This window comes from Sporocytophaga myxococcoides DSM 11118 (assembly GCF_000426725.1).
Lineage (GTDB): Bacteria > Bacteroidota > Bacteroidia > Cytophagales > Cytophagaceae > Sporocytophaga > Sporocytophaga myxococcoides.
In genome coordinates this window covers 288,356-403,698 of sequence record NZ_AUFX01000005.1, presented here as the reverse complement: position 1 = coordinate 403,698, position 115,343 = coordinate 288,356, and the positions used below count along the sequence as shown (strand labels likewise).

Annotated in this window: 98 protein-coding genes, 1 tRNA gene and 1 other RNA gene (2 of these 100 running past the window's edge); 50 read left to right on the top strand and 50 right to left on the bottom strand. The window is 36.4% G+C overall.

The genetic code is table 11. From position 1 onward, the window contains the following. From K350_RS0107705 to K350_RS0107615, 19 genes are all read right to left on the bottom strand, one after another. Window positions 1-412, bottom strand: the 5' portion of a protein-coding gene (locus K350_RS0107705; RefSeq protein ID WP_156026965.1) for a formylglycine-generating enzyme family protein. The gene continues 626 nt to the left of window position 1, outside the view; only the first 412 of its 1,038 coding nucleotides appear in the window; the start codon lies at window positions 410-412; its stop codon lies off the left edge, out of view. Window positions 413-766: 354 nt separating this feature from the next. Then, complete coding sequence (locus tag K350_RS27885) at window positions 767-2,332, bottom strand: sulfatase family protein (protein ID WP_051312958.1); 1,566 nt, start codon at window positions 2,330-2,332, stop codon at window positions 767-769. 16 nt (window positions 2,333-2,348) lie between these two features. Continuing rightward, window positions 2,349-3,128, bottom strand: a complete 780-nt coding sequence (locus K350_RS27880; RefSeq protein WP_051312957.1) for a 3-keto-alpha-glucoside-1,2-lyase-like domain-containing protein — start codon at window positions 3,126-3,128, stop codon at window positions 2,349-2,351. A gap of 10 nt (window positions 3,129-3,138) precedes the next feature. Next, window positions 3,139-4,602 (bottom strand): sulfatase, encoded by a 1,464-nt coding sequence (locus K350_RS0107690; RefSeq protein WP_245598570.1) that lies wholly within the window; start codon window positions 4,600-4,602, stop codon window positions 3,139-3,141. A gap of 140 nt (window positions 4,603-4,742) precedes the next feature. Then, window positions 4,743-7,115, bottom strand: coding sequence for an arylsulfatase (locus K350_RS27875; protein ID WP_051312956.1), 2,373 nt, complete (start codon window positions 7,113-7,115; stop codon window positions 4,743-4,745). Window positions 7,116-7,158: 43 nt separating this feature from the next. Beyond that, window positions 7,159-7,902: a thioredoxin domain-containing protein gene (locus K350_RS0107680; protein WP_028979410.1), complete on the bottom strand. Its 744-nt coding sequence runs from the start codon at window positions 7,900-7,902 to the stop codon at window positions 7,159-7,161. Window positions 7,903-7,919: 17 nt separating this feature from the next. Next, window positions 7,920-10,367 (bottom strand): TonB-dependent receptor, encoded by a 2,448-nt coding sequence (locus K350_RS0107675; RefSeq protein WP_081670939.1) that lies wholly within the window; start codon window positions 10,365-10,367, stop codon window positions 7,920-7,922. A gap of 19 nt (window positions 10,368-10,386) precedes the next feature. Then, on the bottom strand, window positions 10,387-12,726 hold the full coding sequence (locus K350_RS27870; protein WP_037574519.1) for an arylsulfatase: 2,340 nt from the start codon (window positions 12,724-12,726) through the stop codon (window positions 10,387-10,389). Between the two features lie 40 nt (window positions 12,727-12,766). Further along, complete coding sequence (locus K350_RS0107665) at window positions 12,767-14,311, bottom strand: RagB/SusD family nutrient uptake outer membrane protein (RefSeq protein ID WP_028979408.1); 1,545 nt, start codon at window positions 14,309-14,311, stop codon at window positions 12,767-12,769. A gap of 32 nt (window positions 14,312-14,343) precedes the next feature. Further along, the gene (locus K350_RS0107660) at window positions 14,344-17,463 is read right to left on the bottom strand and encodes a SusC/RagA family TonB-linked outer membrane protein (RefSeq protein WP_028979407.1); all 3,120 of its coding nucleotides are present in this window, start codon (window positions 17,461-17,463) and stop codon (window positions 14,344-14,346) included. A gap of 214 nt (window positions 17,464-17,677) precedes the next feature. Further along, complete coding sequence (locus tag K350_RS27865) at window positions 17,678-19,054, bottom strand: sulfatase family protein (RefSeq protein WP_081670938.1); 1,377 nt, start codon at window positions 19,052-19,054, stop codon at window positions 17,678-17,680. 10 nt (window positions 19,055-19,064) lie between these two features. Beyond that, window positions 19,065-20,498: a sulfatase gene (locus K350_RS0107650; protein WP_028979406.1), complete on the bottom strand. Its 1,434-nt coding sequence runs from the start codon at window positions 20,496-20,498 to the stop codon at window positions 19,065-19,067. An 80-nt stretch (window positions 20,499-20,578) separates the two neighbouring features. Continuing rightward, window positions 20,579-22,012 carry a RagB/SusD family nutrient uptake outer membrane protein gene (locus K350_RS0107645; RefSeq protein WP_028979405.1) on the bottom strand — a complete coding sequence of 478 codons (1,434 nt, stop codon included), beginning with the start codon at window positions 22,010-22,012 and terminating at the stop codon, window positions 20,579-20,581. A 71-nt stretch (window positions 22,013-22,083) separates the two neighbouring features. Continuing rightward, window positions 22,084-25,110 (bottom strand): SusC/RagA family TonB-linked outer membrane protein, encoded by a 3,027-nt coding sequence (locus tag K350_RS0107640; RefSeq protein ID WP_028979404.1) that lies wholly within the window; start codon window positions 25,108-25,110, stop codon window positions 22,084-22,086. 358 nt (window positions 25,111-25,468) lie between these two features. Continuing rightward, complete coding sequence (locus K350_RS0107635) at window positions 25,469-26,011, bottom strand: SET domain-containing protein-lysine N-methyltransferase (protein ID WP_162144143.1); 543 nt, start codon at window positions 26,009-26,011, stop codon at window positions 25,469-25,471. A 161-nt stretch (window positions 26,012-26,172) separates the two neighbouring features. Further along, the gene (gene gluP, locus K350_RS27860; RefSeq protein WP_037574512.1) at window positions 26,173-27,447 is read right to left on the bottom strand and encodes a glucose/galactose MFS transporter; all 1,275 of its coding nucleotides are present in this window, start codon (window positions 27,445-27,447) and stop codon (window positions 26,173-26,175) included. Then, on the bottom strand, window positions 27,437-29,056 hold the full coding sequence (locus tag K350_RS27855) for an alpha-amylase family glycosyl hydrolase (RefSeq protein ID WP_051312955.1): 1,620 nt from the start codon (window positions 29,054-29,056) through the stop codon (window positions 27,437-27,439). Before K350_RS27855 ends, gluP begins: the two co-directional genes overlap by 11 nt. A gap of 200 nt (window positions 29,057-29,256) precedes the next feature. After that, entirely contained in the window at window positions 29,257-30,207 is a 951-nt protein-coding gene (locus K350_RS0107620) for an NAD-dependent epimerase/dehydratase family protein (RefSeq protein WP_028979402.1), read from the bottom strand. Continuing rightward, the gene (locus K350_RS0107615; RefSeq protein ID WP_028979401.1) at window positions 30,204-30,863 is read right to left on the bottom strand and encodes a phosphoadenylyl-sulfate reductase; all 660 of its coding nucleotides are present in this window, start codon (window positions 30,861-30,863) and stop codon (window positions 30,204-30,206) included. The genes K350_RS0107620 and K350_RS0107615 overlap by 4 nt, the downstream gene beginning before the upstream one ends. Before the next feature lie 269 nt (window positions 30,864-31,132). Between K350_RS0107615 and K350_RS0107610 the strand changes: the two genes are divergently transcribed. The 3 genes from K350_RS0107610 (at window position 31,133) to K350_RS27850 (ending at window position 32,733) form a co-directional block, all read left to right on the top strand. Beyond that, a complete protein-coding gene (locus K350_RS0107610; RefSeq protein ID WP_028979400.1) occupies window positions 31,133-31,543 on the top strand; it encodes a 6-pyruvoyl trahydropterin synthase family protein in 411 nt (136 codons plus the stop codon). Next, a complete protein-coding gene (gene folE / locus K350_RS0107605; protein ID WP_028979399.1) occupies window positions 31,503-32,195 on the top strand; it encodes a GTP cyclohydrolase I FolE in 693 nt (230 codons plus the stop codon). Before K350_RS0107610 ends, folE begins: the two co-directional genes overlap by 41 nt. 223 nt (window positions 32,196-32,418) lie before the next feature. Next, complete coding sequence (locus K350_RS27850) at window positions 32,419-32,733, top strand: MarR family transcriptional regulator (protein ID WP_245598568.1); 315 nt, start codon at window positions 32,419-32,421, stop codon at window positions 32,731-32,733. A gap of 200 nt (window positions 32,734-32,933) precedes the next feature. Here the strand turns inward: K350_RS27850 and K350_RS0107595 are convergent, their stop codons facing one another. After that, window positions 32,934-33,380 carry a DUF2188 domain-containing protein gene (locus K350_RS0107595; protein WP_028979398.1) on the bottom strand — a complete coding sequence of 149 codons (447 nt, stop codon included), beginning with the start codon at window positions 33,378-33,380 and terminating at the stop codon, window positions 32,934-32,936. 299 nt (window positions 33,381-33,679) lie between these two features. Here K350_RS0107595 and K350_RS0107590 point away from each other — a divergent pair, with 299 nt between their 5' ends. The 8 genes from K350_RS0107590 to K350_RS0107555 all read left to right on the top strand — a co-directional run bounded on the left by K350_RS0107590 (window position 33,680) and on the right by K350_RS0107555 (window position 39,658). Then, entirely contained in the window at window positions 33,680-34,222 is a 543-nt protein-coding gene (locus tag K350_RS0107590) for an RNA polymerase sigma factor (protein ID WP_028979397.1), read from the top strand. A gap of 1 nt (window position 34,223) precedes the next feature. After that, a complete protein-coding gene (locus tag K350_RS0107585) occupies window positions 34,224-35,129 on the top strand; it encodes a hypothetical protein (RefSeq protein WP_028979396.1) in 906 nt (301 codons plus the stop codon). 183 nt (window positions 35,130-35,312) lie between these two features. Then, window positions 35,313-36,212, top strand: coding sequence for a cell division protein FtsX (locus K350_RS0107580; protein WP_028979395.1), 900 nt, complete (start codon window positions 35,313-35,315; stop codon window positions 36,210-36,212). A gap of 5 nt (window positions 36,213-36,217) precedes the next feature. Next, complete coding sequence (locus K350_RS31940) at window positions 36,218-36,424, top strand: DUF3098 domain-containing protein (RefSeq protein ID WP_081670927.1); 207 nt, start codon at window positions 36,218-36,220, stop codon at window positions 36,422-36,424. Next, window positions 36,421-37,206 carry an undecaprenyl-diphosphate phosphatase gene (locus K350_RS0107570; protein ID WP_028979394.1) on the top strand — a complete coding sequence of 262 codons (786 nt, stop codon included), beginning with the start codon at window positions 36,421-36,423 and terminating at the stop codon, window positions 37,204-37,206. Before K350_RS31940 ends, K350_RS0107570 begins: the two co-directional genes overlap by 4 nt. Then, complete coding sequence (truB, locus tag K350_RS0107565) at window positions 37,207-37,896, top strand: tRNA pseudouridine(55) synthase TruB (RefSeq protein WP_028979393.1); 690 nt, start codon at window positions 37,207-37,209, stop codon at window positions 37,894-37,896. After that, complete coding sequence (locus tag K350_RS0107560) at window positions 37,883-38,833, top strand: bifunctional riboflavin kinase/FAD synthetase (RefSeq protein ID WP_028979392.1); 951 nt, start codon at window positions 37,883-37,885, stop codon at window positions 38,831-38,833. Before truB ends, K350_RS0107560 begins: the two co-directional genes overlap by 14 nt. Before the next feature lie 21 nt (window positions 38,834-38,854). Beyond that, window positions 38,855-39,658, top strand: coding sequence for a M48 family metalloprotease (locus K350_RS0107555; RefSeq protein WP_037574507.1), 804 nt, complete (start codon window positions 38,855-38,857; stop codon window positions 39,656-39,658). 1 nt (window position 39,659) lies between these two features. Here K350_RS0107555 and K350_RS0107550 read toward each other — a convergent pair whose 3' ends face one another. Beyond that, window positions 39,660-40,667 carry an endonuclease/exonuclease/phosphatase family protein gene (locus tag K350_RS0107550; protein ID WP_037574505.1) on the bottom strand — a complete coding sequence of 336 codons (1,008 nt, stop codon included), beginning with the start codon at window positions 40,665-40,667 and terminating at the stop codon, window positions 39,660-39,662. Between the two features lie 69 nt (window positions 40,668-40,736). Between K350_RS0107550 and gldC the strand changes: the two genes are divergently transcribed. Beyond that, the gene (gldC, locus tag K350_RS0107545) at window positions 40,737-41,072 is read left to right on the top strand and encodes a gliding motility protein GldC (protein WP_028979389.1); all 336 of its coding nucleotides are present in this window, start codon (window positions 40,737-40,739) and stop codon (window positions 41,070-41,072) included. A gap of 95 nt (window positions 41,073-41,167) precedes the next feature. Here gldC and K350_RS0107540 read toward each other — a convergent pair whose 3' ends face one another. From K350_RS0107540 to K350_RS0107505, 7 genes are all read right to left on the bottom strand, one after another. Next, window positions 41,168-41,929 (bottom strand): hypothetical protein, encoded by a 762-nt coding sequence (locus K350_RS0107540; protein ID WP_156026964.1) that lies wholly within the window; start codon window positions 41,927-41,929, stop codon window positions 41,168-41,170. Between the two features lie 171 nt (window positions 41,930-42,100). After that, window positions 42,101-42,529, bottom strand: coding sequence for a hypothetical protein (locus K350_RS0107535; protein ID WP_028979387.1), 429 nt, complete (start codon window positions 42,527-42,529; stop codon window positions 42,101-42,103). 293 nt (window positions 42,530-42,822) lie between these two features. After that, on the bottom strand, window positions 42,823-43,632 hold the full coding sequence (proC, locus tag K350_RS0107530) for a pyrroline-5-carboxylate reductase (RefSeq protein ID WP_028979386.1): 810 nt from the start codon (window positions 43,630-43,632) through the stop codon (window positions 42,823-42,825). A gap of 23 nt (window positions 43,633-43,655) precedes the next feature. Beyond that, window positions 43,656-44,954, bottom strand: coding sequence for a glutamate-1-semialdehyde 2,1-aminomutase (gene hemL, locus K350_RS0107525; RefSeq protein WP_028979385.1), 1,299 nt, complete (start codon window positions 44,952-44,954; stop codon window positions 43,656-43,658). A gap of 4 nt (window positions 44,955-44,958) precedes the next feature. Next, window positions 44,959-46,701, bottom strand: coding sequence for a type 1 periplasmic-binding domain-containing protein (locus K350_RS0107520; RefSeq protein WP_028979384.1), 1,743 nt, complete (start codon window positions 46,699-46,701; stop codon window positions 44,959-44,961). A gap of 13 nt (window positions 46,702-46,714) precedes the next feature. After that, window positions 46,715-48,244: a glutamine-hydrolyzing GMP synthase gene (gene guaA / locus K350_RS0107515; RefSeq protein ID WP_028979383.1), complete on the bottom strand. Its 1,530-nt coding sequence runs from the start codon at window positions 48,242-48,244 to the stop codon at window positions 46,715-46,717. Between the two features lie 224 nt (window positions 48,245-48,468). Then, window positions 48,469-48,690 (bottom strand): hypothetical protein, encoded by a 222-nt coding sequence (locus tag K350_RS0107505; RefSeq protein WP_051312982.1) that lies wholly within the window; start codon window positions 48,688-48,690, stop codon window positions 48,469-48,471. Window positions 48,691-49,193: 503 nt separating this feature from the next. On the opposite strand from K350_RS0107505, the gene mreB reads away from it, so the two are divergent. From mreB to K350_RS0107480, 6 genes are all read left to right on the top strand, one after another. Further along, window positions 49,194-50,225, top strand: a complete 1,032-nt coding sequence (gene mreB / locus K350_RS0107500; protein WP_028979381.1) for a rod shape-determining protein — start codon at window positions 49,194-49,196, stop codon at window positions 50,223-50,225. A 203-nt stretch (window positions 50,226-50,428) separates the two neighbouring features. Continuing rightward, window positions 50,429-50,528, top strand: an RNA gene (gene ffs, locus K350_RS31935) — signal recognition particle sRNA small type. Between the two features lie 86 nt (window positions 50,529-50,614). Beyond that, a complete protein-coding gene (gene fsa, locus K350_RS0107495; RefSeq protein ID WP_028979380.1) occupies window positions 50,615-51,271 on the top strand; it encodes a fructose-6-phosphate aldolase in 657 nt (218 codons plus the stop codon). Window positions 51,272-51,303: 32 nt separating this feature from the next. Then, entirely contained in the window at window positions 51,304-51,507 is a 204-nt protein-coding gene (locus K350_RS0107490; RefSeq protein WP_028979379.1) for a hypothetical protein, read from the top strand. A gap of 3 nt (window positions 51,508-51,510) precedes the next feature. Further along, window positions 51,511-52,215 (top strand): cell division ATP-binding protein FtsE, encoded by a 705-nt coding sequence (locus K350_RS0107485; protein ID WP_028979378.1) that lies wholly within the window; start codon window positions 51,511-51,513, stop codon window positions 52,213-52,215. Between the two features lie 5 nt (window positions 52,216-52,220). Beyond that, window positions 52,221-53,333: a glycosyltransferase gene (locus K350_RS0107480; RefSeq protein ID WP_028979377.1), complete on the top strand. Its 1,113-nt coding sequence runs from the start codon at window positions 52,221-52,223 to the stop codon at window positions 53,331-53,333. 23 nt (window positions 53,334-53,356) lie between these two features. Here K350_RS0107480 and K350_RS0107475 read toward each other — a convergent pair whose 3' ends face one another. The 4 genes from K350_RS0107475 to K350_RS0107460 all read right to left on the bottom strand — a co-directional run bounded on the left by K350_RS0107475 (window position 53,357) and on the right by K350_RS0107460 (window position 61,486). Further along, window positions 53,357-54,775, bottom strand: a complete 1,419-nt coding sequence (locus K350_RS0107475) for a CCA tRNA nucleotidyltransferase (protein WP_028979376.1) — start codon at window positions 54,773-54,775, stop codon at window positions 53,357-53,359. 19 nt (window positions 54,776-54,794) lie between these two features. Further along, window positions 54,795-55,364 carry an L-threonylcarbamoyladenylate synthase gene (locus K350_RS0107470; protein WP_028979375.1) on the bottom strand — a complete coding sequence of 190 codons (570 nt, stop codon included), beginning with the start codon at window positions 55,362-55,364 and terminating at the stop codon, window positions 54,795-54,797. A gap of 289 nt (window positions 55,365-55,653) precedes the next feature. Then, entirely contained in the window at window positions 55,654-56,715 is a 1,062-nt protein-coding gene (locus tag K350_RS0107465; protein WP_051312954.1) for a PorP/SprF family type IX secretion system membrane protein, read from the bottom strand. Between the two features lie 247 nt (window positions 56,716-56,962). Continuing rightward, window positions 56,963-61,486 (bottom strand): PKD domain-containing protein, encoded by a 4,524-nt coding sequence (locus tag K350_RS0107460; RefSeq protein WP_028979373.1) that lies wholly within the window; start codon window positions 61,484-61,486, stop codon window positions 56,963-56,965. A 281-nt stretch (window positions 61,487-61,767) separates the two neighbouring features. On the opposite strand from K350_RS0107460, the gene K350_RS0107455 reads away from it, so the two are divergent. The 7 genes from K350_RS0107455 to lepB all read left to right on the top strand — a co-directional run bounded on the left by K350_RS0107455 (window position 61,768) and on the right by lepB (window position 70,006). Next, window positions 61,768-63,399 carry a CTP synthase gene (locus K350_RS0107455; RefSeq protein WP_028979372.1) on the top strand — a complete coding sequence of 544 codons (1,632 nt, stop codon included), beginning with the start codon at window positions 61,768-61,770 and terminating at the stop codon, window positions 63,397-63,399. Window positions 63,400-63,435: 36 nt separating this feature from the next. Further along, window positions 63,436-65,247, top strand: coding sequence for a membrane protein insertase YidC (yidC, locus tag K350_RS0107450; RefSeq protein ID WP_028979371.1), 1,812 nt, complete (start codon window positions 63,436-63,438; stop codon window positions 65,245-65,247). Between the two features lie 580 nt (window positions 65,248-65,827). Then, entirely contained in the window at window positions 65,828-66,604 is a 777-nt protein-coding gene (locus tag K350_RS0107445; protein ID WP_028979370.1) for a ParA family protein, read from the top strand. Between the two features lie 13 nt (window positions 66,605-66,617). Further along, entirely contained in the window at window positions 66,618-67,553 is a 936-nt protein-coding gene (locus K350_RS0107440) for a ParB/RepB/Spo0J family partition protein (protein ID WP_028979369.1), read from the top strand. 2 nt (window positions 67,554-67,555) lie between these two features. After that, window positions 67,556-68,158, top strand: coding sequence for a DUF5683 domain-containing protein (locus tag K350_RS27845; RefSeq protein ID WP_051312953.1), 603 nt, complete (start codon window positions 67,556-67,558; stop codon window positions 68,156-68,158). Further along, window positions 68,159-68,881 (top strand): 4-hydroxy-tetrahydrodipicolinate reductase, encoded by a 723-nt coding sequence (gene dapB, locus K350_RS0107430; protein WP_028979368.1) that lies wholly within the window; start codon window positions 68,159-68,161, stop codon window positions 68,879-68,881. It begins immediately after the preceding gene. 36 nt (window positions 68,882-68,917) lie between these two features. Next, complete coding sequence (gene lepB, locus K350_RS0107425; protein ID WP_028979367.1) at window positions 68,918-70,006, top strand: signal peptidase I; 1,089 nt, start codon at window positions 68,918-68,920, stop codon at window positions 70,004-70,006. 171 nt (window positions 70,007-70,177) lie between these two features. Here lepB and ung read toward each other — a convergent pair whose 3' ends face one another. Continuing rightward, window positions 70,178-70,840 carry a uracil-DNA glycosylase gene (gene ung / locus K350_RS0107420; protein ID WP_028979366.1) on the bottom strand — a complete coding sequence of 221 codons (663 nt, stop codon included), beginning with the start codon at window positions 70,838-70,840 and terminating at the stop codon, window positions 70,178-70,180. A 212-nt stretch (window positions 70,841-71,052) separates the two neighbouring features. On the opposite strand from ung, the gene apaG reads away from it, so the two are divergent. Beyond that, on the top strand, window positions 71,053-71,439 hold the full coding sequence (apaG, locus tag K350_RS0107415) for a Co2+/Mg2+ efflux protein ApaG (RefSeq protein ID WP_028979365.1): 387 nt from the start codon (window positions 71,053-71,055) through the stop codon (window positions 71,437-71,439). A 22-nt stretch (window positions 71,440-71,461) separates the two neighbouring features. Beyond that, window positions 71,462-72,250 (top strand): O-methyltransferase, encoded by a 789-nt coding sequence (locus K350_RS0107410; protein WP_245598566.1) that lies wholly within the window; start codon window positions 71,462-71,464, stop codon window positions 72,248-72,250. 59 nt (window positions 72,251-72,309) lie between these two features. Here K350_RS0107410 and kdsA read toward each other — a convergent pair whose 3' ends face one another. Together kdsA and K350_RS0107400 are read right to left on the bottom strand one after the other, a co-directional pair. Beyond that, complete coding sequence (kdsA, locus tag K350_RS0107405; protein ID WP_028979363.1) at window positions 72,310-73,122, bottom strand: 3-deoxy-8-phosphooctulonate synthase; 813 nt, start codon at window positions 73,120-73,122, stop codon at window positions 72,310-72,312. Between the two features lie 10 nt (window positions 73,123-73,132). After that, window positions 73,133-73,720 carry a methyltransferase domain-containing protein gene (locus K350_RS0107400; RefSeq protein WP_028979362.1) on the bottom strand — a complete coding sequence of 196 codons (588 nt, stop codon included), beginning with the start codon at window positions 73,718-73,720 and terminating at the stop codon, window positions 73,133-73,135. A gap of 109 nt (window positions 73,721-73,829) precedes the next feature. Between K350_RS0107400 and K350_RS0107395 the strand changes: the two genes are divergently transcribed. The 10 genes from K350_RS0107395 to K350_RS0107350 all read left to right on the top strand — a co-directional run bounded on the left by K350_RS0107395 (window position 73,830) and on the right by K350_RS0107350 (window position 83,713). Then, the gene (locus tag K350_RS0107395; RefSeq protein WP_028979361.1) at window positions 73,830-74,771 is read left to right on the top strand and encodes a hypothetical protein; all 942 of its coding nucleotides are present in this window, start codon (window positions 73,830-73,832) and stop codon (window positions 74,769-74,771) included. Window positions 74,772-74,994: 223 nt separating this feature from the next. After that, window positions 74,995-75,363, top strand: a complete 369-nt coding sequence (gene rpsF, locus K350_RS0107390; RefSeq protein WP_028979360.1) for a 30S ribosomal protein S6 — start codon at window positions 74,995-74,997, stop codon at window positions 75,361-75,363. Next, on the top strand, window positions 75,363-75,614 hold the full coding sequence (gene rpsR / locus K350_RS0107385; protein ID WP_028979359.1) for a 30S ribosomal protein S18: 252 nt from the start codon (window positions 75,363-75,365) through the stop codon (window positions 75,612-75,614). The genes rpsF and rpsR overlap by 1 nt, the downstream gene beginning before the upstream one ends. Before the next feature lie 12 nt (window positions 75,615-75,626). After that, window positions 75,627-76,070, top strand: coding sequence for a 50S ribosomal protein L9 (gene rplI / locus K350_RS0107380; protein ID WP_028979358.1), 444 nt, complete (start codon window positions 75,627-75,629; stop codon window positions 76,068-76,070). 67 nt (window positions 76,071-76,137) lie between these two features. Next, window positions 76,138-77,112 carry a GSCFA domain-containing protein gene (locus K350_RS0107375; RefSeq protein WP_028979357.1) on the top strand — a complete coding sequence of 325 codons (975 nt, stop codon included), beginning with the start codon at window positions 76,138-76,140 and terminating at the stop codon, window positions 77,110-77,112. Between the two features lie 25 nt (window positions 77,113-77,137). After that, the gene (locus tag K350_RS0107370; RefSeq protein ID WP_245598552.1) at window positions 77,138-79,204 is read left to right on the top strand and encodes a thioredoxin domain-containing protein; all 2,067 of its coding nucleotides are present in this window, start codon (window positions 77,138-77,140) and stop codon (window positions 79,202-79,204) included. 7 nt (window positions 79,205-79,211) lie between these two features. Then, a complete protein-coding gene (gene priA / locus K350_RS0107365) occupies window positions 79,212-81,713 on the top strand; it encodes a replication restart helicase PriA (RefSeq protein WP_028979355.1) in 2,502 nt (833 codons plus the stop codon). A gap of 40 nt (window positions 81,714-81,753) precedes the next feature. Then, window positions 81,754-82,398 carry a hypothetical protein gene (locus K350_RS0107360; protein WP_028979354.1) on the top strand — a complete coding sequence of 215 codons (645 nt, stop codon included), beginning with the start codon at window positions 81,754-81,756 and terminating at the stop codon, window positions 82,396-82,398. 184 nt (window positions 82,399-82,582) lie between these two features. Beyond that, window positions 82,583-82,999: a hypothetical protein gene (locus K350_RS0107355; protein ID WP_156026963.1), complete on the top strand. Its 417-nt coding sequence runs from the start codon at window positions 82,583-82,585 to the stop codon at window positions 82,997-82,999. A gap of 153 nt (window positions 83,000-83,152) precedes the next feature. Further along, the gene (locus K350_RS0107350) at window positions 83,153-83,713 is read left to right on the top strand and encodes a histidine phosphatase family protein (RefSeq protein WP_028979352.1); all 561 of its coding nucleotides are present in this window, start codon (window positions 83,153-83,155) and stop codon (window positions 83,711-83,713) included. 176 nt (window positions 83,714-83,889) lie between these two features. On the opposite strand, the gene K350_RS0107345 is transcribed toward K350_RS0107350, so the two are convergent. Beyond that, the gene (locus K350_RS0107345) at window positions 83,890-86,361 is read right to left on the bottom strand and encodes an AsmA family protein (protein ID WP_051312952.1); all 2,472 of its coding nucleotides are present in this window, start codon (window positions 86,359-86,361) and stop codon (window positions 83,890-83,892) included. Window positions 86,362-86,984: 623 nt separating this feature from the next. Here K350_RS0107345 and K350_RS0107330 point away from each other — a divergent pair. The 5 genes from K350_RS0107330 to K350_RS0107310 all read left to right on the top strand — a co-directional run bounded on the left by K350_RS0107330 (window position 86,985) and on the right by K350_RS0107310 (window position 90,833). Further along, entirely contained in the window at window positions 86,985-88,841 is a 1,857-nt protein-coding gene (locus tag K350_RS0107330; RefSeq protein WP_028979349.1) for a peptidase U32 family protein, read from the top strand. Between the two features lie 102 nt (window positions 88,842-88,943). Continuing rightward, a complete protein-coding gene (locus tag K350_RS0107325) occupies window positions 88,944-89,411 on the top strand; it encodes a hypothetical protein (protein ID WP_028979348.1) in 468 nt (155 codons plus the stop codon). Between the two features lie 270 nt (window positions 89,412-89,681). Continuing rightward, window positions 89,682-90,002: a hypothetical protein gene (locus tag K350_RS32710; RefSeq protein WP_211236727.1), complete on the top strand. Its 321-nt coding sequence runs from the start codon at window positions 89,682-89,684 to the stop codon at window positions 90,000-90,002. A gap of 39 nt (window positions 90,003-90,041) precedes the next feature. Further along, a complete protein-coding gene (locus K350_RS0107315; RefSeq protein ID WP_037574493.1) occupies window positions 90,042-90,584 on the top strand; it encodes a hypothetical protein in 543 nt (180 codons plus the stop codon). Window positions 90,585-90,632: 48 nt separating this feature from the next. After that, on the top strand, window positions 90,633-90,833 hold the full coding sequence (locus K350_RS0107310; protein WP_028979345.1) for a hypothetical protein: 201 nt from the start codon (window positions 90,633-90,635) through the stop codon (window positions 90,831-90,833). A gap of 143 nt (window positions 90,834-90,976) precedes the next feature. On the opposite strand, the gene K350_RS0107305 is transcribed toward K350_RS0107310, so the two are convergent. From K350_RS0107305 to dnaG, 7 genes are all read right to left on the bottom strand, one after another. Continuing rightward, complete coding sequence (locus tag K350_RS0107305) at window positions 90,977-91,429, bottom strand: hypothetical protein (protein ID WP_028979344.1); 453 nt, start codon at window positions 91,427-91,429, stop codon at window positions 90,977-90,979. Between the two features lie 11 nt (window positions 91,430-91,440). Beyond that, window positions 91,441-91,905, bottom strand: coding sequence for a hypothetical protein (locus K350_RS0107300; RefSeq protein WP_028979343.1), 465 nt, complete (start codon window positions 91,903-91,905; stop codon window positions 91,441-91,443). 197 nt (window positions 91,906-92,102) lie between these two features. Further along, on the bottom strand, window positions 92,103-92,912 hold the full coding sequence (gene surE / locus K350_RS0107295; RefSeq protein WP_028979342.1) for a 5'/3'-nucleotidase SurE: 810 nt from the start codon (window positions 92,910-92,912) through the stop codon (window positions 92,103-92,105). A 2-nt stretch (window positions 92,913-92,914) separates the two neighbouring features. After that, window positions 92,915-94,135 carry a bifunctional 3,4-dihydroxy-2-butanone-4-phosphate synthase/GTP cyclohydrolase II gene (locus K350_RS0107290; RefSeq protein WP_028979341.1) on the bottom strand — a complete coding sequence of 407 codons (1,221 nt, stop codon included), beginning with the start codon at window positions 94,133-94,135 and terminating at the stop codon, window positions 92,915-92,917. Window positions 94,136-94,166: 31 nt separating this feature from the next. After that, a complete protein-coding gene (locus tag K350_RS0107285) occupies window positions 94,167-95,339 on the bottom strand; it encodes a glycosyltransferase (RefSeq protein ID WP_028979340.1) in 1,173 nt (390 codons plus the stop codon). Further along, entirely contained in the window at window positions 95,336-96,541 is a 1,206-nt protein-coding gene (locus K350_RS0107280; RefSeq protein WP_081670926.1) for a glycosyltransferase family 4 protein, read from the bottom strand. Before K350_RS0107280 ends, K350_RS0107285 begins: the two co-directional genes overlap by 4 nt. 163 nt (window positions 96,542-96,704) lie before the next feature. Further along, entirely contained in the window at window positions 96,705-98,651 is a 1,947-nt protein-coding gene (gene dnaG / locus K350_RS0107275) for a DNA primase (RefSeq protein ID WP_028979338.1), read from the bottom strand. Window positions 98,652-98,904: 253 nt separating this feature from the next. On the opposite strand from dnaG, the gene K350_RS0107270 reads away from it, so the two are divergent. The 6 genes from K350_RS0107270 to K350_RS0107245 all read left to right on the top strand — a co-directional run bounded on the left by K350_RS0107270 (window position 98,905) and on the right by K350_RS0107245 (window position 106,855). After that, complete coding sequence (locus K350_RS0107270; protein WP_028979337.1) at window positions 98,905-99,885, top strand: c-type cytochrome; 981 nt, start codon at window positions 98,905-98,907, stop codon at window positions 99,883-99,885. A 109-nt stretch (window positions 99,886-99,994) separates the two neighbouring features. After that, window positions 99,995-101,092 (top strand): Mrp/NBP35 family ATP-binding protein, encoded by a 1,098-nt coding sequence (locus tag K350_RS0107265; protein WP_028979336.1) that lies wholly within the window; start codon window positions 99,995-99,997, stop codon window positions 101,090-101,092. 33 nt (window positions 101,093-101,125) lie between these two features. Next, the gene (locus K350_RS0107260) at window positions 101,126-101,425 is read left to right on the top strand and encodes a NifU family protein (RefSeq protein WP_028979335.1); all 300 of its coding nucleotides are present in this window, start codon (window positions 101,126-101,128) and stop codon (window positions 101,423-101,425) included. Between the two features lie 107 nt (window positions 101,426-101,532). Next, on the top strand, window positions 101,533-104,226 hold the full coding sequence (locus tag K350_RS0107255) for a D-alanine--D-alanine ligase family protein (protein ID WP_211236726.1): 2,694 nt from the start codon (window positions 101,533-101,535) through the stop codon (window positions 104,224-104,226). Then, on the top strand, window positions 104,227-104,994 hold the full coding sequence (locus K350_RS0107250) for a PASTA domain-containing protein (RefSeq protein ID WP_028979333.1): 768 nt from the start codon (window positions 104,227-104,229) through the stop codon (window positions 104,992-104,994). Window positions 104,995-105,004: 10 nt separating this feature from the next. After that, window positions 105,005-106,855: a T9SS type A sorting domain-containing protein gene (locus K350_RS0107245; protein WP_028979332.1), complete on the top strand. Its 1,851-nt coding sequence runs from the start codon at window positions 105,005-105,007 to the stop codon at window positions 106,853-106,855. 4 nt (window positions 106,856-106,859) lie between these two features. On the opposite strand, the gene K350_RS0107240 is transcribed toward K350_RS0107245, so the two are convergent. Both K350_RS0107240 and K350_RS0107235 read right to left on the bottom strand, forming a co-directional pair. Continuing rightward, a complete protein-coding gene (locus K350_RS0107240) occupies window positions 106,860-107,993 on the bottom strand; it encodes a site-2 protease family protein (protein WP_028979331.1) in 1,134 nt (377 codons plus the stop codon). After that, entirely contained in the window at window positions 107,986-108,612 is a 627-nt protein-coding gene (locus K350_RS0107235; protein WP_028979330.1) for an HAD family hydrolase, read from the bottom strand. The genes K350_RS0107240 and K350_RS0107235 overlap by 8 nt, the downstream gene beginning before the upstream one ends. Before the next feature lie 96 nt (window positions 108,613-108,708). On the opposite strand from K350_RS0107235, the gene K350_RS0107230 reads away from it, so the two are divergent. Continuing rightward, a tRNA-Ile gene (locus K350_RS0107230) sits at window positions 108,709-108,782 on the top strand. A 199-nt stretch (window positions 108,783-108,981) separates the two neighbouring features. Then, window positions 108,982-111,339, top strand: coding sequence for a sensor histidine kinase (locus tag K350_RS30910; protein WP_051312951.1), 2,358 nt, complete (start codon window positions 108,982-108,984; stop codon window positions 111,337-111,339). Between the two features lie 271 nt (window positions 111,340-111,610). Here the strand turns inward: K350_RS30910 and K350_RS0107215 are convergent, their stop codons facing one another. The 5 genes from K350_RS0107215 to K350_RS0107195 form a co-directional block, all read right to left on the bottom strand. Beyond that, complete coding sequence (locus K350_RS0107215) at window positions 111,611-112,195, bottom strand: hypothetical protein (protein WP_028979329.1); 585 nt, start codon at window positions 112,193-112,195, stop codon at window positions 111,611-111,613. A 138-nt stretch (window positions 112,196-112,333) separates the two neighbouring features. Next, window positions 112,334-112,618 carry a hypothetical protein gene (locus K350_RS0107210; protein WP_028979328.1) on the bottom strand — a complete coding sequence of 95 codons (285 nt, stop codon included), beginning with the start codon at window positions 112,616-112,618 and terminating at the stop codon, window positions 112,334-112,336. 19 nt (window positions 112,619-112,637) lie between these two features. Further along, window positions 112,638-112,973, bottom strand: a complete 336-nt coding sequence (locus K350_RS0107205) for a hypothetical protein (protein WP_028979327.1) — start codon at window positions 112,971-112,973, stop codon at window positions 112,638-112,640. 143 nt (window positions 112,974-113,116) lie between these two features. Further along, window positions 113,117-114,706: an MFS transporter gene (locus K350_RS0107200; protein ID WP_028979326.1), complete on the bottom strand. Its 1,590-nt coding sequence runs from the start codon at window positions 114,704-114,706 to the stop codon at window positions 113,117-113,119. Between the two features lie 5 nt (window positions 114,707-114,711). Next, on the bottom strand, window positions 114,712-115,343 hold the 3' portion of the coding sequence (locus tag K350_RS0107195) for an HlyD family secretion protein (RefSeq protein WP_028979325.1). It continues 427 nt past the right edge of the window; 632 of the gene's 1,059 nt are visible here — the last part of the coding sequence; its start codon lies off the right edge, out of view; its stop codon occupies window positions 114,712-114,714.

Below are 115,343 nucleotides of genomic sequence, written 5' to 3'. Positions count from 1 at the left end.
ATGCATCATCCAGGTGTACTTGTCCGTTTGGAGGCGTAAATACTGCTGATCCTGGAACCAGCTGATCAGAAGGAACACCAGGATAATCTTTGGGATTTAAAGGTTGTTCAGCAACAGTTACATAATGTGTGGCTTCGACAAACTTTGCAAACTCAGCATTTGTAACTTCATGTTCGTCCATGTAAAATCCATCTACTGTTACTTCATGCAAAGGCTGAGCATCAGGAAAATCAGGGTTATCAGAGCCCATATTAAACTTACCTCCAGGTATCCAAACCATTTTTGATTCAGCCTTTATCTGAGAGGATTTTTGTTGCTCGATCTGAACATCTTTCTTTTGTGTATTACCATTCTGGCAAGCAGAAAATAGAAGGAGGAGTAAAAAGGGAAGTATGGTTCTGTATGTATTCATTATAATAATATTTGGTGATTCATAAAAGGAATGTTGCTTTTCGGATAAATTACCACAAACTACAACACGCTAGAAAACAGATAATTAGTTTACAACATTATATACTCTAGTAGTTCTATAGACAAAGTAAATTAGTAGACTTTAAGTTTCCAAGTAAAAAACAATATAGTTGGTTACAATACACCTAAATTTGTTTAACTGAAAGTTTATTCAAGGACACGATTATTAATTACACAAAGAAACACGGAGAAGCCACAGAGATACACAGAGAGTTACACCATTATTAAAACTCTCCCTCTCAGATTCATGACTTTGTACTTATAATAAAGTAGAGTTAGAATTATCTGTGAAATGCTATTCATCTTCTTTAACTTTTCCTTTTCCCTTTTTACCACTGTAGTTGGGCTTGGAAACATCAAAAGCCTGAGCTTCCGGGTATACTTTATAAAACTCAGCTACCATCTTATCTTTAGAGGATCTCTTCAGGTACACGCTTATTAAGGGGTCATTTGTTTTTGTCATCCATCCCTCAAGATCTTTTCTATATACTTCAAGATCTTTCTGAACTTTGGGATCATTAACAAGATTTTTTAAACAATTAGGATCCTTTTCAAGGTCATAAAATTCCTCAGGTACACGTATTCGAAATGTATTAACTCTTTCAGCGGCCGCAGCATTAGTTCCTGCAGCTGCTTCCATAGCCTTCATAGTCAATCCTTCATTGTTATTAGCATAAACACGCTCTCCATCAGCCCATGCATTAAATATGTAGCTATACTGCTTTGTCTGAATTGCTCGCATAGGAGTTGGACCTCCTCCATTCTTATAATCAATCTGGGTATAGACTTTATCTCTGCCTAGTTGACTTGTCCCTTTAAGCAAAGGGACAAGAGAACGTCCTTCTGTCTTTTGTGATTGAGGAATATTAACCGCTTCAAGTACTGTAGGTAAATAATCAATGGTTGAAATAAAATCTTTACTATTAACACTACCTTTTTTAGTTACTCCAGGCCACGATATTATAAATGGAGTTCTGTTACTTGCATGATAAGTATTTGCTTTTGCAAAAGGAATGGCAATACCATTGTCAGAAACAAACAGGATCAAGGTATTTTCGGCTAAACCAGACTCTTCAAGTGCCTGAATAGTCTTACCAAAAGTATCATCCAGTCTTTTTACAGAATTATAATAATAGCTTATCTCTGTACGTACTTGCGGGAGATCCGTAACAAAGCCTGGAACCTGAATTTCATCAGGTGAATAAATTCTAGATGGTTTCTCTGCTCCATTCTTTAATTCCTCAGTCGGAACATGATAAGGTCTGTGAGGATCATGAGAGTTTACCATCAGGTAAAATGGCTTTTCACTATTCTTACTTAATGTTAAAAATTCCTTGATCCTCTCATAATACAATTGAGGACTGCGCCCATCGCCCAATTCATGCTGATCCTTTTCATAGTCCCATTTAAAATCTCTCTTGGGAGTCGAATGACCTACTTTACCTAGTATTCCTAAGTAGTAACCATCATTTCTTAAAAGCTCCATCAATAAAGGAATTGATGAGCCATCCTTCATCTTCACAAAACCATTAACACCGCTATTATGGCCATATAGCCCGGTAGCAAGGACACCGCGACTTGGTACACATATAGCAGCATTTACAAAGGCATGATTAAATCGAAGCGCTCTCTCTGCAAACTTATCTATATTAGGAGAAATGTCTTTTACTGAAGATCCATAACAGCCCAGAGAATTCCTGTCAAGGTCATCAGCTGTTATCAATAAAACATTTAATTTTGCTTTCTTTTCTGAACTCTCTCCAAGAGTTGAATCTGCTCCGGATATAAGCATTCCGGGTACTGCTGATGCCAGCAATACCCGGAAAATAAATACATTAAATAATATGACTTTTTTAATCATTTTTTACTCTTAATAATTAATCATTTGAAGTAATGGTCAGATTAGCAAATTCTCCTCCGGAACCTTCACCAGTCCATAAACCTATCGTTCCTGTTTTTCTGTCATTCAATTTATTTACCACCAAAGAAGATTTAGTCGCATTATTTACATATACCTTTACCTCTTTATCTCCCACTTCGATTCTGGCATGAAACCAGTTATTAGGATCCGGCTCAGGTGTGACGGCTTTTTCATATTGTCCATTCTTTTCATCTCTTAGTTTTTTCCATGGGAAATCTGGGTGACTTATATATTGAACTGCATGAATATGCCGAACAGAATCAGGAGTTTTAAAATTAAAAGGTCTGAAATAAATACCATCAAAAGTTTTGTCATCCGCTCCATGAAATGCAATTCCGATAAAGCTCTTCTGTAAAACGTCTTTACCTTTAAGATCCACATCTATAGTGCCTTTTGAAAATTTAACTCCTTTTATCCAAACTACCCCTTCACCTTCCTTCTCTTTGATCTTTACAGCACTGTGACTTTTATCTTCAGATGAAACTACTTCCCTATTAACAGGTACTAGTCCACCTTTAGACAAAAGACTTCCTAAATCATACTTTGATGATGTAACCTTATGAGCAAGCAAGGCAGCTCTTCCATTCTTTGCCTCACAAGCACTTTGACCTGTCGCTTTTTGAGGTTTCTGTTTTGAAGCTACTTTTGATTCCTTTTGATCAGGAATATTTTTGAATGCAAAAATTAATGCAAGCAGACCAATGCCCGCAACAATGGTGGTCTTCGTATTTTTCATCTTTATTGAATTATTCTTTTATGATTACTTCAGATGTATTGGCTGCATAATTTTTCTTTAATCTGGCTGAAAGCTCCTTTACCGTTTCAGAATATTTAGGGTCATTCGCAAGATTTGTAAATTCATCTTTATCTTTCTGATGATCATATAGCTCAATACCGGCTTTACCTTCATCCCACTCTGTATACCTCCATTTTTCTGTACAGATACTTCTTCCCATAAAGTCTTTTCTTTTAACCTGAGTGAAAGCTGGTTTATCCCAAGCTGCGGCAGGGTTCTTTAACAATGCTGTAAGACTCTTTCCCTGTAGGTATTTCGGAGCAGGAAGTCCGCATAATTCTGCAAGTGTAGGATAGATATCCAGAAGCTCTACTGTTCTTGCTGAAGCTTTCCCTCCTTGCCCTGGAACAGATATGATTAATGGAACTCTTGCTGAGTTTTCGAAAAGACTTTGCTTCATCCACTGGCCATGCTGACCAAGATTATAACCATGATCACTCCATAAAACGATAATGGTATTTTCAGATAATTTCAACCGATCCAATGCATCAAGAAGTCTTCCAACCTGAGCATCCATAAATGATACAGTTGCGTAATACGCCTTTTGGGCTTCTCTTCTCTTTTGCTCATCAAGTCCCCAATGAGAAGGCTTGGTAAATAAAGCAGCTTCCGGAACATCCGCAAGATCATTTTCTTTTTCTTTAGCTAAAGGCACTTTGTTCTCATCATACAAATCAAAGTACTTTTGAGGTGCAACATATGGAGTGTGCGGTCTGAAAAATCCTACAGCAAGAAAGAAAGGTTCATTCTTTTTTTCTTCCATGATTTTAATAGCCTCAGTTGCAATTAAACCATCTGTTTGTTCTTCATCTGTTCCTTCAGTCGCCCTCCAGCACAAAGCACTTCCTAAGTGTCTGTCTGGTGTAAGATTTTTTATCAATGCTTCTTCAGCTTTATCTCTGCCAATCGGATTAACCCTTATGGTCCATGAGATAGAATCATCAAGTCCATTTGTTCCTATCTGATTCGGCACTCCATAATGATATATCTTTCCTACACGTGCACTGAAATAATTATTATTTTTAAATAATTGAGGCAGAGTGACAACATCTGGAAGATTTTTACGGAAATGTGTTTGTAATTCATAGATACCTGTTACATCAGGCCTTGTTCCAGTAAGCAAAGACGACCTGCTTGGACTGCATAGAGGAAATTGGGTATAAGCTTTATCGAATCTAACACCCCTTGCTGCAAGCCTGTCGATATTAGGAGACTTTACAAAAGTGTTTCCATAACAACCTAAATCATTATTAAGATCATCAACCGCTATGAATAGAACATTATATTTTTTATTTGCTTTGGTTTTATCTGGAGGAGCAGTTGCTGAGACAGTTCCGAGAATAAATGTGCTTATAACCACAAGAAGAATCCTTTTGATCATTGAATGTGGTGGTAATACTCTTTTAAATTTCATATTTAAGATTAGAGAGTTTAGTTAATTCAAAATATTTTTCTTTCGCATCACTCAAGATAGGACAGAAACCCTATGCTGACACACAACTCCCACGGGAACGGTGTACTTTGAACTTTAAGCTTTCAACTTAAAGCTTATTATTATTTATCTTCACTAATCGTTATCTTATCCTTCTGCACAAATTCAATGACAACCTTTTTCAACTTTCCATTAAACTCAAATGGCACTTGATATCTGTCTGATACTGCAGCAATCAAATCTCTTCCGACATCAGTACCATCAACTTTACTTCCGGCAAAAACTGCTGCTTCTTTTTTAGTAAAACTTCTTTCAGAAATTTTTTCATTATTGATATAAAGAGCTTCTGTTCCAGCGTTTCCGTTAGCATCTACTCCATTAAGATTGTAATCAAATCTGAAAACTGATTTTCCTTTTGGAAGAGGTTTATCCGAAACAAGGTGGATTGTCTGGCTGAGAGATTTATGTGCAAACTGCACCTTACCTTCTTTTATGAAAAGGCTTATACCAGCTTTTTCACCTCCAAGAGAAAATAAAACTCCTTCTTCTTTACCTGTTACCAATTCAACCTCAGCTTTAACACTGAATGATTTACCTTCATATAAAGGATTGCTAACCCCTACAAGATGGTCAACTCCAGGATACAAGGTAACTACAGATGATTTCCCATATATACTTCTGCCTGCAGGCATGTTATGTACTGTAAAATCTTTTAAAGGGAATACATTGTATTTCTTCGCTTCTTCATCAAACAGAGCCTGTAATTCCTTTAACTTTTCAGGATATTTCGAGGCTAGATTGATTCTCTCATTAAAATCTTCGTTCAGATTATACAATTCCCAAACATCTTTACTAAAATCAACTTTACGTCCTGAAGCATCAGCACCTTCACCTATATCAATTGTCTGTCCTATCTCATGATGAGCACCGGCTTTCCAGCCATCTTTGTATATAGATCTGGATCCGGCAATTTCATAATATTGAACAGTATGACGAGAAGCAGCTTTAGCATTTTCAACAGAATATGCAAGACTCACACCTTCTACAGCTTTCTGCCTGTAACCGTTTATCACCTCTGGAACTTCTGCTTTCGCTAACTCTAAGGTCGTAGGCAATACATCAATAACATGCCCGTACTGATGCCTGATACCACCTTTATCTTTAATAACTTTCGGATAAGAAATGATAAGGGGATTACGTGTACCTCCTTCAGTATTAGCATCTGCCTTCCAATATCTGAAAGGAGTGTTCGCAGCCATTGCCCAGCCGATAGGATAGTCAGTACTTGATTCATCAGTACCAATAATATCACGGGCATTTAATATAGCATCAATATGTTCTTCACCTTTCAATCTATTGATTTGAGAATTGACAGTTCCTGTCTGAGTTCCACCTTTGCTGGCTCCGTTATCTCCCAGTACTATTGCTATCAAAGTATTATCTAACTGATCTATTTGTTCCAGGTAGTTGACTATTCTACCTATTTCATAATCAGTATAAGAATAAAATGCCGCATACACTTCCATGAAATGAGCAAAAGCTTTCTTCTCTTTTTCAGACAATTCTTTCCAGGCCTTTACATTAGGATTACGGTCAGGTAGAACAGTGTTGGCAGGAATGATGCCTAGTTTCTTTTGTCTTTCAATTACTACCTTTCTATACTCGTCCCATCCAAGATCAAACTTGCCTTTATATTTATCTATCCACTCTTTAGCAACCTGATGCGGAGAATGCGTAGCACCAGTTGCTAAATAAAGGAAGAAAGGTTTTTCAGGATTTGATGACTTCTGATTAGCAATGTATTTAATTGCTTTATCTGCCAACAACTCATTTAAATGCTTGGTATTGGGCTCTATACTAAGCTTTGTCTGATCTTCCCAAAGCTCAGGATGCCACTGATCAGTAGCTCCAGGGTGAAATCCATAAAAGTGATCAAAACCTCTACCAGTAGGCCACCTGTTAAATGGACCAGCCTGAGAATTTTCAACAACAGGTGTCAAATGCCATTTACCTAAAGCAAAAGTATTGTATCCATTCTCTCTAAGTATTTCAGCTACTGTAGCTTTCTCAAATGGGATACGCGTATCATAGCCTGGAAAGTCAACTGCTGCAGGTGTTAACAAACCAACATGCACTGAGTGATGATTTCTACCGGTAAGCAATGCAGCTCTTGTTGGAGAACAAATTGCAGTAGTGTGAAAATTAGTAAATCTCAGACCGTTATTGGCAATCCTTTCAATATTGGGAGTTTCAACCAAACCTCCGAAAGGCGTTGTAGCTCCGAATCCTGCATCGTCAATTAAGATCCATACTATATTAGGCGCATCTGGTGAAGCTTTTTTATTAAATTGAATTTTGTATGGTACTGACTCTGATATAGTCTTCCCTATCTCTCCTTCAAACTTCTGTTCCGGGCTGTATTGAGCAAAAGAAGGCAGAGATAAAAAAAGAGTTGCAAATAATGCAGCTCCTTTCGTTTTAAGGTGGTTACTCATTTAATACTATAGTTAAATTATTAAAACAATTATCAGATCCTTCTTATTTCAGAGAAGCTGATTTAGTTTGAGCCGAAAGGATCTCTTTCTCTATCTGATCTTTAGAAGATACTCCATTTTTTTGCCAAACTATTTTATCATCTTTATATAAAATCAAAGTCGGTAAAGAATTTATATTGAGATCCACACCAAGTTGTTTATTTTCAAAAAACTCTATTTTAACTACTTTAAGATCTTTAGGATGATTTCCGGCAACAGAATCTACAATAGGTGCAAGCCTTTTACATGCTCCGCAATATTTTGATCCTATATCAACAAGTACAAGATTATCCGATTTAATCAGTTTTTTATATTCATCTAGAGTAAGTCCATTAGATGTGCTACTAACCACTTTCTTCCCGGAACCTACCCAGTTGCTAAAGCCTCCCGGCAATTCATACACTTCTGAAAATCCATTTGCTTGAAGTTTCTTTTTAAGTGCATTACTTCTTCCATTTCCAATTGAATAAACAAAAACAGGCTTATCTTTTTTTAATCGAACTACCTGCTTCTGAAACTCAGCATCATCAGATGCATTCAGACTGATTGCTCCAACTAAGTGATTTTGCTGGTACTCTTCAAGTGAACGAGCATCAATAATCTGAGCTTTTGCGCCCTCTTTATAAAGCTTACTCTCAAATTCAGCCAGCGTAAGACTTTGATCTTTCTTGTTGTCCTGAGCATTTAAATAACCTAAGGATAAAATGGCAATCGCAAATGTGAGTACTAATCTGATCTTGTTTTTCATAGCTTATATTTTATGTGTTAAAATTCTTTTTCTCCAAATTCACTTGAAGGTAACTTCACCTTCTTAGATGCTTGAGAAAGACTATAACTGATGTTGATCAGAAATACATCTTTTTCCTGTATGTAATTAGTTGTTGTATAGAAATTAACTCCTCTTGTAGTTATCCTCTGTTCATTAGACTTGATAGCACCAAGGCCAATATTTTGCCATTGTAATGAAGCTGAAAGCCTGCCTTCCAGAAAAGTTTTTTTTAATGACAGATTCGGACTTATGAATCTTGAATCTTCGCCCTGCGCCGTAGGTCTTTCTGATAAATAGTTTAAATTAAACTGCAAAGACACGGTTTTACTAAACTGAAAATTGTGATTAGTATTGATAGAGTAAGCAATCGCTGAATTTCTCACCTCCACAGTATTACTAAATAGCTTTCCTTTTATCCTGTAATTGTAGATATTCCCACTCAGATATGCTGACCACCACTTTACTGGCTTAATATTTATCCCACTTTCTATGCCCCATAAATAGGCTCTTCCGGCGTTGGTATAAATCCTGTTCAGAATAGTATCATTGTATGCGCTATTTACCCTGTTTACAACATTCTTTATATCCTGATTATAAACAGTAATAAATACTGAGCCTGCATTCTTCAAATCCTTTACAAGGCCAATCTCAGATAGATTTACAAACTCAGGAAGGATTCTAGGATCTCCTTGTTCAAGAGTTTCAGAGTGCTCTCGCTCAGGATATGGGTTCAACTCATTACTGGTGGATCGTTGTACTCTTCGACTAAAACCTCCCTTTGCTCTTAAACTGGTATTAAGAGCATAAACTAGATTAAGGGAAGGAAATAAGCTTGACAAGTCTAGCTTATAAGGTTCTGTGATTTTATCGGCATTAAATTCACGAAAAGAATACTCATAACGAAGTCCGGCAACATAACTTAACTTATCAGTCTTACCCGAATATTGAGTATATAAGCTATGGATGTAATTGAGCACTTTTATATCAGCACTGAATTCAGGTACTACACTATACTGACCAGTTCCAAGTATTGCATTTTTATAAAGGTAAGCTCCTGTTTGTCTTTGAAATCTTGCCTGATAGCCTGACTCCAGTTTACCTTTTCCGATATTGATGCTATAATCAACTTTTCCTCTTAAACCACTGATTGGACTGTTTCCTGTATTAAGAACATAATCCAATGTATCAGCATGATTATTGATTCCGGTATTAAGATTCTTTGTATAGCCGTCAAGAACAGCGTACTCATAAAGTCCTGAAAAAGTCAATACTGACTTATTCTTAAACTTATGAGAGTAATCAATATTTGCCAGAGAGAAATTCCCTTGTTTCTTTACAAGGTTTGAATTAAAATAATCAATACTGCTTAAGGGCTGTTCCGTATTAACATCCCATTTAGTGTTATGATAGGTAATATCTGCTCTTCTGTATTGTACCTTTTGGCCTGTATAAAAGCCCACATTAAATGAATTATTTTCATTAAGGGAATAAGCAACCAATGCTCTTGCTGAATAATTAGATCTTTGGAAACTTCTTTCTCCCACAGATGGAAAGTATGTGTATCTATTATCAATGGTGGTATTTACATCACCTTCTCTCCTTCCTGCAATATCATTCTCCTGATAACTTCCCCCCACAGACAAATCCCATTTTCCTTTTTTGTAGTTTAAAGTTCCATCGATTCCATATCTGGTAGGTTTCTCTTTATTGGAAAAATCATTTACACTTGGTAATCCGTATTGAATATTGGTAGTGAAAGATATTCCATCATCCATGCCTTTTTTGGTAGTGATGTTGATAATGCCAGCTTTACCATCTGCATCATATTTAGCAGAAGGAGATGTTATTATTTCTATGTTCTCAATTGCATTAGCAGGAATTTGGCTTAACACTGTTTTCAAATCGCTTTGAACAGGTTTTTCATTAACAAGAATCAAAAAACCTAAGGAACCTCTTAGCCTTATATCGCCTTCTGCATTAACACTTATGGAAGGCATGTTCTTTAAAACATCAATAGCAGTTCCTCCTTTTGCAGCTTCAAACTGATTTGCTTTGTAAACCTGTTTGAAAGGATTTTGCTGTTGACCGTTAACTATAATTTCTTTTAGAGAAGCTTCATCTTCTTCAATTAAAATATCTCCAAGATTAGTTGCTGTAGACTTATCAACTGAGACATTTTGAATAGTTTTAGATTTAAATCCGATCGACTCAATTTTAATATAATAAAGTCCTGCCTTAAGATTTTTAAATTCAAATAAGCCGGTGCTATCTGTTAGCCGACCATCCAACAATGCATTACCAGCGCTATTATAAATAGTAGCATTACAAAACTCTACGGGTTTGCTGTTTAATGAATCAATGATTCTTCCCTTAATGGCTGATTGACCATATATGTCAGCAGCCCAGAAGGTAAGAATCAAAAGCAACAAAATTCTATAATTCATCAATAAATTTCTATTTTGATTATTTGTCCTTTTCTTCATTTGCAGAAACTTCTTCGACAGCCTGATCAATGACAATCTTTGAAACCAAGCCATTAAATGGTGCAGGTGCTTTATAATTTTTCGTTACAGGGACATTGAGATCCTTTCCCACGCTGATTCCTTCACCTGAAGCAGAGCTGAGATAACTATTCCTTGATTTGAAATTCTGACTTCCCACCTTTTCATTATTTATATAAACTGAAACTGAGGTAAGATCAGGATATTCAATTCTGATAGTAGCTTTTCCAGGAGGCAGCTGTTTTTCAGATATTAAAGTGATTTCTTTTACTCCGTCATTTAAAGTATAATGAAGTTTTCCATTCAGGAAGTAAAGTGCATTTCCTCCAGTAAAACCGCCGCTAGCAAACACAACACCTTGTGGTACTTCATTTGGTATTTCCACACTCACTGTAATCTGCAATGCTTCCTTACCTATATTCACTTTTGTTTTGTCAGTTGTTCCCTGAAAAATCACAGATTTCTTTCTCACTTCTGGCTCTGGTACACCAGCTCTATAGTCTCGTAATGGGTATACATTATTTTTTCTTGCTTCCGCATCAAACAATGCTTTCAATTCATTAAGCTTATCAGGATATTTAGCTGCAAGATCTTTTATTTCAGTAGGGTCATCTATAAGGTTATAGAGTTCCCATTTATCTTCAGAAAAAGGACGAGGACTAAAGTTAGGGTCTGTATTGCCGCTTTCGCCAAATGTATTTCTTGGATGATATACAGAAGCTTTCCATCCATCTTTATAAATGGATCTTCCACCATGTAATTCAAAATACTGTACAGTATGTTTGGTATCAGCCTGATCATTTTCAAAAGTATGATTAAAGGCGGTCCCATGAAATGGTAATTGTTTATAACCATTGATCACTTCAGGTACTTTAATTCCTGCCAGTTCAATAGTGGTAGGAAGAATATCAGTTACATGCCCATACTGAGGCCTGATAACACCTTTTCCCTTGATACCTTTAGGATAATGTACTATCAAAGGATTGTGTGTCCCTCCTTCGGAATTGGCATCGCTTTTCCAATATCTGAATGGAGTATTCATTGCCTGTGACCAACCTAATGGATAATTAGGCGAAGTAAGCTCTGTTCCTATTTTATCCATGCTGGCTGAAAGAAAAGATATATCATCTCCTTTTGATTTATCAGCAGTCCCAAGTGTTCCAGTATATGTACCTTCTTTGCTTCCTCCATTGTCACCAATTACAAGAAATATAGCAGTGTTATCAAGCTGGTCTATCTGCTTCAGGTAATTTACTACTCGTCCGATTTCATAATCAGTATAAGATAAAAATCCTGCATAAACCTCAATAAAACGAGCGAATACCTTTTGTTCTTCAGGAGTTAAAGAATTCCAGGCTTTGATTCCATTTTGTCTTGGAGGTAAGGTTGCATTTTTAGAAATATAGCCTAAATCTTTTTGTCTTTTATATACAGCTTCACGATATGCATCCCAGCCTTTATCAAACTTGCCTTTGTATTTATCACTCCATTCTTTGGCTACCTGGTGAGGTGAATGAGTTGCTCCCGGAGCTAAGTAAAGAAAGAATGGTTTATCAGGATTGGCCGATTTTTGATTTGCAATATATGCTATCGCCTTATCTGCCAAAAGCTGATTCAGATGTTTGGTATTAGGCTCTATATCTATAAAATTATTCTCTTCTACAAGAGTTGGATGCCATTGGTCTGTTGCACCACCAAGAAAACCATAGAAATGCTCAAATCCTCTGCCCGTAGGCCATCTGTTAAATGGGCCTGAAACAGTTTGATCTTTAGAAACCTGTCCGTGCCATTTTCCAAGCGCAAATGTATTGTAACCATTTTCTTTAAAGATCTCTGCAACAGTTCCTGCTTCAAAAGGAATATCACCATTGTATCCTGGTGTTCCGATTCCTAGTTCAGCATGATGTCCCATTCCTACAGAATGAGAGTTTCTGCCGGTCAGTAAAGAAGCTCTTGTTGGACTACATAAGCCAGTAGTGTGAAAGTTTGTATATCTTAAACCATTACTGGCAAGATATTCAAAGGTAGGAGTTTCAATAAGTCCACCAAAAGCTGATGTAGCACCAAAGCCTACATCATCGAGGAGTATCCATACTACATTAGGAGCACCCTTAGGAGCCTTCACTCTTTCAGGCCAAACCTGCTTCGTACCTTCGAGTGTATTTCCGATTTTACCTGTAAATGGCTTTACAGGATCATGTTGAGCAAAGGAAATAACAGGTATCAGTAAATTAATAATCAAGCCTGACAATACAGGCTTGATTACAGATTTAGTATTATGCTCCAAGAATTTCTTTTTCATCTTTATAGTTTAAGGCTATGTATTATGAATTGTGGGTCTACTACAACCATCCAGGATTTTGTTCAAGATTTGGATTAAGATCAATCTCCTGCTGAGGAATTGGGAACAAATAATGTTTCGGAGCAACATTGTTCTTCCCAACTTTTCTCATGCTGGATTCAAGAATTCCATTACCCGCTGCATCTCTTTCTCTAATAAGATCAAACCATCTCTGATATTCAAAAACAAATTCAAGTCTTCTTTCAAGATAAAGTGAGTCTCTAAATTGATGCTGTCCTAAGCCTTCAGTCAGGTTATCCAATCCAGCTCTTTTCCTAACCTTATTGATATTGGTATATGCAATACCAGATGGTCCATTCAATTCATTTTCAGCTTCAGCAAGAATCAGCAGAACTTCTGAGAATCTTATGATAGGTACATTGGCACCGGACTCCGAAAGATTTGAAATACTTGCAGGATCCCAATATTTGTTAAAGAATGGAACAGAGTCACCAGGGATAGCAGGATCATTTAACTTGCCATAAAACTTTCCGTTGGTAGGACTTTTGAACCTTGTTACAAAGGTCACATCACGTCTCTTATCCTTTTTAGAGTATAGTTTATATACACTGAAAAACTTATCTACTCCTCCTGGTTTAGTTGCATCAGGAACAGAATAAAACACTACCTGATCTGCATAAGAACCTACAATTCCCGGAATACCTGTTAGCACTGATCTTGGAGCCTGGTTATTTCCCTGCCCCTGAGAAACAGATTTAAACTGAGCTGAGAAAATATGCTCCGGACCATTTTTATAAACCGGAAGGAAAACTTCTGCATAGTTCTGAACAAGGTTATAGCCATAAGGGCCATTGATAACTTCGTTAGCTTTAGCGATAGCACTTTCCCACTTCCTTTCAGTCAGATAAACTTTTGCCAACAGAGCTTTTGCAGCCCCCGCTGTCGCCCGCCCGGCATCAGCTCCTCCAGCTGTTGGATCAAGGACAGTTGCAGCTTCTATAAGATCTTTTTCAATCTGTGCATAGACTTCTTCAACCGTATTTCTTTTAGGTTGTGAATGTGCTTCTTCAAGAGTAGCAAGATCCTTCAATATCAAAGGTACTCCGCCATAAAGTCTTACAAGGTTGAAATAATACAGAGCTCTGAGGAACTTAGCTTCTCCTATAAGTCTTTCTCTGAGCTTAGTATTTGATCCAAAATCAATTCCTGGAATCTTTTCAATAGCAATATTTGCTTTTTTGATACCAGAATAATGTTGTTGCCAGATCTGCAAAACACGTAGTCCTGTAGATGCATGACCAAGAACAGATTGAGATCTTACATCCGGATTAGTTGCTCCGGGTCCCGGATTTTCATCATCACCCATAAAGTTCATACCTGTATTAAACAAAGTATTGTATGGAGTCTGAACAGCGTTACCTCCTGCGTTCAAAAGGAAATAAATAGAGTTTACTGCGGTGATGGCATCTGCCTGAGTTTTATAATAATCATTGGCAGCCATAAAGGACTCTGGTTCCTCTTCCAGTTTAGCACAGGAAAAAACAGTTATTGCAAATCCTAATAATATATATATCGACTTCTTCATTTCGTTGGTGATTTTAATTGGTATTCTGATTATTAAAAGGAGAATGAAAGGCCTCCGAGGAATGTCTTACTATTCGGATAAGCACCATTGTCTACCCCCTGATCAATAGCAGACTGACCGTTACTGCTAACCTCAGGATCATAACCTGTATATTTTGTCAATGTCAGATAGTTCTGTAATGACACATACACTCTGATGTTCTTAATCTTCGCCTTATTTACAAGACTCTCAGGGAATGTATATCCGAATGTCAGATTCTTAAGTCTTATATAAGAAGCATCTTCTATAAATCTGTCAGATATTGTAGCAGCAGGGTCCTGATATGCACTATGAACGTCTGTATTGGTATTTGTTGGAGTCCATCTGTTCAAAAGAGTTGTAGAAGCACCAGTATAGCCTGTACCAAGTTCAAGAGTTGCTCTGTTTTGATTATATAGCTTGTTTCCGTAAGATGTTTGTAAAAATATACTTAAGTCAAAATTGCGATAACTGAAGTTGTTGGTCAAACCAGCAATAAACTTAGGTTGGTTAGAAATAATCACTCTGTCACCAGACTGAGTAATTTTTCCATCACCATTGATATCTTTATATTGCTGACCACCAGGATTCTTGTTAGCAGCAGGTGTCAATGCTTTATCTGGAGATGTACCTACAGGTATTACACCGTCAGTCTGATAAACAATAAAAGACCCGATTGGCTTTCCAACTGCTGCAATAGAAGGTAACGCACTATTAGGAATGATCTGATCAATTCCATTACCTAAACTTAATACTTTGTTTCTGTTTACAGCATAGACTAGACTTGTGCTCCACTGGAATTTACCTACCAGATTTTTTGTAGAAACAGCAAGTTCAAAACCTTTATTTTCTACAGCACCATAGTTTTGATACACTTGAGGATTAGGTGTAGAAAGTGATCCATTTACTACTACAATATTCCAAAGTCCTGATGTGGATGGAAGAGGTACGTTCAACAATAGATCTGTTGTCTTTTTATAATAGATATCAGCAGCTATTACAACTCTGTTTTTTAATATGCCAAGGTCAGCTCCCAAATCATACTGGGCAGTTTTTTCCCAAGTCAGATTTGGGTTAGCAATTGAGTTTGGTGCAAAACCAGAAACTGTGTTATTTCCAAAGTTATATCTGAAGTATGATAACTGCGAAAATGATTGATATGCTGGGATCTGTTGGTTACCAATAAGTCCAGCGCTCAATCTGAATTTCAAATGTCCAAGATTTTTAACCTGTGAAAGGAACTCCTCATTGCTTGCATTCCATGCAATAGCAGCAGATGGGAAATATCCCCATTTATGTCCTGGAGCAAACTTAGAAGAACCATCCGCTCTCAGAGATACTGTCAATAAATATCTATCTTTAAAACCATAATTAACCCTTCCCAGAAACGATCTCAAAGCCCATGCGCTTGCAAATGAAGAAGGTGATGGTGCAAATCCACTTGCATTGATGGATGTTACATTACCTGCCTGCTGATTGTTATATTCAAATGCATCAGTTGCATATCCACTTGATCCGGAAACAGATCCCTTAGTTTCTGATTGCTGCTGAGTAAAACCAGCAAGAACATTAAGGTTATGTGCATTTCTAAACTTCCTTGTATAGTTTAAAGTATTTTCATTCAACCAGTTTGTGGAGAATATAGATCCAACCTGAGCTAATCCACCAAAACCAGAGCCTTCATATACACTTGCTGGTAAATATCTGTTTTGTTTGTTATCAAGTACATCGGCACCTGCAAGTACTTTAAAAGAAAGACCTTCAAAGATCTTATATTCCGCTGAAACGTTACCAAGGAAACGTCCCGTTTTAGTTTCATTTATCTGGTTCTTAAGTGTGTTAATCGGGTTTCCGTATACACCTTCAAAAAGATTTCTTAATACGAATGAACCATCTGAATTATAGATAGGAACAGCTGGAGACATCAATAATAAAGCAGGAACAACAGCCTGAGGCGCAACATTGGATGAAATCTGGCTTGCTGTGATATATGAACCGATTCTTAATCTGTTGCTATATTCATGATCAAGGTTTAACCTTCCGGAGTATCTTTCAAAGTCTGTGTTTATTAAGACACCATCCTGTTTAAAATAGTTACCTGAAATTGCAACTCTTGTTTTATCATTACCAGTAAGCACAGAAAGATTGTGATTATGAATGATAGCCTTTCTGAAGGCTGCGTCTTGCCAGTCTGTACCTTCACCCAAACTGTCTAGTTGGGCTGCAGAATACTGAGGAGACTTACCTGAATTCACCAAAGCATCATTTCTCAATGCACCCCATTCTTTAGCATTCATCAAAGGAATTGTTCTTACTACACTTTGTACTCCTACATATCCGTCATAGTTGATAGAAGAATTATTATAGCTTCCTTTTTTTGTTGTTACAATTACAACACCATTTGCTCCTCTTGAACCATATATGGCAGTAGCAGAAGCATCTTTAAGCACATCAATGGATTCAATATCTGAAGTATTAATAGTTGATAAAGGATTTATCTTGGATCCATTGGTTACACCTGCATCGTTACTGGCATTGTCATTATAGATTGGGAAACCATCGATAACATAGAGAGGTTCTGTACCTGCAGTAATTGAGTTGTTCCCTCGTATCTGGACTGAAGTTCCACCTCCTGGCTGTCCGGTAGACTGAGTTACCTGAACACCTGCAACTGATCCTTGCAACAGACGCTCTACAGAACTAACAGGTTGTTTGAGGCTTTCAACAGGAACAGTAGCAACAGACCCTGTCAAATCACTTCTCTTTTGTGTTCCGTAACCTACCACCACTACTTCGTTAAGTAATTGACGACTCTTTAATTGGATATTTAAATCTTCTTCAGGTGCCTCATAAATTTCAACTTCTTTGGGTTCATAACCAGAATATTGAAGCACCAACGTAAATGGATAAGAATGCTCAGTCTTTAATTCATAATTTCCATCTATGTCTGTAATAGTACCTTCTTTAGTTCCCTTAATCTGAATTACGGCTCCCACTGCAGGCTCTGCAGTTTTATCATCCACAACTCGTCCTTTAATTACTGTTTGCGCTACCGCTACACCCTGTGCTATCAGGATTAAGGAGAAGGCTAATAATAGATACTTTAAATTAAAAGTGGTATAGCGTTTTTTCATTCGGCTGTTTTTTAATAATTAATTCTTTATTATATAAAGTCTATCGGATAGGTATACAAATATAAATAACTTAATAGCATTGACAATTGGTAAGTTTACCTATTTGAAAACCTTACCACTAAAAATGAAAAATCTATTATTTCTAAGGGAAAAAATAGATTTTTCATTTTGATATGGAGTCAATTTAATTTTTTCTAAAAAGGGAAATGAGTCTTCATTCACCTTTAACCTCAGAAGTTCTCTGCGATTCTAGACCAGGCAATACATATTTAGGTTGTCCAGGATCACCAAAATTCCAGGCAGGAAGTTTTGCAAACTCTGCCTTAAATAATTTTCTCGCAGCTTCAGCCTCAGGACTTCCCTGACCCTCAGCGATAGATTGTGTTTCCTCAATATCTTTTACAAGATCATAAAACCTACCATCATGGTATAGCTTATATCTATGATTGCGAAAGAATCTTGCTGAGTGTTTGTCGGCATCTTTTGAATGTATTGGAGTATAATGAGAAAATATCCATTGACGAGAATTTCCCTTCTCTCCTTTTATTTGAGAGAAAATGCTGTTTCCATCCGTATTCCATTCAACCGGCACTTTAACCTGAACAGCATCACTAATGGTTGCCAGAATATCTGTAAAATCAACAAGGTCATCTGTCTGGTGAACCTTGTACCTATTAGAGCCATAGTTAACAATTAGCGGAACATGATGCCCTCTGTCTATCGTAAGACCTTTTCCTCCTTTAATATAAGAACCATCCTTCAGCTGTGTTACCACAGATTTGCCAGTACCATTGTCTCCTGTAAAAATGATGACAGTATTTTCATAAATACCAAGATCTTTAAGCTTCTTAATGATCTGACCGACATTCTTATCCATATAGGCAACCATGTCTCTGAAGTTGGCTGTATCTCTTTTATGTCTCTCTTCAACCCCTGTCTTCCAACTTTTACTATCTGGAGTAGGTAAAAAAGGATCGTGCACTAAAGCCATCGGATAATATGCGAGAAATTTATTATCCTTGTTCTTTTCAATGAAATCAAGTACATAGTTTGTGAAGATATCAGGACCATAATCATTGTCTGTAGAACTTAATGTCTTTCCATCCTGCTCTATCAGAGGCTTTGCATAACGCTCTCCCTGCTCTCTGGAATACACAAGCTGCCATAAACAATACTGATCAAAACCAAAATGAGCTGGCAGCTTATTGTTTGCTCCTAATTGCCATTTGCCAGCAATACAGGTCTTGTAGCCTGCATCTTTAGCAAGATGTGCAAATGTCTTTTGATTAGGATCAAGATATCCGAATTCAACATAATTTTTATAGTTATACTTTCCTGTCATGATCTGCACTCTTGAAGGTGTGCAAAGTGGCTGAGAAAATCCATAATTGAATTTCAAACCTTCAGAGGCAAGCTTGTCGAGATTGGGAGTTTTATAAGTACCACCGTAAGTACCAAGACATTCCTTCCCCATATCATCTGCAAGGATGAGTATAATATTAGGAGTATTGTTCTTCTTTACCTGAGCTGATGTGCTATTGAATGAAAATAATACAGCAAACAGCAAAAGACTTATATATCTGATTTTCATAATTTCTAATTTATTCTTGATGAACATACCATGGATTAGCTGATGCCGGAATCGGAGCGTTCACTTGTTTTCTCCATGTGTCTAGCTTTTCATATAACTCCTGCGTTTTCTGAGGATTTTTCTGTGCAAGATTAATAGTTTCTCCTATGTCTTCTTTAATATTATAAAGTTCAATTCTTTTATCTTCATAAAACTCAAGAAGCTTATAATCTCCCGATCTGACAGCACTTACCGGTCTTGTTCTGAAGGGATCTTTATTTCTTTTATCCGCTGAAAACCCTTCCAGATATGCCGGGAAATGCCAGTATAATGCATCTCTTGTCTTGTAAGGCTTATTAAACAAAATTGGTGCAAAACTTTGTCCATCAAGTCTTGCTGTAGTAAGTGGTTTATTGATATTAGCTACCTCCAGAAGTGTGGAATAAAAATCAATACCAATAACAGGAGTTTCAGAGTGGCTTCCTGCTTTGATCTTTCCGGGCCAGCGAACAAATAAAGGTACTCTGATACCTCCTTCATATAACATCCCTTTTGATCCTTTTAATGGATGCTGATAAGTAGCTCCACCATATCCACCATTATCTGAATAAAATATTACAAGAGTATTTTTATCAAGGTTTAACTTCTTAAGATTTTCAAGTAATCTCCCGACTCCCTGATCAGCGCTTTCAAGCATAGCAGCATAGGTAGGATTGTTATGATATTCTGTTCCTTGCTTTGCTTTATATTTTGCTATGAGAGAATCCTTAGCCTGTATTGGTGTATGAACGGCAAAATAGGACAGGTAAAGGAAGAAAGGCTTATCTTTATTTGTATCAATAAACTTAAGCGCCTCATCTGTGAGACGATCTGTAAGATACTCTCCATCCTTTCCGCTATCAATGCCTTCAAATGGTTTCTTGTCTTTCTTCATAGCATAAGGATAAAAGTAATTTGATGTCCCTCCTGCTCCACCAATTACGAAATCAAATCCCTGAGATTTCGGATCTGTACCATGCTTTTTTTCACCTAACTGCCATTTACCTATTAAACCGGTACTATAACCAGCATTTTTAAGCTCTTCAGCAATGGTAACAAAAGAAGAAGCCAATACAGTATTATTTTTTACGGGGATTAATTTTCTTAAAGAAGAGTCTCCCCTTTCTGACGTGCCAACAGTATATATTCCATGACGTGGTGTATACAGGCCTGTCATAAGTGAACCTCTGCTTGGGGCGCAATTGGGGCCACAGGAATAAGCCTGCGTAAATCTGATCCCTTCTGAAGCGAGTTTATCTATATTAGGTGTTTCATAAAATTTGCTCCCTGACGCCACATCTGTCCAGCCAAGATCGTCCATGTAGATGAATAAAATATTGGGACTGCTTTTTTGTGCAAAAGCAAATTCTGCATTGGCTCCCAAGAGAAATACCAATGTAAGTATGATAAAATTTTTTATTTTCATAAGATCATAATAGACTATAAAATGGCATTCAACTTTTCAGTGAATGCCATTCGGATTAATTAAACAGGTATGCTAAAAATTTATTTCCAGAGATCGTTTTGCTCAAGCTTAGGGTTTAAGTCGATCTCTCTTTGTGGTATAGGATGCAGATAATGTTTCTCAGATGCATTTGTTTTGCCTGCGGCGTGAAGAGCAGATACCATTCTCTTAGTTCTTATCAAGTCAAACCAACGTTGAAATTCAAACATAAGCTCCAATCTTCGCTCAAGATAAACAGCCTCTCTGAAACTGCTTTGATCCAGACCAGAAAGAGGATCCAAACCAGCTCTTTTTCTCACTCTGTTAATCGCCTCATAAGCTCCACCAGGTCCTGATGCTTCATTTACGGCCTCAGCGTAAATCAAAAGCACTTCAGCAAAACGTATTACCGGTATATTTCTTGGCGATTCCGTAGGGTTGGAAATTGTAGACGGATCAAAGTATTTAAAGAATCTTGGCTCAAATTTATATACCTTTCCGTTTGTCGGACTTACAATTTGTGTAAAAAAGGTAACATCACGACGTTTATCATTTGCAGCATAAAGCGCATAAGTCGAAGGAAGCAATGGTTCATCGGTTCCTGCTGCTGCAATCCCTGGGATTCCTACAGGTGTTGCAGAGGATGCCAGACGATTTCCTTGCCCGTTTACAAATGATTTACATTGCGCTGAGAATATATGTTCTTTGCCATTTTTTGTTTCAGCCCTGAAGACATCTGCATAGTCTTCAAACAAGTCATAGCCATAAGGTCCATTAATTACTTCCAGACTTTTCGCTGCTGCTTTTTCCCATTCCTTTCTTGTTAAATACACTTTAGCAAGTATAGATTTAGCTGCACCTCCGGTTGCTCTTCCTGCATCTGCCCCCCCCATTACTGGAGGTAACTTTTCCGCGTCTAAAAGGTCTGTTATTACCTGTGTATAGATAGTTTCTACAGGAGATTTAGCTACATGAATAGAAGAGGGATCCAAAGAAGTAACTTCATGCAGGACCAAAGGTACTTCTCCCCAAAGCCTTACCAGATTGAAATAAAGTAAGCCACGCAGGAATTTTGCTTCATTTACAAGTCTCGCCCTCAATGTAGCATCCATATCAATTAATGGAATACGATCAATAGCTATATTTGCTCTGTTGATAGCGATATAATGTTCTTTCCAAAGTTCATCTACTCTATCATTTGTTGTTGAGTGATTTAAGACTGCTATAGAACGTACATCCGCATTGGTCACTCTTTGACCAGCAATAGCATCATCAGACATTATCTCCATACCCAGGTGAAATAAACGGTTGTACATTGTAATACCTCCATTGTTCAAACCTCCCTGATAAATGCTGTTTACGGCTGCTATAGCGTCTTCCTGGGTTTTATAAAACTGATCTGTGGTAAATACAGATGCTGGTTTTTCTTCCAGTTTCTTGCAAGAAACAAAAGCTGCAATCAACAATAATATATATGTGTAATTTAAAACCTTCATAAATTTATACTTTAATTTTCCTGTGGTTCCTAACTATATTCTTGATTCATTCTTTAAGCTTTAAGCTCAAACTAGAATGTTACATTTAATCCTACCTGATATGATTTGCTGTTAGGATACACACCATAATCAACACCTTGAGTAAGCGTAGTTTGCTCATTCTTACTCACTTCAGGATCAAAGCCAGTATATTTAGTCCATGTCAGAATATTCTGAGATGCTACATAAAATCTTACATTTCCAAAGTGGGCTTTCTTTATAAGTTTGGCAGGTAATGTATACCCCAACACTATATTTTTAAGTCTTAAAAAAGAAGCATCTTCCACAAATCTGTCAGATACTATTGTAGCTGGATCTTCAAATGCTCTTGGCATTGTAGTGCTCGGATTAGATGGTGTCCATCTATCGAGAGCATCAGGAGAAGCATTCTGTTGTCCTGTTAACTGCTCCAGTTGTTGTCTGTTCTGATTGAATACTTTGTTTCCATATGAAGCATAAAGGAATATGCTTACATCAAAATTTTTGTAGTAAAAGTTATTAGTAAGTCCTGCCAGAAACTTAGGCTGTGCATTTCCAATTACTACACGATCTCCATCTTGAGTGATTGAACCATCACCATTTATATCAGCATATTTTATACTACCAGGAGTTGACTCTCCTGTCTGATAAATACCAATTGATTTATATCCATAGAAAGAACCCAATGGCTGTCCGACCTGTGCAATGCTTTGACCTGAGATAATATAATCTACTCCATCTCCTAAACTTTCAACTCTGTTCCTATTCAATGAATAAACCAGGTTTGTTGTCCAGGTAAAATTTTCGGTCTTTATATTTGTAGTAGATAAACCAAGCTCTATACCCTTGTTTGAAACAACTCCATAGTTCTGAAGTGCTGTGGATTGGCCTGTTGTATAAGGGATCGGCACATTTAAAAGTAAGTCACTTGTCTTCTTATAATATGCATCAAAAGTAAAATTTAACTTATTATTCAATATAGCAAGATCAAAACCTGCATCATACTGTCTTGTTCTTTCCCAGCTAAGATCCGGATTGCTGATCCTGTTCGGAGCAAAACCTATGACTGTTTGATTATTGAAGAAATAAGTATTGGTTGCTAACGTTGACTGTGATTGATATAGACCAATTTCCTGGTTACCTGTAATACCACCGCTTAATCTTAATTTTAAATTACTTATATAGTTGCTTGATGCAAGGAAGCTTTCTTTATTTAAATTCCATGCAAGAGCTGCAGATGGGAAAAAGCCCCATTTATTATTTTTTCCGAAACGAGAAGAGCCGTCTGCTCTACCCGTAATAGTCAAATAGTATTTTTGAGCATATGAATAGTTGACCCTTCCAAGGAATGATTGTAATCCCCATTCTGCTGTGTTAGAAGTTGGCTTAGTATAAACAGATCCTGTTGAAAGATCATTATAAGTTAAATCATCTGACACAAACTGCTGAGATCCTGCAGTTACTGCTTCACTTCTATAGTATTGTTGGGTAAATCCGGCTACAGCATTAAGATTATGTTTCTTACCTATGACTGTCGAATAGTTTAAAGTATTTTCATTCAGCCATGTATTTACAAACTTGGTACCAATGGCAGCTGTTCCGGTACTATTCGTATTAGCTCCTTGGTAGATTGAAGAAGGCACATAGAAGTTTTGTTTATTATTGATAAGGTCGGTTCCTATTGAGACTCTCGCTGTTAATCCTTTTATTAATGTATAATCTCCATAGATATTTCCAAGCAAACGGAATGTATTAGTCCTATTGGTTATATTTTTCAAAGTAGCAATAGGATTGCCTAGTGGCGTTTCAAATTCGCTTTGGTAGGTATAGTTTCCATTGTCATCTTTGACAGGAATAGTTGGAGGCATCAAAAGAAGGTATCTGACAATTGCATCATTAGCTACCTGAGCGCTTGTCTGACTTCCGGTAAGGTTAGTTCCAACTTTAAATCTATGAGAAAAATTATGTTCCAGGTTGAGCCTTCCTGAGTAACGTTTGAAGTCAGTATTTTCAAGTACTCCATTTTGCTTGTAATAATTTCCTGAAATTGAAAATCTTGTTTTTTCATCACCACCTCTGAAGGTAATCTGATGATTTTGGAAGCCTGCTTGCCTGAATGCTTCCTTTTGCCAGTCAGTTCCTCCAGACATACTGTCTATTTGCCCCTGAGTATAATAAGGAGTTTTACCAGAGTTTATGCGTGCATCATTTTTTAGTTGAGCCCATTGCTTAGCATCAGTAAGTACATCTACTGTCTTAATGACCTGAGAAACTCCATAATAACTATCGTATGAAATGTTGTTCTGCCCGGCCTTACCCTTTTTGGTAGTAATGATAACCACACCGTTTGCACCTCTTGAGCCATATATTGCAGTAGCTGATGCATCTTTTAAAACATCTATAGATTCGATATCGCTCGGATTCAAACTTGCCAGTGCATTGATGTTAGCTCCTGCTGTAATGCCTGCATCTGCATCATTGTTGTCATTGTATACGGGAAAGCCATCAATAACATAAAGTGGCTCATTTCCTCCATTTATAGAGTTCCCTCCCCTGATACGAATGCTCACTGCTCCACCAGGCTGACCTGTAGTCTGTGTAACCTGGACCCCCGCAACAGAACCTTGTAATAGCTTGTCGACTGATGTGACTGGCGTCTTTAATATTTCTTCAGAAACAGTGGCTACAGAACCTGTCAGGTCTGATCTTTTTTGTGTACCATAGCCAACTACAACTACTTCATTCAAAAGAGAAGAACTTTTAAGTTTAATACTTAAATCTTCATCCAATGCTTCATAGATCTCCACTTCTTTCTGTTCGTAACCCGCAAATTTTACAACAAGAGTAAATGGAAAAGGACGGCTTGTGGTAAACTCATAATTTCCGTCAACATCGGTAACTGAGCCCTCTTCAGTGTCTTTGATTTTCAGAACAGCACCTACAATAGGTTCACCGGTTTTGTCATCGGCAATCCTTCCCTTCAGAACCTCCTGAGCGCTGGAAGTGAAGTGAATACCCAAAATAACTAAAGTTAAAATTAATGTTTTCCATAGCTTCTCTTTCGTAAAATCAACCATCATCTATAATTTAAATTAACAAGACACTTAACATCGAATATTACTGCCAAGCAATACTATACAAAGTTAATAGACTTTATAACCTTAAAGCAAAGGAAGGAATGGTGTTTCAGGAATTCGTACCACGAAAAAAATCAGAATAATACAATTAATGGCGTTACAATTTTAGAAGAGACTTACAAATCAAATAGATGAAACTATGTATCAAAAATTGAGAAAACGGTTATCATACCAATAACCGATGTATGATGGTTCAGAAGGCTTTGTCGGAACAATCGAAAAATTTGCATAAAAACAAATCCCATTCCGCAAGAACATTAGCTTACAGAATGGGATAGTTTAAAATTATAACCAACAAAGACTAAGAAACTTTGCTCAGATTATTTTCTTTATTTCTTATTTTTTCTTCTATCCAGCTGATATAGTGACCGCGATAAATATCTTTCATAAGCCACCAATCCTGCTTTCCTAGTTTGCCTCTGCAGGTAGTACTTCCACACAGGCACTTTTTAATTCTTGAGCTTTCAAATTCATTCACTATAAAAGTAGCATAGTCAATGGTAACCTGCTCTCCTTTTTTGATTAGCCTTCTTGCAGCTACATCATCATCATTGATCATCCATGCGTTAGGATCGCAGCTGTGATTGATGAAGTAATCCATCTGAGGAGTTACATCTTCATTTTCAAAGGGACCTACATAAACGAACTCTTCAATCTCTGTAGAATATTTTTCAAAGATAGTTTTATAAGGTTCCGGAAGAGCATCGACCTCTTTTCTTGAAAGCCTTACACAACTGTCATTCCAGTTGCTGAAGACAATCTCACCAGGCTCAATATCTTCACCTGCAAACACTCCGAAAAAGTCAGCATCCAGCTGCTTCTTCACAAGTTTTCTGTTGTACATAAAATTTATTTTTCCTGGAAATGAATTATAAATCAGACCTAATTTTAAAAAATTAAGACTTTGAGTATTCAACTTTTGACCCATGCAACGTCGATATAAAAAAGTTATAAATCATAATAATTAAGATATATATTTTAAAATTAAATAAGCTATAAAAATGTTTAAATTTTTTGCGGTTGAAGCTCTTCTTTTTCTTCTATCCTGTCGAACCTCGACAGCTTAAGCCCATATAGCGCGATGTAGAAGTAGCAGACAATCACTATCAGGAACGCAATTTTATAACTCACATATGAGAAGTTAATTACATTGAACGGGATGATAGCTCCTCCCACAATAGACATAATAAGAACAGAAGATCCATCTTCAGAGAACTTCCCAAGCCCGTTGACGCCAAGCGTAAATATAGCAGGAAACAGTATAGAATTAAACAACCCGACTGCAACGATCATCCAGAATGAGATTGTTCCGCCTGTTATCACAGATAATATAACTAACAGAATAGACATTCCGGCACAAATACCTACAGACTTTCTGAGACTACTCTGAAGTACTAAAAAACTACCAACAAAACGGCCAACCATAGCAGCACCCCAGTAATAGATTACAGTATCTTTAGAAAAATCTGTCAGATAATTCCCCAATGACACTTCTGCACCAACATATGCAAATATTGCAAAAGCTCCCAATCTAAGCTGAGGGAAGTGCATCACATGGCGCCTTCTGATCTGTGGCATCTTATTCGCAGGCTCAATTCCTGATGTATCAATCTGCGGTATTTTTACAAAAAACAAGTAGACCGCATACATTGTCATTGCTATTGCTACAAATAAATATGGATAGTGTACATATGGAGCTTCAATTAAAAACCTGTCAGCACTCGAAATCATATTTTTAGTTTCTAAAGGTATGTCAATCATCATCCATAAAATCGGAGAAGCAAGAAAAGGAGCCAGAAATGCTCCAAGTGAATTAAAAGCCTGCATCAGTACAAGTCGACTTGCGGCTGTTTTTATATTTGCTTTTAACAGTATGTTCTTCCAGAGTACAATATAGAGATTTGCTCCAACTTGTAAAATCGTGATACCGGCAGCCTGCATAAATAGGGCAGCAAGAAAACATTCAAAGTTTCTGAAATAAACTGCAAGAAAAAAGGTAAAACACCCAAGGCAGGAAAGAACCCAACCAACCATGATTCCTTTTTTATACCCGATTTTTGAGATTAGATTTCCTGCCTGCAATGATACAACCAGATAAGTTGTAAAGAAGGTAAGGTTAATAAGTGTAGAAAGTGAATAATTTAAATTAAAGATGTAGGCCAAATAATCTTTATAAACAAAGTTAAGATTGGTGATAAAGCCCCACATCAAAAAAAGAACACCAAATGAAATTAATATTTGCAGGTTCTTACCTTTAAAACTATTACTATTATTTTCCATTAATTCTCTTTAAGATCAAAATTTCTAATGGCTCCAACTCAACGGGTATGCTAGCGTCTTTTTCTACTGTCTTTACTTCAAAAATTTCGTTGTTGGATGAATTGATTTTTTCGAAAGATCCGGCATACCTTTCCTTCCCTGGTCTTACGAGTCCCTTTATCTTTTTGTTTGAAGAAAAATTACAAATAATCAGCATAAATTCAGACTCATAAGTTCTTGAGAATGCTAATATACTTTTTTTATTACCGTATTTTACTTCGTTTGTTAATTCAAGAACTTCCAACAGTTCAAATCTCCCTCTGCTTAACGCTTTATATTGCTTCCGTATGTTACTAAACTCCTGAATTTTTTTAAAGTAAAAATTATCCTGCTCAAAAATATCTTCAGAATGATTATCAAGCGCAAACATGGTTTCTCTGACTGCTTCATCAGTTTTTCCATGTCCCTCCAGACCTTGTTCTGTTCCGTAATACAAGCATGGAATGCCTGGAAAGCAGAATAAAAATCCTATTCCGAGCTCAAACTGTTCTTCTGAAAGACCAGCAGCAAAACGCTTTTTTACCTGCTGCCCCAACTGGTCATGATTGTCCAGGAAAGTTATCTTTGACTGCCCTTTAGAAAGTTTCTTTCTATGAGTCATAAGTTTGTGAAATGTATCTTGAGATGCATTTCCTCTTATCATTTCAGGCAATATGAAATGAACTGGAAAATCTATTACAGCGTCCAACCCGGGAATTTCATTTAAAAACTCTTCTGCCAGATCATCCCCAGATGCCACTTCTGCGAATAAAAAAAAATCCTGCTGACCCGCCTGCTCTGTATATTCTCTGATACTATCTACAAAGCGTTTTAATGCTGGTATTCCAAAATGCTTAGCGGCATCTACTCTGAAACCATCCACTCCTGTTTCTTTAATCCAGTAAGCATAAATTGCCACCAGAATATCCAAAACTTTTCGTGCTTCCTGTGAATGATCGTTTCTAAAACTTTTCAATTCAAAAAGATCACCTTCCAGCGTTTCCGGATATTCGTCAAAGTTGATAATACTACCTCTTTTGTTGTATAAACTAGGATTCCTTAGTTCTATGGGCACAGGCCACTCCCGTGACTTCCAGTTACCAAACGTATAAACCTTGCTGCTATCATATGGAGTGGAAGTTTCTTTATAGGACCAGGTATCTCCGGAATGATTCACCACTACATCCATAATTACCCTAAGGTCTTTTTTATGGCATTCATCAACCAGCAATTTCAAATCTTCCAGAGTGCCAAAATGAGGATCAACCTTTAGAAAATTTCTGATAGCATATCCGTGATATTTATTATCATTTTCCAGAAATGGGCTTAACCATATAGCAGTGCAGCCGAGAGATTTTATATAATCAAGTTTGAGCAAAACGCCTTTTAGATTGCCCCCACAAAAGGACTTCAACTTTTCTTCATCACCAAAACCTGATCTTGAATTAATTGAAGTTCTATTCCGTCCGTCATGAAAGCGATCCAACATAATGAAATAAATAATCTCATCATCCCAGCTTCTGGAAATTCCTGACGGCTTCCCAGGTGACACTTCAGAGTCCAGCTGTGTTATAGAAATTACTTTGTCCATTTTGCATCCAGAAACATCTGTCTCAGTTCCAAGTATTTTGAACGAATGTAATATCTATGTTTATATTTTAAAACACGTGATATCACTTTTTCTTAATTATAATTTCCGTAAAAAAGTTATGATTTAATCAAAATATTGAAATCAGCTTCATTGAATCATATGACATTGATTTAAGCAGAGTCAAAAAAAAAGCGGGTTAATTAACCCGCTGTAACTGATGAAAGTGAATTGAAAGCAAATCTGTTTTTAAACTCGAGTAATTCCTCTTTCAGATCACTTTCTGATATTTTATAATATGCATCCAGCTTAGAGTCCGGATTTACCTTTAATTCTCTTAGAGCTAGGTGTTGGTTGATAAAAAGAAACTCAAGATCCGGATATATTTCTTTCAATATATCTACAAGATCTAATATTTCAACATTCTTATCAGTCAGATTATAAACATCAGATGGTACTTTTAATGTTCTTAATTGAACCAATGCATCTACAACTTTTTTCACATGGATAAATGATCTTGCCTGTTTGCCTGATCCATGTATGGAAATCCTGTTGTTGAAATTCGCATCGAACATAAATCTATTGATAACAGAATCAAAACGAATAGCAGGTGTATATCCATATACATTTCCACCTCTAAGAATTATTGTTTCGATTTTTTTACTGAGGCGTTGCACATGCTGCTCTGCTCTCAATTTTGAAATACTATAGAATGTTTTAGGGTTTGGCTCCGTAGTTTCGCTTGCCAGATCTTTAGAAGAACCATAAACAGAAGTACTGCTCAGGTAGATAAATTTAGAAACTCTTTTTGTTTCCTCTACAGCATATACAAGCTCTGCCGTTCCCCAGTTATTAACCTGCTCAAAAAAGTGAGAATCAATATTAGAAAAAGGAGTAGAAACTCGCGCTGCCAAATGATAAACAACATCAATTTCTTTCAAAACCTTTTTAATTTTTCTGGTGTCGAGAATATCACCAAACTCAAACTTCACTTTGTCTCCCGCAATTCTGTTACTATTGCTGATAAAAAGATTATAATTTTCTCTTCCCAGATTGTCATATACGATGACTTTCTCAACATTCTTATCCTGGCTAAGCTGATAAACCAGCTCTGATCCGATGTAGCCGGCCCCACCTGTTACTAATACGTTCATTGCTTATTTATTAAATCTGTATTCAAACCACATTCTGTTTTCTTCATGCCGAACCATCTTCCCTCTCTCGAGTAGGATTCCAGATCAAATTTTCTTGTACATGGCTCACAGCCAATGCTAAGATAGCCTTTTGCCTCAAGAGGATGCCTTGGTAATTTATGTTCTTTAATATACAATTCAATCATTTTTGTTGTCCAGTCCAGCATGGGATGGAATCGTACTGTATTATGCGGCGCACTCTCCTCTACTTTAAATGCCTTTCTCACTGCACTCTGATCACCACGCACTCCATTAATCCAAACATCCTTCTCAGCTAAAACCGGTTCCAGTGGCTGGGTCTTATTCAAAAAACAGCAAAAATCAGGATCAGATGCAAAAAGTAATCTGCCATTAGCATCTTTCTGCATATGGCGTGGAGTAAACGAACTAACCTCCTGTATATTCAGATTCATCAGTTCTGCCAGCTGATCTCTATATTCTACAGTCTCCGGAAAATGGTACCCTGTATTTATAAAGTATACAGGTATAGTATTGTCAATTTTGCTGAGAATGTGCAAAAGTACAATGCTGTGAGTCTGAAAAGAAGAAGTGGTGAACAGCTTCAGATCCTTCTGAAGATATTCGTTTATTTTAATTTTTATTGATTCTATATCCACGGCCAACCAAATTTTATTCTGTGAATTTAGGAATTAATGGAAATTAAAAGAATTTTATTGAAGTTTTTTTTATAAAAACCAAAAAAAATTCTCCCAAAGAAGCTAATAAAGATTTATTAGACTATCTTTATGGACCAAATAATTACAATTAATTGATCCAAAACTAACATTTCGTTAAAGATAGGAACAAATTAACGTTTTTCCTGATTCCGATATCCTGAGATTTAAATTGTATTTATATTTTGCGTAAATTCATATAAACGTTAAACATGAAAACTGCCGTCTACAGAAAAGAACATTTTAATGCCGCTCACCGGCTATTTGTTCCCGAATGGTCTAATGAAGACAATGACGCTTTATTTGGAAAATGTAATAATCCGAATTTTCATGGACATAACTATGAGGTAATTCTTAAGGTCACTGGAGAAACTAATCCTATAACAGGATATGTTATAGACATGAAATTTTTGAGTGACCTTGCACAGGAGCACATAATTAAAAAATTTGACCATAAAAACCTGAATCTTGATACTGAGGAATTTAAAAACCTCAATCCAACTGCTGAAAATATTGCGATGGTAATCTGGACAAAACTCAGGGATAAAATTGATAAAAAGTACGATCTTAAGGTAATTTTATATGAAACAGAAAGGAACTTTGTTGAATACCCAGCTGATTAAAGACCTGACTATTGAGGAGATTGGAGACGATCATGTACCTGGGTCCTATGAAACACCATTAAGATCAGATGCCTTTGAAATGAGCGATGAAGTTAAAATGCAGCTTATTGAAAATCATTTCAGAGAAATTATGACTATTATGGGAATGGACCTTAATGATGATAGTTTAAAAGGTACTCCCAAAAGAGTGGCTAAAATGTTTATTAAAGAGGTATTTAGCGGTCTCAACCCTGAAAACAGACCTAAAATAAAACTTTTCGACAATAAATTTAAGTACAATGAGATGCTTGTAGAAAAGGATATTACCTTTTATTCTTATTGTGAACATCACTTTGTACCTATCATAGGGAAAGCACATGTTGCCTATATCAGTTCAGGCAAAGTTATAGGGCTTTCCAAAATCAACAGAATTGTTCAGTATTATTCCAAAAGACCACAGGTACAGGAAAGACTTACAGTCCAGATTGCCAATGATCTAAAAGAAACACTGGAGACAGAAGATATTGCTGTGATCATGGATGCAAGCCACCTTTGTGTTGCATCCCGAGGAGTTAGCGATACCAGCAGCAGAACGGTAACTGCACACTATTCAGGTAAATTCAAGGAAGAAGCTATTAAAGCCGAATTCCTGAATCATACCAAACAAGCTTAATCCAGATATTATAAAAGGAGGAATAAAGCATAAAACCTTATTCCTCCTTTATTTTAATAAGGCCTAGTCCCTTTTTTCCCGCGACGCATATTCCCTTTTTGCACCTTTTATTGGAGATGTAATTTTTATATCCATTTACATTTATCCTCGATTCGACGAAAATATATAAAAATTAGATAATCAAGCATTTGCAGAAGTTCTTCCAATTTTATTAATTTGGAAAATGAGGTTAGAAGATGAAATAAAACAAAAGGAATTCAGGAATGAATTTCAAAAAACTGCCGTCAACATCATTTTTACCTTCAATTGGCTTGATGCACGGACAAGAAACTTTATGAAGGATTATGATCTGACTCCACAGCAGTTCAATATTCTTCGTATTCTGCGAGGGCAATACCCCAATCCTTCTACAATAAATTTATTAAAGGAAAGAATGCTCGACAAAATGTCTGATGCATCAAGATTAGTAGAAAGATTAAGAATAAAAGAGCTGCTTGAACGTAGTCCATCTTCAGAAGACAGAAGAGAAGATCTGTGAATATATTAATTTCACAAAAGGGGTTGGATTTACTGGCGGAAATCGATAAAAATTTTCATGAATATGAAAAGGTCTTCAATTCTATCACAGTAGAAGACGCCAAAATTCTTAATCAACTTTTGGATAAACTAAGGGATTAAAAAAACAGCTTCGCCTTATATCTAGGCGAAGCTGCTTTTTTATAATTCCAGATTTCAAATTTACTTGTCAGTTCTTACCCTTACCTTCCATCTTTCAGCATATTCATTTCTTACAGGAGGTTTTGTATAAACTGGAAAATTAACTTCAAAACTTTCGCAGTCCAGAGTTTTATCCACATTATGAATAAACATTTTAATCTTAGCACTTTTTGCAAGCTTTCTTGCCCTGGCCAAAGCCAATGATTTACTTTCCTCCACAAACAATAGCTTAGCATCCACATCACATACACCCCAGCCAGAATTATGAGGGATCAGATGAATGGAATATTTCTGAATTTTATTAATATCTGCCATGGTCAGATTCGCTTTTACTAAAGCCACCTCAAAACATAAATCTTTCTCAAATCCTTCCTCTATTAAACCATAAGCAAGTTTTAAAGCTTTTGCTTTAACATCCTGCTTTAAAAAATTATAAAGCGTCGGAATTTTATATTTTAGATTTTGCATAGAATTAGGGGGTTAGAAATTTGGATCAATTATTAAACCTCAAAAAATAGTAATATGTTTATATATTTTTTTTAATAAATGAGTTATAATTATTAATCTGATCCCAGTTACTTTTTTGTCGTATAAAAAATTAAACATGGAATAGTAACTTAAAAAAATAGCAGATTTGTACAAAAGCAAGACAAATTATATTTTAGCCTAATATTCTAATTATTAAATAATTCAAGGATTTACCCTTAATTTTTACTATATTTATAATTAAAGCAGGTTACAATATGCTTATATAAAGTATATAAACTATGAAAGATAGTGAGATCTTAGAGAAGATAAAGAAACGAGATGAATCAGCACTAGACTATCTTTATAAAAAGAACTATAAAATGATGGTCAAAATGATCATCAGAAATAATGGTTCTGAAGAAGAAGCCAAGGACATATTTCAGGATGCCTTGATTGTAGTCTGGCAAAAAGCATATTCACCGGAATTTGTTTTATCTTCCAAACTTAGCACTTACATATACAGTATATGCCAAAACCTCTGGAGGAAAGAGCTTGAAAGAAAAAGCAGGCTTACAGGGGAACAACCGGTTGAAAAAGGTGAAATTTATGACCTTGATAAACAGGAAAGAGCAAATATTATAAACAAGTGCATTGAAGATCTGGGAGAAACATGTCGGAAAATTCTGACATACTATTATTTCGACGATCTGTCAATGAACGATATTGCTGAAAAACTTGGTTTTGCCAATGCTGATACAGCAAAGACAAAAAAATACAAGTGTAAAAAAGAATTAGATAATAAAATTAAATCTTTATATACCGCTAAAGATTTTTTGGACTAATATGGACAACAACTTTTACAGTCAGGACAAAATAGACGATTTCCTTTCGGGGAAACTCTCTGGGACCGAAAAGCTCATGTTCGAAGAATACATGACTAAAGATCCTTTAGTTAGTAATGAGCTTAAACTTCAGGAGGATATTATCAACCACCTGAAAGGTCAGCGGAAAGCTGAATTAAAAGCCCGTCTGGACAACATCAATGTCTCAGCTGCATCATCATACACCGGCCTAAAAATAGCAGCTGGTATTGTAGGCACATTGTTACTAAGCACAACTCTATATTTCACTCTATTTAATAATTCTGCTGACCAACCTGTTTCAACACATCAATCTTCAGAACATCAAATAGCGAATACTCCTGATGAAGTATTTACTCCACAAACAGAAGCAGAAGTAATTACATCAGAAACATCTTCCGCTGCTCCAATATTGGAAAGTGAAAATAAATTTGAAATAAAGAGGGAATCAAGAATTGCTCAGTTAAAAAAACATCCTGAGCAAGTAGTTACAGAAACTTCTAATCCTCAAATCTTTACTAACACTTCAGAACCAAATATTTCTGATTTTGAAAGTGAAGACTTTAATACAGAAAATTCAGTTCAACCTCAAAAAGGTGAAATACAAGGAAGCGATGCCGCAAAACTTGACAACATTACTGTAAAAATAGCGCAGAAGAAGAACAAGGACTTCCACTATCAATTCTTCAGCAACAAACTTTTCCTTTATGGAAAATTTGATGAAAAGCCTTATGAAATCCTTGAGCTGAATAGCAAAGGAGGCAGAGAATTATATCTGAAATATGATGGAAGCTATTTCTCCCTGAAATCAAATCAGGTAGACATTGCCCCTCTTAAAGAAATTCATGATAAAGATATTACAAGACAATTGGAGTCTTTAAAAAAATAAAAAATAATACCCCCAACTAAAAAGGACTTTATTCCCATGACAAATAAGAAGGGATAAAGTCCTTTTATTTTTATTCCCTCTTATTTCTGAAGATGTTTTGGAAAATTTCCATAAATAAGTTAAAAAGCCTCATTCTTAACTTCGGTAATAAGATTTATTCTAGTAAATTTGCTCACCTTAGTTATGAATAAGCCATTAAAAATCAAAAAAAGAAAAAAGAAGTTAGGGAGCTATCCTTACCTTACTGTGGTTTTCAGTATTACATTATCGCTTTTTGTTATTGGCTTATTTGCTCTTGTCTTTTTACATGGGAAAAAATTAAGTACAGTAATCCGGGAAAATCTGGAGCTTCATGTATATCTTGACAAAAACCTTTCTCCGGATATGATGGATTCCTTGCAGAATGCCATTGCTTCCAAACCTTTTGTATTGAAGAAAAAAGGGAAAGCCCAAATTGAATATATTTCTCAGAAAGAGGCTGCCAAGAGATTTATAAATGAAACTGGTGAAGACTTTTCCGCCGTTTTAACTGAAAATCCTTTGAGACCGTCCCTGGTTGTTAAAATTTCTTCCAGGTATTTCGAAGAAACCAAAATGAAAACTATCTCAGCAGAGATTAAGTCCATGACCGGAGTATTCGAAGTTGACTATCCTGTAAATCTTATAGATACAATTAACCGCAACATAAAAATCATTGCATTGATTATGCTTTCATTTTCATTGATTTTATTATTTGCGACTTACCTTTTAATCAATAATACTATAAAGCTGGCACTTTACAGTCAGCGATTCCTTATTAGAAGCATGCAACTTGTAGGGGCTAAACGCTCATTTATTCAGGGGCCATTTTTACTTCATGCTACATTTCAGGGCTTCTTCAGCGGCATTATAGCTGCGGGTCTTCTATTCCTTTTACAACAGTATGCTTATAGAGAGATTCCTGAATTGTCTCAACTTGGTGAAACCAAAAATATAGCTATAGTATTCGGAGCTCTGATTGCCGCAGGTATTTTTATAGGACTTATCTCCTCTTTCAGAGCAGTTAACAAATATCTTAAAATGTCTTTAGACGAATTATATTAATAACCATGAACAAACTAGTTTTTTCGAAAGCCAATTACATCATCATGCTTATTGGCATTGCTTTTCTGATTATCGGATTTATAACTATGAGTAAGGACGACCAGCCGCATGGTTTTGGAACTCTTGGCTTAACAATTGGCCCTTTATTCCTGTTAATCGGTTTTATAATACAGTTTGTAGCAATCTTTTATAAGCAAGGTAAAAAAGAATGAATTTCATAGAAGCCATAATCCTGGCCATTGTTGAAGGACTTACAGAATTTTTGCCCGTTTCATCTACAGGTCACATGATCATTACTTCCGCACTGATGGGAATTAATGAGCAGGAATTCACAAAAATTTTCACAGTACAGATTCAATTCGGAGCAATACTTTCTGTCGTAATACTTTACTGGAAAAGATTTTTCACTTCCCTTGACTTTTATTATAAGTTGTTTGTAGCGTTTCTTCCTGCGGCAGTAATAGGTTTTCTGCTTGGAGATTTTATAGACTCCTTGCTTGAAAATGTTATAGTTGTTGCTTCTTCTCTTTTACTGGGAGGAATATTCCTGTTATTTGTTGACAGGATTTTCAATCCTCTTAAAGGTAAATCTCTTGAAGAACTGTCTTATAAAAACTCTTTAATTATAGGTTGTTTTCAATGCCTTGCCATGATCCCCGGAGTAAGCAGATCAGCTGCAACAATTATAGGAGGAATGGCGCAAAACCTTAACAGAAAGGCTGCTGCGGAATTTTCCTTTTTCCTGGCTGTACCTACAATGTTTGCGGCATCAGGTTACAAGCTTCTTAAAGATTACAAAGCAATTGATGCTTCAAACCTTAACATACTTGTTGTCGGAAACGTGGTAGCATTTATCGTGGCTTTGCTTGCAATAAAATTCTTTATAGGCTTTGTTACCAAATATGGTTTTAAAGTTTTCGGGTACTATAGAATCGCTCTGGGCTTAATTCTGCTAATATTACTCGCTCTTGGAGTCGATTTAAAAATACAATAAATGGCATTTGATTTTGAAGCAGGTGAAGTGCTTCTTATTGACAAACCTTACGAATGGTCATCCTTTGATGTAGTGAGGAAAATTCGTAATACATTTAAGATGAAGAAAGTGGGTCATGCAGGAACACTTGATCCTCTGGCCACCGGACTTTTGATTCTTTGTACTGGCAAAAAGACAAAGGAAATCGAGACCTATCAGGGCCAGGAAAAAGAATATGAAGGCCAGATCAGTCTTGGTAAAACCACCCCTTCCTGCGATTTAGAGACAGAGTTCGATCAGGAGTTTGACATTTCTCATATTACTGAAGCCGATATACATAGAGTAGCTTCTGAATTCCTGGGCCAGCAAATGCAGGTCCCTCCATGCTTTTCAGCGATTAAAGTAAATGGCAAAAGAGTTTATAAACTCGCTCGAAAAGGTATAAACGTGGAGATGAAAGAAAGAGAAGTTCTTATCAAAAGCTTTGAAATAACAAAAATCGAGTTTCCCATTATCGAGTTCAAAATCGTTTGTTCCAAAGGCACCTATATAAGAAGCATAGCAAGAGACTTTGGGGAAAAACTCGGAGCGGGATCACACCTTGCTCAGTTGAGACGAACCAGGATAGGAGAATTCACGATAGATAAATCCTACAAATTAGAAGATTTTCTTAAGTTAGCAGGAAAGAAACAAGGAGATGAAGGTTTATAATTCTTTCGATGAATTCACAAAGTTAACCAATGCCATTGTCACCATTGGCACCTTTGACGGCGTTCATCTGGGACATAGAAAAATTTTGAACCGCCTTAAAGAAACTTCAAAGGAAGAAAAAGGAGAAAGCGTGGTTATTACCTTCTGGCCTCATCCAAGAAAAGTACTTCAAGGTGCCGACTCTTTAAAACTTCTTCTTACTCTCGAAGAAAAAATAGAAATGATCGCATCCTGTGGCATCGATCATCTCCTTCTCATTCCTTTTACAAAAGAATTCAGCACTACCTCTTCAGAAGATTTTATCCATAAAATTCTTATTGATAAAATAGGCACTAAGAAACTTGTAATCGGATACGATCATAAGTTTGGCAAAAACAGAGAAGGTAGCTTTGAATATCTGAAAGAAAATGCCTCTAGTATTGGATTTCAGGTTGAAGAAATTCCAAGAGAAGATATTGAACACAACGCAATAAGCTCAACTTCTATTCGCGAAGCACTTTCACAGAACAATGTATCAAAAGCTACAACATTGCTCGGACGCCCCTACAGCGTTAAAGGTAAAGTAGTAGAAGGCAAAAAACTCGGACGTGAGCTTGGTTACCCTACCGCTAATATTGAAGTGGAAGATCCTGAAAAGATTCTTCCTGCTGATGGCATTTACACTGTGTTTGTGAAGGTAGAGGATAAAAAATTCGGAGGCATGTTAAGTCTTGGTTTCAATCCAACTGTTGAAGGCAAAGGAAGAAGTATGGAAGTCCACATATTTGACTTCAATAAAAATATTTACGGAGAATCAGTAGAAGTTGGTTTCCTGGAATTTTTAAGATTTGAAGCAAAATTCCCTAACCTCGATGCGTTAATTGACCAGCTAAAAGTGGACGAAAAACAATCCAGAGCCATTCTTGAAAACTATAATAAAGCTTATCATAATTCTTAATTCAAAATAAAATAAATGAGTATGAAAAAAGGATTTCTGTTATCCGTTTTTATTCTTGTCATTTTTGTTTCCTGTAAAAAAGACAAGGACGCAAAAATTAATATCTTTCCGGTTAGTAAAGACAAAGAACTGGGAGCTCAGATGGATGCATTTATAAACTCTGACACCTCAGGAATGGTAGTATTAAGTGAATCCCAATATCCCCAGTCGTATGCTAGATTGAAGCATATCAGAGATTACATACTGGCATCAGGAAAACTGAAATATAAAGATGACTTTCCTTGGAAAGTTACCATCATCAGAGATGATACTACATTAAATGCATTTGCAACTCCTGGTGGCTATATGTATGTATATACAGGTCTTATTAAATACCTTGATACAGAAGATCATCTTGCAGGTGTAATGGGACATGAAATGGCGCATGCTGACAGAAGACATGGTACATCACAGATGAGCAAGCAGTACGGTGTTGAAACCTTATTTAGTCTGGTGTTAGGTCAAAACCCGGGAATGTTGGGGCAGCTGACTGAAGGTTTACTTACATTAAAATTCAGCCGTAATGACGAAGCTGAAGCTGATGATTATTCGGTTCAATATCTTTGCCAAAACCCTGCTGAATATGAAGCAGACGGAGCTGCTGGCTTCTTTGAAAAACTAATGGCTTCAGGTTCAGGTTCCAGCACTCCTGCTTTCTTAAGCACTCACCCTTCTGATCAAAGTAGAGTTGAAAATATCACAAACAAAGCTAATTCACTAGGATGTGACGTAAATGCTCACAATCCGGAGGGCTTTAAGGCCATGAAAGCAGAACTAGGTTTCTAAACTATTTAAAATTGATATATACAGGAAAATGGTCACTAAAACCATTTTCCTGATATTTAGAACCAGAGAAGGTTCTGTAAGGTCCATTCATCAGTTTACTTTTATAATGCATCCACTCCGGATGATAAATTTCTGAAGACCCTTTTTTATAATGCTTTTTATAAAATGCTTTGCTCATCATTATCTGATCAAAGGTCAGCCAATTTTTCCCGTATTTAGTTGAGCCGATTTTCGATGCATCAATATTTCCAAATCCGTTAAAAAGGTCTTCCCCTCCCATTTTCTCTGCATTCCCCTTGGCCATTATGACTTCAGTAACACTAGGATCATGTGGAGTATCATTAAAATCTCCCATCACAATAATTTCAGATTCTTTATTGATCCTGAACAGTGAGTCGCACAACTCTCTGACCAGCATCCCCATAATTATCCTTTTCCTTTCTGACTTTTCTACACCTGTCCTTCTGGAAGTCCAGTGGTTCACAAGAATAAAAGTTGTATCCTTATTCAATATTCCTTTCACCAATAAAAGCTCTCGCAAACCTGACTTTATTCCTTCCATGCTTTTAGGAGAATAAAGTTTGTGGTATAAGGGTTTAAATATTTTCTTTTTATAAAGAAGTGCGACATCAATACCTCTGTTATCACAGGACTCCTGATGAATAAATCCATATGGAGCAGCAAAAGCAGAAATATTAATAAGATCTTTTAATACATGACTATTTTCTATCTCAGCCATACCAAGCAATTCCGGTCCATCACTATCTCCTAGTTTACTTGCCACAGTTGCAATCTGATTAAGCTTTTTTTCATATCGATTTTGAGTCCAATGGCATTTACCGCCAGGAAGAAAATCATCATCATTCACATCCGGATCGTCATGATAGTCAAAAAGATTTTCAACATTATAAAATGCTATTGAATATGCTTCTGGTTTTTCATCAGGAAGACAGAACGATAAAACAAAGGTAACGATGAGAGTAAGGCACAGCCAAAGTATTTTCTTCATAAGAAGTAATGGAAATCCTATAAATTAAAAGTAAATTTGAGTAAAGAAAAAATTACCTGAATATAATTAATGAAAAAATCAGAGATCAAATTTGTAGTTGAGCTTGACAGTGAAAATATTCCAGACAAGATTAAATGGGATGCTACAGATAGTCCTCAGGGAAATCTTTCCGAAGCAAAAGCTATCAGCCTTAATATCTGGGACCAGAAGCAACAATCAACTATGCGTATAGACCTTTGGGAAAAAGATATGCCTGTAGATGAGATGAAACGCTTCTTCATTGAAGCAATCGGAGGAATGGCTGAAACTGTTAAAACCTCAACAGGTGATGATTTTATGGCAGATGAGATGCATGCCCTTTGCCGTAAACTTGTAAAACATCTTGAAAATCTTAATAAACAATAAGAGTTTCGATAAATGAAATTAATAAAGACTGAAAATCGGGAAGCACAATCCCCCCTTTCAGTCTTTATATAATAAGTCCATTAATTGGATTTATATCATTCGTTATTCCTTTTCATTTGGCTACCAGATGAATTGAAATTATATTCTTCAGTAGAGCTATTCCCTTTTTTCATTGAGTGCCCCGGACAGCTTCGCTTGATTTTCATCTGCTTTTGATTTATAACTGTGTTATTATTCATCGGACAAGCCTCTGCTGACTCCACAGGTACCTCAATCCTGAAAATTTCATTTTGTTCAGGTTCATAATTTCTCGCTCTGGTTTTAGCATCAACGCCTCTGGTAGAAGTCACCTCTTCAGGCTCAGCATATAGATTCTGATTATCAGGCTCAGGAGATGTTATAGGAGTTGCTGTAGGAGTCATTCCCTGATTCTGCCTGAATGCATTATATTTCGCAACAAACTCTGAAGGGTCCCCCTCTGCTTTTATTTTCTCCTCATCACCAGAAAGTTTATATCTTAATACAAACTTATCGTCTTTATATTCAAAGTCCTTCGGCATTTCATTTTGTCCGGACAAAGATTGAATAAAAGCCTTGTCTTCAATTACTCTTAATACTTCAACTTCCTGTTCCGGATCAGCGAGGTTATTTTCAAATAACCTTGTCATAGAAGAAGACATTTCCATTTCACCTTCCACTACTTCAGGTTTTGAAGGATTACTTTTAACAGTCGACTTATTTTCTTTTTCTTCGTATTGAACTCTTCCCTGCAGATCCTGATCATCTCCCTGAGCCTTGGATACAAATGAGAATCCTATGCCCATCATTATCATTAATAGCGATTTTCCTACTCTCATATCTCTCACGTTTAATCACCAACTAATACTACTCTCTTATAAAATAACTAAGGAAAAACAGCCTTTGTTTTTCCTTAGTTTATGAAGTGAAAGAATTTTCCGGTAAGCTCTTCCCCACGATCAGCCTGCAATACTTTCCGGAAAATTCTGCAACAGAAACACTCGCCTCCACTAAATACACTCCTCTTCATCTCCCTGCATGTCCCTGCCGGCCTCTCCTTGTCCTTCTCTTTCATACCGAACCCTTCTTGCCGAACCCTCTCTTTCTCCACGTCTTTTCTGGAAAGGCCATTGAAGCATTTTTAGCTTTTTCACTTCTTCTACATAAACAGTAGAAGTATCTTTATAGTAAATATTCTTTGCATCAAGATTTTGCTGAGGCTCAGCCTCAAAGTCATATCTGATATCATTATTTATCTTTGTCGCACTCAGGTAAGCTACATTATGTAAACCAGTATTGATACTATCTTTTACTTGAGTTATTCTTTTTACGCACAGGTCTTTTACAGGCCCTCCGGCCTTATTACTTTCTGTCTCCTGAGCGTAGACCACTGAGTACATTACCATGAACATCAGCAGAACTCCCCATTGCTTTTTCATTGTTACCGACTTTATAAATCTAACTAGGGAAAAATTCAAATAGTTATAAGAAGGGAAAAAGAGGAAGATAATAGACTACAAATCAAGCTTAAAGCAGAAAGCTTAAAGCGAAAAGTTTTTAAAAAGAGAAAAGTTGAAAGCTTAAAGTTAAAAGTTTTAAAAGGAGTTATTCTCCCCAATCTATTGAATTCATCTGCCTAAAAAATGGCTCATTGGTATCAAAAATTAAAAGCAGAAAGCAAAGGTCCAAAGACTACTTTAACTTTCTGCTTTTAACTTCTGTTTTAAGCTCCTCACGCTGATTCTCTGGAAAGCTCTTTTGCTCTCTTCTCAGCTGATTTTAAAGCTTCAATAATATCCTGCCCTACATTGGATTTTTCAAAAGAATTCAGAGCCGCCTCGGTTGTTCCTCCTTTAGAGGCAACAGCTTTAATCATATCGTCTAGCGAATCCTTGCTATTACTCATGATCTGAAATGCACCTAACATAGTTTGTTTCACCAGCATAGCAGCAACAGGCTCTTCCATCCCCATTTGCTTTCCGGCTTCTATCATATGCTTCACAAAATAATAGTAATAAGCAGGTCCACTCCCGCTTAAGGCAGTTACTGCATCAAGCAGTTCTTCATCTTTCATAAAAATTGCCTTGCCAGTAGTTTCAAGCAAAGTATCCACGATAGATATCTGATCAAGAGATGCATCCTTACAAACAGTAAAAGCCGTTATACCAAACCCAAGCTGAGCTGGAGTATTTGGCATAGCCCTCACAATTTTATCATGCTTCAGAAGAGTCTGTATAGTAGAGATAGTAATTCCAGCCATGATAGAAATAATCAGCTGGTTCGGCTTTATAACCTTTATCAGATCCGGTACCAGAGATTTAAAATCCTGAGGTTTTACAGCTACAATCAGAATGTCGTAAGTTGATAAACTTTCGTTTATTTCTTCCTTAAGGTCAGCCACTCCTTCCTCTCTAAGGCTTTTACGTTTCTCAGGATGTTTTTCTATGATTAGTAGGTCTCCTGTTTTTACAATGCTACTTCTAACAAAGGCTTTGGCATAGGTCGTACCCATATTCCCCCCGCCAAGTATTGCAATTCTCATATTAAATCTATTATTAATTTCTTTTAAGCATTTTGAAGCACAGCTTTTAATGCTTTGTAATTCGCTTTTATTATCTTCTCTGCCAGCTCCTCATTGATCGCTGTTGAAATAAACAAACTTTCATATTGAGAGGGAGCAAGATAAACTCCTTCTTCCAACATTGCCCTGAAGTATTTACCGAAAAGAGTGGTATCAGAAGTCTTTGCTGTTTCAAAATCTATAACCGTCTGATCCGTGAAGAACAATGTAAACATGGAGCCAATCCTGTTAACCGTTCCTTTTATACCAAGCTCTTTAAGGTTTTTCTCAAAACCTTCACAGATTTTCGCTGTAATTTTTTCCAGATGAGTATAAACTTCAGGATGTGTGTTCAAATAATTTAACATGGCTAAACCAGCAGCCATAGCTACCGGATTTCCGGAAAGCGTTCCAGCCTGATATACCGGACCTGAAGGAGAAACAAAATCCATAATTTCCTTTCTTCCGCCATATGCACCTACTGGCATACCTCCTCCGATTATTTTTCCTAAAGTCGTAAGGTCTGGTTTAACATTTAAAATTTGCTGAGCTCCTCCTTTAGATAATCTGAAACCTGTCATCACTTCATCAAAGATCAACACAATGCCTTCGTTATCACAAAGTGTTCTCAACCCTTGCAGAAAACCACCATCCGGTAAAACAAGTCCCATATTTCCTGCTACAGGCTCAATGATAATAGCAGCAATCTGCCCTTTATTGGCAGCTGCTAGATCCTGAACTGCTTTAAGATTGTTAAATGGAGCTGTAAGAGTATCATTTGCAACACCTTGGGTAACACCGGGACTATCAGGTACACCAAGTGTTATAGCACCACTTCCTGCAGCGATCAGGAATGAATCGCCATGTCCATGGTAGCATCCTTCAAATTTAACGATCTTAGCTCTGTTCGTATACCCTCTGGCAAGTCTTACCGCAGCCATAGTTGCTTCAGTTCCTGAGCTAACCATCCTCACCTTCTCGATTGATGGAATCATAGAAGTGATCAGTTCTGCCATCAGTACTTCTCTTTCCCCCGGAGCTCCGAACGAAAGTGAATCTTTAACAGCTTCACACACCGCGTCCTGAATATCTTTATTAGCATGACCAAGAATCATTGGCCCCCATGAATTGATCAGCTCTATATATTTATTATCATCCTCATCTATCAAATAAGCTCCTTCAGCTTTTTTGATAAATAAAGGATTTCCTCCTACAGCTCTAAATGCTCTTACCGGAGAATTAACTCCACCTGGAATTACATTTTTAGCTCTTTCAAAAAGTTTATGGCTTTTTTCAGTATTCATATACTTATTTAATCTGATCTACAGGATTTGCTACTACCATTTTGTTCCCTTCAAATTTCACTATTGGAACAAATAAATTCGAATTGGAATTTGTGAAGTTATAACCATAAAGCGTATAACCTCTTGTAAAGCCCTGTGCAGAGAGGCCAGGTCCAAACACATTACCGTAATTTTTCAATGCATTTCCGAAAAACCTCATCATATCATATCCCTGGTAAGCATAGATCTCTGGGATGATATAAGCTTTTTTCAAAAATGTATTTCTGAAACTTTGAACTGCATAGCTATCATAATCTATGTAGTCAGGATTGATAAAATGTACATTTCTCCTTTCAAACTGTTCAAAGGTAAGTAAGGGAAACTGCAACCATTCCTGCCTTGTAATTACAGGTGTAGAAAATTTACTGATCTCCATTTGACTGATAAAGTTAGCTGCAATTACCTGATCGTTTGCTGCTATGAAAATATGATTGACACCTAATAGCTTTGCAGAATCGGACAAAAGCTTTTGCATGTTTTTAAGCTTATCTTTAGCAACTTTTTCAAATTGAGTCACAGCAAATCCTTTTAGTATAATACTGTCTTTGTATCTTGTTGCCAGTAATGAATCTCTGTTTTCCTGACCAAAAAATATATAAACATTTTTTCTTTCTGGTGCGGTGTGAGCTTTCTTTCCTGTTCCCACAGCCAGAGGTTCTGCGGGGAATTTTGCCACAGCCATTTCTGCAGCCCTGCCCGCCTGAGCTTCCAGACTTGGCTGAAATAAAAACACATATGGATTCCCTTCTACAAGTTTAATATTATTGGAAAGAGGATTGATACCTGATATTTTATTCCTTAATGCGAATTCAGCCACCAGGGGATAGTTTGCAGGAAAAATCGGACCAACGATCAGATCCATATTGGCAAGTTCAGGAGATTTCAATATTTGAGAGACCTTTGAATCGTCCTTTTCTGTATCATAAGGATGAAGCACAACACTAACTCCGTCTTTCTTCAGGGAATCTATTGCAATTTTCATCCCTTCATACAACTCAAAGACATATTGATAGCTTTTGCTCCAAGCCTCTGGGCTCAATTGTTTCTCCATAAAAGGAAAGAGCACAGCTACATGATATTCCTGTTTTTTTACTGAAGCTCTTGTTGCTTCAACAGCTTCCTTTTCTAATTTAAATTCCTGTCTCAGATATTCCAGCAACATCTTATCTTTCTCATTTAGCTGAGCATAAGAAAGTTTGTTAACAAGATTCTTTGCTATCACAGCATCATTTGGAAATAGCTTTTGCAGGTTTTTAAGAGTGTCAAGTGGAGCCTTCTGCAGATAAAAATTCTTCTGCTTATCCGCTTCCTGCTTTAATTCCTTTGAATTAAGAGTATTAAGGATCTTAACGGCCTGAAAATATCTCTGCTGTTCAAAATACAGATTTGCATAAAGGTAATTTACATCTTCTATTTTGTCCCAATCCGGATATCGCTGTTTGATCTGCATGACCATAGCTTTTCCTTCGTTCAGCTTGCCAAGTTTAAGAGCAGCAAGAGAATAGTAATATGCTGAATAAGCTTCGAAATTATTTTCTTCACTTTCTTTAGTCAACGGCCCAAAAACATCCATTGCCTGTTGATACTTTCCTTCTTTAAGGAAGTTTTTACCAATCAGGAATTGTCCCTGATAATCCGTTTGTCCCAAAACATTATTGGAGACAAAATATAGGATAAGAAAACTTAGTGCGTAAGAGATTTTTTTCATCCGGTTGATCATTTTACTCCCATTCAATGGTAGCAGGTGGTTTTGAACTAATATCGTAAACTACCCTGTTTACTCCTTTTACTTTATTGATAATCTCACTGGAAATATCTGCAAGGAACTCATAAGGAAGATGCGCCCAGTCAGCAGTCATTCCATCTGTGCTGGTAACGGCTCTAAGACTTACTACATTTTCATAAGTCCTTTCATCCCCCATAACACCGACAGATTTAACAGGAAGCAGAATTGCTCCAGCTTGCCAAACCTTATCATATTCTCCAACTCTCTTTAATCCCGAAATGAACAGATGATCTACTTCCTGAAGTATTGCAACTTTCTCTGCGGTGATGTCTCCAAGTATTCTGATTGCGAGCCCTGGACCAGGGAAAGGATGACGACCAAGAATAGTATTGTCTATTCCAAGAGATTTCCCAACTATCCTTACTTCATCTTTAAATAATGTCTTTAAAGGCTCTACAACTTTCATCTTCATTTTTTCAGGAAGCCCACCAACGTTGTGGTGAGATTTAATGGTTGCAGAAGGTCCTTTAACAGAAACAGACTCAATAATATCCGGATAAATGGTACCTTGTCCAAGCCACTTCACATCAGTTATTTTATGAGCCTCCTGATCGAAGACTTCTATGAAAACTCTTCCGATGGCTTTTCGTTTTTGTTCCGGATCAGAAAGTCCTTTTAAAGCTGAATAAAATTGTCCTTTTGCATCAACCCCAATTACATTCAGTCCCATGTGTTTGTAAGATGCCAGTACTTCATCATACTCATTTTTTCTCAACAAGCCGTTGTCGACAAAAATACAAGTGAGTCTGTCTCCTATAGCCTTATCTATAAGCACAGCAGCTACAGAAGAATCCACTCCTCCTGATAAGCCAAGTACTACTTTATCATTTCCTAATGTGGCTTTTAGTTCTGCAACAGTAGAATCAATAAAAGTATCTGGAGTCCAATCCTGGCTGCAGCCGCAGATGTGTACAACAAAATTTCTTAAAATTATTTTACCCTCAAGAGAATGCGTAACCTCTGGGTGAAACTGAATTCCATAGGTTTGTTCACCTATAACTTTATATGCAGCGACCTTCACAGACTCAGTGCTGGCCAGAATTTCAAATTTGTCATTGAGACCGGAGATTGTATCTCCGTGAGACATCCAAACCTGAGAATCAGGTGTAATCTCCTTCATCAACTTATCAGTATTGTGGATGCTCACCAATTTGGCTCTTCCATACTCTCTTATTTTAGAAGGTAATACATCATTGCCTGCTTTATGCGCCATTAATTGAGCTCCATAACAAACGCCAAGGACAGGCATTTTTCCTTTAAAAGCTGTCAGATCTATGTCTGGAGCATTTGCTTCACGAACAGAACATGGACTTCCTGATAGTATTAGGCCTTTTACACTGGAATCAACAGGAGGAATTTTATTGAAAGGATGAATTTCGCAGTAAACGTTTAACTCTCTGACTCTGCGGGCTATAAGTTGAGTATACTGGGATCCGAAATCCAGAATTAATATTTTTTCAGTCATAATGTAAAATTAACATTAGTTGTCCGGTTTTTCCAAAAAAAGTAAATCCTTTCCGGAACAAGTTATAAACATACTGGAAAAAAGTGGAAAGCTGAAAGTTGAAAGTCAAAAGTTGATTTTTTAAAAAGCTGGAGGATATTTTCAAGCAAAGGCATAAATACACAAAAATAGAAAAACCTGCTCGAAGGCAGGTTTTCTATTCAATTTTTTAACATGAAGTAATGTCATACTCCTGCTTCTATTGGTGTCAGCAACTCAAAATATTTTTCAAAATCTTTTTTCTCCAACAAAAAAGTCGGCTTATGACTTGCCCATTCAGTAGACACCTCAAAGAGGTCATTAAAGGATCTTCCACGATAAACCTGGTTCTCCTTAAATTCTTTTAGCTGCTTGTTATCAGGCGTCCTAATACATTTGTACTGGATCTTTACATTATTCCTTTTCATTTGACTTGTTACCATACTACTTATTCTTACTCCGGTTAAACAACAAATATTTTTAAAAAATTCATCTTATTTTAAAATTCTGTGGATTAATTCTTTCGTTCAACTTTTCCTTGGTATAATCCACTACAACTTATTAATACTGAATATTATAATTGTTAATTAATTCATTTTACTAATAAAGAAACTTCTGCCTTCTTTCCAAATGAATGCAATGAATTTATTTCATCTTAACCATTCAAGCCTTACAAAGGAAAAGGTGCAATGTTCTTATATAATTACACAAACAGATTTTGTCTGACAATAATTGCATTGATTGATTAATTATTATTTATTACAATTTACTATATATATAGTGCCATACTAACTGCGGTTGACATTAAAGGTTATCAACAAATCATAAGCCATACTTTATTTTTCTTGGAACATGATGAACTTTTAAAAACATTATTGATGTTGACAGATCAAACAAAGCTTCATAAAAAAATAAATAATCAACCATTATTATGGGTTTATTCGGAAATCTTTTTCATAATGAAATTGCCATGGATCTGGGGACTGCTAATACCCTGATCATGCTAAACGACCAGGTCGTACTAAACGAACCTTCTATTATCGCAATAGATACAATTACGGGAGAACTTGTTGCCCTTGGCAGAAAAGCTATGGAAATGCACGAAAAAACTCCGGAGAACATCAAAACCATAAGACCTCTTAAGGATGGTGTTATATCTAATTTCCATGCAGCAGAGCAAATGATCAGAGGGATGATCAAAATGATTTTTGATGGTAAAAAATCCCTTATTAAAACTGCTCAGAAAATGGTGATTTGCATACCTTATGGAGCCACAGAAGTTGAAAAAAGAGCTGTTAGGGATTCTGCAGAAAATGCAGGTGTGAAAGAACTTTACCTTATACATGAGCCGATAGCTGCTGCTGTTGGAATCGGAATAGATATTGAGGAACCACACGGCTCAATGGTAATAGACATCGGAGGTGGAACTACAGAGATTGCAGTTATATCCCTTTGTGGAGTAGTGTGTAACCAATCATTGAAAATTGCAGGCGATCAGCTCAACAAAGATATACTGAACTTCATGAGAAGAAGTCACAATCTTTTAATAGGAGAAAGATCTGCAGAAAGAATAAAAATTGAGGTAGGTGCCGCTCTTCAGGAACTAGATGATGCTCCGGCCAACTTTACAGTAATCGGAAGAGATATGATGACGGGACTTCCTAAAGAAGTAACAGTTAATTATTCAGAAGTTTCCGCTGCAATGGAAAAATCGATATCTGTAATTGAAGAGTCTGTAATTAAAACCCTTGAAACATGTCCGCCGGAGCTTGCCGGAGATATTTATAGAAAAGGAATTCATATCACAGGTGGAGGCAGCAATCTAAAAGGCCTTGACAAAAGATTGGAACTAAAAACAAAGCTAAAGGTTCATCTATGTGAAAACAGTTTATTATCAGTAATAAAAGGAACATCCACTTCATTAAAGAAATTGAAGACAATGAAGCATATACTGGTAAGATAATTTTCCTTCTCACCTATGCCGGGGATAATTGGTTTCATTCTGATTCCTGTCTCCGGCACTTTTCTTTTTATCTGATTTTTTTAAACGAAATATTATTTCTAACCTTAATCATCTGTATTTCAGTTTAAATAAAAATTATTTTTCAATTAAATTAATATTTTCTCTTAAGCTTTTGAATCTAATATTAATTCATATACATTTGCACCGGCAAATCTATACGACTAGCTCCTGTTGAACCCCCCCAGGTCCGGAAGGAAGCAAGGGTAGACGGTTGAGCAGTGCGATATATGATTTGCCATTTTTGTTTTAACGGCTATCTGCAAATCTATACTCAGGTTGAAATAAATTCTTAGATTTGTACCTTCACTTTGTAAAAAATAATTCAAATAATGAAATTCTTTATTGACACAGCTAATCTTAATGAAATAAGAGAGGCTCATGAACTTGGAGTGCTTGACGGCGTTACAACTAACCCAAGTTTAATGGCCAAAGAAGGGATCAAAGGAAAAAATAACGTTTTTGCTCATTATAAAGCTATTTGCGATATTACTGACGGAGATGTAAGTGCTGAAGTTATTGCCACTGATTTTGAAGGTATCATCAGAGAAGGAGAAGAACTTGTAACAATCGATGATAAAATCGTAGTAAAAGTTCCTTTGATCAAAGATGGTATCAAAGCGATAAAATATTTCTCTAAAAACGGAATCAGAACAAACTGTACACTTTGTTTCAGCCCTGGACAGGCGCTTCTTGCGGCAAAAGCAGGAGCTAATTACATCTCTCCTTTTATCGGCAGACTTGATGATGTTTCGACTGATGGACTTGAGCTTATAAGCCAGATCGTTCAGATCTATGATAACTATGGGTTTGAAACGGAAGTACTAGCGGCTTCAGTAAGACATCCAATGCACATTATTAAATGTGCTGAAATAGGCGCAGATGTGGCAACATGCCCTTTAAGTGTAATTACAAGTTTATTAAATCATCCATTAACAGACATAGGTTTGCAGAAATTTCTGGCAGACCACCAAAAACTTAATGGTTAATCAGGAATCTTTCCGGAAATAAGCTCAGCAGAATGTACATTATTAAAGTAAAAGGGAAAGCTAAAATTCCAGATTACATTCAGTTAAGAGACGAAAACTTCGTTTTGGTAGCTTATTTCCGGGCAGATCGCCCTGTCAAACTTCCCAAAAAAACAGGGCTTGAAGGAAAAGAAAAACTTTTGGAAGAAGTAATAAAAGATCTTCCCTTTGGAAAACTTCAAAAACTGGAAATATAAGCAATGACATTTTCCTCCGAACCTGTAGTATCTGTTAAAGATCTAAGTATTTATCAGGAAGACAGACTTATCCTGGACAATATTTCATTTGAAATTAGCAAAGGTGAATTTGTTTATCTGATTGGAAGAACTGGAAGCGGAAAAAGTTCATTGCTAAAATCATTATATGCTGATCTTCCTTTTGAAAATGGCAGTATCAACGTTGCAGGATACAACCTTATCAAAACAAAAAGATCTAAGATTCCTTACCTTAGAAGAAAGATTGGCATCATCTTCCAGGATTTTCAGCTGCTTCACGACAGGAACATTTCAGACAATCTTCTCTTTGTAATGAAGGCAACAGGTTGGAAAGACAATGCTGCTATGAAAGCGCGCTTATCTGAAGTTTTGATGCGTGTTGGACTGGGAGCTGCATCTTTCAAATTGCCACACCAACTTTCCGGAGGTGAACAACAAAGGATAGTTATTGCAAGGTCTTTGATTAACGAACCCCTAATCCTTTTCGCAGATGAGCCGACAGGCAACCTTGATCCAGAAGTTGCCGAGGAAATCTTTAATCTTTTCAAGGAAATCAACAACAGTGGTACAGCTGTACTCATGGCTACTCATAACTATGAGTTGATCAATAAATTCCCCAATAGAATTTTAAAAATCAAAGACAGAGTACTTCTGGATTCAAAAGATAATTTGGAAAGTAACTCTTTCTAGGATAAATGCAGGAAGATAAACATCTTCATTTGATCTCCTTTGATATCCCCTACCCTGCCGATTATGGGGGAGTTATAGATGTTTATCAGAAGCTTATCAACTTTAAAAAAGCAGGAATAAAAATCATTTTACATTGTTTCTTTGCCAATAGAACTCCTCAAGGAAAGCTGGATGATATTTGCGAAAAAGTTTTTTATTATAAGCGCTCTTCTGTCTTACCCCTATTTTCAACAAAGCCATATATAGTGGCTTCAAGAAACAATCAGGAATTACTAAATAATCTACTGCAAGATCCGTATCCTATCCTTTTTGAGGGCATACACACGACTCACCTGCTTAATCACCCGTCCCTAAAAGACCGAAAGAAGATTGTAAGACTACATAATATTGAGCATCGTTATTATAAGCTTTTAGCTGATTCAGAAAGTAATTTATTCAAGAAAATATTTTTTCACTTCGAATCTGTCAAATTATATCATTTTGAAAAAAGATTGAAATATGCAGATGTGCTGCTCCCTATAAGTGAACCGGAAGAAACTTATTTTAAAAAAGCTTTTCCTTCGAAAACTGTAGAACTTGTAAATGCTTTTTCTAAAGCAAGTGAGGTTTCCATCAAAGCAGGAAAAGGTAAATATGTTCTTTACCATGGCAATCTATCGGTTAGTGAAAATGAGATCACGGCATCATACCTGATAAAAAATTTATCTCCTCAAAATACACTTCCTCTCGTCATAGCTGGTAAAAACCCCACGAAAAAATTAAAACAGCTTGCTTCTGATCATAATATAGAACTAATACCCAATCCTTCAGAAGAGTCGCTTAGTGAATTAATTTCTAATGCCCATGTTAATATTGTTTTTAGTCTGTTTGAAACAGGCACTAAATTAAAATTACTACATGTTCTATTTAAAGGAAGGTTTTGTATTGCCAACGGTAATGTTCTTGTATCTCCAGCCCTTTCAAATTGCTGCATAAGAACAGAAGATGTTGAGGCAATGAATGATAGTATCGAAGAATTAAAAGAACATGAATTTGGGGAGAAAGAAATCCTTGCCAGAAAAGAGCTTCTTACAAAAAGCTTCCTTAATGAAATATCTAAAATCATTGCCGTTCTCTAAACAGATTTTTTAGAAAGTCTGTATTATTTTACCGGTTGAAGATTAAAACGATCAGAAGCAAATTTTAACATAAACTGATAAGCTTCTTCATATTCGTTTTTAATAGTCCCTAGTAATATTGCTTCTCTTAGCTCGTCTTTAATGTCTCCTACGACTTTCCCGGGTGTCAGATTAAATGTATCCATAATGATTTCACCGGTAATGACAGGTTTAAAATTTCTTAGCTTATCTTTTTCCTCTACTTCTTTTAATTTAAGCTCAACAGAATTAAAATTTGTAAGATACTTCTTAACCTTCACTTCATTTTTGGAAGTAATATCAGCACGACATAGGGTCATTAACGCATCGATATCATCGCCAGCCTCAAACAACAACCTTCGTAAAGCAGAATCTGTAACGTTCTCCTTTACCAGCGCAATAGGTCTTAAATGGAGGCGCACAAGCTTTTGAACAAACTTCATTTTTTCATTCAATGGAAGTTTAAGCTTTCTGAAAATATGGGGAGTCATTCTCGCTCCTAATTCCTCATGGCCATGAAAAGTCCAGCCGATCTTTTCATCGTACCTTTTTGTAGCTGGCTTAGCAATATCATGAAGAATAGCGGCCCATCTTAACCAAAGGTCATTGCTCTTTTCAGCAACATTATCCAATACTTGTAGAGTGTGGTAGAAGTTATCTTTATGTGCTCTGTTTCCAACAGATTCCACCCCCTGCAGATCCGTAAGCTCTTTAAAAATAATTTCCAGCAAACCGCAATGATAAAGAAGCTTAAAGCCATAAGAAGGCTTAGGGCTTAGAACAATTTTATTAAGTTCATCAGAAATTCTTTCACAAGAGACAATATTGATCCTTTCCTTATTTTCAATAATAGCCTGAAAGGTATTTGGATCTATGTCAAAACCCAATTGAGTTGCAAATCTCACAGCCCTCATCATCCTCAAAGGATCATCAGAAAAAGTAATGCCCGGATCAAGTGGAGTTTTAATAATTTTCCTTTTGAGATCAGACATTCCATTGAAAGGATCCAGCAACTCACCAAAGTTGTTTTCATTCAAACTAATGGCAAGAGCGTTTATGGTAAAATCCCTCCTGTTCTGATCATCCTGTAAAGTTCCGTTTTCTACTACAGGTTTCCTTGAGTTCCTGTTGTAAGACTCTTTTCTGGCACCCACAAACTCAAGCTCTCCCACTTCCATCTTGATCATAGCCGTTCCGAAGTTCTTGAATACAACTACCGGCAGGTCACCCATCTTCTGAGCTACTTTCTGAGCCAGTGTTATACCACTGCCCACACACACAATATCAATATCTTTGGAAGGTCTTTTCAGCAGAAGGTCTCTGACATAACCACCAATAACATATGAATCAACTCCAAGTTCTCTGGAAGCTTCGGCAACAACATTGAATAACTTGTTGCCATTTAAAAGTTCTGAAAAATTCATTAAACGAATACTCTCCGGATTATTTTCGGATAAATTTAATTTCCCCGTCAAGACCTAACTTCACAATGGTAGATGGATTTGACGTCATATTTTCTCCGTTTTTGACATCTACTACAAAATCTGCCTGTTTCAATACAGCCTCTTCTATACCTGCAAAATTCATCGGAGAAGGATTGCCACTTATATTGGCAGAAGTTGAGACTATTGGCTTTCTGAATTTTTTAAGCAAGGCATTGCAAAAATCATTTCGTACTAGTCTGATAGCTATACTTCCATCTTCCCCAAGCAAATCCGGGCTTACATTTTTCCCTTTCGGATAAATTACTGTCAAAGGCCTTTCTGCAAATTCTACCAAGTCCCAGGCAATTTCAGGTACATTCACAACATAATCATGCAACTGTCCAATCTCATGAATCAGCACTATCATTGCTTTGGCATCCGGTCTTTTCTTTATGTCGTAAATTTTCCTGATAGCTTCAGTGTTTGTCGCATCGCAGCCTAATCCCCATATAGTATCTGTAGGATACACAATCACATTTCCCTTTTTTAACTGCTCTATACAGAGGTTAATCTCTTCCTCAGACTTCATTTAGGTTCTTTTTTGTTGACGATTTTTCTCAAAGATAGGTAGTAATTACAAATTTAAACCGCGATTAAGCATTTAAAAAAACATCATTGTAAATCAAAACATTGAAGTTTATAATAAACGATTGATTATAATGATAAACAGGATTTTTCAATGGGCTAAAGATTGATTTTAGTTAAAGACTGGTATATCCTATTACTTTTATTTTTTGATAGAAACTTTCAGAATATATTGAAATACAAGCCTATCAAGAATAATCACAATGTAAAGATCTCTATATTCCTCTAAATGGTTAAAATTTAGGACAAGGAATAACCATATCTTTCCTTCTTATTATTTTCCTGGTCTTAAAAACATATGACAATGAAAACTCATGTGCTCCGGCAGTAGTTGTAGCTGTCAGGCTAGAAATTGTAAGATCATAGCTATAGCCAATTCCCCATCTGTCTGTTCGCACTCCTACCATTACTACAACTGCATCATGATTGAAATTTGCCTGATTATATCTTTTAAAAGGTATCCCTCTGTACCAAAGTCCTGTCACAACAGGTTCATAACAGACGTATAATCCAAGATCGAGCTGGTCGAAACGCTCCTGATGTTTGTACACAAAGGTCGGAGAAATGCTTCTTTCTTTTTGTTCTCCATATTTCTTTTTGTGCACTCCCTCTTTCAGAAAAAATTTTACACCACCATGAAGTGTTGTTTTTATTGGGAGTTTATTCCCACCTGTATTCAATGACTGATCAGGCTGATTGATATGGCTAGATGCCATTCCCATCCAAAATTTATTATTATAGAATAAAAAACCTGCTCCAAAGTCGAAGTAATTAATACTCGAGCTTTTGCCTGCTACATCATAAGGAATTCCAGGAACTCCGTCAATCTGACTTCCGAAGGTAAGGTTATAATAATCGATGCTTCTTGAAACATAGCCAAATTGAATTCCTGGTCTGAAAACCAATTTGCTCGACAGATTTACACGAAAAGAATACATACCGCTTATAGAGGCTGATTTTAAGGCTCCCGCACCTGCTTTATCCAGCATCGCCATCAACCCCACCCCGCTTCTGAACTTTTCAAAATTATGATCTAACGATGCTGCATAAGTAATAAAAGGCTTTGGCAAATTTACCCACTGATATCTGTTGTTAAACATTGCCCTGCTTTCATAAGTAGCTCCGGCAAAAGCAGGATTAAGATAAAGCGGAGCTGCATAGTATTGGGAATACTGGGTGTCCTGGGCAAAGGCGTAATCAGTTAAGCTTAAAGCAAAAAGCAGTGAGCTTAAAGCGAAAAGCTGAAAGTTGAAAACGGAAAGCTTAGAGCTCAAAAATGTATGAGCAGATGGCATTCTAATTCCTTTTGTTTTGTTGTTATTTCTTTAGTTTGAAATCGAAAGTTTTTTAAACTTTTAACTTAATTCTTCCAACTTAAAAGACCTCATCCTAAAGTCCTTCTCCTGAAGGAGAAGGACTTTAGTGTCGATGTTACTATCAAAGTTTTTGTCACAAAACTTTAAGCCTTTATTTAAAGTTAAAATCATCGACTTTACTTTAAACTTTACACTTTTAACTTTAAGCTTTAAGCTCTACGCTTTGTTACCATATCAAAGTAATATCTCCAGCATATTCTTTCACCTTCCCACTTGGCATCTTTACCTTGATCCTATATACATACACGTCTTCCGGACAAAGTTGATTTTTATAATAGCCATCCCAACCAGTTGAAGAATCTCTTGTTTCAAAAAGCATTTCTCCCCACTTGTTATAGATCCCCATATAAAATTCAGCAACATCATGTAAGCGCGGATAGAAGACCTCATTTAACCCACTTCCATCTTTTCTTCCTCCATTTGAGCCTCCATGATTTGGTGTAAAGGCATTTGGAATTTCAATTGAACCGCCTTCTTCAGCTATTACAGCATCATCCAACTCATAAATATTTATACATCCAAATTCATTTTCAGCAGTAAGCTTTACTTTATATCTACCTGATGTTTTATATACATGAGAAGGACTTACGTCTATAGAAGATGTTAGATCTCCAAAATCCCAAATATATTTTATAGCATTAGTAGATTTATTATTAAAGAAAATCGGATCAGGGATAAAAACTATTTTAGGCTGGGCTATGAAATAAGCAACTGGTACAGGTCTTACATGTATGATTGAATCTTTCAGGAGATAGTTTTCACCACCCAATCCTTTTGCTGATAATCTTACCGAATAATCGCCTGCGATACCATAATTATGCTTTGGATTTTTAAGTACGGATGTCTCGCCATCTCCAAATTCCCATAAATATTGTTCTGCAAATTTAGATGTATTGTTAAACGATATCTCTAAAGGCAAACACCCCTCCCCTTCACCTGTAAAACTGGCAATTGGCGCAGTCGGCAACACACTTATATCTCTGGTAAATGTGCTTGTACATTTACCTGTATTTAAAGAAAGCGTGAGTTTATAATTCCCATAGAAACCATAATAATGCACCTGAGGATCTCTTATTATGGAATTGCTTCCATCACCAAAGTCCCATTTAATTTCAAAATCTCCTGCAACAGTATTGTTAGTTATATAAATTGCAGAATCAGGTAACTGTATGGTTGTTGAGGCAACTGTGAACTTTGCTTCAGGACCAGCCCAGACAGCGACAGGCTTAGTTATTTCTGCGTCACAATTATGCACTGATTTAACTTTCAGAATCACATTAAATACAGTGTCTTTTGCGGAAGAATTCTGAAAAATATGGACAGGAGAAGTTTCCAATGAAGTACTGCCATCTCCAAAATCCCAGGTATAATTTGATATTAATGAACCTGATGGAGCAAACTTAGTCTTGAAAGGACTGCATCCTTCCATTTCCCCAACGAAATCAGGAAATACTTCTGGAAAGACAGAAATCTTTCTGATCAAAGTATCCGCACAATTATTATCAGTCCCCGAAATCAGTTTTACATAAAACTCTTTAACCAAACCGGTTTTATTCTCAAACACATGCGAAACATCTCCAAACAAAGTATCCAGTAATACACCATCTCCAAAATCCCACTTATACCATCCAGCTTTTTGACTGCTATTAGAAAACCTTACTGATAAAGGACTGCATCCGAAAGAAACAGATTCATTAAAGTCAGCTTCAGGTTTAGGATGTACAATGACTGTGTCGTAAACCGTTGCTGAGCAATTAAATGAAGATAAGGCATTAAGTGAAATTCGAAACAGAGTATCCTTATCTGTAATGTTGTTAAAAACGTGTATCGGTGTCGATGATGAGGATTTAAAACCATCTCCGAAATCCCAGTTAAACTTATATTGTGCTCCTTCAGAAGACAAACCCACTATTAGAGGATGACAACCTTCTTTAGGTTTGGCTTCAATTTTAAACTCAGGTTCCGGATATACAATTATAGTTTTGCTTTTTTCTAAAAAGCAACCATGATCTGTAATAGCTCTGATCGATACAGACTCATCTTTCACTATACCAGTCTTGTTCACAAAAGTGTGATTAAATTCCATTGAACTGACAATAGTATCCTTACCTTGAATAGTCCACTTAAAGGACGAAGCTAAAGATGAATTATTGGCTAGCTTTATATTGGACGGGCTGCACTGAGGAGCCTGAGGTGTGAACAAGAAATCAGCTACGGGATCCGGATAAACAGTAATAATTTGTATTAACGTATCCATACACCCTTTATCGGATTTGGCAATTAGTTTCAAAGGAAATTCCAAAAGATCGCTCCCTTTATTTAAATAAGTATGTGTGATCGTATCTAAATTATCTGAAGTAATCAGTCCTGGCGAACCATCACCAAAACTCCAATCATATGCAAAAGTATTTTGTGATTTATTAGCAATCTTAAGATCAAAGGGTGTGCAGCCATTCCATTTATCAGAATCAAAAGAAGGAACCGGCAAAGGTGAGACAACAGTATAAATTGTATCTTTCCTTTTACAGACATCAGTAGCAGCTTCAATGATTACTTCATAACTTCCCGGAGCGTCATATAAATGAACAGGTTCTTTTACCGAAGCACTCCCCCCATCTCCAAAGGTCCATGACCAGGATGTAATCTCGGTTCCCGGCATATATGGGCTAAGATATTTTGCAGGAATCGGTCTTTCAAAAGTTCCATCAGGTAATTGCCATCCAACAGATAAATGATCATCCAGATTACTTTCTTTATGCAGGGCTTCAATGTAGTATCTCTGATTGGCTTTCAAAAAAACAGGTAATGACTGCTGAGAAATATATCTGTTCCACTGCCTTAATGTAGTAGTACCAGACACATAAGCTATTTTTGTTTTATCAGAAACCTTTGCACTTGAACTAAGCCAGAGTTCAGAATCTCCATTACTTGAGATCCAGAAGGTATATATACCGTCTACAGGAGGACATATAAATCCATAAATTCTGGAACCATAATTATCACCAATATTAACAGGACCTTCAAAATAGTTGGTCAGTAATGAAGTTCTGGACGGTTTGTTCGGAAAATTAACATTGGCTGTTAACGTCGCAACGGTAGCAGCTCCGGTGATATTATCCCATTGTTCTCTCAAAATTGATCCTGTAGCACAAGATACCGCAGGCATTAAATCTGTTAAGTTTTTAAATACATTAAAATCTCCCAAACAAACCGGATCAGATGAAATATTTAAAGAAATGTCGGAAGGCACAATTACTGCTGCACTTCTTTCAGAGATACAGTTAAGACTATTTCGTCCTACCAATTTAACACTATAATAACCAGGTTCAAAATCAATAGTCCAGGGACCGGCACCAGATTGAGTCGTTCCATTTCCAAAGTCCCATGTAAAAGAGGATGTATTTACCGATGTATTTTTAAACAACACAGAAGCCTTTCCACAACCAGTAGGTTTATCAAAAGTAAAATTCGCCTGGGGAAGGCCTAATACGGAAACTGTCGAACTAGAAGTATCAGAGCAACCAAGAGCCTTGTCCTGGACTGAAGCCATTTTGATAGTATAGTTTCCTGCAATACTGTATTTATGGTAAAGCGTGGGATTATTATTTTCTATCCAGCCCGTTCCATCACCGAAATTCCATTTGAATCTGTTTGCTCCACCAGTTGAAGTATTTTGAAATAATACTGAGTCCCCGCTACAGATTGCAGCAGTTGAAGCGGTAAATTGAGAAACAGGAGGATCAATAACTTCCACTTTCATAGAAGTCTGATTCACTCCACAAAAGTTAGAATCCAAAAGTGTAATATTATAAATAGCACCTGGAGGCCCAGTAATAAAAGCTTTAAGAGATTTATTAACGGGAGTGGCCTGAAGCCATGGGGTTGAAATCCCCAAATCAGAGGAAATCCATTTTATTTTCCTTGCCTGCTTATTATTACAATTATATTTAGAAACATCCTTAAATGTCACCGAATCTGCCCCGCAAATTTGCTGCACGGAAGCACTGATGATAGCAGAATCAGTATCCCAAAAATTAAAAGGACCATAACTGGCAAATGATGCATCACACAAACCTGTGGCAGTGAGTCGGACAATCATATTACAACTGGATGTTCCTTTTTTATAAATATGCGACGTCACCTGACCTGAATTAGAAGCATCAACCACATCTTTAGTCCCATCTCCCCAAGACCATTCAAATTTTGTAAAAGCAGAAGTATTGGTGGACGTGTTTTTGAATGAAAGGATATTGGGCGCACAAGTACTGGCTCCGATGGTAGGCGGTAAAGCTGCGGCCCCTGCTTTTCTGTCATTGATAAAAGTACTTGTTATTGTTTTCTTGGTACAACCAGATTTGGTTTCAGAAAGTGTTATTGTAAATTTTCCTAAACCAAATAAATGGGAAATTACAGTATTTGAAGACCAGAGAGCGCCAGATACAACAGCAGAACCATCACCAAAGTCAATGGTATAATTCTGAACATCATGAGGAGACATCAACTCCAGATTATAAGTATCCGGATCAGTTTCGTTATCGATACAATGGATCCAAGTCTGGGAAGAGCTTGGATTTGCGTAAGTTAAATCATACAATTCTGGTAAAGCACACTGAGCCAAGGCCTCAAAAGAGCCCAGACTCAATAAAAATAAAACACAAATTTTCCAGGTAAATGATATTTTTTCACGCATAAATACAATCCAAACTATCAAAATATATCCGTTAAACAATTGATTTGGTGTGCCTTTTTTGCAGAAAACAACTTCACAAGATAATCAAAAAGTAAGAATGATAGAACTTATTTTGATGGATTTCCATTTCCCAAAGGTGGATTCATGGTATATTCTTATTAAAGTTTCACATTCTCTGCTTTTCAAAAAAATAATACACAAAAAAAGGGTTTTGTATAAATTTATAAGACGAAACATATACCTTTGTATCCCATAAGTAAAATAGAGTCTTTTTAGTACTTATGGCTTCTGCTAAATATATCTTTGTAACCGGAGGGGTAACCTCATCATTAGGAAAAGGAATAATCTCCGCATCTCTCGCGAAACTGCTTCAGTCCAGAGGATTTTCCGTCACCATTCAAAAATTTGATCCCTATATTAATATAGATCCGGGGACGCTTAATCCTTATGAACATGGCGAATGCTATGTAACTGAGGATGGAGCTGAAACTGACCTGGATCTAGGTCATTATGAGAGGTTTTTGAATATCAATACTTCTCAGGCAAATAATGTCACTACCGGAAGAATTTACCATAATGTAATTTCGAAAGAAAGAGAAGGGGCATTTTTAGGAAAGACCGTTCAGGTTATTCCACACATCACCGATGAGATCAAAAGAAATTTTCTTGCTTTAGGAGAAAAAGGGAATTATGACATTGTCATTACAGAAATAGGTGGATGCGTGGGCGATATTGAATCTCTTCCTTTTATTGAGGCTGTAAGGCAATTAAGATGGGATCTTGGCCCTCACGATACACTCGTGATACACCTTACCCTGGTTCCATACCTAAAAACAGCAGGAGAATTAAAAACCAAGCCGACACAACATTCTGTAAAACAACTTTCTGAATCAGGAATTCAGCCGGATATACTTGTTTGTCGCTCAGAACATCCAATCCCTGCGGAAATCAGAAAGAAGCTTGCTCTGTTTTGCAACGTAAATGTTAACTCAGTAATTGAATCACTTGATGCTGAAACGATTTACGATGTTCCTTTATTAATGAAAAAGGAAAAACTGGACGAAAGAGTGTTAACCAAGCTGAAACTTCCACATAAAGGAGAAGCTCAAATCGATACCTGGAAAGATTTTCTCGGGAAACTGAAAAATACTACCCATGAAGTCCAGATTGGTCTTGTAGGAAAATATGTAGAATTACCTGACGCTTATAAATCTATTGCAGAAGCATTTGTACATTCGGGTGCAGAAAATGAATGTAAGGTAAAAATCAAATGGATTCAGTCAGAACATCTTACTGCCGAAACTATTCCGTCTGTTTTAGGTAATCTTGATGGGGTATTAGTGGCACCTGGATTCGGAGAAAGAGGAATTGAAGGGAAAATTCAAGCCGTAAAATTTGCCAGAGAAAACCATATTCCATTCTTTGGTATATGTCTTGGAATGCAATGCGCAGCTATCGAATTTGCAAGAAATGTTGTGGGAATTAAAGACGCAGCATCTGCAGAATTAGACAAAAAGACTCCAAACCCTGTAATCGACATGATGGAATCTCAGAAAAACGTCACTAAAAAAGGCGGAACTATGAGATTGGGAGCTTATCCTTGTGAAATTACTAAAGGAAGTAAAGCTTATCATGTATATGGTAAAACCAAAATTACCGAAAGACACAGACACAGGTATGAATTTAACAACAAGTACCTGAAACAGTTTGAAAAAGCAGGGATGATTGCATCCGGAATAAATCCGGATACTGGTCTGGTAGAAATTATAGAATTAAAGGATCACAGATTTTATATAGGTACACAGTTCCACCCAGAGTTGAAAAGTACAGTGTTAAATCCACATCCGCTGTTTGTTAAGTTTGTAAAAGCAGCTATTGAGTTTTCAAAAGAAAAGGAGTCTAAAACAGAATAATAACCGAAAATATTTTTAGATAATTAATAATTTAAGATGGATAAGAATCAGGTTACGGGGATAGTGTTAATTACTGCCATGATGTTACTGTACTTTATGTACTTCGGGCAAAAAGATAAACCCCAACCAAACGCACAACAACAACAATCAACTCAGGTCATTCTCAAAAAATCAGAAGCGGAACTTCCTGATTCAGTAAAACAACAGCAATTAAAAGCTGCATACGGGGAGCTTGCCAATCTGGCTTCCGGAGAAGAAAAAGATGTTGTAGCTGAAAATAAAGACATTAAGGTTACCTTTTCTTCAAAAGGCGGAAAAATCAAAAGTGTGCTTTTAAAACACTACCTGACCGATCAGAAAAAACCTTTATATCTTCTTAATGAAGATAACAGCAATATCTCCCTACTGGCTACATCTAAAACGGGAAATCTTGACTTATCAACTTTATTTTATCAAGCTGAAACTCAAAAGGCAGGAGATACAACAAAGGTAATTTTCAAGGCTACTTTATCTCCGGGAAATGCTATTTCCCAAACCTACTCTATTGCCCCTGATGGTTACCTTGTTAACTATGACCTGAAATTTGACGGCATGAATGGCATTCTGTTAAACCAGCCTGTAGTTTTTGACTGGAGAGCAGATGCTCCAAAAGTAGAATATGACCTGAAACAAAGTAGAATTACTACTTCAGTAAATTATTATACAGTAAAAGATGGCTTTGACCATCTTAAAGAAACCTCAGATGATCCGGAAAGTGCTACATTAAGCGAACCGATTAAATGGGTTTCTATGAAGCAAAAATTCTTCAATGCCGGATTTATTGCAGAGAATGAATTTTCAAACGGAGCCGTTAAAAGCCATGTAAAACAAGGTGACACTACAAGTCTGAAACACCTGGAAGCTTCGGTAGCATTACCTTATAATGATCTGACTTCTGGTAAAGGAAAATACAAATTCTATTTCGGACCAAATCATTATCAGACACTTAAAGCTGTTCCAGCACCAGATTATGACAAAAATGTGTACCTCGGCTGGCCTGTCATCAACCTGATTAATAGATTCATAGTAATTCCTGTATTTAACTTCTTCGAGTCATTTATAGGTAATTACGGAGTCATCATCATCATTCTGGTATTTTTGCTGAAAGCAATATTGTTGCCGCTTAGCTACAAGTCTTATATCTCTACGGCCAAGATGAAGGTTCTTAAGCCTGAAATTGATGAAATAAAGGAAAGAAACGGAGATGATATGCAGAAAGTACAGGCAGAGCAAATGCAACTCTATCAGAAAGTAGGAATCAATCCTATAAGCGGATGTATTCCGGTTCTTTTGCAAACTCCTATCCTTCTTGCGATGTTCAACTTTTTTCCGAATTCAATAGAGCTAAGACAGGAGCCATTCTTATGGGCACACGATCTTTCCACTTACGATTCTATATTCTCATGGAACACACATATTTGGGGGCTTAGCGATACCTATGGAAATCACTTCAGTTTATTTACCTTCCTGATGACCATCTCTACCCTGCTCTTAACCTGGGTAAACAATCAGGTAAGTACTGTTACTGGTCCTATGAAATCCGTTTCATACATCATGCCGGTAGTATTTATGTTTGTCCTTAACTCCTTCCCTGCAGGTCTGAGTTTTTATTACCTTGTTTCAAACCTTGTTTCTATCGGACAGCAATTTATCATCAAAAGATTTGTTGATGAAGACAAAATCAGAGGTGTATTAGATGAAAACAGAAAGAAATTTGCGACCACAGGAGGAAAAAAATCTAAATGGATGCAGAGAGTTGAGGAAGCAATGAAGGCCAGAGAAGAAGAAATTAAGAAGAAGAAGAAATAATAAAGCTAAAAGCTTAAAGCGGAAAGCGGAAAGCGGAAAGTTTTAAAAGCAAAAAGTCAAAACCTGAGGTTTTGACTTTTTGCTTTCAGCCTTCTGCTTTACGCTTTTCGATATTTTAACTCTCTAACATCCAACAATCTCCCACTTATCCACATCCTTTCCACAGCCCACAAGTGCAAAATATGTGTATAATAAAATAAACAATTATCTTACCTGCATTTCATTTTATCTTAATTTTAAAAATCACTTTCCCAGAAATTTTGAAAATATACTGGATTGAATGTCTTTTAAAATTTGAGAAAGTATAAATTTTGAAATAAAATTGATGTTTATTCGTCAACCGGTTAGTAAAAGCTTCGTTTGGAGAGATACCGGATTAAAAAACGACATTATTTTCGAAGCGTAAAATGCTCGTTCAGCCTGGCTTTCTTAACCAAAGAGAATCAATCGATTAAAGGACAGACAAATATCTGAAATTTAAATTGATCACCTAAAGCAAAAATAATTGCACAATGAGGCGAAAAAGCGTTAATTTTATTGGAAATAGGAGATTCAGTTAAACTTAATTATTTTAATTTAAATGGGTAAAATCATTGCAATTGCCAATCAAAAAGGTGGAGTAGGTAAAACCACAACCGCTATCAACCTGGCTGCCAGTCTTGCAGCTTTGGAATTTAAGACCCTATTGGTAGACGCTGATCCTCAGGCTAATTCAACCTCAGGATTAAGTTTTAACCCAAAGACAATTGAAAAAAGTATTTACGAGTGCATGGTAGACGGAATAAATGCTGATGAGCTGATTCTTAACACCAATGTAGCATATCTGGACCTCCTTCCTGCTCACATCGATCTTGTAGGTGCTGAAGTAGAGATGATCAGCCTTGATCATAGAGAGCAAAAGATGAAAGAATCTTTAAAAAACGCAAAAGAGAGATACGATTACATAGTTATAGATTGCTCACCGTCCCTTGGTCTTATCACGGTAAATGCCTTGACTGCTGCAGATTCTATTCTAGTACCTGTTCAGTGTGAGTATTTTGCACTTGAAGGATTAGGAAAACTTCTTAATACGATTAAGATTATCCAGACCAGACTTAATACTGCACTTGAGATCGAGGGAATTCTTCTTACTATGTATGATCCAAGGGTTAGATTATCAAACCAGGTAGTGGAAGAAGTTAAAAATCACTTCCAGCACCTGGTGTTTGAGACCATTATCCCTAGAAATATTAAACTCAGTGAATCTCCAAGTTTTGGATTACCTGTTATAGCTCACGATGCTGAAAGTAAAGGAGCTATCAGTTACCTGAACCTTGCTCAGGAGATTCTTGAAAGAAATAAAGTAGCATTAAGTTAATTACCCGTTTTCAATGAACGATAAGAAACCGCAGATACCTGCAAAAAAGAGTGTTTTGGGAAGAGGTCTGGGAGCTCTGCTTCAGGATTCCGATACCGCAAAACCCGAAAAAACAGTAGAGGTAGTAGTAGAAAGAGCACCGGAAAGTGCAATCAACGAAATTCCTGTTGACAGCATTGAAGTCAACCCTTATCAGCCTAGAACGCATTTTGATCAGGAAGCCCTTCAGGAGCTTTCTGAATCTATAAAGGTTCAAGGCATTATTCAGCCAATTACAGTAAGACAACTTTCTCCTGGCAAATATCAGTTGATTTCCGGAGAAAGAAGGCTTCAGGCTACCAGACTTGCCCAGATTCCTAAAATAACTGCCTATATCAGAACTGCCAATGACCAGCAAATGCTGGAAATGGCTCTTATTGAAAATATTCAGAGAGAAAACCTTAATGCACTTGAAATTGCTTTAAGCTATCAAAGATTAATTTCTGAATGCAGTCTAAAGCAGGAAGAACTTGGAGACCGCGTGGGGAAAAACAGAACCACGGTAACCAATTATTTAAGACTTCTGAAACTTCCACCAGACATTCAGGCAGCTGTAAGAGACAATAGAATTTCAATGGGGCACGCCAGAGCCTTAATTACTATTGAAAGAATTGATGATCAGCTAAGCATTTTCAAAAAAATTCTGGAAGAAGAATTATCGGTTAGAAAAACTGAGGATCTGGTAAGGTCAATATCGCAGCCTTCTTCACAGGCAAAAGTTTCAGAATCGAAAAGTGAAGACAAAAAGACTTATTTCAATCCGGAAATAGTCCATATACAGACAAAATTGTCTACACATTTCGGAACAAAAATCAATATTAATTGTGATAAACAAAACAAAGGCGAAATTAAGATCCCATTTGTAAATGCTGATGATTTAAATCGGATATTAGATATATTAAATTTTTAGATATGATATTAAAGCTGGTAAGACCCATTGTATTAATAACCGTCATAACTTTTTTTAATACAATGGGGGCCACAGCCCAGAATGATTCCCTTTCTCAGGCACCCGTAAAGACTAAAACAAAACCCAAACACAATTACCGACCAGGAAGAGCAGCGTTGCTTTCCACTGTACTTCCCGGAGCCGGACAGTTTTACAATCGCAGATATTGGAAACCTCCAATCTTATATGCTGGGGCCGCTGCACTTATTTATTGGATAAACTTCAACTCAACGGAGTATAACAAATTCAATACAGCTTATGCCAGTAGGGTTGCTTTCAGGGCAAATGACACTACTAATGCTTTCACTCAGGTAGGAACGCCATATGAGGACTTCAGTGATAATGAATTAAAAGTAACGAGAGATGCTTACAGAAGAGATCTTGAGTTCTCTATTATTATATCTACGGCAGTTTATGCTTTGAACATTGTAGATGCATATGTAGACGCCCACCTGAGGCAGTTTGACATTAATGAAGATATTTCTTTATCTGTACATCCGCTTTTATATTCCTATAATTATTCCCAATTTGCAGGAGGAATAAAGTTAAACTTTACTATAAAATAAATGAGAATTTTACTTTTGGGCTATGGCAAAATGGGAAAAACCATTGAGCAGATTGCCATAAGTCGTAACCACACTGCTCCCTTCAAAATCGATCTTGAGAACTACAGTTCTCTTTCTTCAATAACCAAAGATCAGGTTGACGTTGCTATTGAATTTACACAGCCAGAAAGCGCATATAACAACGTTAAATACTGCATAGAACAAGGTATACCCGTGGTTTGCGGAACGACTGGTTGGCTTGAAAAGAAAAAAGAGCTGGAAGAACTTTGCAGAAAAAATGGTAGTGCTTTCTTCTATGCTTCAAATTTTAGTGTGGGAGTTAATTTATTCTTTCATCTAAATAATATTCTTGCCAAGATAATGAATCCTTTTCCTGAATATGAAGTGAGTATGGAAGAGATTCATCACAAACAAAAGCTTGATGCTCCAAGCGGAACTGCAATTACCTTGGCAGAAGGTATTATCGATGCTACTCCAAAAATCAATAACTGGGTAAATCAACCGACCAAAGAAAAGAATTTATTAGGGATTACATCAAAAAGACTTGATGCGGTACCGGGCACTCATACTGTTTATTATAATTCACCCGTTGATACTATTGAAATAACCCATACAGCGCATTCACGCGAAGGATTTGCAAAAGGTGCTGTTGTGGCTGCTGAATGGCTTGTAGGTAAAAAAGGTGTTTTCGGCATGGATGATATGCTAAAAATCAATTACTAAAAGGAGATAATTATTTTTTAATAAATCATATAAGGTATGAATTTAAAATTCTGGGAAAAGAAAAAAGAACCACAAAAAAAGAAATCCAAAAGCAGAGAATGGGTTGACGCAATTGTATTTGCAGTTGTTGCTGCTACCCTTATCAGATGGATTTTCATGGAAGCTTTTACTATCCCTACTCCTTCCATGGAAAAATCATTACTAGTTGGTGATTTTCTCTTTGTAAGTAAATTTCACTACGGAGCAAGAACTCCTAAAACTCCTTTACAGATGCCACTTACGCATCAGAAAATTTGGGGAACTGAAATACCTTCTTACCTGGACTGGATTCAACTCCCTCAATATAGGCTTCCGGGCATCAGCGAGGTTAAAAATAATGATGTGGTAGTATTTAACTGGCCACCGGAAGAAGGTTATCCAACGGACCTGAAGACCAATTATATCAAAAGATGTATTGCTATCGGAGGAGATACCATAACCCTTAAAAAAGCAAAAGTTTTTGTTAATGGTAAACCTGTTACTGATCCTCCTAAATCTCAATACAGATATTTTATGGAAACTCCGGAGGTATTCTCTTCAAAAGAGTTCAGAAAATTTGGAGTTACTGAATATCAGCCTGTGCAAAATGGTTTCTATATCTTTACCACAGAGGAGCAAGCTAATATATTTAAAGGTTTTCAAGGAATTAAAAGTGTAGAGCCGATCATCAGACCTGCAGGAGATCCTGAACCGAGAATATTCCCAAATTCTTCTAAATTTATATGGAACGAGGACAACTTCGGACCTCTTTGGGTACCTAAAGAAGGAGCTACCATCCAACTGACACCTGACAACATAATTCTGTACGGAACCACGATCAAAAATTACGAGAACCTGGAAGATGTGAGATTAGAGGATGACAAGTTGTTTATCGATGGTAAAGAAGCTAAAGAATACACCTTCAAGCAGAATTACTATTTCATGATGGGAGACAACAGACACAACTCTTTGGACTCCAGATACTGGGGTTTTGTACCGGCTGACCATATTGTTGGAAAAGCATTGTTTATCTGGCTTTCACTTGATCAGAACGGAGGCATTACAGATAAGATACGCTGGAACAGATTCTTCAATATTATTAAATAACAAAAAATCCCGGACCTAAAATCCGGGATTTTTTTATGATTTCTTAAATCTCATTCTAAATCCTAAAAATAAGATGCTGTGCTTGTGGATAGAGAGACGCCAGCAGGGCGTCTCTACACTTTAAATTCAGTTTTGCTTTATTCTTAAAAATTATTACTCAAAACTTAGTCCTTACCAATCAATCTCTCGCTTCCCCATCTTTCTTAAATATTCATTTGTTTTACTAAAATGATTGTTTCCAAAGAATCCTCTTTCTGCTGAAAATGGTGATGGGTGGGCAGATTCCAGTACTAAATGCTTTGAACGATCAATTACAATCCCTTTTTTCTGAGCATAAGCTCCCCAAAGTATAAAAACCAAATGTTCCTTTTCCGATGATAAAATCCTAATCACCTCATCTGTAAACTCTTCCCAGCCTTTTTTTTGGTGCGACCCCGCTGTATTAGCCCGAACAGTAAGTGTAGCATTCAACAATAACACTCCCTGTTTTGCCCATCTCTCAAGATTCCCGGATTTTGGCACTGGCTTGCCCAGGTCGCGATTAATTTCTTTAAAAATATTTTTTAAAGAAGGAGGAAGTGCAACATGATCGGCGACAGAAAAACATAACCCATTTGCTTGTCCGGGCCCGTGATAAGGATCTTGTCCGATAATTACAACCTCTACATTATCAAAAACGCACCACTCGAATGCATTAAAAATTTGATTTCCAGGAGGATAAATTGTATGATTTTGCCTTTCTTGTTTTAAAAAGCTAACCAGATTTTTAAAATACGGCTTTTCAAACTCTTTGGAAACTCTTTCCTTCCAGGAAGACTCTATTTTAACGTCCATTTAACTACTTTTTTACTGTCACAATTTAAAATCAGAATATTCAATAGACAAATTGTACTTAATTAATTTTCTATATAGATATTGTCCCGCAGCAATGAGGGCCTTTGATGTAGCGCTAAGAGCCTAAAAGATTTTCAAACAAAATCATTGAATTAAAAAAACTTATCTTTAACTTTAGAGTTAAGAGTCAAAATTTAAAAACTCAGAAAGATATGGTAACAGAAATCACAGATGGTCTTAAAGTCAGCGTGGTTACTTCTTATCAGCCTGAGTATTCCAGCCCTTCTCAATCTCATTTTGTTTTTACATATAAAATCAGGATTGAAAACTTCAGCAACTACACAGTACAATTGCTTAAAAGACATTGGTACATCTATGATGCAAATGGTATTATAAGAGAGGTAGAAGGCGAAGGTGTAGTAGGGCAGCAACCTGTAATAGAGCCAGGCCAGGCTCATGAATATGTTTCAGGTTGTAATCTTAAAACAGAATTGGGAAAAATGAAAGGTTCTTATCTTATGGAAAGAATCGTAGATGGAAAGCAATTTAAAGCTGCTATTCCACAATTTGTAATGGTTGTGCCTTATAAACTAAATTAAATTTCTAACAGAGTACTTTTCAGTGAAGCGTTTTTTCTTTTTTATAATTAGTTATTTAAAATATTTTTTTACTTCCAAAGACGAACATTCAATTCACAGTCCTTTTGTCTTTAATCTTTACAGAGATATCATAAAAAAGAAAAAGCATTATTATGCCTTTGAAGATCTGAATAAGATCCGATACAATCTTTTATCAGATAGAACAGCACTTAAAATTAATGATATGGGAGCTGGATCTAAAGTAAATCAAAGCAAAGAGCGATTTGTCTATGATATTGTAAAAAACTCTGGTAAAAACCCCAAGATTTCGGAATTACTTTTCAGACTGACCAATCATTTTCATCCTTCTATCTTGATTGATCTCGGAACCTCCCTCGGATTAACCACTTTGTATTTATCCAAATCATCTCCGGAAGGCACTATTTACTCATTTGAAGGCTGCCATGAGACCATTGAATATGCTAAAAAACTATTCCAAACCGCCAAATCAGGTAATATCATTACAATAGAGGGAAACATTGACAACACTCTGCCAGCACAATTAGAAATAATCAAAAAAATAGATTTTGCTTATTTTGATGCCAACCACACCTACGAAGCCACAAAAAGGTATTTCGAATTGTGCATCAAAAACATTCATAACGACACACTTTTTATTTTTGATGACATCCACTGGTCATCCGGAATGGAACTTGCCTGGAAGGAGATAACAAAAGACGCCAGAACCGTGGTAACTATTGATCTCTTTGAAATTGGTCTGGTGTTTTTCAGAAAAGAGCAACCGAAACAACACTTTATTTTGAAGCTATAAGCAGAATGCTCAAAGTTAGATTTTATTTACTTTTAGCTTTCTGCTTATAGCTTTCTGCCTTACAATGCTTGCCTCAACCTCACCAGCTTAATCATAAGATCTTCAAGATAATCCAGCTTAAGCATATTCGCTCCATCGGATTTTGCTACACTTGGGTTTGGGTGTGTTTCGATAAACAACCCGTCTGCCCCTACTGCTATCGCCGCTTTTGAAATTGTTTCTATCAACTCTGGCTTTCCTCCTGAAACTCCAGAAGCCTGATTGGGCTGCTGTAGGGAATGTGTGCAATCCATGATAACAGGAACTCCTGTTTCTTTCATAGCAGGAATATTTCTGTAATCTACAACCAGGTCAGTATATCCGAATGAATTACCTCTGTCGGTCAGCATTACTTTATTATTACCGGCATCTTTAATTTTGTCAACTGCAAATTTCATGGCTTCTCCGGAAAGGAATTGTCCTTTTTTTACATTCACAACTTTACCTGTATTCGCAGCTGCAACTAAAAGGTCTGTCTGGCGACAAAGAAAAGCCGGAATCTGCAGAATGTCGACATATTTAGCTGCCAATGCTGCATCATGGCTTTCATGAATATCTGTAACTACAGGCACGCCAAATTTAGCTTTAACCTCTGCCAGGATTTCCAATGCCTTCTCATCCCCTATCCCCATAAAAGAGCCACCTTTAGTTCGATTAGCTTTTTTAAATGAGCTTTTGAAGATATATGGAATTTTAAGTTTTTCAGTAATAGCAATTACTTTTTCAGCTACCTCGAAGACATTTTCTCTGCTTTCTACCACACAAGGACCAGCAATCAGAAAGAAGTTTCCGGAATCAGTATGTTTGATTTCCGGTAAAAAGGATTTGATCATTATAAACTTTTTATTTTTTTATCAGATAAATAAACAACTCCCTGCCTGCACGCGGAGGAATTGAATTATGACAAGTTTCGAAATATTTTATTTCAAAATAAGGACGAAAATAAGAAATATATTCCTCTTTTGTGCCCCCGAAAGGTGGTTTATCAGTATTTAAAGTGTCATTAAAGAGGACACCTACAAGTCTCCCTCCCTTTTTGAGTAACTCTGCCATTTTTGCTGCGTATTCAGGTCTCAGTTTTGGATCCAGGGCACAAAAGAAAGTTTGCTCAATAATAATATCAATTGAATCTTTTAAAAGAAAAAAATCAGCATGCAAAAGCTGCTCTGCCGGAAACTCAGGTATTCTTTTTTTAAAATTCTCCAGGGGAAAAGCGGAAATATCAGCAACAAAAACATTTTTAAACCCGGAACGGAAAACATACTCAGCTTCATGAGCGTTTCCACATCCGGGAACTAAAATGCGGAGATTCTTGTCTTTATCGTCAAGTTGATCAAAGTATTCCTTAATCGGAGTAGTTATATGAGAGGCATCCCAACCAGTGTCGTTGGAAACGTATCTTTGATCCCAAAATTCTTTATTTAGACTCATATCTAGCTGTAATTAACGCCCTTTTTTAAAAAAAAATTGATAAAATTGAATATATAATTAATTTTACAACGTAAACTTTAACAAAAAAGACACCTATTAACCAACAATCATGGCCGAAGTTAACGAACCAAAAGAAACGCAAAAAAGCGGAAGCAAAAAAGGCTTGATCATTGCTTTCATTATTATCTTATTGGCTATCAATGCCGTACAACTTTTTCTCAATATCAACAAAAGCAATGATATTGCAGTAAAGGACCAACAAATTGTTGAAGCAAACGCAAAAATTGACAGCACAACTTCAGAGTTGACCAAAGCAATTGACGACCTGAAATTAAAACAACAGGAGATTGCAAGACTTGGAGGAGACACCGCAACCCTTGGTGAGCAAATCAGGAATCTTGAAGTTGAAAGCGAAAAACTGAAACATGAAAGTGCTGCTAACTACAGCAAATACATTAAAATCAAGAAAGAAATAGATAAGGCAAACCAGATTGCTCGTGAAGCTTCTGCTGAAGTTGACAGACTTAAAGCTCAGCTTGCAGTGGCTGATTCCAGCATTAAAGATTACCAGAATAAAGTGGTAGCCAACCTGGACACTATCAGTAAATTAAAAGTTACCCAAAACGAACTTGCTGAAAAAGTGGCAATAGCCAGTGTATTAAAAGCAGAAAGCTTCCAGATAGATGCGATCACAGCTAAAGGTAAAGTTAAAGACGGTGGTGAGTTTAAAGCAAAAAGCATTGACAAACTAAAAATTTCTTTCTACTTAGGCGACAACAAAGTAGCTAAACAGGAAGGTAAAGAAATCGTTCTTAGAGTAATCGAGCCAGACGGAAGCGCATTGTTTGATGTTGGAACAGGAGGAGGAAGCTTTCAGTTTGAAGGAAAAGAGATTTTTTACACATTGAAACAAGATGTGTTGTTCGACAACAGAAAACCTCAGGTTGTTTTCACCTATGTTAAAGGAAGCGCCTACAAACCTGGAAAACACAATATTGAAGTTTATGCAGAAGGTAATAAAATCGGAGAAGGAAGCTTCTTAGTGAAGTAATTTTTGAGCGGAAAGCTTAAGGCGTAAAGCTAAAAGTATAAAGAGACCCTGACGAGATGATCGTCGGGGTTTGTTGTTTACATACCAGCCAAAACACTATATTTCAAAAACTTACAACAAAAACATCCCTTATAAATAAACCTCTTCCAAAGATTTTTTTGTTTTCCGGTAATTCTCAGTATATTTGCGGTCCTAAAAATTATCATTTTACATAAAAGTAATTATGGAATTAAATAACTACGAGACGGTATTCATTTTAACTCCCGTTTTGTCTGAAGCTCAGATGAAGGATACCGTAGAAAAATTTAAGCAGGTTCTGAAAGATCAGGGTGCTCAAATCATTAACGAGGAGAACTGGGGTCTGAAAAAGCTAGCTTACCCTATTAACCACAAAACTACAGGTTTCTACACGCTTATCGAATTCAACGCGAAGCCTACTACAATCAACACTTTGGAGATTGAGTACAAACGTGATGAGAGAGTGATGAGATTCTTGACTGTATCTCTTGACAAACATGCTGTTGCTTACAACAACAAGAGAAGAAAAGGTGAATTTAAGAAATCAGCTGAAAAACAGGAGGAAAAAGCATAATGACACTAGTAAACGAACCCGTAAACAGAGTTGAGAATCGCAAAAAATATTGCAGATTCAAAAAACTAGGTATCAAATACATCGATTATAAAGATGCTAACTTCCTTCTGAAATTTGTAAACGAGCAAGGTAAAATTTTACCAAGAAGGTTAACAGGTACTAGTCTTAAATTTCAAAGAAAAGTTTCTCAGGCGGTTAAAAGAGCAAGACACCTTGCTTTATTACCTTATGTAACTGATTCACTAAAATAATCTCTTGGATCCATGGAAGTAATATTAAAAGAAGATATAAAAGGATTAGGTTACAAAAATGACCTTGTAAAGGTTAGACCTGGTCACGGCAGAAATTTCCTTATCCCAAAAGGACTTGCTGTTATTGCTAGCGATAGCAACAAAAAAATGCTTCAGGAAAACCTGAAACAAGCTGCTCACAAAGCTGAGAAAATTAAGAAAGATGCTCTTGCACTTTCTGAAAAAATCGGCGCTTTGGTTCTTACTATCCCTGCTAAAGTAGGTGAAAGCGGAAAAATCTTCGGAGCTGTTACAGTTCTTCAGGTTTCTGACGCTCTGAAAGACAAAGGTTTCAATGTTGACAGAAAGAAAATCACTTTCAAATCTGAAGTTAAAGAAGTTGGAGAGTATTCTGCAATCCTTGACCTTCACAAAGAAGTGAAACATGAAGTAAAATTCAAAGTTGTTGCTGGTTAAGCACTAACTTAAAATATTTCAAAATCCCGGGTAGTGCTTATCCGGGATTTTTTATTTTTATACAACCATGAATCTAAGAACTGAATTAACGGTAGAAAATCAGGGATTCACTCTCTCCCATCACTCAGCCATACTCACAGCAGGCTCATGTTTTGCTGAAGTAATTGGAAGCAAACTAAAAAACGCCAAATTCCCAAGTTTGGTCAATCCCTTCGGGACCATTTTTAACCCACTATCACTTTTTTCTTTACTCCAAAACTCAATTGACAATCAATATCTTAGTCAGGATTATTTTATTCAACAAGATGACTTATGGTATAACTACGATTTCCATTCTGACCTCTCTGCTCCTACTAAAAATGAACTTTGGGATAAAATAAGAGTGCAAATCAATGAAACTCATGGCTTTCTTAAAAAGGCAGATTTACTCATCATTACCTTAGGAACTTCCTATATTTACAAACTACTGCCAGATAATAAAGCTGTTGCAAATTGTCATAAAAAACCGTCTTCATACTTCAGTAAAAACCTCCTGACTTCTGATGAAATCATTTCAGCATTTTCAGAAGTCCATCCACAATTCAAAAAATTCAATCCGGGTCTGAAAATTCTATTAACAGTAAGTCCGGTCAGACACATAAAAGATACCATCACCTTAAATTCTGTCAGCAAATCTATTCTGAGGGTAGCGGTACATCTGCTTACTGAAAAATTTAAGGATGTATTTTACTTTCCAGCATATGAACTATTGATGGATGACCTGAGGGATTATCGATTTTATAAAGACGACTTGATTCATCCAACTCCAATGGCTGAAAATTATATCTGGGAAAAATTTTCAGGGTGTTACTTTACAGAAGAAACGAATAGCATATTACTAGAATGGAATCAAATTCAAAAAGCATTATGTCACAAAGCCTTCAATCCTTCTTCCATTGCGCATCAAAAGTTCCTCAGGGATACAATTAATAAGCTGAATAATTTTAAAAATCATTTTTCAGTAGACTCTGAAATCAAGGCTTTGGAAAAACAGCTTTTATGACCCGTTTTCCTTTTTATTTTTGTTAATGGATAAAAGCCATACGGATATGCAGGGAGATACAACAACTAAAAAAGCCAATAAATTGCTTAAGGAAACCAGTCCTTACCTGAAGCAGCATGCATATAATCCTGTGCAATGGCAATCTTGGGGAAATGAAGCATTGGATCAGGCTAAAAAAGAAGATAAACCTATAATAGTCAGTATCGGATATTCATCATGCCACTGGTGCCACGTCATGGAAAGGGAATCTTTTGAAGATGAAGGTGTAGCAGAGATTATGAATGCTGGATTCATTAATATTAAAGTTGACCGTGAAGAAAGACCTGATCTTGATCATATCTATATGGAGGCCATACAGCAGATGAATCTTGGAGGTGGGTGGCCACTGAACGTTTTTCTTACACCTGATGCTAAACCCTTTTTTGGCGGCACTTATTTTCCCCGCGAACAATGGAAGCATGTTTTAAACGAGGTTTTAAAAGCTTTTCAAGATCAGAGAAAGGCACTGGAAGATTCCGCTGATACTTTTACCAATTCTTTGAATGCATCAGAACTGCAAAAGTATGGATTGACAGAAGATCAAACAGATTTCAGCATAGAGGACCTGAATGCAGGCTACAAAGCCATGTCAGCTCAGTTTGATACTACACTGGGAGGTATGGATAAAGAGCCCAAATTTCCTATGCCCACATTGTATTTCTTTCTGCTGAGATACTATCATCTGACAAAGGATGATCTTGCTCTGAGACAATTGGTTCTTACATTAGACGAAATGGCAAAGGGCGGGATCTATGATCAGATTGGCGGTGGCTTTGCAAGGTATTCCACAGATGCGGAGTGGTTTGCTCCTCACTTTGAAAAAATGTTGTGTGATAACGGACAGCTTATGGCGCTGTACTCCGAAGCATACACATTAACTAAAAATACAACCTATAAAGAGGTCGTCCGAGAGACATACGAATGGCTTAAAAGAGAAATGACATCTTCTGAAGGTGGCTTCTATTCAGCATTAGACGCCGATAGTGAAGGTGTAGAAGGAAAGTTTTATACATGGACTTTAGACGAAGTTGAGAAGTTAATTCCCGAAGACATCCTTTTATTAAGAGCTTATTATAACGTCAGCGAAAACGGGAATTGGGAGCACGGCCAGAATATACTATTCAAGGCGGTGACTGATGAAATGATTGCCAAATATTCAGAAATTCCCCTTAATGATCTGAAGACAAAAATTGCACATTGGAAAAAAACTTTGCTACAAGCAAGAAGTAAAAGACCTTCCCCTGGCCTTGATGACAAGATCCTTTCCGGATGGAATGGCATCATGCTAAAAGGACTGACAGAAGCTTACAGAACATTTGATGAAGATGAATATCTTCAACTTGCACTTGCAAATGCAGCTTTTATAAAAAACAAACTCATAAAAAACAAAGTCCTTTTCAGAAACTACAAAGACGGCAAAGCAAGTCAGGAAGGCTTTCTGGAAGACTATGCCTGGGTTATTGATGCATACATTTCTCTTTACCAGGCGACATTTGATGAACAATGGCTCACACTATCTAAGGAACTGACAGAGCATGTTGTGACGCATTTTTATGATGCAGAAGAAAACCTCTTCTATTTCACTTCTGACAATGCGGAGAAATTGATTGCCAGAAAAAAAGAAATTTTCGACAACGTGATTCCTGCATCTAACTCTGTAATGGCCCAAAACTTACAGAAGCTTGGTATCTTACTTGAAAGGTCTGATTTTTGCAACCTTGCAAAAATCATGGCCGCCAAAATGAAAAAACTGATCACAACAGATCCTTCATGGGTTTCCAACTGGGCAAGCCTTGTGACCTCAATGATTGAGCCTACCGCAGAGATTGCCATTTCCGGAAGTGAATACCTGAACTTAAGAAAAGAAATCGATAAGACATTTTATCCTAATAAAATCCTTGCTGGTACAGCATCAAGAAGTGAATTTCCTCTACTGGTCGACCGTCCCGCAACTGGAGATCAGACAAGGATTTTCGTATGCTATAATAATACCTGTCAATGGCCAGTCACCAGCGTTGATGATGCCTGGAAACAGATCAATAAAACTAGTTAATTTATAAGTGGAGTTTAATAAGGAAAATATAAAAGACCGGCTCTTTGCGGATATTCTGCTTCCTCTGCCTTTACCAAGGCCTTTCACTTATCATATCCCTGATACGGAAAGGGAAAAAGTAAACATAGGATCAAGAGTTATTGTCCAGTTCGGGAAGAAAAGAATTTTAACAGGAATAATAGTTAAAGTGCATTCTATTGAACCCGATGTATATGAGGCTAAAGATATCATAGAAATCCTTGATGACACACCTTCTGTAAATGCCTTTCAGCTTAAGCTGTTTGAGTGGATGGCAGAATACTATATGTGTCATCAGGGAGAAGTTTTGAATGCAGCTTTACCTTCAGGACTTAAAGTCAGCAGTGAATCAAAAATTCAATTGAACCCAAACTTTGAAGACCTTGAAGAAAAAATGCCTTTTGCAGATAAAGAACTTCTGATCATTGAAATGCTTGAGAAAAAGGAAGCATTGACCTTTGATGAAGTGAGTCTTATCGTTGGAAAGAAAAGCGGTTCTTCTCTAATCAAATCATTGATTAAGAAAGATCGAATCATTGTCTTTGAAGAGGTAAAAGAAAAGTTCACTCCGAAAATATTAAAAAAGGTAAGACTATGCCCTCCATATGACCAAAAGGTAAATATGCAGGAGCTCTTTACGAAGCTGGAGAAAAAGCCCAAGCAAACGGATCTTCTTTTAAAATATATCAAGCTTACAGGATTTCTTGAAAACCCTGCCAAGAATGCAAATGGTACAAACAAGAACCTCCTTATTGAAGAAAGTTCCCTTTCTCCTTTTACATCCCTTTTGAAAGCAGGAATCTTTGAAGAGTATGAAGTGGTAGTCTCAAGATTTGAAGAAGACAATGAAGAGAATACTTTCACAGAAGTACGTTTGTCCGAAACTCAGCAAAGCGCTAAAGATTCCATTCTTGAACAATTTGGAGAAAAAGAAGCTGTATTGCTTCATGGCATTACAGGCAGCGGAAAAACAGAGATCTATATTGAGTTAATCAAAAATGTATTAAGCGGCGGCAGTCAGGTGCTGTATCTTTTACCTGAAATAGCTCTTACCACACAAATTGTACAACGTCTTCGCAAGATATTCGGAGACAAGATGGGAATTTATCATTCAAAGTTTTCGGATAATGAACGTGTGGAAACATGGAGAGGTATTATCTCCGGAAGGTTTTCTTTTGTAGTTGGAGTCAGAAGCAGCATCTTCCTTCCTTTTGATAATCTCGGACTGATCATTATTGACGAGGAACATGAAACATCATACAAACAGCATGATCCTGCTCCAAGATATCATGCAAGAGATACAGCCTTGATGCTGGCCCGGATGCATCATTCCAAAACTTTATTGGGCTCTGCCACACCTTCAGTCGAATCATATTTTCAGGCGATGAATAAAAAGTGGGGATTGGTGGAAATCAAACAACGCTTTGGCAATGCCAAGCTTCCTCAATTGATTGCTGTGGATGTAAGAAAGGAAAAAAGAGACAGAAAAATTCATGGTGACTTTACCGGTCTATTGACTCAGCAGATTGAAAAGAGTCTTCACGAAAGAAATCAGGTAATCTTGTTTCAGAACCGCAGGGGCTATGCTCCTTATATATCTTGTGAAGACTGCGGTCATATTCCCAAATGTGACAATTGTGCCGTAAGCCTCACCTATCATCTTTATCATAAACAGCTGAGATGCCATTATTGCGGAAGCCATGAAAGCATTCCTACACGCTGCGAAGCCTGCGGATCCAATAAAATAAAGACAGTAGGACTGGGTACGGAAAAAATAGAAGATGATATTAAACTTTTGTTTCCCGATGCCATCACACAGAGGATGGACCTGGATACAACCCGCAAGAAGAATAGCTACCAGAAGATCATTGAAGACTTTCAGAACAATAAAATTGACATATTGGTAGGAACCCAAATGGTAACCAAAGGACTGGACTTTGACAGGGTAAATCTTGTAGGCATACTCGATGCTGATTCACTCATCCACTTCCCTGATTTCAGGGCTCATGAAAAGGCTTTTCAGACTTTCACTCAAGTAAGCGGCCGTGCCGGAAGAAGGGAAAAGGCAGGAACTGTAATCCTTCAAACTTCATCTATAAATCATCCAGTGATAGGCAAATTGCTTCAGCAGGACTATTCAGGATTCTTTAATACGGAGATTTCGGAAAGGGAAAAATTCCATTACCCTCCTTTCTACCGACTTATTAGCATTACCTTCAAAGATCCTGATGCTGGAATCGCTTCCAAGGGCGCTGACAGGCTTTTCGGAAAACTGAAGTATTTTATCCCAAAAGAACAAATCCTTGGCCCTGAGCCTCCAATAATTAACAAAATAAGGAATTACTACCTGGAAGAAATAATCCTGAAATTTGAGCGAAATAAGGCAAATCTTCCGGCAATTAAATATAAAATGCAGGAAGCTATAGAAAAAGTTCTGGCTGAAACCGCATTTAAAAACTCGATTATTGTCTGTGACGTAGACCCTGTTTAAGATTTATTCCTTATTTTCGAACTTTGAAAGAGTATTTAAAATGAAGCTTAAATTAAATATTTCCCTGTGTTGTCTTCTGATGATAGGTCTCATTGCCTGCCATGAGGAGGCTCAAAATGATACTAAAGAGGTTGTTAAAGATACTGTTGTTGTTCCCCCGAAAGATACGGTAGTTAAAGAAGAACCAAAGCATGAAGAAGTTGAACAGGAAAAAGTGGTTGATCTAGGTTTGACAAAAGATGATAAAAAGAATCTAATGGTCATCAATGAGTTACCTCTTGGCACTCCATTCAAAAAAATTAAAGAGTTATTTCCCTCTTTGAAAGATCCTCGTCCTGAAGGAGGCAGCGCGGATCTGGCCAAACAAGGTTATTCAGAAGCATCAGTAAAGCTTGACCTGATGGGCAAAAAAACTGATCTGGAATTCAACCTGAAAAACGATACGCTATACAGCTACTTTTATACTGTCTCTGAAGCTGATTATGAAAAGGCTTCAGATTTATATCTTGGTATTCAGCAATTTTATAATAAACAATTCGGGACTTGTAAAGAAGAAAATGTTGAAGAATATAACCACTACTCTAAGTCTTGCATGTGGAACCCAGGAAAATTCAGCCTTATAATGACTCAAGATATTAACAACGGAACTGTAAGTTGGGGATTCCAGAGACCAGTAGAGTTTTAAGTAGTAAGTTATAAGTAGTAAGTTTTTTGATGGTTGTATTGGAGATTTAATAATCCGGTACAACTATTTTTATTTTTATATATCTCTGATATCTTGTAAATAATTTCTTATCCCTTCGTATAACAAAATAAATCAAAGAGATTAACCTGCGACCAGCTAAAAATTTGCAGATCTCAACTTAATAATGAACAATAAATTATCTCTTCTAGGAGCTTTATATTTTATCATAGGCATAATGTATTTCTATCTGAGAAACTTGATTCCTATAGAGTTAGCGTGGGATTGGCTGCGGACAATAATTTTAATTTCTTTTTTAGCAAGTCCATTTGTTTTAGGAGTTTCTATTGCTTATTGGATTCCAAAAAGGTTTCAGGAAAATAAAGCCTTGGGTTGCATCATCCCATTAATGATCTTCATATTTCTGATACATAATTTTATCTGGACTTCTTTTATTCTCTGGGGTTATAGATATGAAGACCCGGATTCAAGTTATCCTGAAAAAGATGATCAGAAACGTAAATTCACTACACAATACATAGATAAAAGGCCTCTCGGAGATCATACAAAAAAATTGAAGGATATAAATTTTCTCCTGTTTTAAGTATGTCTATTACGTAGAATTCACTTAATTTCATTTCTATATATTACTCATATTGAAAAATATAGAAAACCAAATCACTAAGTTAACAGCTGAATATTTATTTTTATACTATCCAAATTCTAACAGTCATTGTAAAACGACACTCAAGACAAAATGAGAATAGGATTAGTCAGACACTTTAAAGTAAATCAACCATTCCCAAATAAGTTCTTACTTTCAAAAGGAGAAGTTATTAAATGGTTTGCCGAATATGATAATACCAAAAATATCGAATATAAAAACGTTGACCTTTCCCAAATAAACTGGCAACATTGTTATTCAAGCCCGATGATCAGAGCTGTGGGCACTGCAAATCATATTTACAACGGACCAATTTCAGAAATAACAGAACTGAAAGAATTAGATATTTTGCATCTCTTATCAGACAAATTAAAATTGCCATTTATTATATGGGCAATTATTGTTCGTATAAAATCATTCTCATCGAACAAGGATACTAATGAATTTAAAAGCAGAATAGTTGATTTTCTTGATAACGTTATTGCAAATAATGAAAGTAATGTTCTTATAGTCAGTCATTGGTTTGTAATGAGAGTTATACGAAAAGAACTTATAAAGAGAGGATTGTCCGGAGACAACTTCAAATCCAAAGAGTACGGAACACTTTATGTTTATGAAAGAAGAGTAAAACAACGAGCTTCTGACAAATTATAGGTTATCTATATAAAAGGGGGTTATAGATATAGATGCAGATAATGAATTTCTTTTGGGGGGAGAGGTGATACTTCTTATGTGATGTTGCCTGAAAAATAATGCCCACGCACCTTTAACCTTAACAATAATGTAGATAGTTGTAAAGAGAAATCAATAGTCTTTCTATTATAAGATTGTTACAATACTTTTAATTTCCCGGATTTTCCTTTCAACTTCAAAGGCAATGATAACCCAGCTTTGGAGTCATTCGTGAGGTCACTGGTATCAGGGTTCTTTTTAAGATTCTTAACAGGTACGAGCATTTTAAACTCAGCTTCTCCATCCGGCTGTATAGTTGCATTCAGATAAAAATATAAGATGTTTGTCACAAATAATGTACGTGGTATATCAATCACATTATTTTTAACAATAACAGAAGATTTAATCTTATCAAAAGTTACACGCTCCAGATCCATTTCTTTAAAGCCTACTTTTGATAGCTTCATAATAGGCTCAACATTGATCATTTCAAGTTTATGAATCTCATAATCTCCTTTTACATATACAGAATTGCTATCCAGCTCCAAAGCAGAATTCATTCTGAAATAAGTATCAAACTTCCCATTTACAATACCTCTGATATTATCTGCCAAAATTATATTCTGACCAAAATTATTGAATGCACTGAAGATTTTATCAATCCTGATCTTTTCGATTCTGACATCTGTGTTACAATGAATATGATTTTTTCTTGGAATAAAATCCGTTACAGAACGCATTGTGCCACCGAATGAAGTCAGGGACTCCGATACTCTGAGATTTTTACTATCCATATGAATGCTCAGATCTATATCATTAGCCTGATAATTATTAGCATGGAACCTGGATGTTTTTCCTGTTAATGATGCACGAAGATTATATGGCCAAATAAACTTGCTCCCCTCTACCAAACGGATGTTTCTCTTTTCATTCTTTCCTTTTGCTCTTGGAAACTGTGTAAAATCACTAAAGTAGAATTGTTCAGAAACAAAATTAAGATCCAATTCAAGACCTGGTTGATCATTATAAACAGATTTAAATAAATTTCTGGCAATACCATTTACTTTCATATCTGTCTTACCACACTGAACTTCCAGCCTTTTCATCTTAATAAAATCATTCTCAAACTCAGCTTCTCCATTCAGATTATCAAAAGGAAAATAAACTTTATTCAGCTTCACACTGACTCTATGAAGCTTTACTATGCCTTTAATTACAGGGGTTTTAGTGGGTATCCCCAATAAATAATTCACTTTACCATTGTAGGTTCCTTTTATGAAAAAGCTCCCTCCTGCTTCGGAATATTGACCAAAGTGTACAAGATCAAACAGTGTCTTGCTTCTCAGTTTAACGCTCACTTTGGCATGTAAATCAGGATCAATAAAATTTTCAAATGCAAGCTGTGACGCAGTGACCGAATCACTTTTATTAATCACTCCTTTCAAACCGGTAAAAGTGATTTTATAATTTTCTGCACCCAGACTATCTGTGGAAGTCAGATTGGCTCTCGGAAAGGAAATATCATGAACATCTGCATTCAGCAATTTATTTGCTATAGAAAAACCCTTTCCTGAAAAATCTATATTGAATTTAGGTTGATATCCTGGCAACAGATTAATTGCAATGGAAGCCTCAGCATTGACTTTTCCCGAAACATTTAATTGCTCAATGCTTTTCGTCCATTTTGCAGGTAACAGACTAAATATACTCTGAACACTGGCACCCTCGGTTTTAATGTTTAAGGTCATTAAAGACTTATTTAAAAAATCAATATTACCATTGACAGAATATAAATCATTGTGGGCCACTAAAGTACTTTTATCAAATGATAACAGTTCAGATTTGAAATCATAGTCGATTAAAAAATCAGCTTGCAAGTCAGCCTTTTGAAAGAGCGTTCCGGGACGAAGAGTAACTTCCTCAGAATATATAGTGCCGCGTAAGTCAGCACGGACATTGTTCGAATCAAGATTTACCTTACTTTCTGTATTCCTCAATATCAGATGTATACACTTAGATTTAAATTGATCCTCATAGTAGATTTCAAAATTCTTAAGATTTACTTTATCTATTTTAATTTCAGAAAGATGAGGTTTCTCAGATACGGTATCTTTTTTTATAAAAATATCAAAATCCTTATTGCCCAGGGAATCAACACGCCCATCGAGTATGCCATCCGATAGCGTTACTCCTGAAATGTGATACTCTTTAAATAAGATACGATGAAGGCCCAGTAGCACCTCTATTTTCTTAAGTTTTAATAATGGACGCTCATTTGAATCTGATTTGGGAACTACGACATCATGAAGTGTTAATGAAATATATGGGAAACCTGAAAAGGGCGATAAGTCAATATCTTTGACCTTTACAGGCTTTTTAATTTTATCATTAATGGTTTTGAGAATAAAATCGTGAATCTCATGTTTGTAATTTAAAGAAAGCACAAATACGATTCCGAAGTACAATACAAGGATAGATGTTAAAACTAAAAAGATTTTAAAAAAATATTTCCGAATCATACCTGCCTGTTGTGATAGTTTACACTTCGGTCTTACAAGACATATAGACTTCTGAGTATCTGATCGATTAAAAATATTAATTCTTCCTGTTAAACCCTGTCTGGATTTCAATTGTTTTAAAAGGTTTCATATGCAAAATTTATTCACTTGTTTTTCAAGGAAATAAATTCTTTTCATTGAAACCAAAACATCTAATCTATTAAATTATAAAGTTTATCAACTACAGTTACAAATTCAATTTCAATTTGGCTATGGTTTATCTTTTTCCCTTGTTTAATATGAGATTGGCAAAAGAAAGTCTAGAGTATCCTCAAATTCTATTACTCCTTCCTCAAATCCAATTATGGGAGCGGCAAATTGAGTTTTAGGCACCGCAAATTGAAAATACCCTTCCCACAATTCAATTTGGGGCTCCGCAAATTCGATTTGAGTATCCGCAAATTCTATTCTCCGGTCCGCAAATTCAATTATGGGAACGACAAATTGAGTTGTAGGCACCGCAAATTGAAAATACCCTTCCCACAATTCAATTTGCGGCTCCGCAAATTCAATTAGGGGAGCCGCAAACTGAGTTTTAGGTACGTCAAATTCTATTCTCCGCTAGACAAATTGAATTTGCCAAACGCACGATTCAATCTGAAACTTTGTTTATCCCGAAGCAAACCCCTCTGATTACCAGTACAGTCCCTATTTTCTTGGAAAGCAGGGGGAATTTGCGGAAATTTATAGTTCATATGAAACAGAAAGTTGAAATTCTGGCTCCTGCCAAGAATTTATATCAGGGCATGGCTGCCATTAATGCCGGGGCCGATGCCGTATATATCGGCGCACCACAATTCGGTGCACGAAGCAACGCTACCAATCCGGTAGAAGATATAGCGCAATTGGTAGAATATGCCCATCTTTTCAAGGCAAAAGTGTATGTCGTTCTCAACACCATCCTTTACGATAACGAACTAGAAACCTGCCGGGAGCTTATTTATGAACTTTACGAAATTGGTGTAGATGCATTGATCGTTCAGGATATGGCTATCCTGGAAATGGACCTGCCTCCGATTGTCATCCATGCCAGCACACAGGCTAATAACAGAGATCCCAAACATGTCAAGTTCCTTGCAGATGCAGGAATCAAGCAGGTTGTACTTGCCAGGGAATTAAACCTGGACCAGATAAGGGAGATACGAAACGCAACGGATGTAGAGCTTGAATTTTTCGTATCCGGCGCTCTATGCGTTTCTTTCAGTGGTAACTGCTACATGAGCGTTGCTAATGGCGAACGTAGCGCCAACAGGGGCTCTTGTGCACAAAACTGCAGATTACCTTATAGACTTATTGATGGGAAAGGCGAAACACTGATAGAGAACAGTCATTTGTTATCAATAAAAGACCTTGACCTTAGTGATCAACTTCCTAACCTGGTTGAGGCTGGTATCACTTCATTTAAAATCGAAGGTCGTCTGAAGGACATTGTTTATGTTAAAAACAATGTTTCATATTTGAGACAAAAGCTCGATGCCTTTCTGGAAAACAATGACAAGTTTAAGAAAGCTTCTTCAGGAAAAACGTTTTATAATTTCGTCCCGGAAATGGACAGAAGCTTCAACAGAGGCTATACAGACTATTTTCTGAATCACAGAAAAGAAAGAATAGGTTCATGGGAAACACCCAAATCTCAGGGACAAGAGATTGGTAAACTGATCGAAGTAAGAGGTAAAGGCTACATCATTGAGAATTCAGACTTATTAAACAACGGAGACGGACTTTACTTTGTAAATGAAAACGGTGAAGCCGATGGCGCGCAGGTAAATGTGATCCTGAATAATGTAGTAATTCCTAATACCTTCAAGCCTATCAAAGAAGGCACGATGATTTACCGTAACTCAGATGCTGAGTTTAATAAGATAGTCGAAAGAGAAGATAGTGCAGTAAGAAAAATCAGTGTAAAGCTAAGATTCACTGAAACAAATGATGGATTCAGATTAACTGCAGTAGACGAAGATGGACACACGTGCAGCTCGTCCATTCTATCTTCTAAAGAGATCAGTAAAAGCGGAGAATCCATATCAGGTATTAAGAAAAATCTTTCCAAAGCAGGAAGTACACCATTCGTTGTCGATGAAATTAACATTGATTTATCTGATAACTGGTTTCTACCTACCTCTAAAATCAATGAAATCAGAAGAACCGTTCTGGATGAATTGATGGAAGTCCGAATAAAAGAATATCATCGCGAAGAATTCCAGATGACCAAAACAGATCATCCATACCCTGTTTCTCAACTTGATTTTACATACAATGTGTCCAATAAAATGGCCAGAGCCTTTTATCACAGACATGGAGTAACTGATATTGAAAAAGCATTTGAACTGCAATGGGATCCTGGTAAGTCACGCGTGATGGTTACAAAGTATTGTGTAAAATACGAACTAGGCAAATGCTGGAAATACAATAAAGAGACGATGGGAGAAAAACTCTCTGAACCTCTGGTATTAAAGCATGGAGAAGTCGAATATAAACTCAAATTCAACTGCAAGCCTTGTGAAATGGAGATCTGGGAAAAAGATGCGGAGTTTGAAATAGAAGAGTATTAATTTGTGATAAAGCAGAGTGAGAGCGTTTAAAACATGCGTTCTCACTTTGTTTACCTCTGAATACATTTTTTCCTTTTCTTCCGCATTAAGAAAAATGACTGTATGGAAAAAACTGATAATTTTTTAATTAAGCGTCTTTTATGGAAAGCAGACAAGTATAAATTGCCGACAAAATCATCATTTCTATTCAAAGATCTTTCGCCATACATGCAGCAATATTTAATAAGCTACATACAACCCAAATATAGTGGACCACCGGTATTATTTTTCACAAAACCTACGAATGAGTGGACACTTATCTGCACAAGACAGGTTATTTGCAACGACAATAAATCCACAATCGCCATTGAGATTTCAAATATTACTTCATTTACCCCCACCGTTTTGGAGACCTCATCAAATCCAACACTTTTAAGTTATAGAGAAGGCAATCATAAGAAAAGCGAATGGCATGAGCTCACAGTTGTTGACAAAGAAGACAGACGTTATATTCTTCATGCAGACAAAGGCCCTGACTTATTCTCCTTGTGGAATATTTTGATTATGGCGAAAAGACTTTTAACTGAATGATCACATTTTTTCCATCGCAGAACTCTTATGCTTAATCTAAACAACAATACAGAATATAAAATCGATAGAACCTGTAAAGACTGTAAAAACATTGATTCATTCCCTCTGACTAAGTTGGAAGCAGCTTTTGACCTTTTTGATCACCAGAAAATATGGAATACGAATTGTTCAAAATGCGGATCTAAAAATTGTGAATCAACAAGCCGGCAAGATCCTCAACTGAATCAGGAGTTGTTGGATATATGGGGAAACAATTTGAACCTGGCATTTATGGATCAAGATGAAGAATTATTCCTCGCCGAACTAGATTATTTCCCAATGCTATTAAAAGCAATAGATGAACAAGCTTATTTAAAACGTAAAATTGATATTTTAATTGAATCTATTTGTGTTCTTCTCTATGATAACACTTTTCAATCAGAAGAATATACCGATGAGGAAAATGAACAAAGACAAAGAATAGCTGAAGAAGTAAGACCTGAACTTATAAAAAGAAAAGATAAAATTATTAAGGCTGAAGGGTATATAAGGGATTATGTCAAAGAATTTGTTTTTCCTCAAATTGGTATTGCTTCTAACACCAGATACTAAACAGACAAGTCCTTTGCAAGCAAATTGAGATATCCAACAATGAAACCAGAATACATTTCATCAATTGACTATATCAACAGTTTAACATTTGAATACATCGAAACTTACTCATTACAAAGAGGTGAAAGGTTTGAGAAACAAAGAGAGCAAGAAATAAAAATCCTTCAAAAGCTAAGACGTAGAAACAAATCATTAAATTTTGAAGAGCTCAAACAAGTCAAAGGTTTAGAAGAATTGTATGGCACTACTCAATATCTTCTTGATGACAAAGGGAACTTTCATATATTCAGTGAAAAAATTGCAGCTTTTTCCGCAACTGACAATGAGGTAATAAACCTAGTAAGAATACTGCAAACTAAAATCAGAGAAATTCCAGCTTGGATGTGTGCTCCTATTTATAGAGATGCAATAGTATTTTATGATAAAAATAAAAAGATAATCTCTGCTCTTAATGTTTGTCTGAGTTGTGAATATATTGCTATTAATAGACATAGGAACATCAATGCTGATGAAGAAACTTACAAACAATTAAGACAGTTCTTCATAGATTGCGGACACAAGATTGAAGATAAAAATCTCTGATAATAATATTCGCTTTAAAACTAGTAAAGGTCTTAAAAAATTAATGATATGAACTTCTTTACAAGAAAAACAACCTGGTCCAATATAGAATTTGCTCCTTTCAAACTTTGTATTGCCTCATTTTATGTAATTATCGGATCATACTTCCATGAGTTTTTCAGTCACTATTATCTTCCACTAATCATAGTCTTTGTAATTACGGTGATATGGACGCTTTATATTTGGGTTAGTAAAATGAAAAAAGGGTAACAAACCTAAATATTAATGGCAATTCCACTATAAACATCAAACCAAAAGAAGATACTGCCGGTGGCTTCTATGAAATTTCAAGCTATGCCGGCTTACTTATTCAATGAACTTTGAAAAATAATCATACTCTTAATTTGGTTGCATTAAACAACTCTCCTTCTTAGAACTAAACTCAACACGTAGATTATTTTAGATAGAAAAAATACTATCAGAAGAAACAGAACTTCCTTAGAACTTGAATATACAGGTTCTGCAAAAGAATAATATCTGTGGGTAAATGAATTTAAACCTATCAAAGGGAGCATTGCCTTAATAAGACTTATTACCGATACTATCGAAACTATAAAATAAATCAGACTAAGTATATATTTCGGATACTTCTTAAAAAATATAAATGCTGAATATATCAGTCCCTCAATTGCAAATAAAATAATAAACGGATATATGAAAAAACGATACTCAACTACGTAGTAAGTATCGTGCAATTGTATATCAGCGACCAGTCCTTTGACCTTTATTGTAAGAAATATCAAACTCAGAACAATCAGATATAGCAGAATATCCGGTCTTAGGAAAGATTGAATTTTAAAGTGCATGTTTATAAAAATTACCTTCTCTTAACCTTTTGCATTCCCCTAATATCAGCAGATGGCAATGATTTATATTTGATCTTCCTATTTTCTCTTTCACCTTCTTTGCCCCTCTTTTTGACTTTTACAGGATTAGGAAAATGAAATGAAAATCCAATCAACACTATACTACAAAGCCAAACAAAATATCCAACGTCCAATTTCATGTCCCCAACTTCCAAGTGAGCCTTATCCTTCATGGTCCCCCAAAATATAAATGAAAATGAAAGCAAACTAGGCACCCAATTTATCCAGCGAAGTCTCTGTCTGTTAAACTTTATAATTACTAGTAGTACATATAATGGATTTGCAAACCACACACTCAGCGGAATTATAGCATATAACAAATTTTTATCTCCTGAGAATAAAGCAAATATCCCAAAGAAAAAACCTAATAAAGCAGCGAAAAACCCTGGAATTGTTTCTGGCCTTCCTTCATCCATATGAGTAAATGCAGGTAAAAAGAAGGATACTAAAAATAAAACGATACTTGAATATACTAAAAAACTCCCCCAATAAACTCTAGTGTATTTCATATAAAATAAGCTTTAAGCAACAAGAGAAGAACTCAATACACCTCTCTTGATGCTTACAAAAATGTAATCTAGCTTAGTTTACTTTAAGCCTTACGCTTTCAGCTTTAAGCCTTCTTCATCTTACTAAAGCTCGCATTCAATTCAGCTAAAGTCTCATGGGCAGTCATATCAAATGAGCAAGGCACTAATGATATGTAGTTATTATTCAAAGCCCATTCATCTGTATCTTGTCCATTGTCAAGGCTTACAAAGTTGCCATCCATCCAGAAATATCTTCTGCCTCTAGGATCTCTGCGCTCTTCGAATTTCTCCTGCCATCTGGCTCTCGCCTGTCTGCAGACTTTTATACCTTTGATCTTTCCCTTTGACTTTGCAGGTATGTTAACATTAAGCGCAACACCTTTCGGCATTCCATGATCCAGTACTTGTTTTGCGATTTGCTTAATGAATTTTCTTCCATGTTCCATTTCCGCATTCGGAGAATAATCGCATAAAGAAAAACCTATTGAAGGCATTCCTTCAATAGCGGCTTCCATCGCAGCAGACATGGTTCCGGAGTAAAGAACACTTATGGAAGAATTGCTTCCATGATTGATTCCACTGACAACCAGATCAGGTTTTCTTCCTTTAAGAACAAAGTCTTTGGCCAGCTTTACACAATCTGCCGGAGTTCCGGAGCATTCGTAAGCTTTAACACCTTTGAAGATATCCGTTTCATCAAGACGAAGCGTATTACCTATTGTAATGGCATGCCCCATTCCTGATTGAGGACCACTTGGAGCTACTACAACCACTTCCCCAAGCTCCTTCATAATGTCTACTAACAATCTGATTCCATAAAAAGAAATTCCATCATCATTAGACACGAGTATCAGAGGCTTTTTCTTCGAAGCTGCCTTCTTTGCTTTAGCCATGCTTATTTCTTTTTCGGATTAAGAATATTGTGTCCCATTTTATCTCTCTTGGTCATGAGGTACTGCTCGTTATAAGCGTTTGGATTGATCTCCAAAGGAACAACATCAACGATTTCCAGACCATAACCTATCAAACCGGCTCTTTTAACAGGATTATTGGTGATAAGCTTAAGCTTAGTGATACCTAGTTCTCTTATGATCTGAGCACCTACTCCGTAATCTCTTTCATCCATCTTGAATCCAAGCTCAAGATTGGCTTCAACAGTATCTCTGCCCTGCTCCTGAAGTTTGTATGCCTTCAATTTATTAAGAAGCCCAATACCACGTCCTTCCTGGTTCATATAAAGGACTAAACCTTTCCCCTCCTTCTCTACCAGTTCCATTGCTTTGTGCAACTGCGGACCGCAATCACAACGGCATGAGCCGAAGATATCACCTGTAACACAAGAGCTGTGAACTCTTACAAGTACCGGTTCATCTTCTTTCCAGGTTCCTTTTACCAAAGCAAGATGTAGATCTTCTGTATTAGTCTGACGGAAAGCGAGTAATTCGAAGTCACCAAACTCAGTTGGCATTTTTACTCCGATCTCACTTTTTATCAATGATTCATTTTTAAGTCTGTAAGCAATCAGATCTTTAATGGAAACAAGTTTCAGCTTAAATTTCTCAGCTACCTTTCTAAGATCAGGAAGCCTTGCCATTGTGCCGTCTTCATTCATAATCTCCACAAGCACACCTGCAGGTTGAAATCCTGCAAGTCTTGCAAAATCTATAGCTGCTTCTGTGTGTCCCGCTCTTCTGATAACACCACCGGTCTTAGCTTTCAGAGGAAAAATATGACCTGGTCTTCCTAACTCTTCAGGCTTTATGGTAGGATCCGTAAGAGCTTTAATAGTTTTAGCTCTGTCGCTTGCTGATATACCAGTAGTACAACCGTGACCTAAAAGGTCAACAGATACAGTAAAAGGAGTATGATGCTGCGCAGTATTTCGGCCTACCATTAACTCCAGACCAAGTTCCTCGCAACGATCTTCTATTAAAGGCGCGCAGATCAAACCTCTTCCGTGAGTAGCCATGAAATTGACAATCTCAGGCGTTATACATTCAGCTGCACAGATAAAATCTCCTTCGTTTTCTCTATCTTCATCGTCAACAACGATGATTACATTTCCCTTTTTTATCTCAGCGATTGCTTCTTCTATTGTGTCTAATTTTTCTGACATATGAGGTTGCAGATTAAATTTTCTGCGAATATTAATTTAATATTTTTCTAAATGCTTTTTCAAGCATATCATTGCTTACTTCCCAGTTAAAGTTTTTCTGAATAAAAAGTCTTCCCTTTGCGCCAATTTCTCTTGCGTACTCAGGATTTGAAAGTAATTGTTGAATTGCTTTCACAAAAGACTCTTCATCATCGCAAACCATAATTTCCTGTCCAGGCTTTGCTCCTAAGGCAGAATTAGCCAATGAAGTAGTAATTGTCGGAATACCCATGGCCATAGCTTCAAGCAATTTATTCTGCAAACCCGACCCTGAAAACAAAGGAGCTACAAAGATTTTCGCTTTAGCCAGATAGTCTCTGATATCATGAACAAAACCTGTAACAATCACATTTTCACTTTCAAGGTTTTGAACTTCAATGGAAGGACTGGTTCCCGATAAACAAATTTTCACATCTTGTTTGTTCAATAAGGGCATTATCTGATTTACCAGATACTTTGATGCTTGTATATTAGGATGATATCCCATATTTCCAGTAAATATGATATCATAGCTCTTATCCTTAGGGAAAGACCTGAAATTAAAAAATCCGCTGGAAATACCATTAGGGATAATGTCCATCCTTTTTTTAATATCAGAAGGAAAAGCAGTAGCATCAGACTCTGTAATGATTGAATAACCATTGAAGTAAAAGAAGGCTTTTGCTTCAAAATCCCTTAATCTTTTCGCTTCTAGTTTTACCACTGGCTTTTCATACCATCTGGAAAACTTTACCCGCTTGTACATGCCTTCTGACAAGGCATCCATGTAATCAAGATAATATTTTGTATTAAGACTGAAAGGAATATTAACAACCAACCTCACCAACTGCACATAGCACATGTCAATTGATTGCGTTTTAAGCACTTTCTCAATCGCCCTTTTCATCCTTGAAGACTTAAAATAATTTACCTGAAACGGAAGATTATTAAAAAGCCCAAAGCCTAAATTGATCAAGCGTTTTAGTTTGCGTGACTCAATTACTTCAATGCTTTTACAGTATTGTTTTACTTCGTTGAATTCAGCGGGAGACGGGGTTTTATCGGCAATGCAAACCAGGTGAACCTCGTGATATTTGCTCAGTCCCTGAATCTGATAGAAGGCTCTCAGTTTATCTCCTTTGTCTATCGGGTAAGGAAACCTGGACAGCGCTACTAGTATTTTCATGCCTTTTTCTTAATAATAAGTTGTTTATAAAAATCAATAAATGTTCTTGTCACTACTTGATTTGAATAGGTATTTTCTACCAGACGACCGGCATTGTTCCCCAAATTGCGGTATTTCTCAGTGTCTTTAAAGTAATTCTTAATCTTCCCTATCCATTCTTCTTTCGTGTTCGCCAAAAGAATATTTTTTTCGTCTTCGCACATGATTCCTTCGGCACCAATCGCAGAGGAGATAATTGCTTTATGTAAAGCCATTCCCTCTATAATTTTAACTCTCATCCCCCCTCCGGAAAGTAAAGGAACAGCCATTAAGTCATATTCCTGCATAAATCTAAGCGAGTCCTCTATAAAGCCATGAATATAGACTCTGTCCTGCTTTAATTTATAAATTTTTGGTGGAGTATTTTTCCCTGCAATATGCAATTCCAATTGAGGAATTGCCTTACTTAACTCTGGCCAAATATTTTCTACAAACCAAATTGCTGCTTCCTGATTGGGTCTCCAGTCAAGTGAACCAAGCATGAAAATAGTGAAAGGCTTCTTAGGAACTTCCTCTTTGTGAAGAAATTTTTCAATTCCCACTCCAAAGGGGACAACTTTTATAGATTTATTAATTCCAAGCGCCCTTAACCGCTCTCCGTCATCAAATGTAATGGAGGCAATACCATCGAATTTATTATAGTAATCTTTCTCAAGCACCTTGAGTTTTTTTACCATATCATTGTAGAGATATTTCTTAATGGGATTGGTTTTATTTTCTGCAAGTCTTTCCCAGATTACATACTCTACATTATGCGCTCTTATAACTAAGGGGCAATTGCTGAATTTCTTTACTACATCTACATACCAGGCTACATAGGTCCCTTCAAACTGTATAATATCGAAAGTATTTTTTTTCAAAAGTCTTTCGATTGCTTGCGAAAAATCTTCAGATACAAACCTTTCTGCTATGTAGGGCAATTTACCGCCAATAATATTTTTAACAGCTTTAAAAAAAGAAAATCTGGTATCCACAAAAACTGCTTCCTGATATACTAAACCAGGAACCACAGGCCCTTCCTGCAAATGTTTTGGCGTGTTAAGTGAGAGTAGATATACTTCATGCCCCGCCCTTGCTGCTCCGGTAACAGTGTTGTATATCGCTATTGCACCTCCATCTGTTGGAGGATATGGCACTCGGGGACTAATGAATAAAATTTTCAAGTAAACCTCAATTAAATATATACTGCCTCAGTTCCGGCAACTTCAAATGAATTCATTTGAATTCAATTTGCTGCCATCTACTTCTATACTCTGCAAAAGTAAACCTGACAGAGTTAAAAACTGAATTAAACAGTAACAATAATACAAAAAATGATTTTAAATGTCATTTCGAGATTACGTTTCCAATCATCTTGGCCAATTCCATATCCACCTTTTTCAGGTTTGTGTAGATCATCATCAGCCTTATCTGCTCTTCTTCCGAAGGATTATTTTTTAACTGCTCTTTATTTTGCTCCAGTAAGAACATCACATTAAGCTTTTTAAGCTTCAAAACACAGGAATAGATAATTTCTGCAAGGTTATCTTCTTCTTTGGTTATAAAGATTTTAAATTTCTTTTCCCAGTTCGGACTATAATCGTATTTGGAGACCAACATGTCCACTGCCTCATTTCTTATTTTTTCATCATTGTGCTGAATAAAAAAGCCTTTGTCGGGCAAATTGCCGTTATCATGCTCAGATTTAACCATCTCAAGCATTCTCCTGTAAATGTCAGTGTGAAAATCAATGTCTTCTACCTGTTCCAGCACATACTCATACAACCTCTTCGATTCTTCAAGTTTTACAGGTGCGTAGTTTATGATAAGCCTTAAAATTTCCCTTTCATGCGCTTCAATGGAAGTCAATTCAGGCTTTTTCTCTTCCTGAACAGGTTCATAATCAGGATTAAAAAAATCGGGAGGCAGATCAGGGGGAGGAGCATCTTCATGCTTCTTTTCCTGATTCTTTTTAAGAACAATTTTATTATATTCGGAAATGAGGGTTTGTTCCTCTATCTCCATAAGAGCGCTGCATTGCTTAAAAAATACAGCTCTTTTTATGGCATCGGGAATCTTGGAAATACTTTCCACAATTTCCCTGATCACTCCTGCTTTTTTTACAGGATCACCTTCCGTTTCCTTTAAGAAAAGAGCCGTTTTAAAACTGATAAAGTCTTTTTTGGAAGCCTTTATATATTTCTTAAATTCTTCCCCACCAAGCTTCCTGACATAGCTATCCGGATCCTCACTATCAGGAAAGGTCACCACATTCACATTCATCCCCTGCTCCAGGATCATGTCGATACCGCGCATGGATGCTTTTATACCGGCAATATCTCCGTCATATAAAATGGTAATGTTGATGGTATATCGGCTGATCAACCTTACCTGATCTTCAGTGAGTGAAGTACCTGACGATGCAACCGCGTTTTCAATTCCCGCCTGATGCAGACTAATTACGTCGGTATAACCTTCTACAAGAAAGCAATTATCTTCCTGACGGATAGACTGCTTTGCCTGGTAAATCCCGTAGAGAATTTTACTTTTATGATAAACTTCAGTTTCAGGAGAGTTAAGGTACTTGGGCTGACTTTTATCGGTTTTCAGAATCCTGGCCCCGAAAGCAATAACTTTCCCTGTGACATTATGAATTGGAAAGATTACCCTGGCCCTGAACCTATCGTAGTGCCTTACAGAATTTTTATCATTAGCATTTTCCTTTCTTACAACCAGTCCGGCTTTTTCCAGCATTTCAATAGAAAAACCTTCTTTTACAGCCTGTTTAAAAAGCCCTTCCCATTCTTCCAGGCTATACCCCAGATCAAATTTCTTAATCGTTGAGTCAGAAAATCCTCTTTCTTTGAAATAGCTGTAACCAATAGACTGGCCCTCATCATGTTCCTGTAAAATCTTCTGGAAATAATTCTTTGCATATTGCAAGATAATGAGAAGGCTTTCTCTTTCATTTTGCTTGTGAAAGTCAATATCTTTAGTTGGTCCCTCAGGTATATCAATGCCATATTTTTTGCCAAGATATTTCATGGCTTCTATATAGCTCAAGCCTTCAATGTCCATCACAAAGCGGATGGCATCACCGGCTTTACCACAACCAAAGCATTTATAAATGCCTTTCGCGGGAGTTACAGCAAAAGAGGGAGTTTTTTCATTGTGAAAGGGGCAACAGGCGCTATAGTAATGGCCTTTCTTTTTGAGAGTTACAAAATCCCCAATAACTTCTACTATATCAATGCTTTCATTAATCTTGTCGAGGATCTCCTTGGAAACTGCCATTCTGCCTTTAAATTATGAGGTATTAAATTTAACAAATTTAAATGAGGCATTGAAAACAACACTTTATATTATCCGGTTAATAACATTTTAACATTTTTAATAAAAAGACAGAATTGATCAAATTGATTGTAGATGAAGATCCTTTCTCAAATTCCACATCTTTTTAACAGGTTATTCACACTTTCCTTTATTTTAATGTGGAAAAGTATCCAATACTCCTTTTTATTAGTTTTAACCAAGATGAATATTCTATATGATAAAACTTTTTAAAGTACTCTTATTCATTTTTGCCGGTGTTTTTATTCTCCTGATCGGTGCACTTATATATATGAAATTTGCCTTACCCAATGTAGGTCCTGCTCCGGAAATGAAAATAGATATGAGTCCGGCAAAAGTTGCAAGAGGTAAATATCTGGCCAACTATCTATCTGTTTGCATGGATTGTCACTCTGAAAGAGACTGGAATAAATTCGCAGGACCAATGGTGGAAGGCACCCTGGGCAGCGGAGGGGAAGAATTTAACCAGAAGATGGGATTTCCGGGTACATTTTATGCTCAGAATCTTTCACCTGTTGGCATTGGCAACTGGACAGACGGGGAAATTTTCAGAGCTATTACAAGTGGTGTTTCCAAAGACGGAAAAGCTTTGTTCAGTGTGATGCCCCATCCTGCATATGGCAAAATGGATGAAGATGACATAAAATGCATTATTGCTTATCTCAGAACATTAAAACCTGTAGGTAAACAAGCTCCCGAATCTAAAGCAGATTTCCCAATGAATTTCATTATCAATACCATTCCTCAAAAACCGGATTTTCATAAAATTCCTGACTCAACTGATTTAGTGGCTTACGGAAAATATATTTATATCGCAGCTTCCTGTACGGACTGTCATACAAAACAGGATAAAGGACGCAAAGTCGCAGGCATGGAAAATGCAGGAGGATTTGAATTTCCACTCCCCCATGGAGGTATTGTCAGATCTGCGAATATTACTCCTGACAAAGAAACAGGGATCGGAAACTGGACTGAAGAGCAGTTTGTAAAAAGATTTAAGGCTTACACTGATTCAGCAGCAAGGAACATGGTTGTTCAAAAAGGTCGTTTTAATACAAATATGCCATGGACAATGTATGCAGGAATGGAAGAAGCAGACCTCAAGGCATTGTATGCCTACCTCAAAACCATTCCTCCTATAAAAAATAATGTAGTATTATTTTCACCAAAAGAATAAATACTCAATTATTTAAGGGGAAAGACAACTTATTCGGAAATAGTTTTGTTAAGACATTTGAGCATTTTTGAGTAAATTGCACAGATACAACAGAAGGATTATTTAATTGATGGTTTTTACTAAAGAACAAATTCTTAAAGCCTTATCAACAGTTCAGGAACCGGATCTGAAAAAAGATCTTGTGACCTTAAACATGATTAAGGATGTTCAGACTGAAGGAAATAAAATTTCATTTACTGTAGTTTTAACAACTCCAGCCTGCCCGCTCAAAGAACTTATCAAATCTTCATGCGTTGATGCAATTCATAAACTTGTTTCCGCTGATGCAAAAGTTGAAGTTCATATGACTGCAGATGTTACATCGGCTAGAACCAGTGCCGGTCCGATGCTTCCGGGAGTAAAAAATATTATAGCCATTTCCTCAGGCAAAGGCGGTGTAGGTAAATCTACAGTTACCGCCAATCTTGCCATAGCACTGACTAAATTAGGCGCTAAAGTTGGTTTGATCGATGCAGATATATTCGGACCATCCATGCCTACCATGTTTGATCTTGAAGATGTACGTCCAAGCGTAATCCAGGAAAATGGAAAAAATTTCATCATTCCGGTAAAGCAATACGGTGTAGAATTGATGTCAATCGGCTTTCTTACTCCCCCGGACCATGCAATGGTATGGAGAGGACCAATGGCAAGTTCAGCATTGAAGCAGTTCTTTTCAGATTGCAAATGGGGAGAGCTTGATTATCTTTTAATAGACCTGCCTCCGGGAACCAGCGATATTCACCTTACTCTTGTTCAGACGGTATCCGTAACAGGTGCCATTGTTGTCACTACCCCTCAGAAAGTTGCACTAGCAGATGCACAGAGAGGATTAGGAATGTTCAGACAACCACAAATTAATGTACCCGTTTTGGGAGTTGTTGAAAATATGGCTTATTTTACCCCACTTGAACTACCTGATAATAAATATTTTATTTTTGGGGAAAACGGAGGTAAAGGATTTGCCGAAAGTAATAACGTTCCCTTATTAGGACAGATACCATTGGTGCAGGGAATCAGAGAGTGTGGAGACAACGGAAAGCCTGCAGCAATGCAAAATGACGTAATTGCAGAAGCATTCAAAGAGCTTGCAGAAGCGCTCGCTCAGCAAGTTGCAATCAGAAATGCAGAGTCTGAGGCTACCAAAAGAGTGGAAATCAAAGTTTAAAAAATTAAGTTTACAAGGCTTATAAAAGATAAAATGAATACTACAGCACCAAATTCCGGATTAATTGAAAAAGTAGAAGCTGCTTTGAACAGCATCAGACCATACCTGGAAGCTGACGGAGGTAATGTAAGAGTAATAGAGGTAACAGAAAATATGGTTGCCAAACTTGAACTTCTGGGAGCTTGCGGTTCTTGCCCGATGTCTGCTATGACATTAAAAGCTGGAGTGGAAGAAGCTATCAAAAAAGCTGTTCCGGAAATTACCAGTGTAGTAGCGGTAAATATCACGGCTCCGGACGACCCGCACGCAGTAATGCCATCAACAGTATACTAGTAGATATTCAACTTATTACAAAACAATAATACTGCTTTACTGTCGGTATTAATTTTTAATACATCAACCCAAAATATACTTTAACCGGTAAAAAGAAGGATTATATCATGAAAATAGGAATATTTTTTGGCGGACAGTCAAGAGAAAGAGAGATTTCCTTTGCAGGTGGACGTACCGTTTATGACAATCTTAATAAGAATTTATTTGAAGCTGTTCCAGTATTTGTTGACAGTGTAGGTGACTTTATCCTACTGGATTGGCAATACATATATAAAGGTACTATCAGAGATTTTTTCCCTCCGTTTAACCATCTTCCCCCTACTCCACGAGGATTTCAGATATATATCGAATCTCTGGGAGATTTAAGCATAGAAGAAAGAGAAAACGTTATTCGGCAGGTAGGAAGAAGAATTCAGCCTGATGAATTCTCAAAGCTCTTTGACTTTGCGTTTCTGGCACTTCACGGTCCATACGGTGAAGACGGGAACATTCAGGGATTATTGGAGTGGTATAATATTCCTTATTCTGGATCAGGGATACTTCCTTCTTCTATCGGAATCAACAAGATCGTACAAAAGAAACTGATGAAGAATGCAGGATTTCCGGGACCCAGAAATCTTTATCTGAAAAAAGCAGACTGGCTGAATGAAACAGACAAATCATCTTTTTTCCATCATTTTAAGAATGAACTAGGACTTCCATTTGTGGTAAAAGCTCCTTACCAGGGGTCTTCTATCGGAATCTCCGTAATCAGTAAAGAAGATAATCAGGCATTTGAAAAAGCTGTTTACAGAAGCTTTTTCATGCAACCAGTTTCAAAACAGGACTGGACTAGCCTTTCAGAAGAAGGTAAAATCAATTTCATAAGAACATTAACAGATATACGTGATGGTATTGGTCTGCCGGTAATGATCAGCGGTAATAAGATCAACCATCCGGAATACCTTTTCGATCATCTTAATTATCATTTCAGTCAGTCAGATACAACTTTGATCCTTGAAAGCCTTGACAACGAAGAAGAAATCGTTATTGAAGGTTTCATCAGTGGCAAAGAGTTCAGCTGTATTGTAGTGCAGGATGATAAAGGTAAAGCAGTAGCACTACCTCCAACAGAAATTCGTAAAGGGAACGACGTATTTGACTATCGCTCAAAATACCTTCCGGGTATGAGCAGAAAAGTTACCCCGATTGACATTCCAACCAATCAGATCGAAGGAATCAGAACAGCATGCGAGCGTCTTTTCAATGAATTAAACTTCAACGTTTATGCACGTCTGGACGGGTTCATCAATCAGGAAGGAGAAATTTTCCTGAACGATCCGAATACTACTTCGGGAATGCTTCCATCAAGTTTCTTTTTCCATCAGGCAGCAGAGATAGGATTAAATCCATCTCAATTCCTGACCTATATTATCAGAACATCACTTGCAGAAAGAATTAAAACAGGTAAGAAGACTTTTGCATTCAAGCAGTTATTGAATTCACTTGACTCAAACCTTCACAGACTGAATACTGCTACTTCAGAGAAAACAAAAGTTGCAGTAATTATGGGTGGTTATTCTTCTGAAAGGCATATTTCCGTGGAGAGCGGAAGAAACATATTTGAGAAGCTGGCTTCCAGCAAAAAATATGAGCCTGTGCCGATTTTCCTTACAGGAAATGAAGAATCACACAAGCTTTATCTTATTCCTGTAAACATCATGTTGAAAGACAATGCAGATGACATCAGAGATAAGGTCCTTTCAGCAGACTCAAAATCCAAGCATCCTGTTATACAAAAGGTGATCACTGAAGCAAAAGATATCACTGTTAAATATGCAGGTAATGCCATACTTGAGCCAAGAGAAATCAGTTACCCTGAACTGGCTGAAAAAGTTGATTCGGTATTTATTGCATTGCACGGAAGACCAGGAGAAGACGGAGTGATTCAAGGCAACCTTGAGAAATTCGGTGTTCCATATAACGGATCAGGTATTGAAAGCTCTCAGATCACAATTAATAAGTATGAGACCAACAAACTTCTCAGAGAGAACGGCGTAAAGGTTGCCAATCATAAACTGGTATTTAAAAATGAGTGGGCCAAAGATTATGACACACTTATTAAAGAAATCGAAAGCACTTTCCAATATCCTATTATTGCAAAACCAGCTGACGATGGATGCAGCTCTGCAGTAAAAAAGATTAATAACCTGGAAGAACTGACCGCTTATGCAAAATTAATCTTTGCATGGGATGATCTCAGAGATTCTGACTCTTCAAGAACTTTAAAACTGAAGTACAATGAAGAATTTCCTTGCAAAAATTATTTTCTGATAGAAGATCTTGTAAGTAAAGGTAATGCAAAACATTTCCTTGAAGTTACGGGAGGTTTGCTAACCAGATTTAATGCAAGCGGAGAAATCGAATATGAAATGTTTGAGCCGAGTGAAACCCTGGCTACAGGAGATGTACTTTCACTTGAAGAAAAATTCCTTGCCGGTGAAGGACAGAATATAACACCTGCCAGATACAGCAAAGATCCTGAAGCTCAGAAACATATTTCTTCTCAGGTGAGAGCTGAACTTCAAAGAGCTGCAAAAATTCTTAACATTCAAGGATACGCCCGTATCGATGCTTTCGTTAAAATTTATGATGATAACAGAGCAGAGACAATAGTTATAGAGGTAAACTCGTTGCCAGGTATGACACCGGCAACCTGTATTTTCCATCAGACGGCGATCAACGGCTACAAGCCTTATGATTTCATTGACAAAATACTTACATTCGGAATCGAAAGAAATAACAGAAAAGTTTTAATATAAATGATTTTTAAAGCAAACTCCTGGAAGCACATAGTTATTCATGTGATCATTATTGCAACATTATTTTTCGGACTGTTGGCCATGTTCTTTTACTTCTATCTTCCTTCTGCTACCAAGCACGGAGAAAGTATAACTGTGCCTAAACTTACCGGCATGACTGTTGCCGAACTTGAAGATTTTCTTTCTTCCAGAAATCTGAGATATCAGATCAATGACTCTACTTATGTAAGCGGATCTAAACCGCATACAGTACTTTCTCAGCACCCTCTTGAAGGATCAAAAGTGAAAGATGGCAGAAAGATTTATATTTCTGTAAGTTCATTGAATCCTCCAAAAGTTAAGATGCCTAACCTTGTAGACCTTTCTCTGAAAAGTGCTGAAATGATGCTTAAAGGTTATGATCTTGTTCTTGCCGGAACACAATATGTACCAAGCCCATACTCAAATGTGGTAATAGACCAAATAGTTGACGGAAAACATATTGAGCACGGAGCACCAGTATCAAAAGGAACCAAAGTAACATTAATGGTTGGAAATGGCACGGGTACTGAAGAAAAAGAAATACCTGATCTTATTGGAATGCCACTTGATGAGGCAAGAGTTTTACTTTCCGGAACCGGACTTTCCATTTCAGAAAAATCTGATCCTGAGTCGACTGAACCTGAAGGAACTGTAATAAGACAAAAACCTGCAGCAGGAGAAAAATTAAAAATCGGAGAAATCGTTGATGTATGGGTAGCGGGCCAACCGACTACTATAACTCGTTAAAATTATCTATATGCTAAAAAGCTTTATAAGATCTCCATTTTTTTATTTTCTTTTTACTTTTTTCCTGTTTACTGAAAATACCTGGGGGCAGATTTTTATCCGCCCCCTCGAATACGATCCTTCAAGAGGATTAAATAAAAGCTTAAGAGTGGCTGCTATTAATGATACGCTCTCTTTACCTTTCTTCGAAGACTTTTCCCAGAATATAACTACTTCTCCCGACCTTTCCAGATGGATGTCGGGTAGCGGCACTTTCATCTCTCAGGATTATGCCATGAATCCTCCTAGTGTAAAAGTAGCAACCTTTGATGGCCTCAATGCAGAAGGAATGCCTTATAACTTTTCTATACCAACTGCAGAGGGAAAAACAGACGACCTGACATCAAGACCTATAAATCTTAAATCATTAACTCCTGCAGACTCTGTCATGCTGAGTTTCTACTGGCAAAACTCTGGTTTCGGAGATCCTTCAGACAATAAAATTGATTCACTGAGACTTGAATTTAAAAATTCAGAAGAGAAATGGAAGACGGTCTGGTCCAATAAACCTCCGATCGCCGACAAATCAAATTTCTTTCAGAAAATTATTCCGATAAAAGATACCTCCTTCTTTCATGGTGGCTTCCAATTCCGCTTTACTTCTTATGGAAGACAAAGCGGATCTTTCGATATCTGGAATATTGATTACATCATCCTTGATTCCAACAGGACTCAAAGCGATACATTATTCCCAGACGCAGCTCCAATCACATTACCAACCTCCTTGCTTAAAAGTTATCAGTCAATGCCGGTAAATCAGTTTGTAGCTGGTGGAGGAAGTGCAAAAGCATCATCAAGCAATGTTCGTGTTCACAACTTAGGTATTACACGAACTCCTACATATACGAGTTATGCCATTGATAAAACAACTCAAAACATTCTTCAGACAAGAAACTTGCAGGGTGCTTTGATCGGCCCCTTTGCTCAGGCTACAATTGCATGGGATCTTGATGATATCAATGTAACAGAAAGAACTGAACCTGTTTACATTAATCAATGCTTTGCAATTCACTCCAAAGATACTATTGAGAATGGAATTGATTTCAGGGTAAATGATAGCATTTGCAAAAGCACTGCATTATCTGATTATTATGCCTATGATGATGGCACTGCCGAATTTTATGTAGGCTCAAACTCTGCCGGATCGAGATTCGCTCTGAAATTCGGGTTAACCAAACCTGATACCATTACGGATATTGAAATATACTTTCCCCGGGTTGGAATCTCATTCGACAAACAGCCTCTAACATTGAATGTATGGAGATCCATTACTATTGGTAACAACAATGAAGAGGTTCTTACGTCACAAGATATTATCATTGAATATACAAGTCTTAATACATACAAAAGATATCATCTGGCAAATCCGGTATTACTATCTGATTCCTTCTATGTTGGATACCGTCAGAACTTCGGCAATACATATCAATTGGGAATTGGCTTTGATAAGAATAATGATAACCAGAGCCATACGTTTGTGAACCTCGGAAATGAGTGGCAGAATTTTGATAAAGCTCCTGGCACTATTATGATAAGACCAGTCTTTGGAAAAGGCTTTCCTGTCGGAAATAAACCTCCTGTGCAAGAGCTTGAAGCTAATGTTTTCCCAAACCCAAGCACAGGGCTGATTAATATTTTTGGTAAAATATCAAAAGCTACTTTATATGACTTGTCAGGCCGAGTAATGGCTGAACAGTTTTATGATAATTATGTCTTCTCAGAAAACCTGATGGACATCAGTCATCTGAACAATGGCTTGTACCTCCTTCACCTTACTGACGGCAATGCGTTGACTGTTAAAAAGGTTCTACTCAACAAATAAAATTCTATTCAATCATTATAGGCTGGGGAGAAAAGCAGATTATAAAGATAATCAAAGCTACCCAGCCTAGCATTTTTCTTGAAGTGCTTAATGGTTCTTCTATCTCAGCCGGCGGATGATATATTCCCAGGAAACGCCCAAACAATAAAGCAAATACAAGATAGCCAACAGCCCCTTGAAGAGATGGCAGCATTATACTTAGGAAGAAATGAAGAGTAAAAACAACAGTAGCTATTAAGAAATTTGTAATCTTACTTTCACTGACCTTTGAAAATATTACATACAGCAAAAACAGGTAGAAAGGAGCAAATCCTATAAAGTTTTCAAAGGAACCTAATGGAACATAACTTCCAAAAATATTATCATTCGAAAAAATTCCCAATCCTCCTATAAAGACAAACAGAGTAAAAATTACAGGAGTGATCTGCCTTTGTTTTTTTTCACCTACCAGTCCATACAAAATATGCCCACCATCTGTCTGCCCTATTGGAAGCAAGTTTAATGCAGTAAAGAATAAAGCCCAAAAACCTGCAAAAAGAAATGGATAATGAATCAATTCATATGAATTAGGAACTAGTGAAGGATCTGAAGCTACATATTTCTTAAAAAACTGAAACAGTAGGTTATCCCCTATTTTATAATTTATAACATTGGGGTCAGAATTTTTTTGAGTGTATACATATTTTTCATATTCCAAACCATATTTTTGGTATTCAGGATGAATGGTAAAAATATGTTCACGAGGAGGCAAATGCGTAAAGCCATAAAACAATATAATTAAGGCAGCAACAAATCCAGCCAACGGTCCGGCAATACCGATATCAAAGATTTCTTTTTTAGACCCCAACTTACTTTTCATTCTTATGAATGCGCCCAGTGTTCCTATAAAAGTGAAAAAAGGGATGAAATAGGGAAGTGTTACTTTTACTTTATATAACCTGGCTGTGATATAATGGCCAAACTCATGAATAGTAAGAATCCCAAGAAAAGGGATTGAGAAATACAAACCCTGCAAGATCGCTTCAAAGCTTTCAGACTTTGAAGAGGTAAAAGTATAACCTGCTAAAGTAGTAGTAGTTAAAGTTGTAACAAACAGGATAAACTGAATCAGGTAAGTTTTAATTTTTTCTCTACGCATCTTTCAATAAATCTAAAATCGTCAATGGAGGATTTACCCATAAACTTGTAATTCCCGCCCTTTCAGATGCTTTTATATTATCTAAATTATCATCCAGGAAGATTGTTTCGGAGGCTTTTAAATCTTTGTCTCTAAGTACATATTCATAAATAGCGATATCCGGCTTCCTTAATAAAACCTCGTGAGAATAATACACCTTTTCAAATATCTTGTCCAGGTTCGAAATACCGGTAGTTTCATCCAATATAGCATTTACCCCTTTAATATGAATCGCATTCGTATTGCTTAGGATAAATATCCTATATCTGCTTTTTAAGCTTAGGATCAAATCTATTCTTTCCTGAGGAATGTCGAGCAACAATGCATTCCAGGCATCGTCGATCTGTTCATCTAACAAATAGTTTCCAAATTCTTTACGGATCAGATTTCTGAAGCCGTTATCATCCACCTCTCCCGTTTCGTATCTGTGCAATATTTTCTGATCCTCAAATTTCTTAAGCACCTGTAATACATCTGTATCTCCAAGTTTTGCAAAAGCTTCAAAAGTCTTTTGAAAATCGATATTGATGATTACAGCCCCGAGGTCAAAAATAATATTTTTATATTCTGAAAAATTCAATTGAAAATAGTGTTTAAATGTTTGGCAATATGAATGCAAATATGTAAAATTGCACTCCCAAATTCAAGGGGACTTGTAAAAGTCCTCTAAGGGAAGGGGCCCTTAGCTCATTCGGTTAGAGCAACTGACTCATAATCAGTAGGTGGCTGGTTCGATTCCAGCAGGGCCCACAAATTACTAAAAAGCCTGAAATTTATTCAATTTCGGGCTTTTTGTTTTTTAGTCTCTGCAAATGCAATCTGTAATAGTTTAAATATTAACCTCTTATTGGTCCGATTTTTCCTAAACTATATTCACCAGTGTGATAAGAGTAAATAACAATTTATTCATTTTTTAATTTGATGTATAAATGATACTGTACCTCATTTTATGAAATATGAAGAGTTTGATACAGTGCTTTTAAAAGCATATGCATCCTTTCTTTATAGTAATCTGAATGAGGTAATAAATAATTTCCACTTAAAAAACCTGCAAGAACTTTCAGCATATTCCCAATTAAATGAAAGTAACATTTCCAGCTTAATTGATAGTGAAATCAGAAATTATTTAAAATCTATACAAGAAGGTACCATCATAAAAGATTTAAGTCTATGGATATCCAAGACAAAAGCAAACCAGATTTCATGGATTTCAACTGAACACTTTGACTCTACTTTTATTAGACAAATATTATTTAACCGGAAATTATGCCTTATTGAATTACTTTCTAAATACACTAATGATGTTAACCTCTCAATTTTAATTATTAAGGATATAGAGTATTTATCCCTGTTTCAAGAAAGTTTAGTATTAGAATTCTCAAAATTACAATCAGTCAGAGTTGAGTCAGAATCAGAACATATTAAACCAAAAGAACAAATTTGCCAATTAGAACAATTTCTGGAGTACACCTTCTGCTACATCAATATTTATGATCTTGATATAGATAGATTAACTTATAATAATTTTAATGATAAAACAATATTTGGCTATACACCTGAAGAAGTGATGGAATCAAATTTTTCATCATTTATCAACACAATAACACACTTATTGGATAAAGAAAAAATTAAAGACAAAATTAGGAGTTTAAGTTATTTAAAAGACAAAGAAATCATTGAACTTAAGTATAGAATAATTGATAAGGTTGGAAGTACCAGGTGGATATTTTTAAAAGCAACTGTTTTTAAACGTATAGAAGAAAGAGTAATACAAGTATTGCTTTTCGAACTTGACATTACTGAATTGGAAAAGGTAAAAGAAGAAAAAGAATATATAAAAGAACAATTAAAAGAAGCTCAAGAAATTTCTCATATTGGAAATTACGATTGGGATATCATAAATGATATTATAACATACACTGATGAAGCCTATAACATATACGATTTACCCAGGCAACAGAAGAGTTTTAAGGTGGCAGATTTTACAGCACGTTTAAAACCAGAAGATGCCAAAAAGTTTGAAGAAAATTTAAATACAGCATTCAAAAATAAATCTAGCTTTCAATCCGAAAGCCAATACAGAATAATACTTCCCGACAAAACTGAAAAAATAATTCTCAGTAGTTCGAGAATAATCCGAGATGAAATAGGCCATCCAGTTCGTATGCTGGGAACGGTAATGGATATTACCATTCTGAAAGAACTCAGAATAAAGAATATGCAAATCAAGGAAAGTGAAGAACGGTATAGATTTTTGGCCGAAAACGTACCTCAATTATTCTGGACAGCAAGACCTGATGGAGGATTAGATTTCCTAAATCATAATGCATATACTTATACTGGATCATCATTTGAATTGATCGGAGATTGGAATTGGCAAAATTTTATTCACCCTGATGATTTATCCGATATGTTTGAACTATGGGTAAGAAGTTTAAGAACTGGAGTTCCGTTTGAAACTGAATTTAGAATTCGACGCTTTGATGGAATATATCGATGGCATCTGGTCAAAACAGTTGCATTAAAGAATGAAGAAGGTAAAGTAATAAAATGGATGGGTACTGCAACAGACATCGATGAACAAAAGAAATATGCTGAAGAATTGAAATCAAAAAATACTCTGCTTATTAAAGTCAATAATGATTTGGATAATTTTATTTACACAGCATCTCACGATTTAAAAACTCCCATTTCCAATATTGAAGGGCTTCTGAATGCGCTTAATGATGAAATAAATGAAGATGGTAATGTTAGTGTCTTTCTAAGCATGATGAAAACTTCGGTGGAGAAATTTAAAAAAACTTTATTAGACCTCACTGAGATCAGCAAGGCGCAAAAAAGCGGAGAAGAACCATTTGAAGAAATTGACATAAAGGAATTGTTAGAAGATATAAAATCATCGTTGGAAATTCAGATCAATACAACGCAAGCTGAAATAAAAACAGAATTTGACTGTTGCAGTACAATACGTTTTTCCAGGAAAAATCTAAAAAGCATTATTTATAATCTATTAAGCAATGCTCTTAAGTTCAAGGCACCCCAAAGGCGTCCAGAAATTTTCGTAAAAACGAGAATTGAAGATGGTTGCATTGAGCTTTCAGTTAAGGATAATGGACAAGGATTTGATATAAAACAAAAAGCAAAAATTTTTGATATGTTTAAAAGACTACAATCCGAGGCAGAAGGCACAGGAGTGGGCTTGTATCTGGTAAAAAGAATAATAACCAACTCAGGAGGGAAAATTGAAGTAGAAAGTGAAATAGGAAAGGGTTCTGTTTTTAAAGTTTACATTCCAATGGAGAGGTAATAATATATCTATATATACAGATTATGTCTTCTTACCTTTCCACGCCTTGCTTCTACAATAGAGACATTGGCTAAATATGGGGCTGCAGGAGAATGATTAATGGAAATCTTACTTAATTTTCAAGCAAGTCATATACCATAAAAGTTCGATAATTTCCTAATTAGCCCCACAAAAGTAAGCCTTCAATTTTCCAATTGAAGGCTTTTTTTTGTACTCAAGTCCATAATGAAGCCCAATTCCTGGCATTTGTAAGCATACTTTAACAATTATTTCACTTCGCCTCACTGCTATCTTCAGCTACCTCACCCATTACTTCAATAGGTTCAATCAGTTTGCTTCTCTTCGGAACAGAACAATTTTTATTCTTAACTTCCTTATTCTTTACCTTCATTGTATCCACAGTTAGGACTGGTTTACCCATAACAGATTCAGGTAGTGCATTAGGATCAAGACTTTGGTGCATTGTGCCAGAACTATCTTTTATCTCATTCTTCTGAAGCTCCACTTCACCGGTAGTCCTATTTTGGCATCCCATCATAACAAGAAGAATTCCAATTATAAAATTTAAAGAGTTTTTTAATATCCGAGTTGAAAATCTTGTATCTATGAATACAAGAATACTATTCAGCGACCTTTCTAAATATGATTGATTTTTAACAACCTGGTCTGACTTAAAATAACCACAGACTCTTTTTCCTGAATTTTGCCTTATATAATTTAATATCTCTTCTTCTTTTGCATTGGTAAAGTCAACAACAACCTTATTGCATGAATTGCAATGTTTCCCTTGCTCTTTCGGTGTCATCTTATTCCAGTCTTCGTAACACGGCTTTGGTATGATTATACCCTTGGACATAATTGATTATAATTATAGTTCTTTATATCTGAATAAAATTTGCTTTCTTCAATTTACATATACGAAAACATTTTTCAAACAGCTAAGCATACTAGCCAATTTAAATTTTAGATTACATATAAAATTATTCCACTTTTATTAAACCAATCCTAATTTCTTTCCATGATCACTTTCCTTATACAAAGGATGGCTCTTCATTTTATTAATCATCTTGTGCAAGAACTCTAGCATTTTTTCTCTTTTATCATTTTCATCATTAAGTCTCCTTTGAATAAGGTCATTAGTTACATCAAAGATTAGAGCATTTAATGATGCAATTTCAGCAGGAGTAATCCCTAATACTACTCCTACTGTTGTTAAATGGAGTGAATAATTTCTTAACCATTGAATCAACTGTTCATCTTCTTTTGGTATATAGTTCATAATTATATTTTTAGTTATGCTATTCCCAACTTCCCAAAACGGAGAAACTAACACTATCACTTTGGGTCTCCATATCTATCGGATAAATGATCTTATACTCTTTCATATCTATAGTGCTGGATGCGATAAAACCGGTTGATTCTCCCCACAACTGTATACTGATATGATCTTCTTTATACAGATGTATCTTAAGCTGCTTGTCCAATGCAAATGTAGCAGGAAGTGTGAAGTCACTTGGATATTTTCCGGTAGTACCTAAAACTCTATTTCCAGAGCTTCCATTCACAACTTTAACAGTCAGATATTGTGAAGGGAAATTTACGTTTCTGAATGAATTCAGCTTAATTGTTTTCATTGTAAAAATATACCTGTCCTTCTTACAGCTTACCGACAATAGAGTTATAATTATAAGTATCCAGATCTTATTCATGTTAATTTTAATATTTTTAGTTCATCATTATGATATTGCATACCTATTCGACATATACTAACCAAGTATCAAAAAGGAGAGGGCTGTTTTTTTGTAAGAACCATGATTGTCTTGTTTATATATGGAAAGAAGGCAACAAGTATAATTGTAAGTATGAGCATCAGACATATCATCTCATAATAATCAATTGCAAACCTTATCTGGGTCTGCACATTTAAAGTATTTACAAGCATCTTATTACTCATCCTGGAGGTCTTTTCGACTGAAGCACCATGAATAGATAACACGTGATTAATTTTATGTATAGACTGAATCAAAATAGGATTTTGCTTTGATACATGCTCCTGAAAGGTATTATAATGAGTACCCTTTGAAAGCAGCTCAAAATAGTTAATCAGGGCAATACTCAGATAAAAGCCAAGACACCTCATAAACAAACATATCCCTGCAGCTGAAGCACTTAGCTTCTCAGGGACTGATGCAACAACATAAATTATAGTGGGAGTCATAATCAAACCAACCCCTAATCCTTGAAGGATTAGGGGAATGAAAAACTCGCTTTCATTTGCCTGAGGAGTAAACAGCCAAATCATCCAAGTATGAAAGACAAGTAATATTGAAAAACCATAAATCCATAAAAGCCTGATGGGACGCTTTGCTAGCACAAACACACAGGAAATTATCACTCCTCCAATTATTCCCCCGATGTTCATTAAAGTAATGTATCCTATATTTATGGGATCAAGTTTTAATACACTCTGAAAATAATTTGTAGTGATACCAAAGGCAAAGCGACATATGTAAAATATCAACATAAGAAAGAGGCCCACTTTAAAGTTCCTAAACCGAAAGACTTCCAGATTAAAATAAGGACGTTTCGCAAAAGATTGTCTTATCACAAATAAAATCAGAATGATGAAGATCGATACGACACACCAACGAATTATAGTATCTTCCAGCCAATAGTATTGTTGACCATAAACCATTATATATCCTACTAAACAAAGGAAAACGGCATAGAACAAAAAGCTTTCCCAATCCAGTTTGTACAATGGAAATTTCACATTAATTCTGACATCATTCATCAGCAGCAATAGCAGGCCCAGAGCAGGAAGATAAGAATACATCACACACTTATAGAGCGTATTAAAATTAAATGAATCTACAATTTCTGAGGTAGCAAAATTATTAAATGGTATCATACATACCAGCATACCAAAAAATATAGAATAACCTATTGTCCTTGCTCTTTCAGAATGAAGCCTCATGAATATCAAAGTCAGAGCAAGATTTACTGTCATTGTAAATGCCATTCCCTGAACAAATCTGAATATAAACAATATCAGAGTTTTGTCCGTCACAAAGCATATATATGAGCTCAGCAACTGAACAAACGTAATAATCACAAAATATTCCTTTGCAGCAAGAAAGCTAAAGAATCTTCTTTCAAGAGAAAAAAAACTAGCATAACCTGCATAAAACAAAACCACGGAATAATATACATCATATGTCTCCATGCCGGTATTACCGGCAGAAGCATTTAGATTCGTCAAAGGAAGAAAGAAAAGAACAAGGCCAGGAAGGAGGACCATAAAGAGGGTAACTTTAACTAACCATTCAGGCACCCACATTTTGAACAAGAAACTTTTCTCGACCATATTGTTTACTTTTTGGCTACTGAAACATTCACATTCATTCCGGCCTTAAGAAGGTTTACATCTTTAACAGATCCTGTTACTCGTATTCGGACAGGAATGCGTTGAACAATCTTCACATAGTTACCTGTAGAATTATCAGGAGGAAGCAAAGAAAAGCTGGAACCTGTAGAAGGGGACAAAGAAATTATGATGCCTTTAAATATTTTACCAGGAAAAGCATCTGCAGTGAACTGAGCTGTATCTCCAACTGCCATTGATTTGATCTGAGTTTCTTTATAGTTAGCCACTACCCACTTATCTGTCTCCCTGTTTACTATATAACCGAGAATCTCACCTACATCAATCATCTGCCCTTTTTCAATAGTCCTTCTCCCCATAACTCCATCATAGGACGCTGTTATAACAGTATATGAAACGTCAAGCTTATGCCTCTCAAGCAAGGCTTCCAGTCTCTTTATCTCTGCTCTTACTACATCCTTCTGAGCAGTTGCATCTTCTATCTGTGAAAGTGAAGCTTCATAATCCTCTTCGGCTGATAGTCTTTCAGCTTTTGCAACATTATATGCAGCTTCAATAGCTTCCAAATGCTGCTGCGTGGCTGATTCTGTAGCTACCAGTTTTTTATATCTAGTAAATT

Excerpts from the sequence above, each read along its gene's own strand:
- K350_RS0107580 (WP_028979395.1), top strand. The coding sequence starts at position 35,313 with ATGAATAAGCCATTAAAAATCAAAAAAAGAAAAAAGAAGTTAGGGAGC.
- K350_RS0107470 (WP_028979375.1), bottom strand. The coding sequence starts at position 55,364 with ATGAAGTCTGAGGAAGAGATTAACCTCTGTATAGAGCAGTTAAAAAAG.
- gluP (WP_037574512.1), bottom strand. The coding sequence starts at position 27,447 with ATGGAAAATAATAGTAATAGTTTTAAAGGTAAGAACCTGCAAATATTA.
- ung (WP_028979366.1), bottom strand. The coding sequence starts at position 70,840 with ATGGACGTTAAAATAGAGTCTTCCTGGAAGGAAAGAGTTTCCAAAGAG.
- K350_RS0107265 (WP_028979336.1), top strand. The coding sequence starts at position 99,995 with ATGGTTTTTACTAAAGAACAAATTCTTAAAGCCTTATCAACAGTTCAG.
- proC (WP_028979386.1), bottom strand. The coding sequence starts at position 43,632 with ATGAGAATTGCAATACTTGGCGGGGGGAATATGGGTACGACCTATGCC.
- K350_RS0107375 (WP_028979357.1), top strand. The coding sequence starts at position 76,138 with ATGAATCTAAGAACTGAATTAACGGTAGAAAATCAGGGATTCACTCTC.
- K350_RS0107645 (WP_028979405.1), bottom strand. The coding sequence starts at position 22,012 with ATGAAGGTTTTAAATTACACATATATATTATTGTTGATTGCAGCTTTT.
- folE (WP_028979399.1), top strand. The coding sequence starts at position 31,503 with ATGAAACAGAAAGGAACTTTGTTGAATACCCAGCTGATTAAAGACCTG.
- K350_RS27855 (WP_051312955.1), bottom strand. The coding sequence starts at position 29,056 with ATGGACAAAGTAATTTCTATAACACAGCTGGACTCTGAAGTGTCACCT.
- K350_RS0107370 (WP_245598552.1), top strand. The coding sequence starts at position 77,138 with ATGGATAAAAGCCATACGGATATGCAGGGAGATACAACAACTAAAAAA.
- K350_RS0107480 (WP_028979377.1), top strand. The coding sequence starts at position 52,221 with ATGCAGGAAGATAAACATCTTCATTTGATCTCCTTTGATATCCCCTAC.
- K350_RS0107680 (WP_028979410.1), bottom strand. The coding sequence starts at position 7,902 with ATGAAAAACAAGATCAGATTAGTACTCACATTTGCGATTGCCATTTTA.
- K350_RS0107635 (WP_162144143.1), bottom strand. The coding sequence starts at position 26,011 with ATGTACAACAGAAAACTTGTGAAGAAGCAGCTGGATGCTGACTTTTTC.
- K350_RS27875 (WP_051312956.1), bottom strand. The coding sequence starts at position 7,115 with ATGAGTAACCACCTTAAAACGAAAGGAGCTGCATTATTTGCAACTCTT.
- K350_RS0107300 (WP_028979343.1), bottom strand. The coding sequence starts at position 91,905 with ATGGATGAAGGAAGGCCAGAAACAATTCCAGGGTTTTTCGCTGCTTTA.
- rplI (WP_028979358.1), top strand. The coding sequence starts at position 75,627 with ATGGAAGTAATATTAAAAGAAGATATAAAAGGATTAGGTTACAAAAAT.
- mreB (WP_028979381.1), top strand. The coding sequence starts at position 49,194 with ATGGGTTTATTCGGAAATCTTTTTCATAATGAAATTGCCATGGATCTG.
- K350_RS30910 (WP_051312951.1), top strand. The coding sequence starts at position 108,982 with ATGAAATATGAAGAGTTTGATACAGTGCTTTTAAAAGCATATGCATCC.
- K350_RS0107520 (WP_028979384.1), bottom strand. The coding sequence starts at position 46,701 with ATGAAAAAAATCTCTTACGCACTAAGTTTTCTTATCCTATATTTTGTC.
- K350_RS27865 (WP_081670938.1), bottom strand. The coding sequence starts at position 19,054 with ATGAAAATCAGATATATAAGTCTTTTGCTGTTTGCTGTATTATTTTCA.
- K350_RS0107535 (WP_028979387.1), bottom strand. The coding sequence starts at position 42,529 with ATGAAAAAGCAATGGGGAGTTCTGCTGATGTTCATGGTAATGTACTCA.
- K350_RS0107465 (WP_051312954.1), bottom strand. The coding sequence starts at position 56,715 with ATGCCATCTGCTCATACATTTTTGAGCTCTAAGCTTTCCGTTTTCAAC.
- truB (WP_028979393.1), top strand. The coding sequence starts at position 37,207 with ATGGCATTTGATTTTGAAGCAGGTGAAGTGCTTCTTATTGACAAACCT.
- K350_RS27870 (WP_037574519.1), bottom strand. The coding sequence starts at position 12,726 with ATGAAAAAGAAATTCTTGGAGCATAATACTAAATCTGTAATCAAGCCT.
- K350_RS0107610 (WP_028979400.1), top strand. The coding sequence starts at position 31,133 with ATGAAAACTGCCGTCTACAGAAAAGAACATTTTAATGCCGCTCACCGG.
- K350_RS0107455 (WP_028979372.1), top strand. The coding sequence starts at position 61,768 with ATGGCTTCTGCTAAATATATCTTTGTAACCGGAGGGGTAACCTCATCA.
- K350_RS0107485 (WP_028979378.1), top strand. The coding sequence starts at position 51,511 with ATGACATTTTCCTCCGAACCTGTAGTATCTGTTAAAGATCTAAGTATT.
- K350_RS0107660 (WP_028979407.1), bottom strand. The coding sequence starts at position 17,463 with ATGAAAAAACGCTATACCACTTTTAATTTAAAGTATCTATTATTAGCC.
- rpsR (WP_028979359.1), top strand. The coding sequence starts at position 75,363 with ATGACACTAGTAAACGAACCCGTAAACAGAGTTGAGAATCGCAAAAAA.
- surE (WP_028979342.1), bottom strand. The coding sequence starts at position 92,912 with ATGGCTAAAGCAAAGAAGGCAGCTTCGAAGAAAAAGCCTCTGATACTC.
- yidC (WP_028979371.1), top strand. The coding sequence starts at position 63,436 with ATGGATAAGAATCAGGTTACGGGGATAGTGTTAATTACTGCCATGATG.
- K350_RS0107585 (WP_028979396.1), top strand. The coding sequence starts at position 34,224 with ATGGACAACAACTTTTACAGTCAGGACAAAATAGACGATTTCCTTTCG.
- K350_RS0107650 (WP_028979406.1), bottom strand. The coding sequence starts at position 20,498 with ATGAAAATAAAAAATTTTATCATACTTACATTGGTATTTCTCTTGGGA.
- K350_RS0107250 (WP_028979333.1), top strand. The coding sequence starts at position 104,227 with ATGATTTTTAAAGCAAACTCCTGGAAGCACATAGTTATTCATGTGATC.
- K350_RS0107540 (WP_156026964.1), bottom strand. The coding sequence starts at position 41,929 with ATGAGAGTAGGAAAATCGCTATTAATGATAATGATGGGCATAGGATTC.
- K350_RS0107550 (WP_037574505.1), bottom strand. The coding sequence starts at position 40,667 with ATGAAGAAAATACTTTGGCTGTGCCTTACTCTCATCGTTACCTTTGTT.
- K350_RS0107360 (WP_028979354.1), top strand. The coding sequence starts at position 81,754 with ATGAAGCTTAAATTAAATATTTCCCTGTGTTGTCTTCTGATGATAGGT.
- dnaG (WP_028979338.1), bottom strand. The coding sequence starts at position 98,651 with ATGGCAGTTTCCAAGGAGATCCTCGACAAGATTAATGAAAGCATTGAT.
- apaG (WP_028979365.1), top strand. The coding sequence starts at position 71,053 with ATGGTAACAGAAATCACAGATGGTCTTAAAGTCAGCGTGGTTACTTCT.
- K350_RS0107555 (WP_037574507.1), top strand. The coding sequence starts at position 38,855 with ATGAAAAAAGGATTTCTGTTATCCGTTTTTATTCTTGTCATTTTTGTT.
- K350_RS0107210 (WP_028979328.1), bottom strand. The coding sequence starts at position 112,618 with ATGAACTATATACCAAAAGAAGATGAACAGTTGATTCAATGGTTAAGA.
- fsa (WP_028979380.1), top strand. The coding sequence starts at position 50,615 with ATGAAATTCTTTATTGACACAGCTAATCTTAATGAAATAAGAGAGGCT.
- K350_RS0107260 (WP_028979335.1), top strand. The coding sequence starts at position 101,126 with ATGAATACTACAGCACCAAATTCCGGATTAATTGAAAAAGTAGAAGCT.
- K350_RS0107285 (WP_028979340.1), bottom strand. The coding sequence starts at position 95,339 with ATGAAAATACTAGTAGCGCTGTCCAGGTTTCCTTACCCGATAGACAAA.
- K350_RS0107355 (WP_156026963.1), top strand. The coding sequence starts at position 82,583 with ATGAACAATAAATTATCTCTTCTAGGAGCTTTATATTTTATCATAGGC.
- K350_RS27885 (WP_051312958.1), bottom strand. The coding sequence starts at position 2,332 with ATGATTAAAAAAGTCATATTATTTAATGTATTTATTTTCCGGGTATTG.
- K350_RS0107205 (WP_028979327.1), bottom strand. The coding sequence starts at position 112,973 with ATGAAAACAATTAAGCTGAATTCATTCAGAAACGTAAATTTCCCTTCA.
- K350_RS31940 (WP_081670927.1), top strand. The coding sequence starts at position 36,218 with ATGAACAAACTAGTTTTTTCGAAAGCCAATTACATCATCATGCTTATT.
- guaA (WP_028979383.1), bottom strand. The coding sequence starts at position 48,244 with ATGACTGAAAAAATATTAATTCTGGATTTCGGATCCCAGTATACTCAA.
- K350_RS0107460 (WP_028979373.1), bottom strand. The coding sequence starts at position 61,486 with ATGCGTGAAAAAATATCATTTACCTGGAAAATTTGTGTTTTATTTTTA.
- K350_RS0107675 (WP_081670939.1), bottom strand. The coding sequence starts at position 10,367 with ATGAATTATAGAATTTTGTTGCTTTTGATTCTTACCTTCTGGGCTGCT.
- K350_RS0107445 (WP_028979370.1), top strand. The coding sequence starts at position 65,828 with ATGGGTAAAATCATTGCAATTGCCAATCAAAAAGGTGGAGTAGGTAAA.
- K350_RS0107240 (WP_028979331.1), bottom strand. The coding sequence starts at position 107,993 with ATGCGTAGAGAAAAAATTAAAACTTACCTGATTCAGTTTATCCTGTTT.
- K350_RS27880 (WP_051312957.1), bottom strand. The coding sequence starts at position 3,128 with ATGAAAAATACGAAGACCACCATTGTTGCGGGCATTGGTCTGCTTGCA.
- K350_RS0107270 (WP_028979337.1), top strand. The coding sequence starts at position 98,905 with ATGATAAAACTTTTTAAAGTACTCTTATTCATTTTTGCCGGTGTTTTT.
- K350_RS0107245 (WP_028979332.1), top strand. The coding sequence starts at position 105,005 with ATGCTAAAAAGCTTTATAAGATCTCCATTTTTTTATTTTCTTTTTACT.
- K350_RS0107475 (WP_028979376.1), bottom strand. The coding sequence starts at position 54,775 with ATGAATTTTTCAGAACTTTTAAATGGCAACAAGTTATTCAATGTTGTT.
- K350_RS0107315 (WP_037574493.1), top strand. The coding sequence starts at position 90,042 with ATGAAACCAGAATACATTTCATCAATTGACTATATCAACAGTTTAACA.
- K350_RS0107665 (WP_028979408.1), bottom strand. The coding sequence starts at position 14,311 with ATGAAGAAGTCGATATATATATTATTAGGATTTGCAATAACTGTTTTT.
- K350_RS0107310 (WP_028979345.1), top strand. The coding sequence starts at position 90,633 with ATGAACTTCTTTACAAGAAAAACAACCTGGTCCAATATAGAATTTGCT.
- K350_RS0107200 (WP_028979326.1), bottom strand. The coding sequence starts at position 114,706 with ATGGTCGAGAAAAGTTTCTTGTTCAAAATGTGGGTGCCTGAATGGTTA.
- K350_RS0107690 (WP_245598570.1), bottom strand. The coding sequence starts at position 4,602 with ATGAAATTTAAAAGAGTATTACCACCACATTCAATGATCAAAAGGATT.
- K350_RS0107325 (WP_028979348.1), top strand. The coding sequence starts at position 88,944 with ATGGAAAAAACTGATAATTTTTTAATTAAGCGTCTTTTATGGAAAGCA.
- K350_RS0107400 (WP_028979362.1), bottom strand. The coding sequence starts at position 73,720 with ATGAGTCTAAATAAAGAATTTTGGGATCAAAGATACGTTTCCAACGAC.
- kdsA (WP_028979363.1), bottom strand. The coding sequence starts at position 73,122 with ATGATCAAATCCTTTTTACCGGAAATCAAACATACTGATTCCGGAAAC.
- K350_RS27845 (WP_051312953.1), top strand. The coding sequence starts at position 67,556 with ATGATATTAAAGCTGGTAAGACCCATTGTATTAATAACCGTCATAACT.
- K350_RS32710 (WP_211236727.1), top strand. The coding sequence starts at position 89,682 with ATGGATCAAGATGAAGAATTATTCCTCGCCGAACTAGATTATTTCCCA.
- lepB (WP_028979367.1), top strand. The coding sequence starts at position 68,918 with ATGAATTTAAAATTCTGGGAAAAGAAAAAAGAACCACAAAAAAAGAAA.
- K350_RS0107395 (WP_028979361.1), top strand. The coding sequence starts at position 73,830 with ATGGCCGAAGTTAACGAACCAAAAGAAACGCAAAAAAGCGGAAGCAAA.
- dapB (WP_028979368.1), top strand. The coding sequence starts at position 68,159 with ATGAGAATTTTACTTTTGGGCTATGGCAAAATGGGAAAAACCATTGAG.
- K350_RS0107490 (WP_028979379.1), top strand. The coding sequence starts at position 51,304 with ATGTACATTATTAAAGTAAAAGGGAAAGCTAAAATTCCAGATTACATT.
- hemL (WP_028979385.1), bottom strand. The coding sequence starts at position 44,954 with ATGAATACTGAAAAAAGCCATAAACTTTTTGAAAGAGCTAAAAATGTA.
- K350_RS0107255 (WP_211236726.1), top strand. The coding sequence starts at position 101,533 with ATGAAAATAGGAATATTTTTTGGCGGACAGTCAAGAGAAAGAGAGATT.
- K350_RS0107560 (WP_028979392.1), top strand. The coding sequence starts at position 37,883 with ATGAAGGTTTATAATTCTTTCGATGAATTCACAAAGTTAACCAATGCC.
- gldC (WP_028979389.1), top strand. The coding sequence starts at position 40,737 with ATGAAAAAATCAGAGATCAAATTTGTAGTTGAGCTTGACAGTGAAAAT.
- K350_RS0107620 (WP_028979402.1), bottom strand. The coding sequence starts at position 30,207 with ATGAACGTATTAGTAACAGGTGGGGCCGGCTACATCGGATCAGAGCTG.
- K350_RS0107595 (WP_028979398.1), bottom strand. The coding sequence starts at position 33,380 with ATGCAAAATCTAAAATATAAAATTCCGACGCTTTATAATTTTTTAAAG.
- K350_RS27850 (WP_245598568.1), top strand. The coding sequence starts at position 32,419 with ATGAGGTTAGAAGATGAAATAAAACAAAAGGAATTCAGGAATGAATTT.
- K350_RS0107570 (WP_028979394.1), top strand. The coding sequence starts at position 36,421 with ATGAATTTCATAGAAGCCATAATCCTGGCCATTGTTGAAGGACTTACA.
- K350_RS0107215 (WP_028979329.1), bottom strand. The coding sequence starts at position 112,195 with ATGTCCAAGGGTATAATCATACCAAAGCCGTGTTACGAAGACTGGAAT.
- K350_RS0107590 (WP_028979397.1), top strand. The coding sequence starts at position 33,680 with ATGAAAGATAGTGAGATCTTAGAGAAGATAAAGAAACGAGATGAATCA.
- K350_RS0107440 (WP_028979369.1), top strand. The coding sequence starts at position 66,618 with ATGAACGATAAGAAACCGCAGATACCTGCAAAAAAGAGTGTTTTGGGA.
- K350_RS0107330 (WP_028979349.1), top strand. The coding sequence starts at position 86,985 with ATGAAACAGAAAGTTGAAATTCTGGCTCCTGCCAAGAATTTATATCAG.
- K350_RS0107290 (WP_028979341.1), bottom strand. The coding sequence starts at position 94,135 with ATGTCAGAAAAATTAGACACAATAGAAGAAGCAATCGCTGAGATAAAA.
- K350_RS0107505 (WP_051312982.1), bottom strand. The coding sequence starts at position 48,690 with ATGAAAAGGAATAATGTAAAGATCCAGTACAAATGTATTAGGACGCCT.
- K350_RS0107350 (WP_028979352.1), top strand. The coding sequence starts at position 83,153 with ATGAGAATAGGATTAGTCAGACACTTTAAAGTAAATCAACCATTCCCA.
- rpsF (WP_028979360.1), top strand. The coding sequence starts at position 74,995 with ATGGAATTAAATAACTACGAGACGGTATTCATTTTAACTCCCGTTTTG.
- K350_RS0107640 (WP_028979404.1), bottom strand. The coding sequence starts at position 25,110 with ATGATGGTTGATTTTACGAAAGAGAAGCTATGGAAAACATTAATTTTA.
- K350_RS0107305 (WP_028979344.1), bottom strand. The coding sequence starts at position 91,429 with ATGCACTTTAAAATTCAATCTTTCCTAAGACCGGATATTCTGCTATAT.